This is a genomic window from Rhizobium sp. G187 (assembly GCF_051549525.1).
In the GTDB taxonomy this organism is placed as follows: Bacteria; Pseudomonadota; Alphaproteobacteria; order Rhizobiales; family Rhizobiaceae; genus Allorhizobium.
In genome coordinates this window covers 1-115343 of record NZ_JBPUGM010000005.1, presented here as the reverse complement: position 1 = coordinate 115343, position 115343 = coordinate 1, and the positions used below count along the sequence as shown (strand labels likewise).

Below are 115343 nucleotides of genomic sequence, written 5' to 3'. Positions count from 1 at the left end.
GATATTTGTCATGCAGACGTGAGAGAGCGCTGGAAAAGAACGGAAAAATCCTCCATAAAGATAACAACATCGGGAGGACTTTGAGTTTGCTGGCCATCATTGCCGACGATTTGACCGGCGCTCTGGATACGGGCGCCCCCTTTGCCGGGCGCGGATTGCGGACGGAGGTGGCTCTGAACGTGGCTGCCATTGCGGGTGCTGTTGCAGAGGAGCCTGAGGTGCTGACAATCAACCTCGGCTCGCGTGAACTCGACGCCGTCTCGGCCAGGGCGCTCGCCAGTCAAGCGATTGGCGCTTTGCCGGCGGGCACGCGCGTGTTCAAGAAGGTCGATTCCCGTCTGAAAGGACATGTTGCGGCGGAGCTGGATCCGATCCCGTACCGTGCGGCACTTGTTGCACCGGCTATTCCGGAGTTTGGTCGTGTCGTGCGCGCAGGACATGTCGCTGGTTTTGGCGTGGAGCAGCCGATCAATGTTGCCTCGAGGCTCGGTGATCATGCCGAACGATGCAGCATCCCCGATATTGCGTCAGCCGATGAGATGCGACTTGCGCTGCAAATTGCAGATTCCGAAGGGGTTGATCTGCTGGTCGGAGCGAGGGGGCTTGCAGAAGCGCTCGCCGAGCAGATGAGCGAGCGCCATGATCCTGACTTGGCCGAACTGCCGAAAGGAAGGGCCGTGTTCGTGATCGGTTCGCGCGATCCAATCACCTTAGTGCAAATTGCATCACTGCGAGACGCTGAGCCAGATATTGATCATCGTGCGGCGCCCAATGGCGTTGTTCCGGATGAGCCTGCCGGGGATCGCCCGCTGGTTCTCATTCAGGCAACTGTTGGTGCTGAGGACGTTTCCTCGCTTCAAGTGTCCGCCAATCTGGCATCAGGTGTACATCCGGTTCTAACGGCGTCAGCGAGAACCCTGCTTTTGTGCGGAGGAGCAACGGCGGAAGCCGTCCTGTCTGAAATGGGCATCACCCGGTTTCGTCTTCTCGGCGAATGCCTGCCGGGGCTCGGTCTGGCCTATGCCGGCGGGCAATGTATCATCGCCAAGTCCGGGGGATTCGGAGCGCCGGAGACGCTGGTCACGCTCGCTGCGAGACTGCAAGGAGACATGGGCTGAACATGGGGCTGGAAAGCGGAACTGCACGGAGAAGTCTGGCCGACCTGGTGTTTGAGCGCATGCACCGGGCAATCAAGTCAGGTGCCTATCAACCGGATGAGCGTCTGCCGACGGAGCATGATCTGGCGATTGAATTCGAAGTGTCGCGCCCGATCATTCGCGAGGCGTTAAAGCGATTGCGGGACCAGGGATTGATCTATTCCCGCCGGGGTGCCGGCAGCTTCGTGCGATCGGTCGGCATGAAGCAGCCGCTTGGTTTTGGTCAGCTCGAAAATGTGGCCGACCTTTTGAACTGCTACGAGTTTCGCCTGACTATGGAGCCTGCTGCGGCCGAGGCTGCGGCGTCGCGGCATAATCCCTCAACGATGGCGGCGATCCGCGATGCGCTGGAGCTGATGCGCGATGCCACCAATCGCCAGGCGCATCGGGAGGATGCCGACTTTCAGTTTCATTTGGCAATCGCCCGGGCAGCGCAGAACAGTTACTTCTCCACGGCGATGGAAGCCTTGAAGGACCATATTGCTGTGGGCATGCGGTTTCATGGCGTTTCGGTGAAGCGCGACAGTGCAGGCCTGTCACGTGTCTTTGCAGAACACGAGGCAATCGCTCAGGCGATTGCCGCAGGCGAGGGCGCGCGAGCGAAAGAATTGATGTTTGCCCACCTGACGGGCTCCCGAGCTCGCCTCTTCCAGGCAAGCGCATCACTCGCTGCCCTGCCGACGCAGTGATCCCCAGCAAGGCGATGTCATTGAAAAGGGGCCTTCCGGCCCCTCTGCGATGCCGTCGGATTGTTGGAGGTCGCTTTCGTCAGAAAGCTGCCTTGTAGATCGCCAGAACGTCTTCGACCGTCATGTCTGCCGGGTTGTTGTCCATCAGCCGGCGATTTGCGTGCGCCTCCGCGGCATAAGCTTCTAGGTCGCTCGCGCTTGCGCCGTGGCGAGACAGGGACATTTCAATATTCAGGTCGCTGCAGAATTTGCATGCACTGTCGACAAGTGCGGCTGGCGCCGTGTTGGCAATGCCCAGGGCCTCTGCAACTTCAGCTGTCTTCTGCGGTGCCACCGGCTGGTTGAAGCCCAGTACATGCGGAAAGACAATTGCATTGGCAAGGCCATGCGGTAGGCCGAGACGCGTACCGAGCGGATAGGCGATCGCATGACCAGCAGCCGTATTGACTGGCCCGAGGCAGATGCCGCCATAGTATGAGGCGAGCATCATGCCTTCACGGGCTTCGGTGTCGCTGCCATCCTTTACTGCGCGGGCGAGGTATTGTCCGACCAAGCGAAAACCCATGCGGGCGAAGCCGTCGATCATCGGATGGGCGCGCTTGTTGGTGAAGGCTTCGACGCAGTGTGCCATGGCGTCGACGCCGGTCGCAGCCGTGACGGCCGGCGGTACGGTGAAGGTGAGTTCCGGATCAAGGACGGCGATATCCGCAATCATGTGTGGACTCTCAACAGCAATCTTTGCGCCTTTGACGGGATCAGTAATCAGCGAGCGGATCCCCGCCTCCGAGCCTGTGCCAGCAGTGGTTGCCACCTGAACGAGGCGGGTGTTGCGGCCGGCGACCTTGTTCGGACCGGCGACATCGGCCAGGCCCTGCTCAGAATCCCAGAGCACTGCGACCAGCTTGGCGACGTCGAGCACGGAGCCGCCGCCAAGGCCAACCACGACCTCTGGCCTCACGCGCCGTGCAACATCCAGGGCAGCCTCCAGCGTCGCGATATCCGGTTCACCGGGAATGGCGTCGAAGACCTCCACTTTGCCGGGAAGCTGCAGGCGCTCGATAAAACGGGCGGTAATCGGGGTGGCGATGACCAGAGCGGATTTGGTGGCGCCGACCAGGCCGCCGACCTGCCCGATCGTGCCGGCGCCCACAATTAAGCGGCGCGGCTGATGCAGAGTGATGGTTGCTGTCGTCATCGGGGTTATCCTTGATGTGCGCGGCCGGCCACGAGCTTGCGGGCATAGGCGATGGCGGAATTCATGTTGCCGTGATTGGCGATCCCCTTGCCGGCAATGTCGAAGGCTGTGCCGTGGTCGACCGAGGTGCGGTCAATCGGCAGTTCGACCGAGACATTGACTGCCGTGTCGAAGGCGACGAGCTTGATCGGGATATGCCCCTGATCGTGATACTGGGCGACGACGAGGTCGAAGGCGCCGGAATAGGCGCGGTGAAACACGGTGTCGGCCGAGATCGGGCCGTAGGCATCGATGCCTTCGGCCCGTGCAGCGGCCACGGCCGGCGCGATCTGGTCGTCATCCTCGGTGCCGAAAAGGCCGTTTTCACCACAATGCGGATTGATGCCGGCGATCGCAATGCGCGGCTTGTCGTAGCCGATGCGCTTCAGGTGATCGTTGCCGGCTCGGATGGTTGCCAGCACGCGCTCCGTGGTTGCCCGGCGGATTGCTTCCTGCAGCGAGACATGGGTGGAGACGTGGATGACCTTCAGACGCTCGGAGGCGAGCAGCATATAAGCTGCCTTCGATCCCGTGAGGCTGCGCAACATGCCGGTATGGCCGTCATAGTGGTGGCCGGCTGCATTCAGCGCTTCCTTGTTGATCGGCGCGGTCACGATGCAGCCGATTGTACCGGCCTCGGCATCGCGCACGGCCTTTTCGATGAAGCGAAAGGCCGCATCACCGGCAACAGGGCTCAAGGTTCCCCAGGGCAGGGGTGCGCCTTCGACCGGAATGTCGACGACAAAGGGCGTCAGCTCGATGGACAGGCCGAGAGCGTCGCGCGCCGCATTCAGCGTGGCAAGATTGCCATAGATGCGGGTTGCCGCTCGGTCCGTCTCCGACATTTCGGCGAGCGCCTTGACGGAGATTTCAGGTCCGACGCCGCAGGGGTCGCCCATGGTGATTCCGATAGTGCCGCTCATGTCATTCTCCGCTTTCGAGGCGATCCCAGCCAGGAGCCAGCCGGACATATTTGATCGCGCGTCGGTGATAGGTATAGGCGAGGTGGAGGCTCCCATCGTGTCCGGCAAGGAGCCAGGGATAGGACATTTCCAAATTGCGTCCGTCGGTGGAATCATTGGACAGGCAGGTGCCTGGGCCGTCCTCAATGAGGATCCTGTGCGGGAAGGTCACGCCGCCATCCGATGACAGGCAGACGGATACCGGCGCGCGCGGCACGCCCCAGACGGGCACGCATCCGCCCGTCGGATCTGCATCCGGCCTGTCGTCGTCTTCGCCCAGTTCGTCATAGAGCGAAGCGCGGCGATCCAGGGAGGCCTCGGCATTCACGGGATTGCAGATGACGGCGATCCGGCCGTCATTGAGGCCGATTGCCGCGATCGACGAATTGTTGTTGGGCAGATCGGTGGCGGATGGTGCGCTCCAGCTCCGGCCCTCGTCGGCACTTTCCGTCCGATAGACGAAGTCGGCCTGGCGACGGCGGAAGAATGCTGCGGATCTCCCCGATCCAAGATTGACGGGTGACATGTGTACGCAGCCCGTCGACTGGTCGATGTCCTCGAGACGCCAGCTTTTGCCGCCATCCTCGCTCACACCGACGGCTGCCGTGTCGTGGCTTCCGTTCCATTTCTGGCCAGGGCGCTGGATGCAGCGAAAAATCGGCAGCATCCATGCGCCATCAGCGCGGATGGACAGCGGCGCCCGAACGAAGCAGCCACGCGGCAGTTCGAGATAGACGCCTTCCGAGGACGAGAGCCGGGTTGCGTCTTGTGGGTCGACGGTTACCTCGGCCATGCGGATCCGGCATTCATCCTGGTTCCCGGAAGGTTGTGACGTATGAAACAGCATGAGGCGGCCATCCGGGGCCTTGAACAGTACTGGGTTCTGTTCGGAGTGGTCAGGGTCGAAGCTGAGCCGTTGTGCCGGTCCCCAGGCAGATGCACCCTCCACTAGTGTCGACGCATAGATGGAAATATCGGACTTTCCTTCGAGCGATCCGCCGAACCAAGCGCAGATCAGGCTGCCATCATCCTGCATGTGCAGGAAGGATGCATGGTTCTGGATCATCGGTGAGGGCAAGAAAGCTTCAAGCCGGTCCGCGCTGACGGCGTCCAGCGTGCCGGTCATGCGGCGTGCGATCTCATCGGGGGTCATTGGGCACTCCTCTCATCGTTGCAAAATCCGCTTTTCGGCAAAGTTGTCAAGTTTATTTATGTTGTAAAATCGTGTTGATCGATTTTCTGAATCATTTAAGTGGCGGAAAAAAATGAAGAAAATAAATTTATTACCGAGAAGATAATTTTACATTCCGAAATGATTTGACAAAGATTGGTGGAAGTTGGATGGTTTGGTCATGTTGACGGGGAGGCCGTCACCGGGAGGATTTCATGCAGGAGCAGGGAAGGCGCGAGCGAGTGAGCGCGGCAGTCTTGTTTGCCACGGGGGCGGCGGCCCTTGCCGCATCCGACGCCGTGATCGTTCGTGTCCTGGATGGCGCCGTGCATCCTTTCGTGATCGCTTTCTTTCGCGCCCTGTTCGGCGTGGTCGTGCTGCTGCCGTGGCTCGCTATTCGCCCCTCAATGCTGCAGTCGACCCATTCGATGAGGCAGCATGCGGTGCGGGCTCTGTTCAAGCTTTTTGCCATGGTCGCCTTCTTTGCGGCCTTCAGCATGGGGCCGCTCGCGGATGTGACGGCGATCGCCTTCATGTCGCCGATTTTTGTGGTCCTCGGCGCGGCGATCCTGCTCGGCGAGCGGCCGGGGCTTCGGATGATTGCGGCTGCGATGATTGGTTTTGGCGGTGCGATCACGATCGTCGGGCTGTCCGCGACGGGGCTGACGCTCGCCGTTGCGCTGGCATTTGTCGGCGCGCTGCTACAGGCCGGCATCCAGTTGATCCTCAAGTCGATGTCGCGTGGTGATGCGACCTCGACGCTGGTGGCCTGGAACCTGATCCTGACGGTGCCGATATCGCTCGTTCTCGCCTTGCCTTTCTGGACCATGCCGGGAAATCGCGAACTCGTGCTTCTCGCCCTTCAGGGCGTGATCGGCACAAGCTGCATGGGGCTGATGACGCATGCCATGTCGCTGGCGCCGGCAAGCGTCGTGGCGCCAGTGGACTTCCTGCGGCTGCCGCTCGTGGCGCTGGGTGGGCTTGCGCTGTTCAACGAAACCATTGCGTTGACCACGGTCGTCGGCGCCGGACTGATCTGCATTGCGGCGCTCATCGCTGCGCGCTCGCAAGGCATGAAGACTTCGCACTGAATTAATCTGGGAGGAGAATGAACATGAGAAAGACTGCTCTGCTTTGTGCTTTGGTCATGGGTACGGCCTTGTCGCCGGCCTATGCCGGATCTGGACCAATCAAGGTTGTTCTGGCTGAAGAGGCCGATCTGCTCGAGCCTTGCATGGCCACGCGCTCGAATATCGGCCGCATCATCATGGGCAATGTCAGCGAGACGCTGACGGAACTCGACGTACAGGGCGACAAGGGCGTTATGCCCCGCCTGGCGGAAAAATGGGAACAGAATGCCGATGGCAGCTGGCGTTTCCACCTGCGTCAGGGCGTCAAGTTTTCCGATGGCACGACTTTTGATGCGAAAGACGTGAAGCACAGCTTCGAACGCATCATGAGCGACAAGAACACCTGCGAATCCCGTCGCTATTTCGGCGGCATGACCGTCACGCCGGCGATCGTCGACGACAATACGGTCGACTTCAAGGTCGATCCCGTTCAGCCGATCCTGCCGCTGCTGATGACACTCGTGACCATGGTTCCGGAAGAAACGCCTCTGGAATTCATCCGCGAACCGGTTGGTACCGGCCCTTACAAACTGACCAACTGGACGCCCGGCCAGCAGATCGTTCTGTCCAGCCGTGACGATTACTGGGGTGAGAAGCCGGAAGTCACCGAGGCGACCTACCTGTTCCGCGCCGATCCTTCGGTTCGTGCGGCCATGGTTGCTGCCGGCGAAGCCGATCTGTCTCCGTCGATCTCGCAGCTTGAGGCCACCAATCCGGCAACGGATTTCTCCTATCTGGACAGCGAAACCGTCTATCTGCGTATCGACCACAACATCGAGCCGCTGAACGACGTCCGCATCCGTCGTGCACTGAACCTTGCCATCGATCGCCAGGCCTTCCTCGGCACGCTGGTTCCCGACAGTGCATTGCTCGCTACCGCCATCGTTCCCCCGCCAACCCTCGGCTGGAACCCTGATGTCAAGGTTTTCCCTTATGATCCGGAAGGCGCAAAGAAGCTGATCGAAGAAGCCAAGGCTGATGGCGTGAAGGTGGATACGCCGATCACCATCATCGCGCGCTCGGCCAACTTCCCGAACGTCACCGAGATCATGGAAGCCATCCAGCAGCAGCTGCAGGAAGTGGGCCTCAAGGTCGAGCTGAAGTTCGTCGAAGTCGCCGAGCACGAACAGTACTACTCGAAGCCCTTCGCGGAAGGTCGCGGGCCCCAGATCGTCGCTGCCATGCACGACAATTCCAAGGGTGATCCGTCCTTCTCGATGTTCTTCAAATATGCGACCGAAGGCACCCAGTCCGGCTTCTCCGATCCCAAGGTCGACGACCTGATCAAGCGCGCCTCTGCCGCCGTCGGCGAGGAACGTGCCAAGCTCTGGTCCGAAGTGATCGCCTATCTGCATGACCACGTGGTCGCAGATGTGCTTCTCTTCCACATGGTCGGCTTCTCGCGCGTCTCCGAACGTCTGGACTTCAAGCCTACGATGGCGACGAATTCCATGCTTCAGCTGTCGGGTATCAAGATCAAGTAAGTGACAGGCGGCGCGCCGCCGCCTGATCCGATGCCAAGTCATGCGGCGGGATGATCCCGCCGCACCGTTTCTTTCGAGGGTGCCATGCTGAGCTTCATCCGAAAACGTGCCGTGGCCAGTCTGATCTCGCTGATCGGACTGATCGTCATGGTCTTTTTCCTCTCCCGCCTGACCGGTGATCCGGCAGCTCTCTTCCTGCCGGTCGAGGCTTCGGAGGAGATGAAGAACCAGTTCCGCGAACTCCACGGTCTGAACGATCCGCTGATGGTGCAGTTCGGCCGTTATGTTGGCGATGTGGTCACTGGCGATCTCGGGGAATCGCTGCGCAAGGCGCGGCCGGCCCTCGACGTCGTTCTCGAAGCCTTTGTCTGGACCCTTTGGCTGGCCGTGATCACGATGACCTTGGTCACGGGCGCCGCGATCGTCGTCGGTTCCCTGGCCGCCTTTCGTGCCGGTGGCTTCTTCGACCGTTTCTCATCGATCGTTTCCCTGGTCGGCGCCTCGGTTCCCGACTTCTGGCTGGCAATCGTCGCAATCGTGCTTTTTTCCGTCAACCTTGCCTGGCTGCCAACCTCCGGCACGGGATCGATCTGGCACTGGATCCTGCCAATCGGCGTCCTGTTCGTCCGGCCCTTCGGCATCATCGTCCAGGTTGTGCGCGGGTCGATGATCACGGCCCTGTCCTCTGCCTATGTGAAGACGGCCCGCGCCAAGGGCGTGAAGTCGACGCCGATCATCTTCATCCATGCGCTGCGCAACGCCATGCTGCCGGTCATCACCGTGATCGGTGATCAGGCTGCAAGCCTGTTGAACGGTGCCGTGATCATCGAGACGATTTTCGGTTTTCCCGGCGTCGGCAAGCTGATGATCGATTCCATCCTGCAGCGCGACTTCAATGTCGTTCTGGCAGCGATCCTGGTCACGGCGCTGGCGATCTTCCTGATGAACCTGTTGATCGACCTTGCCTACGCGCTTCTCGATCCCCGTATCCGGCATTGAGGAGGGAACCATGACTCTGGAAAATTCCACCGCCGTCCTCACTGAGGAGCCGCCCTTTTACCTGCGCATGTTCCGCATGCTGCTGGCCGACAAATTCGCTCTCTGTGCGGCATTCTTTCTCCTGGTCATCCTCGCTCTGGCCGTGATCGGACCAAGCTGGTTGGGTGATCTTGCGACCAAGCAGAACCTGCGTGGCCGCAACATGGCGCCCTTCGATTTCGAAAAGGCATGGGTCTGGTGGATGGGCGCCGACGCGCTCGGCCGCCCGCTGCTCGCCCGCATCATCGTCGCAACCCAGAACACGATCATGGTCGCCGCCGGCGCGGTGCTGATCTCCTCCGTGGTTGGAACCGTGCTCGGCCTGATCGCCGGCTTCTCGTCGCCGCGCGTCAACCAGACGATCATGCGCCTTGCGGACGTGATCATGTCCTTCCCGTCGCTACTGATCGCCGTCATCGTTCTCTATATTCTCGGCTCGTCCATCCTGAACCTCATGCTGGTTCTGGCGATCACCCGCATTCCGGTCTATCTCAGAACCACCCGCGCGGAGGTTCTGGAAATCCGTGAACGCATGTTCGTCCAGGCCGCCCGCGTCATGGGCGCGTCCAGCAAGCGCATCCTGTTCCGGCACATCCTGCCGGTGGTCCTCCCGACCCTCACCACGCTCGCAACGCTCGACTTTGCCTATGTCATGCTGGCCGAAAGCGCCTTGTCGTTCCTCGGAATCGGTATCCAGCCGCCGGAAATCACCTGGGGCCTGATGATCAGCCAGGGACGTCAGTATCTGACCAATGCCTGGTGGCTGTCCTTCTGGCCGGGGCTCGCGATCATCCTCACGACCATGTCGCTGAACCTCCTGTCGAACTGGATGCGCATCGCACTCGACCCAGTGCAGCGCTGGCGCCTCGAAATGAAAGGGGCCAAGAATGGCTGACCATCTCCTCGAGGTCAGGAACCTCTCGGTCGAGTTCCATACCGCCGTTGGCGTGGTAAAGGCGGTGCGCGACATCTCCTATCATCTCGACCGTGGTGAGACGCTCGCCATCCTTGGCGAGAGTGGCTCCGGCAAGTCGGTGTCGTCGGCTGCGATCATGAACCTGATCGACATGCCGCCGGGCCGCATCAGTTCGGGTGAGATCCTGCTCGATGGCGTCGATCTCCTGACCATGTCCACCGCGAGACGCCGTGAGATCAATGGCCGACGCGTGGCGATGATCTTCCAGGATCCGCTCAGCCATCTCAATCCGGTTTACACCGTCGGTTGGCAGATCCGCGAAGCCCTGACCACGCATGGCACGGATAGTACGAAGGCACAGGCCGAGGCCTTGCGGCTTCTCGGGCGCGTCGGAATTCCCGATCCCGCACATGCACTGGATAAGTATCCGCATGAATTTTCTGGCGGCCAGCGTCAGCGCGTCATGATCGCCATGGCGCTGGCGCTGCGGCCCGATCTCCTGATTGCCGACGAACCGACCACGGCGCTTGACGTCACGGTTCAGGCGGAAGTTCTGGCGCTCCTGAAAGAGTTGCAGCAGGAAACCGGCATGGCGGTCCTCATCATCACGCATGATCTCGGTGTCGTTGCCGAGATTGCGGACCGTGTCGTGGTGATGGAAAAGGGTGTCCTGGTCGAGGCTGGTACCGTGCGCGAGGTCTACAAGAACCCGCAGCATCCCTATACGAAAAAGCTGATTGCCGCCGCTCCCGGCAAGGGCGCTATGCACGAACCTCTGCGGGGCGCTGAACCGGTGCTCAGCGTCAGGGACGTGCGCAAGAACTACGGCGCGTTTGCCGCCCTGAAAGGTGTCTCATTCGATCTGCTGGCTGGCGAAACACTGGCCGTCGTTGGCGAAAGCGGCTCGGGCAAGTCGACGCTCGCCCGCATTCTGCTGCGCCTCGATGAGCCGGATTCCGGCCAGGCTTTCTGGAAGGGACGTGATCTCTTTGCACTTTCGCCGGCTGAACTCTACAAGCTGCGCCGGGACCTGCAAATGGTCTTCCAGGACCCCACCCAGTCGCTCAACCCGCGCATGACCGTCTATCAGCTGATCTCTGAGGCCTGGGTCATCCATCCGGATATCCTGCCAAAGGCGAAGTGGCGCGCGCGGGTGGCCGAGCTCCTGACCCAGGTTGGTCTTGGGCCGGAGCATATGGGCCGTTATCCGCACCAGTTTTCCGGCGGCCAGCGTCAGCGCATCGCTATTGCCCGGGCGCTCGCGCTCGAGCCGCAACTGATCATCTGCGACGAGGCCGTTTCGGCGCTGGATGTGTCGGTCCAGGCCCAGGTCATAGCGCTTCTCGATAAGCTGCGCCAGGAAATGGGCATTGCCTTCATTTTCATTGCCCATGACCTGCCGGTGGTTCGTGATTTCGCCGACCATGTCATGGTCATGCAACAGGGCGAAATCGTCGAACTGGGCACTGTCCGGGAGATCTTCGAAACCCCACGCCAGGCCTATACGCAGGCACTGCTCGCCGCCGGCCTCGATCCCGATCCGGATGTGCAGGCGCGACACCGCGCTGCCCGGCTCAGAAGCGCATCGTAAGCGCGCCCACACACTGGAGAAAGACCACCATGTCGAAAAAGGCCTTCGTCGCGCTCGTCACCTGTTTCAACGAGGACGAGACAATCAACTACGAAGCCACCCGCGCGCAGGTTCGCCGCCAGGTGGAGGCCGGCAACAACATCATGTGTGCCGGCACCAATGGCGATTTTTCGGCGCTGACCTTTGAGGAAAAGGTGTCTTTGGCCGAGGCTGTGGTGGATGAGGTCGGTGGCCGCGTCGACGTGATCGTCAATGCCGGCATGCCGGCGACCTTCGAGACGGTGAAACTTGCCCGCGAATTCGACCGGATCGGGGTAACCGCGATTGCGGTGATCACGCCCTTCTTCATCGCCTGCACGCAGGACGGCCTGATCCGGCATTTCTCGACGGTCGCGGATGCGGTCCAGACGCCGATCTACCTCTACGACATTCCGGCGCGCACTCAGAACCATATTGAGCCCGACACGGCGCGAAAGCTCGCGTCGCACGGAAATATCGCCGGTATCAAGGATTCCGGCGGGGCCAAGGAAACGCTCGAAGCCTATCTGGCCGTCGCTCGCGACATGCCTGGTTTCGATGTCTATTCGGGCCCTGACCATTTGGTCCTCTGGGCGCTGCAGAATGGCGCGGCAGGCTGCATTTCAGGCCTGGGTAATGCCCTGCCGAAGGTGTTGGCCGGCATCCTGAACGGGGTCAATTCTGGTGATCTGGCGGAGGCCGAGCGCCAGCAGGACATCTTCACCGCCTTCCGCACGGATCTCTATGCGCTGGGCTTTGCCCCGGCCATGGTCAAGCGTGCGCTCTACATGCAGGACCCCAGCGTTGGTGCCAGCCGCCAGCCGGCCTTGCTGCCCGACCCCGCGCAGGATGCGAAGATCGCCGAAATTTTGGAACGTTATGGCCTGCCGTTGTATGCGTAAGGTGGCTGCTTTCTGATCAGGAAAGATGCCGGTCCCACAGGGGCCGGCATTGCCTTGTTGTCTCCCAGTACGGCAATCGCGAATGGTCTTTGCCCGAATCCTTACGAGGCAAGCCGGCGGTAGTGCCTTGGATCCGGGATCGGTACGGCCGCCATGAGCCCTTGAGTATAGGCGTGCTGCGGGTTCTCGAAGACCTCGCGCCGGGTGCCGAATTCCACGATCCGCCCACCCTGCATGACCGCCACCTGATGCGACATCTTCTCGATCACCGCCATGTCATGCGAGACGAAGAGATAGGCGAGGCCCATCTGTTCCTGCAATTCAAGCATCAGATCGAGCACCTGGGCTTTCACGGATACGTCGAGTGCTGCGACGCTTTCGTCTGCCACGATCAGCTTGGGTTCCAGCGTCAGCGCGCGGGCGATGCAGATCCGCTGGCGCTGGCCGCCGGAGAACTCATGCGGGTAGCGTTTGGCGGCATCCGGCGTCAGGCCGACCCGCCTGAGCAGGGTCGCCACACGGTGGTCGCGTTCGGAGGGGTTGCCTACACCGTGGATCACCAGCGGTTCTGCGATGGCCGCGCCCACGCTCATGCGGGGGTCGAGCGAGGCATAGGGATCCTGGAAGATCATCTGGGCCAGTCGGCGCACGGGCCGCATCTGCCGGTGCGAAAGATGGGAGATGTCCTGGCCGGCGATCTTCACGGAGCCGCCGAAGGGCACGAGCCCGAGTACGGCTTTTCCCGTAGTCGACTTGCCTGAGCCGGATTCGCCCACCAGCCCGAGTGTCTGGCCGGCTGGAATGACGAAGGCGATATCCTCGACGGTCGGCTTGGGCTCCGGACCGCGGGCAAACAAGCCCTGCTTCTTTCCGTAGGTCACGGTAAGGCCACTCACCTCCAGTGCGGGCCCCGCCTTCACCGCAAGGGGGGCATCCGAGACCCGCGGCGGTACGTCCGTGCCGGCATGAGCGCCAAGACGCGGGACGGCGGCAAGCAGCGCGCGCGTATAGGCGTCGCGCGGGGCTTCGAAGAGGGGGATGGCGTCATTCTGCTCGACGATACGGCCGTGACGCATCACGGCCACGCGGTCGGCCATTTCCGCCACCACGCCCATATCGTGGGTAATCATCAGTACAGAGGTGTTGAACTCTGCCCGCAGGTCGCGGATGAGATCGAGGATCTGGGCCTGCACGGTCACATCGAGGGCGGTCGTCGGCTCATCGGCGATCAGCACCTTCGGTCGGCAGCAAAGTGCCATGGCGATCATCACGCGCTGACGCATGCCACCGGAGAGCTCATGCGGATACTGCTTCAATCGACGCGCGGCATCGTTGATATGCACGGCGTCGAGCATGCGCCGCGCGGTGGCTTCAGCGCCCTCCTCGGATGCCTTCTGGTGTTCCCGGACCGTCTCGATCAGTTGCGCACCGATGGTCATCACCGGGTTCAGGGATGTCATCGGTTCCTGAAAGATCATCGCTACATCGCCACCCCGCATCTGGCGCATGCGGGTGGACGAGAGCGTCAGCAGGTTCGTGCCATCGAGCAGGATGTCTCCCGAAGCGACCTTGAGGCTCGCTTTCTGCAGGAGCCCCATGATCGCAAGCGACGTCACCGATTTGCCAGAGCCGGACTCGCCCGCAAGGCAAAGGGTTTCACCGTGGCGGAGGTCGAAGGTGACATCGTCGAGCACGCGCCGCAGGCCATCCGGCGTGCGCGCGTCGACGCATAGACCCTTCACCTGCAGCAAAGGCCGATTGTTTGACGTGGGAGGGGTCAAGCCAGCACCAGACGCGGGAAATAGAAGGAGACGACCCAGTTGGGCATGTCGACGATTTCGCTGATGCGCAGGTCACCGCAAACCGAGCAGAGCATATAGGCATCAACCGGATTCATGCCGTGCTCGGCCGTCAGAAGGTCGATCATGCGCATGACGGCTTCGCGGGCGCCAGTCATCAGGTCCGGGCCGATCCCTGTCGTCACCTCGTAGCCGGCACCGTCGAGATGGCGTGTGACCGGTTCGGTGGTGGTGAAGCGCGGCGATTTGAGATTGGCGCCCTTCACCAGATCGAGTGTCAGTTCGACATTCATCTGGCTTTCGATGGCTGTGCCGCAGACTTCGCCATCACCCTGCGCGGCGTGGGTGTCACCGACAGAGAAGAGGGCGCCCGTTACTTCGACCGGCAGGTAAAGCGTGACGCCTGCACTGAGGTCGCGGATATCCATATTGCCGCCGACGCGCCGGGGTGGAACGACGGAGTGCAGGCCGGGTTCGGCCGGTGCCACGCCAATCGTGCCGGTAAAGGGCTTGAGTGGCACCCGACCGCCGGGGCCGAAGGCAGCAGGTGTCATGGAGACGGCATCATACTTCCAGACATGCAGGGCCGGATCTTCGAACTGGTCAGCCAAAAGGCCAAAGCCGGGAATATTCGCGGTCCAGCCATGGCCGCTCGGATGGAATTTGCGGATGGTGACCTTCAGCGCATCGCCGGGTTCTGCGCCTTCCACATAGACGGGGCCTGAGACCGGATTGATCTTGCCGAAGTCGAGATTGGCGAGCGTGTCGAGTGTCGCATCCGGGCCAAGCTGACCGCCGGAGGAATCGAGGCATTCGAACAGAATGGTTTCACCCGGCTTGGCCGTAAGTGCGGGTGGAAAATCCTTGTTCCAGCCGAAATTATGCTGGGCCTTATGGATGGTATAGGTGCACGCGACGCACATGCTGGTCCCCTTCCGATCTGACGATGTGAGATGCGGGCACGCCGTTAAAGGCGTGCCCGACTTGAGCCTGCTTACTGCTTGACGAAGATCGCGTCGTAATTGATGACGCGGGTCGGATCGATGTAGATGTTGTCCTCACCGCCCATGCGGGTCGACTTGGCAACGACGCGACGCTCGTTGATAACCGGAACCCAGGGGGCGTCGGCCATGACGTCGGTGAAGATCTTGCTCCAGGCGGCCTGGCGCTCCGTGACCTTGGCCGGATCCGACATGGAGTCAGCTTCGACAGCGCGCTTGTCGAGCGCTTCGTTGCAGTACCAGGACCAGTTCCAGCCGCCCTGGACCGCGCCGCCGCAGCCGAGGATCGGCCCGTAGAAGTTGGACGGATCCGGGAAGTCGGCGATCCAGGCCATGCCGCCAGACCAGATCATCGGCGCTTCGCCTTCCGTGCCGCCCGCTGCAATGACATTGCCCTGGGCAAGGGCGCGCACTTCCGCCTTCACGCCGATGGCGGCGAGATCCTGCTGAACGGCCTGTGCGATACGCGGCTGCGGATCGGTGTTGGTCGAGAAGAGGACCGTTTCGAAACCGTCCGGATAGCCGGCTTCGGCCAGCAGGGCCTTGGCCTTTTCGACATCATAGGCGTAGCCGGTGAATGCCTTGTCATAGCCGGGCATCAGCGGCGGCAAGGGCTGGTTGGCAGCGGTTGCGCGGCCGTTGAGGATGCGGGTGATGCGCTCCTTGTTGACGGCCATGTTGATGGCCTGGCGCACCTTCACGTTGTCAAAGGGTTTTACCTTGGTGTTGAGCGTGATGTAGCCAGTGTGCAGCTGTTCGCCATCGACGATCATCTCAGCGCCTTCCGGCGAGTTCTTCACCTCAAGGAACTTGGCCGGAGGGATGCCGTCACCGGCAATGTCGACTTCGCCCTTCTGGAGGCGAAGCAGCGCGACCAGCGGCTCCTGTCCGACCTCGACGCTGAAGGAGTCGATATGCGGTACGTCCTTGACGTAGTAGTCCTTGTTGCGCTCGAAAACGAGCTTCTGGCCAATGGTCCAGTCCTTCAGCACGAAGGTGCCAGAGCCGACCGGCTTCTTGCCGAAATCCCCATTGGCGGCCTCGACGGCTTCCTTCGGCACGACAGAGGCGAAGTTGATGGCCAGCACATGCAGGAAGGTCGCGTCGGGACGCGAGAGCTTGAAGATGACGGTGGAGGCATCCGGCGTCTCGATGCCGCTCAGCACTTCGGACGTGCCGCCGGTGAGCGCGTCGAAGCCCTGGATCGCGCCGAAGAAGCCGGCGCCCGGGCCTTGCGTCTTCGGGTTGACCGCGCGCTCGATCGAATATTTCACGTCTGCTGCCACAACCTCGCGGCCATTGGAGAACTTGACGCCGGGTCGGAGCTTGAAGGTGTAGGTGAGGCCATCGGCCGAAACGTCAAAGCTTTCAGCCAGTGAGGGTTCAAGCTCGGCTGTACCGGGCTTGTAGTCCATCAGGCGAGAATAGAGGCTCTTGATCATCGACCAGTTGACCCAGTCATAGCCGATTGCCGGATCGAGCGTGGTGATGTCGTCCTTGTAGGTGACGACGATATCGCCACCCTGGGCGGGGGCGTCCTGCGCCAGCGCCATATAGGGTGCGGCAAACAGCGTCGCTGCTGCCGTGGTTGTCCTGAGCCAGTTCTTCAGCATTGTTGATTCCCCTTTGCTTATTGAAGACGGATGCGCGGATCGATGGCGGGCGCCAGCATGTCGGCAATGATGTTGCCGATGATGATGGCGAGCGCAGAAACGAGGGTGACGCCCATGATGATCGGGATGTCGACCTGCTGGATGGCCTGCCAGGCGAGCTGGCCGATGCCCGGCCAGCCATAGACCGCCTCGACCACCACCACGCCGCCCATGAACTGGCCGATATCGATGCCAATCATGGCGATGACGGGCAGCATGGCGTTCGGCAGGGCATGGCGCAGAATGACCCGGGTGCTCGACAGTCCCTTGGCGCGGGCGGTGCGGATATAGTCCTGATTGAGCACGTCGATCATGGCCGAGCGGACCATGCGGGCATACCAGCCTGCACCAAGCAGGCCGAGGGTAAGGGCGGGCAGGACAACATGGGCGGCCGTTCCATAGCCACTCATCGGAAACCAGCCCAGCGAGACGGCAAAGACATAGAGCAGCAGCAGCGCCACGACGAATTGGGGTGACGACACGCCGACAAAGGCGGAGGTCATGACCAGCTGATCGAGAAATCCGCCGCGCTTGACGGCAGCAATCATGCCGAGCGCAAGTCCGATGACCACTTCCGTCAGAATGCCTGCTGCCATCAGGGTCAGCGTCGCGGGCAGGCGGGCGGCAATGAGCGTCCAGACTTCGGTTTTCTGGGCATAGGAGCGCCCGAGATCGCCCTGAACCAGATTGGTCAGATAGTGGAGAAACTGGAAGAGGATTGGCTGATCAAGCCCCAGTTCGTGCCGGATATTGGCAACCGTTTGTGCGGTCGCGCTGCGCCCTGCGATCATGCGTGCCGGATCGGCTGGAAGCGCATAGAGGAGCAGGAATGTGATGGCCGCGACACCGAGAAGGATCAGGGCAGATTGAGCGAGCCGTTTGAGGATGAGGAACGCCATCAGCCACGTCCCCGCTGCATGGGATCGAAGATGTCACGCAAGGCATCGCCGACGAGGTTGAAGGAGAGCGAGGTGATCAGGATGATCGCGCCTGGAATGAAGACCAGCCAGGGGGCCGCCTGGAAGTAACTCTGGCTTTCGAAGATGATATTGCCCCAGGAGGCATCCGGCGGCTGAACCCCGACGCCGAGGAAGGAGAGGGTGGCCTCGAGCAGAACCGTGGTGGCAACGCCAAGCGTGCCCCAGACAATCGCTGTCGGAAAGAGATGCGGCAGCACATGCAGGAACAGGATGCGACTATGCCCAGCCCCGAGCGCGCGCTCGGCAAGGATGAAATCGCGTTCGGCAAGCGCCCGCGTCTCGGTATAGACGATGCGGGCGACCTGAACCCAGTTCACCAGCGCAATGACCATGGCGACGATCAGCAGACTCGGCTTCAGGATCGCGGCAAGCACGATGGCGAGTAGCAATGCGGGAAAGGCCATCATCAGATCGGTGAAGCGCATGAGCAGCGTGCCGATCCAGCCGCGCAGATAACCGGCGGTTACCCCGATAAAAAGGCCGATGGTCACGGCAACGCCATTGGCTGCAAGGCCGATGATGAGCGAGGTCCGGGCGCCGTAAAGCAGGCGGGAGAGGAGATCGCGACCCAGCGTATCGGTACCCAGCAGGAATTGGGCACTCGGCGGAATGGGTGCACCTTCCAAGGTAAGGCCGTCGAACATCTGGTTGTCGGGGCTGTAAGGCGCGATCCAGGGCGCAAACAGCGCAAGCAGGCACACAAGCACGATGACCACGAGGCCGAAAAGGGCAAGTGGTCGACGGCTGATTTCCTTCAGCACGCGCATCAGCCTACCTCCCACAGGGGATCCACGCCGCCGAGGAAGGCGGCCGCGATCTGTTCCATCGGCAACCGGCGTTTCATCGCCGTCGACCGCAGGGCGGCAAAGGCCTGCTCTTCCGTCACCTTTCGCTCGCTTTGCAGCCGGGCGATGGCGGCAAAGACGACCGGCCGCAATCGGAGGCGCTCTTCAAGATGGGCAATCTTCGCCTGTCCGGCCAGGCGTTCGGTGTGAATGGATACGGCGAGTACAAGCGCTGGAAAGACGGTGGCAGACGCGACCGGTTTCGGGATGATCGCGCTTGCCCCATGGCGGATTGCCCAGGCAATACGACCCGGCGCTTCCGAGCCAAGCAGGGCAGCGACGGGGCGTTGCGGCGCCTCGATGCTCCAGGGCAGGAGGGCGTCCCATCCCCGGTCGGCATCGACGATGACGATTTCCGGTAGTTCGGTGGGGGCGAGGGGCTCCCACTGCACATCGACCTGCATGCCGAGGAGCACGAGCTGGCGTTTGAGGCGCTCCACATTGCCGTCTTCTTCGGAGAGGACAGCTGCGCGCCATCCGTTGAAATTGGGTGTCGCCGTCATCATCAAACGACCCTCAGCTTCGGAAGGGAGTGTGGTTTCACGCCGGCCAGATAGGGATCTGCGGCGATCGGCGGTCGCGTGGCAATCACGTCGAAACCATTGGCGGGGTTCACCTTACCCAGCAGGAAAGGAAGGGCTGCGTGATTGGTGGCTGGATCGACGCGCATATCGCCAAACAGGGTCGGCCATGTCCGATCAAGGATCTTCGCGCGGACGTCTACGGGTGTATCGTCCCCGACGGCTTCAATCGCCGCAATGCACAGACTGACCGCTGTGAACGCACTGGCAAAGACGCTTGAAACCTGCCGGACCTCGCCGCGCCAGTCGGCAAGCTGCGTCTTGAATTCACGGTTTTCCGGGGTGGCCAGGCTATCGAAATAAGAGGCTGCGCAGAGCTGTCCGACAGCGGCGCCCGCCTGAATTTCGACGAGTTCACATTCCTGCAGGTCGCAGCTGGCAATCGGGCAGCTGTCTGGCTGGAAATATGGATCACGCGCCGCAAGTTCCGCCATGGCCTTGAGGAAGGCATAGCTCGAAGGGCCGATGAGATTGTTGAGAATGAAGCTCGGTCGCTTTTCGGCAATATCCGCAACGAGACGTTCGACGGCGGTTTCCTCCAGCGGCAGGTAGCGTTCGCCGAGGATTGTGCCACCCTCGTTCTGCACCAGTTCGCGCGCGAGGCGGTTCATTTCCCAACCCCAGACATAGTTGGCGCCGACGAGGTAGGGGCGCTTGCCATGGCGAGGGAAGAGATGCTGGAAGAGCGGGATCAGGTGCTGGTTCGGGCAGCCACCGATATAGAGCACGTTCTCATTCGCCTCGAAGCCTTCGTAGGGGCACATGTACCAGAGGAGGCCGTCATGCTTTTCAACGAGCGGGATAACTTCCTTGCGCGCAGCCGATGTGATCGTGCCCACGATATGGCGGCATCCATGATCCCGGATCAGGCTCCGTGCACCTTCAAGATAGGCGCTGAGCTCGGCATGCGGGTCGAAAAAGACCGGCTCGACATTCGCGCCCCCCGAAGAGGCATAGAGATGAAAGGCGAACTCTGCTGCTTCGCGCGCATCCCGGCCCATCGCGCCATAGGGCCCGGTGGAGGAATAGAGGATGCCGATCTTCGCCGGATGAGGCATTGAAACTCCAAACACGAAAAGACCCATAACGCGATCCCGCGAACGGGGCGTTATGGGGCGCTGTTGCCCAGAAAATGTGGGTGGTGGATTCGACGGCGTATTGAGTGCCTAAAATCTAAGCCTGATTAAAATACGGCCATCTGAACTTCGTCAAGTGGAATGTTTGGGCTTGCGTTACCGACGGTTCGCGCCTTCAATTTTTGAGAGTATTTTCGTATAGGTCGCGCGTTCGCCGTTTCAGATCGTGGCCAGCGTCGCACGCAATTCCTGCATCGCGAGAAACCGGCGATAGTCCCGGTCGTATTGGTCCTTCCTTGTGGACAAATTCGGCGGCCGGCTGACAGATGTCGGGGCCATGGCGCGGCCGGCGTCGGCGAGTGACGTGTAAAGGCCGGCCGCAGTCGCTGCGTTGATGGCTGTCCCGACGAGGACTGCATCGTCAGTCTGGGGGATCGAGACCTCACAGCCAGCGACGTCGCCATAGAGTTCATTCAGCAAGGCGTTTTTGACATGGCCACCGGTCAGGTGGAGGCGGACCGGACCTGTCTCTCCGGCATGCATGGTCTCAAGCACCTGGCGCAGGCCAAGCGCTATGGCGACGCAGGCGCGCCAATAGATTCGGCAGAGGCCATCGAAGCTCTGGTCGAGCGTCAGGCCTGTCATCATGCCGGTCAGTTTAGGATCGGCGAAGGGCGAACGGTTGCCGTGGAAGTCCGGCAGGATATTGATTTCGTCGGCAAATCCCGGGCCATGTGCGGCCAGCATCGCTTGGACACGTTCAATCACGGCGCGGTGGCGCGCAACGCTTGGCTCGCCGCCGGCTGCATGCATGCCGAGAATATGGTTGAGCAGGGCGCCTGTCGCCGATTGCCCCGCTTCGGTGAGCCACGAGCCGGCAAAAACGGCCTCGTTGTAAGGCCCCCAGACGCTGTGGCGAAACAGAGGCTTCGGCGCAAAGGAGACAACGCAGCTGGACGTTCCGCCGATCAGTGCGTAGCGACCGGAGAGCGCCTCGGCTCCGTCTGCCGCATGACGGCCGAGCACGCCGAGCGCGCCGGCATAGGCATCGACCATCCCGGCACCAACGGGAATGCCGGCATCGAGCCCGAGATCCCGTGCCGCGTCTGCGCCGAGCCTGCCAATCGCCTGACCGACGGGGACGCCGGTATCGGGCAGGGCCGCACGCGTCGTCAGATCCGACAGGCCAATGACGCCCAGAAAGTCTGTGGGCCAGGGACTGCTGGTGCCGTGCAGGTAGCCCCATTTCGAGGTGAGGGTCGACAGCGAACGGGCATTTGAACCCGTGGCACGCCAGGTGAGAAAATCGGCGAGATCGAAGGCCGAGCCAAGGCGTGCCCAGAGATCCGGGCGCTGACGCTTCAGCCACAAGAGCTTCGGGATCTGCATTTCGGGGGACAGCGTGCCGCCTGAATGCTGGATGACGGCGTGCCCTGTGTGTGTGCACTCCTCCGCTTCCGCGATTGCGCGGTGATCGAGCCAGACGATCGTATCGAAGGCCTGCCCATCTTTGGCGGTCAGTGCCAGGGGAGCGCCCAGGGTATCGCGCAGGACCAGCGAGCACGTGGCATCGAAGCCAATGCCGGCAATCCGCGCAGCAGAAAGCCCGGTCGCCTCCAGCGCGCCCTTTACGGCAATGCAGACTGCTGCCCAAATCTGCTCCGACGACTGCTCGGCTATGTCCTCTCCCTCGACATGCATGATGATTGCATGTTCGCTGCGGGCAAGCAGACGTCCGCTGCGATCGACGACGCCGGCGCGTGCGCTGCCCGTCCCGACATCCACCGCAATCACATGGTCGCGCATATTGGCTTGTTTCCGTCCCGGCTCGGTTCTTGTTGGCATTGCGTAAAGTGGAGCATGCCAGCGGTTGCGTCAAACCGGCAAACGGCCTGACGTTGAGGATCACCGACAAATGCGGGGATGACAAAAGGGTAAATCGGCATGGATCAGTCCGGTCCTCGCGGACAGACGAAGTCGACCAGGTGTTCCATACGGTCGAAGGACGCGTCGGGCGTCAGCGATGCCATAGAGGCACGGTAGGCGGGATCGATAGTATGCGATCCACCGGTAAAGGCGCAGACGCGCATGCCGGCCGCCCGGGCGGCCTGAATGCCGGCGGGGCTATCTTCGACAACGATGCAATTCTCCGGCGGGAAACCCATCTCAGCCGCAGCATGGAGGAACAGGTCCGGCGCAGGTTTGCCGTTCTTGACCATGGTGGCGCTGAAGATGTCGGGTGCGAAATAGTCGATCAGGCCGGTCACGGTCAGAGACAGCTCGACCCGTTCCTTCTGGCTGGATGACGCGACGCACCAGGACAGTCCGCCGTCTCTGAGCGCCTGCATGACATGCGGTATGCCCGGAAGCGGCTTGAGGTCGGTTCGGAAGCGGCGGTAGAGCGCCTCACGCATTTGAGAGAGGAATTCGGCATCGATCTCGACACCGAACTCCGCTTCGACCGATTGGGCGAGATGCGCGAGGCTTCGCCCGAGAAAACGCTCGGAGGCGCCTTCCTGATCGATGTTGACGCCTTTTTCCCTGAGCGCCTCGATCAAAACCTCCAGCGCAATCGGTTCGCTGTCGACGAGAACGCCGTCGCAATCGAATATCACCAGAGTTTTGGTCGAACCGTTCATCGCACCGCCCACTTATCCCCCGAGGCCCCCCTCAAGATAGCGGCGCAATGTGGCGGCAGTTCCCGCACTGCGCAAGGAGGTCAGGGCCTCTGTGAAGCGCTTGATGAATTGCGGATGTGTGCCGACTGCACCGAAAATGTCATCAAGCGCGAGGAAGGCATTGGGCTCTTCGCGCGATGCGAGTGCAGCCGCATGAAGGCGTTCGGCGCTGCTGTCATTGAACACGATTGCCTTGCCGCTATCGCTCGTTCCTTCGAAGTAGCGGCACCACAGCGCCGAGACGAGCGCCAGTCCCTGTACGTCAAGGCCCTTGGCAAGCCGGTCTGCCGTCGAGGGCAGGATGAACTTCGGCTGGCGGTTGGAACCGTCCTGGGCGAGACGCGGGATCGTGTCCCCGATCTTCGGATTGGAGAAACGGCGCTCGATGAGATCGAAATAGTCGTTCAGGCTGGTGTCCGGTACAGGTGGAACGACGGGGATGATCTCGTCTTTTTCCAGCTTGGCCAGAAAGGCCCGGATCAGGTCGTTTTCCATGGCTTCGTGGACAAAGTGAATGTCCATCAATGCTGCCGGATAGGCAATCGCAGCGTGGCCGCCATTGAGGATGCGCAGCTTCATCAGCTCATAAGGAGCCACGTCCGGCACGAAGGTGACTCCGACCTTTTCAAGGGCCGGGCGGCCAAGCGGGAACTTGTCTTCCAGCACCCATTGCTTGAATTCCTCGCAGAAGACGGGCCAGCCGTCGTCGATGCCGTAGGTATCTCGGGTGATGGCGATTTCACGCGGGCCAGTCGCCGGTGTGATGCGGTCGACCATGGCATTCGGGAAGGCGACATTCTCGTGGATCCAATGGGCGAAATCCGCATCCGAGAGCTTTGCGAGGCCGCAGACGGTGGCCTCGGTCACTTCGCCGTTTCCGGGAATGTTGTCGCAACACATGACGGTAAAGGGAGCAACGCCCCGTTCCCGGCGCAGCCTGAGTCCTGCGATGATCAACCCGAAGACGGTTTTCGGATGAGCCGGGTCAGCAGCATCGGCCACGATCGCCGGATGGTTCGGATCGAACTTGCCGGTTGCCGGATCGATGAAATAGCCACCTTCCGTGATGGTCATCGAGACGATGCGAATTGCCGGATTGGCCAGGGTCTCGATGATCTGGTCGAAGTCTGGCGCCGTGATGACGTCGACCATCGGACCGGTTACGGTGGCAGCAGAGCGGGTCGTATCCTGTTCCACCACGGTGGTGAGGAAGTCCTGCGCCTTCAATGTGTCGCGCATTTTCTGGTCTGAGGGCATGACCCCGGCACCGATAATGCCCCAGTCGTGGTCGAGACCCTCGTTGAACAGTTCATGCAGGTAAACGGCCATATGGGCGCGGTGGAAGTTGCCCACGCCGAAATGCAGGATGCCGGCGCTGATCTGGCTCCGGGCATAGGCCGGTATGGCCGCCGTTGTGATGGCGGGGATGTTGGCGAGCGAGAGTTTAGTGGTCATGGTCGCATTCCTTGGCTCTGGGCTCCTGTCGGTTCCCGTCAGCTCATCCAGTTTCCGCCGTCGACATTGTAGGTCTGGGCAACGATGTAATCGGCATCCGTGCTGGCGAGGAAAATCGCCATGCCCGTCAGATCTTCCGCCCGGCCCATGCGGCCGAAGGGCACCGCTTCGCCGACGAGCTTTTTCTTCTCGCCGAGTGGCCGGTTTTCATACTTGGCAAACAGCGCGTCGACGCCGTCCCAATGTTCGCCGTCAACGACGCCAGGAGCGATCGCATTGACGTTGATGCCATGCTTGATCAGGTCGAGCCCGGCCGATTGGGTGAGTGAAATGATCGCGGCCTTTGTGGCGCAATACACCGCGACAAGAGCCTCGCCGCGCCGGCCTGCCTGGCTCGCCATGTTGATGATCTTGCCGCCCTTGCCGCGGGCGATCATCGATTTCGCCGCCGCCTGGAGCATGAAGAGCGAGCCTGCGACATTGATGGAAAACAGCCGGTCATAGCTTTGGCGCGTGATCTCGACGATTGGTGCGAGATCGAACAGGGCGGCGTTGTTGATCAGAATGTCGATCCCGCCGGTGCGCGCCTCAACGGCTGCAATGGCTGCGTCGATCGACGCCTGATCGGTCACATCGAGCGCTACAGCGTAAGCCTGGGGACCGATCTCCGCAGCGGTCTTCTCTGCCCGTGCAAAGTCGATGTCGGCGATGGCGACAGTTGCGCCCTCGCGCACATAGGCTTCGGCGAAACTGCGACCGATGCCCCTGGCGGAGCCGGTAATGAGTGCCGATTTTCCGGAAAGTCTGCCGGTCATTGTGCAAGACCCTTGTCGTTGAAGCGATGGAGGCGGCTTTCCTCCGGTGTCGCGTAGACGGTATCGCCATGGCGAACCGGCATTTCGCCGCTGACACGCGCGGTGATTGTGCCGTGATCTTCCGTCTGGATATGAAGGAAGGTGTCGGAGCCCAGATGTTCGGCGACTGTGACCTTTCCCTTCCAGGCGCCTTCAGTGGTTGACAGCGTCATGTGTTCGGGACGAATGCCGATCGTATGCGCACCCTTCTCCAGAGCCTTGGGTCCGGAGATCAGGTTCATCTTCGGCGAGCCGATGAAGCCGGCGACGAAGAGGTTGCGCGGATTGCGATAGAGGTCGAGCGGCGAGCCGACCTGTTCGATGCGACCCTTGTTGAGCACGACGATCTTATCGGCCATTGTCATCGCTTCGACCTGGTCATGGGTGACGTAGATCGAGGTGGCCTTGAGCTTCTGATGCAGTTCCGAAATCTCGAGACGCATATTGACGCGCAGCGCCGCATCAAGGTTCGACAGCGGTTCGTCGAAGAGGAAGCATTCCGGCGAGCGAACGATCGCGCGGCCGATGGCAACACGCTGACGCTGACCGCCCGAAAGGTTGCGCGGCTTGCGATCGAGATAGTCGGTGAGGTTGAGGATGTGGGCCGCTTCATTGACCTTGCGGTCGATCTCGGCCTTGTCCATCTTCGCCATTTTCAGCGGGAAGCCGATGTTCGAGCGCACGCTCATATGCGGGTAAAGTGCATAGGACTGGAAGACCATGGCCAGCCCGCGCTGCGACGGTGCCTTCTCGGTCGCATCCTTGCCGTCGATCAGGATCTTGCCGCCGGAGACGTCTTCGAGACCCGCAATCAGGCGCAAGAGGGTGGATTTGCCGCAACCTGAAGGGCCGACGAAGACGGCGAATTCGCCATTGTTGATCTCGAGATCGATCGAGGGAATGACCGAGACTTCGCCAAAGGTCTTCGACACGTTTTGAAGTGTGATGCTACCCATCTTCTTATTCCTTACTTCACAGCGCCAAAGGTGAGGCCGCGGACGAGTTGTTTCTGGCTGAACCAGCCGAGGATGACGATCGGGGCAATGGCGAGCGTCGAGGCTGCCGAAAGCTTGGCCCAGAAGAGACCCTGTGGGCTGGAGAAAGAGGCGATGAAGGCGGTGAGCGGGGCCGCATTCGTCGTGGTGAGGCGGATCGTCCAGAAGGCCTCGTTCCATGCCAGGATGACATTGAGCAGCATGGTGGAGGCGATGCCCGGGACCGCCATCGGGGTCAGGACATAGACGATTTCGTTGAGAAGCGAGGCGCCATCCATGCGGGCGGCTTCAAGGATCTCGCCCGGGATTTCGCGGAAGTAGGTGTAGAGCATCCAGACCACGATCGGCAGGTTGATCATCATCAACATGATGGTGAGCCCGATCCGGGTGTCGAGCAGGCCGAAATCGCGGAAGATCAGATAGATCGGCACAAGCACTGCGACCGCCGGCATCATCTTGGTGGAGAGCATCCACATCAGGATGTCCTTGGTCTTCCGTGTCGGCGAGAAAGCCATGGCCCAGGCGGCTGGAATGGCAATCAGCAGCGCCAGGATGGTCGAGCCGACTGAGATGACGACCGAATTCATGAAGGGCTTGAAGTAGTCGCGCTGCGTCTGAACCGTCACGTAGTTTTCGAGCGTGAAGGACGGCACCAGGTTGAAGCCCTGGATCGCCTCGGTTTCGGTCTTCAGCGAGGTGATGATCGTGTAGAGGATCGGGAAGAAGATGATCATTGCGATGGTCCAGGCCAGCGCGGTGAAGGCGATCTTCTTGCGGGCGGTGATGGCTCTTGCCATGGTCTTGTCTCCTCAGCGGTCCAGGTTCTTGCCGACCGCGCGCATCAGGAAGAAGGCGACGATGTTGGCGAGGATGATGGCGATGATGCCGCCGGCCGATGCGCCGCCGACGTCGTAGCCGAGAAGGGCTGTCCGGTAGATCAGGAAAACCAGGTTTGTGGAGGCGTAGCCGGGACCGCCATTGGTGGTGACGAGAATTTCCGCGTAGACGCCGAGCAGGAAGATCGTCTGAATGAGAACGACGACCGTGATCGCGCGGGCGAGATGCGGAAGTGTCAGATAGATGAACTGGTTGATAAAGCCTGCGCCATCCATCTCCGCGGCTTCCTTCTGCTCGCCGTCGAGCGATTGAAGCGCGGTCAGAAGGATCAGCGTTGCGAACGGCAGCCACTGCCAGACGACGATGATGATGATCGAAAACAGCGGATATTGCGCGAACCAGTCGACAGGCTGGAAGCCGAAAAAGCGGTTGATGTCGGCGAGCACACCATAGCCCGGATGCATGATCATGTTCTTCCACACCAGCGCCGCCACCGGTGGCATGACGAAGAAAGGCGAGATGATCATGATGCGGACGATACCCTGACCGAACATCGGCTGGTCGAGTAGAAGCGCAATCGCAATGCCGCCGACAATCGTGATCAGCAGGACGCCACCGACGATCAGGAGCGTGTTCCAGATCGACTGGAAGAAGGCCGGATCGGTGTAGAAATACTTGTAATTGAACAGGCCGGCGAAGCTGACATTGGCCGGATTGAGCAGGTTATAGTTCTGGAATGAGAACCAGAGCGTCATTGCGAGCGGCACGATCATCCAAACGAGGAGAAGGCCGACGGAAGGTGCCATCATCAGACGGGCAAGCGTCCGGGTGTTTTGCGTAGCCATGGGTTTTGATCTCTTGCAGAGGCTGGCACTCCGACGTCGGGCGCTCAGGCTCGTCTATCCAGACGGGGCAATTTTCGGCGGAGCCGGGCGGGGCCATCGAACCCGCTGTCTTCCGTCAAGAGTGCCGCCCGAACCTGCAAGGCCCGGACGGCATCTTCGGGAGGATCTTATTTGATGTAACCGCCGCGGGTCATTTCACGAACCGAGACTTCCTGAGCCTGTGCCAAGGCGTCGTCGACCGACATCTGACCGGCAAGTGCCGCCGAGAAGAGCTGGCCAACCGTGGTGCCAAGACCCTGGAATTCCGGGATGGCGACGAACTGGACGCCAACATAGGGAACGGGCTTGACGGTCGGGCTCTTCGGGTCAGCCGCATTGATCGAGTCAAGCGTCATCTTGGCGAAGGGTGCAGCCTTCTGGTACTCGGCGTTCTCATAGAGAGACGTACGGGTGCCCGGAGGAACGTTGGCCCAGCCTTCCTTCGAAGCGACGAGCTCGGCATAGGCCTTGCTGGTTGCCCAGGAGATGAACTTCTCAGCCGATGCGGTCTTCTGCGAGCCGGCCGGGATCGCGAGGTTCCAGGCCCAGAGCCAGTTGCCACGCTTCCCAAGACCGGTATCGGGAGCCAGTGCGAAGCCGACCTTGTCAGCAACGGTGGAGTCCTTCGGGTTGGTCACGAAGGATGCAGCAACCGTGGCGTCGATCCACATGCCGCACTTGCCCTGCTGGAACAGCGCGAGGTTCTCGTTGAAGCCGTTTGAGGATGCGCCCTGCGGGCCAGCATCGTTCATCAGCTTGACGTAGAAGTCGAGTGTGTTCTTCCATTCCGGCTGGTCGAACTGCGGCTGCCACTTTTCGTCGAACCAGCGTGCACCGAAGGCGTTGGACGTGGCCGTCAGGAAGGCCATGTTTTCGCCCCAGCCGGCCTTGCCGCGAAGGCAGATGCCGTTGATGTCATTGGCGCGGTCGGTCATCTTGCGAGCGGCGTCCGCCACGAATTCCCAGGTCGGGGCGTCGGGCATGGTGAGCCCAGCCTTCTCAATCAGATCCTTGCGGTACATGATGAACGAGGATTCGCCGTAGAACGGAGCGGCATAGAGCTTGCCGTCTTCGCCGGTGAGACCCGAGCGGATGGCCGGCAGAAGGTCGTCCACGTCGTAGTCGGCGCCGAGATTGTCGAGAGCAACGAGCCAGCCCTGCTTTGCCCAGATCGGAACTTCATAGGTGCCGATGGTCATGATGTCGTACTGGCCACCCTTGGTGGCGATGTCCGTCGTGACGCGTTCGCGCAGGACGTTTTCTTCCAGCGTCACCCACTCGACCTGAATGTCGGGATTGGCTGTGGTGAATTCCGACGTCAGACCCTGCATTCGGATCATGTCGCCGTTGTTGACCGTCGCGATGGTGAGGGTTTCGGCCGATGCCATGCCGGCAAGAACCAGTGCCGAGCATGCGCCCAGCAGTACAGACTTCAATTTCATGTCTTCCTCCCAGAAGGATTTCTTGAGCATTCGCTAAGCTCATGGGCAATTACTCACCAACACGGCGCAATCTGTCAATGGGGTGAGCGACGGGTTACCCCCCTGAATTCAGTGAACAGGCTGATTTATATGCAGGAAAATTTGTGGACTGATTACGATTGCAGCAAAAAGCGCGCTGTGATTTCGTCCGTGATCAGGCCGTTGACGTGTCCACCGCGAAGCGCGGCGCGGATCGCGGTGTGCTTGCGGGCACCTTGAGCGAGCCCGATGACAGTGGCCCGGTCGCGTGGCGGCAGCGACAGACTGGCCACACGATCATTGACCGGATGATCCAGCAGATGACCTTCGGCATCGAAAACCCAGCCGCAGATCTCGCCGACGGCGCCGATATCCAGCAACTGCCGCATCTCCTCGCGATCGAGGAAGCCGTCCAGCAAAAGCGGTGCCTCCATGGTCATTTCGCCGACACCGACGAAGGCGACATCGGATCGATGCCCGAGTTCGATCGTTGGTGCGACCAGGGGTTGGCGATGTAGAAGATCGCGCTCCTCACGCGAAGAGACGATGACGGGAAGAGGCATTGGGAAATGCGGCGCCTTCACCGCATCGGCCATCGAGAAGATGACGTTGAAATAGGCAGCCGAGCCGTCCGGACTGATATTGCCCGTGAGCGATACGATCTTGTGTTGCGGGCATTCCATCGGCGAGAGCTGGTCGATCACGGCGCGGAGTGTTCGGCCAGTTCCCATGGCGACGACCAGAGGCTCAGGCCGCTTCAGCCAGCGCTCAAGCTCAGCCGCGCCGGTTTCGGCAACGCCGATCGTGCTTGAGGACGATCCCGGATCACTTGGCACGACTTCCACGGATTTCAGACCGTAGCGTTCCTTCACCCTTTCCGCATATTCAAGGCACTCTGCGATCGGATGATCAAGTCGGACCTTGATGAGTTTTTCCGCCACAGCGAGCGACACGAGCCGCTGCGCCGTCTGACGCGACACGCCGAGGCTTTGCGCGATCTCGTCTTGCGTGCGACCGGCAACATAATAGAGCCAGCCTGCGCGAGCGGCCTCATCCAGGCGTGTTTGACCTTCTTGACGGCGTGCCATTGAGTTCTCCAACTAGCCAACATGGCTGGGATGTTTTGACCTTAATGTCAATCGTGGCCGCCAGACCTTGTCTGACAACCGGCTCCCCAATTCTGGTAGCATCGTATGCGTTACCTTGGAATGCTGGCGAAACCCTTGCCCAGGATTGGTCCTGTCGGCCGCCCGGTCGGGGAGCCGCCGGCGGGTTCTATGGTGATCTCGTACAGTTGCGTCTCCTGCGGCGAAGGCAATGCCGGTCCGTCAAGGGTCACCGTATTCCATCCATCAAGCACGCCGAGCGACACTGGTCCGAGATCCGCTGAAGGCAGTGTCCAGACTTGTAGCGAACGGTCTGCCGGAACGGAAACGTCCATCAGCGGCACAACCTTGGCGCTGTCGTTGCCGAAGTCCTCGATCATCACCACGGGCTGGCCCTCGGCATTCATCAGGACAGCGATCACCTGGGGTTCCGGGGATGACAGCACGGTATAAGTGAGCGACGCGACGAGCAACAAGGAGGCGGCAATGGCCGAAAGCGCAATGCTGCGCCAGTGGTGCGTCCAGTTGTCATTCATCGGCTCCGGCCGAGACGGGGCAGGGCTTGTTGCCGCGTCCACAGGCTTGTCGGCGTTGGTCACGCCCAGTCGCTGCTCGATGCGGGGCCACAGATCGGCCGGGACGGATGCGGCCGGGCCGGCCAGGTCAAGCTCGAGAAAGCGATCACGTGCTGCGCCGACTTCCCGGGCGAAGGCGTGATCGGTGTCAATGTCACGTTCGGCCTGTTCGCGCTCACTATCGTCCATCAGGCCAAGCACGAAGGCATCAGCGCGTTCGCTCAGGCTTTGCCAGGTGCTCATGCCATGCACTCCCTCAAGGCGGTGAGTGATCGACGGATCCAGGCTTTGGTCGTCCCGAGTGGCAGCTTGAGCCGCCCCGCGATCTCGCCGTGGCTATAGCCGGAGACATAGGCCATCATCACTGTACGGCGTCGCAGTTCATCGAGCCGCAAAAGGCAGGAACGCAACCGGCTCTTGGTATCAAGATCATCGAAGAGATCGGAATAGAGGGTCTCGGCGCCTTCGTCCTGCAGGCGATCCAAGCTTTCCGTTTCCGTGAGATCCTCGCGTCGTCCATCCCTTAGCGCGTTCAGGGCGCGGCTGCGGACGACAGCATAGATCCAGCCGCGGGCAGAACCACGATCGGGTTGGTACTGAAAGGCCTTGTTCCAGATTTGGACGAAGGCTTCCTGGACGATCTCTTCTGCAAGGTCGTGGCGGCGCAGAATGCGCTCGGCGATGGTCACCATGCGGGCGGACTCGCTCGTATAGATCCGCTCCAGACCGCGGCGGTCGCCGGCGGCGCAGGCATGAAGCGCCTGTTCCAGCGCCTGTTGGCTATCCTCCATTCCATCTCCCCTCGCTGCCTCCGAGCGAAAGTAGGCGAAACCTTGGGTTTGGCAACTGGGCCTTGGCTGGATCACTGTCATCTGTCGCATATCGAGCATCACCTGCATCTCGCTCTCCTTCAAATGAGAGGACACGCGAAAACGAATTTTGGATGCAAAATTTTTTTGGTTCCGACTGCATCCAAACTGGGTCGCCCATGTGTCTGGTTGTCAGGAGGCACCGATCCGGTGTCCCCGCTCATTCATTCGGGAGACCATCATGACCGCTATCCGCATCTCTACACTGCTCGCCGCCACCATGCTTGCCGCAACTGGCGCACAGGCTGCCCAGGTTCTGGGACTGGCCGGTGACAAGACCCTCGTGATGTTCGACACAGACAAGCCGGACGCAGCAACCAGCGTTGAGATCACCGGTGTTGATCGTCTCGTGGGCCTCGACCTCCGCCCGGCCGATAAGAGCATCGTCGGCGTCACCGCCGGCAGCGTGATTGTCCGCATCGACGCAAAGACGGGTGCCGCAACCGAAGTCGCCAAGATGGACATTCCGCTGACGATCGGTGACGCGCCGGTTGTGGTCAACTTCAATCCGGCTGCGGACCGCCTGCGTTTTATGACCGGCACGACCAATCACCGCGTCCATCCGGACACAGGCGCAGTGACCGTCGACGGCAGCCTCGCCTTCGAAGAGGGCGACATGCACAAGGGCGAGATGCCGAACATCGTTGCGGCCGCTTATACCAACTCAACTGGCAAGCCGGAAAAGACTGCGATGTACAACATCGACGCTACGATCGGGGCGCTTATCCAGCAGACCAAGCCGAATGACGGCACGCTGAAGGCGATCGGCAAGCTTGGCATCGAGACGATGGCGAAGACCTATGCCTTCGACATCCAGGCAACGGGCGAGGGCAAGAACACCGCATGGCTGGTCGCCGACAACGCACTATACACCGTCAATCTCGAAACGGGTGCCGCCACGAAGGCCGGCACCATTGCGGGCGTCGATATGCCGATCAAGTCGATCACCGTCATGCCGGCGATGTGATCGTCCGACACGGCGTATGATTGGCTGACGGCTGCAACCACGGTCCCCATGGGGCCGTGGTTTTTTGTTTGAGTATCCTGCCCTTGCAGGATCAGCGCCGGTCGTTAGGCTATGGGTGGTTGGCAAAGGCGGGGATGCGTGTTGCAGACGGATGGCTGGACAGAACAGGGGGCGCGGAATGCGCTACGGGCGATCTTCGATGCTGCCGTAGGGAGTGCGGATCCGCACCGCGTTCTGGAGCAACATCTGCCGGAAAAGCCAAAGGGCCGCTGTGTCGTCGTCGGTGCCGGAAAGGCATCCGCTGCCATGGCTGCCGCGCTGGTTGATGCCTGGCCGGATGTCGCGCTGTCGGGCGTTGTGGTGACGCGTTACGACCATGCCGTGTCGGCAGGACAGATTGAGATCATCGAAGCCGCACATCCCGTCCCGGACGAAAACAGTGCAAAAGCTGCGTCGCGGATCCTGGAGGCGGTGTCGGGTCTCGGGCCTGATGACCTGGTTATCGCACTGATATCCGGTGGTGGGTCGGCGCTGATGGTCGCGCCGGCAGGCGCCATGGCGCTGGATGACAAGCGTGCAGTCAATCGGGCTCTTCTTTCGAGCGGGGCCACGATTGCGGAGATGAATGCTGTTCGCAAGCACTTGTCGCTGATCAAGGGCGGACGGCTGGCTGAGGCCGCGTATCCCGCCCGGATCGTTTCGTTGATGATCTCGGATGTTCCGGGCGATGATCCGTCTGAGATCGCTTCGGGTCCGACCGTGCCCGATCCAACCACGATCGCGGATGTCAGAGAAATCATAGCGCGCTATGAACTTGATCTTCCTGCTGCCGCGCGGGCCGTGATTGATTCCGGCGAGGAAACGCCGAAGACGGCAGCGAATGCCGAGCTCCGCATCATCGCATCGCCACGACAAGCGCTGGAGGCGGCGGCCAAGACGGCCCGAAGCCTCGGTTTCACACCTCTCATCCTCGGGGATGCGCTGGAAGGTGAAGCGAGGGAAGCTGGCACGCTTATGGCAGGCATTGCGACCTCCGCATGCTTGCATGGTCTGCCGGTTTCGGCCCCGGCCGTGCTTTTGTCTGGCGGCGAAACGACGGTTACCATGGGCAAGGGCCCGTTCGGCAAGGGTGGTCGCAACAGTGAGTTCCTGCTGTCATTGGCCCTTGCGTTGAAAGGTCGGGACGGGATCTTTGCGCTCGCGGGCGACAGCGACGGCATTGACGGTGTAGAGGATTCAGCGGGTGCGATTGTTACGCCTGATACCCTTGCCCGCATGCGGGCAGCGGGGATCGATCCGCGCATGGCACTCAGCCATCACGATAGCTACACAGCCTTCGCTGCCATCGGTGATCTCGTGGTGACCGGTCCGACACTGACCAATGTCAATGATATCAGGGCGATCCTGATCCTGTGACTGCAAACAGGGTTAGCTGCGCAACTTTGCGGTGAGGCGAGGAAACTTTTTCTGCGCGAACCGGTTAGCCCGGCGTTCTTCCCGAGCGCAGAGGCATGGCTTTGACATCACACTTATTTGGCCCAAGCATTACCGACACCGGCATTCTCTTTAAAATCTGGGCGCCGCTGAGCCCCCAGGTTCATCTCGAATGCGAGGGTTTGGATCCCGTTCTCATGGAGGGTGACAGGGAGGGTTGGCACCGCGTGCATCTGGAAGGGGCAAAACCCGGTTGCCGCTATCGCTTTCGTCTGGCGGACGGTCTTGCCGTTCCGGACCCAGCCTCCCGTTACCAGCCGGAGGATGTGCACGGTCCGAGCGAGGTCGTCGATCTTGGTCGGTTCGATTGGAAAGCGGAAGCTTGGAGCGGACGCCCCTGGGAGGAAACCGTCATCTACGAATTGCATGTCGGCGCCTTTTCAGAAAAAGGCACCTTTCTCGGTATGCTGGACAAGCTCGATCACCTCGAAAGCCTCGGGATCACCGCAATCCAGCTGATGCCGATCAACGAGTTTCCCGGTCGGTGGAACTGGGGCTATGACGGTGTGCTCCCCTATGCGCCGGATTGCAGCTATGGTCGCCCGGAAGACCTGATGCGGTTGATCGACGAAGCGCATTTGCGCGGGATCTCGGTGTTTCTCGACGTCGTCTACAACCACTTTGGCCCTGACGGAAACTACTTGCCGGCACACGCGCCCCTGTTCACCGACAAGCACAGTTCACCCTGGGGCGACGGCATCAACCTTGATGACGAAGGCAATCATTTCGTTCGGCAATACCTGATTGAAAATGCCCTTTACTGGCTTGGTGACTACCGTTTCGATGGCCTGCGGTTCGATGCAGTGCATGCTATCCATGATGATAGTCCGGTACATTTCCTCGACGAATTGGCGCAAAGAATCCGGCAGGCTTTCCCGAGGCGTCATGTTCACCTCATCGTCGAAAACGAGCGCAACGATGCGACTCTTCTGGAGCGTGACGTGGAGGGGAGGCCAAAAACCTATACGGCCCAATGGAACGACGATATTCATCACGCCCTGCATGCCCTGACCACCGGCGAGACCACGGGCTATTTTGCCGACTACGAAGGCGGAGCCTCCACACTCGGCAAGGCGCTGGCCGAGGGGTTTGTCTTTCAGGGCGAGATCATGCCGCACAAGGGCAAGCGCCGTGGCAGCCCCAGCGCCCATCTGCCGCCAACCGCCTTTATCTCCTTCATCCATAACCACGACCAGATCGGCAACCGCGCTCGCGGAGACCGGATCATGGCGGACCTCGAACCCCAGGCCCTGCGCTTTGCCGTCGCACTCTATCTCCTGGCGCCGCAGGTGCCGATGCTGTTCATGGGCGAGGAATGGCGCTCGCGCCGACCTTTCCCTTATTTCTCCGATTTCCATGCGGAGCTTAACCGGCAGGTGAAGGAGGGCCGAAAGGAGGAACTCATCGGCAAGCCGGGTTTCGAGGCGGAAAACATGCTTGATCCGACGTCGGACGACACCTTCAACATTGGCAAGCTGGACTGGTTCACGCCGGGCCAGTCGGCAAACGAGGCCTGGGTGTCTTTCTACCGGGACCTCCTTGATCGGCGACTGCGTCTGGTCGTGCCCCTGATCGGCCTGATGGATGCGCCGGCCGCGCGCTTCAGTTTGAAAAACGATGTGCTCGTCGTCTCCTGGCCGCTCCACGATGGTCGCGACCTGCGTCTGGTGGCTAATCCCTCCGAGAAGGAGCGGATGGTGGAGGAGGGCGTCCTACGAGGATCGGAGATCTTCTCATTGAGCGTTGACAGCAACGGGCGGATGCGGCCGTGGGCGTTATCGTTCCGCCTCGTCGAACAGGATTGACAGGTTGGGTTCTGCAGGGTGCCAATCCAACAAGTGGCAAGTCGATGCAATGTCGACCTGGAGGTTTTCTGTGAGGCGTCGAACTGCAGCTTTTCGGCCGGAGACAGTGCCGAGAATCTGCAGAACAGAGACAGGGATTGGCAGGCTCCATCCTGGACGACCGCTTGCAGCCATCAGGTTCGAGAGGAGTTCATGGGTTGAAAGATCGTGTCCATCGCTCGCCAGAAGGACTTTGTTCGCGGCCATCGGATGTGTGGTTGTGGTGATCAAGAGATCACAAAGGTTCGCCACGTCAATGAAAGATCGCTTGTTCTTGACTCCCGCGAATATCGAGGGTGCGCCGCTTCTGGCCCATGTCATGAGAGTGCGAAAATTACCCCGAACGCCCGGACCATACACGAGCGGCGGACGGACGATGGTAATTTCCATGCCCGTCTCGCGTCCAAGCGCAATCAGGGCTGCTTCCGCTTCCGCCTTGGAGAACCCATAGGGGTCTTGAGGGTTCGGCATATCCGCCGCGGTGAAGGGTTTGCCCGGCTCGGTCCGCTCTCCATTCACCTTGATGGAGCTGACGAACACGAAGCGTTTGACGCCGGCCGCAGCTGCCTGTCGAGCAAGATTGACTGCCGCTCCGACATTGGATTGGCGAAAGAGTGCTAGGGGATCCTTGGCTGTTTCGCGCATGACGTGGACACGTGCTGCAAGATGCACGACAGTCTCGATGTCTCGCAGGTGCGCGCGCCAATCCATCTGAGGTCCGTAGGACGGCACGGGCACCAAATCCGGACTTGGTGTTCGACTGACCCCTCGCACGACCAAGCCACGCCGTGCGAGCTCTGCCATGAGGTGTGAGCCCACAAACCCCGATGCACCTGTTACAAGTGTCATACCCATCGAAGGCTTGTCCCGGCATATTGGTCAGCCATGCTCAACGACCTGCTTTGGCGGATCCTCGGCCGAAATCAGAGCAAACAGAAGATCCCTTGCCCGCGCTTCGTCTTCTGCTTCGACGGCCTCTTCTAGGTCTCTCAACCACTCGTCGATGTCGCAACTGGCGCCAGCCATCGCATCGGCGCGCATGATTTTCGGATGACTGGTCGGCCGGGAGTTGTTGTGGTCGTAGAAGAGTTCCTCGAAGAGTTTTTCTCCCGGCCTCTTGCCGATCACTTCGATGGCGATGCCGCTATCGGGCGATTTGCTGTTGCGCACCTGAAATCCGGCCAATCGTATCATGTTTTCCGCCAGATCGCCGATGCGCACCGGATCGCCCATGTCGAGCAGGAAGACATCGCCCCCGACAGACAAGGCGCCCGCCTGGACAATCAGTTCGGCCGCCTCGGGGATCGCCATGAAATAGCGCGTCATGTCTGGATCTGTCACCGTGACGGGCCCACCCTTGGCGATCTGCTGCTTGAACAATGGCACCACCGAGCCGTTCGAGCCGATGACATTGCCGAAACGGACGGCGCAAAAGACTTGTTTTTCAGGCCTCGTCTGAGCCTCGATTGCCATCTGGCGCACAACGAGTTCCGCCCAACGCTTTGTTGCACCCATGACATTGGTTGGCCGGACTGCCTTGTCGGATGAGATGAGCACGAAACTCTCGACATTTTGGGCAGCAGCGATTTTGGCCACAGTCAATGTACCGAAGACATTGTTGCGAATGCCTTCCAGAATATTGGCTTCCACCAGTGGAACATGCTTGTGCGCCGCAGCGTGATACAAGACCTCCACGCCATGGGTTCGAATGGCGCGCTCAACGGTTTTCGCATCGGTCACGGAACCCAAGACCGGGACAATATGCTGAGGGCTGACCGCCAGCAATTCCTGCTCGATTTTGTAGAGTGCGTATTCGCTCGCTTCAAAAAGGATCAGCGTCTTCGGTTTTCGCCGGACAATCAGGCGACAGAGTTCCGAGCCTATGGAGCCCCCGGCTCCTGTGACCATGACGACCTTGCCGGAGATCGCCTTGTCGAGCAAGGTCGTATCGGCCGGGACACAAGACCGCCCCAGCAATTCATCGATCTCGATTTCGCGAATCTGGCTTACAATGTAACGTCCGTCGACGAGATCGGAGATATCTGGAAGACTTCGTATCTTCACGCCTAATTCCGTGAGGCGCGTCAGTACCGCCGGCCGCTTGGCCACAGGGATCGCCGACATGCTGAGGATGATTTCCTTGATGCCATAGCGTTCGATCAGAAATGGCAGGTCGCTCGAGGAAAAGACGCGGTAGCCGCCGATATCGCGACCCTGGCTCGCCGGATCGTCATCGATGAGGCCCATGACGTAGCGATTTCCATGGCCTCTCAGCGCGCGACCGAGTTGGGCTGCAGCGGGACCCGCGCCGTATATGAATACCGGCTCTTCGTTGCGACGCAGGCCCGTGCCGGAAACCAGCAGCCATTTTGCGGCAAAGCGCAGTCCACCGATCAGCAAGGTTCCTAAAACGAAATAGAGGAAGGGAACGGATCGCGGCACGATGCCTTGGCCTGCCATCTCCACAAGGAAGATGATGATGACCCAGCTCATCGTCGCAATCAGCATCGCCTTTAGAATGGTCCAGATCGCTGCCTCCGGAAGGTAGCGGATCACCGACCGGTAGAGGCCCAGCCGGATGAAGACAGGGATAGCGACGACGGGCGCGAATGCGGCCAGAAGCAGTCGTTCTCCAGTGACCTCTGGCGTCCAGACGGACAGTCGTATGGCATAGCTTGCCCAAAGGGCGAAGATCAGGCTTGCGATGTCGAGCGCAATCAGAAAAACCCGCTTCCAGAAGCGAGGCATTCTTATCACACATTCCCTGAGACGCTTGACCAGGGGCTGGTTGGTCCAATCCGAAACGAACATGATCATGCGGCTTTACTTGCTAATGTTGGACATTGGCAGAGCCAGCCACCTTAATGGCTGTCATGACCAAAATGCGCAAATCAAAAAAAGTGCTTTGTCGGCGAAGGTACTCGGCATCCAGTTCAACCTTCTCGGGGATGGAAAGTTCGTCTCGGCCATTCACTTGGGCCCAGCCCGTCAGCCCCGGCAACAGCACATGTACGCCTTTAGCCGTGCGCGCCGCGATCAGGTCTTCTTGATTGAAGAGCGCAGGCCGAGGCCCGACAAAACTCATGTCGCCTTTCAGGATACACCAGAGTTGTGGGAGCTCATCCAGGCTTGTTTTGCGCAGGAAACTTCCAATGGGTGTGAGGTGTCGTTGCGGGTCCACAAGGAGATGCGTGGCGACGACGGGGGTGTCTATCCGCATGGTCCGAAACTTGGGCATCCAGAACAGCTGATTTTCGCGACCAACACGTTGCGACCAGTAGAGCGCGGGTCCTTGGGATGTGATCCGTACCATCGCGGCAATCAGGGCCATCGGTATGGCGAGGATAATTCCCGCTATCATCGCAATCGCGATATCGCAGGCTCTCTTTACAATCATTCGGATCAGCTCAGCTTCGGGTCAGATCAGGCAATTTCTGCGTGCATACGGGAAATCGTGCTGGACCGCCAGAACCTTGTGGCTGCTGCCGGGCAGTGTGTCTCGTCGCCGGTGTGGTTTTTGCGGATCAAGACCCGCTGGTGAGTTCGCCCCGCCCAAACGTCTGGCTCAATTGTCGCCGACACCCCGGCCAAAATGACCCATAAAAACTTGACCTTCTGCACCAGGGCTCGACATACCCGTTATGACCGACGCCATGACGATTGACCCTGATTACCTTACGCGACAGCTCCAGGCCCTTCTGGCGATCGCCAGCCCGACCGGTTTTACAGACGAGGCGGTCCGGCATACGGCGCAGGAGCTGGCACGTTTGGGGCTTGAGGTGAAGCTGACCCGGCGGGGTGCGATACGAGCGCTTCGACGTGGCAAGGCCCGGCGACCGGCGCGGGGGATCGTTTCTCATCTGGATACGCTGGGCGCGCAGGTAAAGGCGCTCAAGGAGAATGGACGACTGGAACTCGTGCCGATCGGCCATTGGTCAGCGCGGTTTGCCGAGGGCGCACGCGTGTCAATCTTGTCCGCCAAGGGCACCTACCGCGGTACCATCCTGCCGCTCAAGGCGTCGGGGCATACGTTCAATGACGAAGTCGACAGCCAGCCAACGGGGTGGCGCCATGTCGAATTGCGAGTCGATGCGCTTAGCCGCGACCACAATGATCTGACCCAGCTTGGCATTGATGTCGGGGACATCGTTGCGGTCGACCCACAACCCGAGTTCCTTGAAAACGGCTTCATCGTCTCACGCCATCTCGATGACAAGGCGGGGGTCGCGATCATGCTGGCGGCCCTTGAAGCGATGCAGCGGCAGAACATCGAGACGCCGGTCGACACGTACTGGCTCTTCACCATTGGCGAGGAAGTGGGCGTCGGAGCCTCGGCTGCACTGACGCCCGAGATTGCATCGCTGGTAGCGATCGACAACGGCACGACCGCGCCGGGACAGAATTCGCGCGAGTTTGGTGTCACGCTCGCCATGGCAGATCAGACCGGACCCTTTGATTACCACCTGTCGAAGAAGCTGCATCAGTTATGTCTTGCCCACGGTGTTCCGGTGCAGAAGGATGTATTCCGCTATTATCGTTCGGACGCGGCTTCAGCGGTTGAGGCAGGTCATGATGTGCGCACAGCACTGATCACCTTTGGTGTCGACGCTTCGCATGGTTATGAGCGCATCCACTTGCATGCCCTGATGTCAAATGCGCGCTTGTGTGTGCTCTACAGCGCAAGCAATGTAGAGATCGGGCGGGATGCCAATGAGCTTTCGGACCTGGAAGGCTTTACCCATCAGGAGGTCCCGGACGCCGCGCCGGAGCAAGTCCTCCCCGCCGATCTTTCGACCGAGAACTGAACCTGTCCCATTGTTGCACAGGTGCAACGGCAGGGATGGTGCGCCCACGCGTCGGTACCGGACCTCGGAATGCTGCATAGGCTGACAATCCCTAATATTGAACGACCCCGGCGTTAAGGTTTTGTTAACGAAAAATCGCTTGACCCGAATCGGGTCGTGCCACACGCTGTTACGGAGATTGGCCATAAATTGTGCCTCTTGCCGTTACTGAGAAGCCTTCCTGTTAATTCGGCACCATTGCGTATGTTCATCGCGGTGAGAATCAGGAAGGGTGCGTGTAGTTTGCCTGTGTCGATCAGTTGGCGCCATGAAGGCGTTTGATCTGAGCGATACCGGCCAGAATTTGGAGTTCAGGATGGGTCAGCCATCGATCAGAGCAGCCATCGAGGAGATCGGTCCCTTGCGTCCAGCAGACGAGACGATTGCCGAAGACGCCCAGGCGCTCTCTGCCCAGCTGAAGGCTATGCGCGAGCGGCTTTTCCCGCCGACCGCCCAGAAGACATTGCGTTCCTTTACCTCTGGCGAAGCCGCACGTTTGATCGGTGTATCCGACGGTTACCTGCGGCAACTGTCTCTGGCGGGAGAGGGACCGCAGCCTGACGTCGGTGCCGGCGGGCGGCGCTACTATTCGCTTTCAGACATCGATGCGCTGCGCCATTTCCTGGCGGAGCAGGCGCGGCTCAAGGGGAACGACGCCAAGGCGCGGTCCTATGTGAAGTGGCGTGATCCGGCTCGCGGCGAGCATTTGCAGGTCATTTCCGTGACCAACTTCAAGGGTGGTTCCGGCAAGACGACATCGTCGGTGCATCTCGCCCAGTATCTGGCGATGACGGGACACCGCGTCCTTGCCGTCGATCTCGATCCGCAGGCATCGCTGTCAGCGCTTTTCGGTTACCAGCCGGAACTCGATCTGCAGGGCAATGACACGATTTACGGCGCGATCCGGTATGACGGCGAGGCAAAGCCGCTGAAGGAGATCATCCGCAAGACCTATTTCCACGGTCTCGATCTCGTTCCCGGCAATCTCGAACTGCAGGAATTCGAACACGCGACACCGCGGGCGCTGTCCGAGCGCAAGGCGGGCGACACGCATTCGCTGTTCTTTACTCGCGTCCAGGCGGCACTCGCCTCTGTGGCTGACGACTATGACGTGGTCGTTATCGACTGCCCGCCACAGCTTGGCTATCTCACACTGTCGGCACTGTGTGCCTCCACATCGGTTGTCGTGACGGTGCATCCGCAAATGCTCGACGTTGCCTCGATGAGCCAGTTTCTGTTCATGACATCGGATCTTCTTTCCGTGGTGCGAGAGGCGGGTGGCCAGCTGAATTTCGATTTCTTGCGGTATCTGGTGACGCGTTTCGAGCCGCATGATGGTCCGCAGACGCAAATCGTCGGTTTTCTGCGTTCGCTGTTCGGCAACCGTGTTCTGACTGCGCCGATGTTGAAGTCGACGGCAGTGTCGGATGCGGGCCTGACCAAGCAGACGCTTTACGAGGTAGGCCGCGAGAACTTTTCCCGCGGCACGTATGACCGGGCGATGGAATCGCTCGATTCCGTCAATGGTGAGATCGAGGCGCTTATTCACGCCGCATGGAGGCGCACGTGATGGCAGGACGCGACCGCAAGAACTCCATCAAGGCGTTGTTCGGGGATTCCTCGCCGCTTGCGCCGGAAGCCAAGATGCAACCGGCAGAGACTGTCGCCGGCGAGCAGGCTGGCTCTCGTGAAAGCCAGCCCGATCAGCGCCCGGCCGAGCCTGCAAATGGTCCGGCGCGCGCGGCGTCAGGCGCCGTGAAAGCCATGGGTCTGTCGCTGTCGTCCATCGCCCGCGAAGCCGAGGAAGCGCGACAGCTGCGCCAGGCCCTGGAGGAAGGCGAGCGGGTCATTTCGCTGTCGACAGAGCGTATCGAGGCATCCTTTGTCCAGGATCGGCTCAGCAATGGCGATGTGGACGATCCGCAGTTTGCCGAGCTGATCGAGAGTATCCGTGAAAGCGGACAGCAGGTCCCAATCCTCGTCCGCCCGCATCCCGAGCACGAAGGGCGTTTCCAGGTCGCCTATGGCCACCGTCGTCTGCGCGCTGCTCAGGCGCTCGGCGTGGAGGTCAAGGCGCTGGTGCGCACGCTGAGTGATGATGAACTGGTGGTGGCCCAGGGCAAGGAAAATGCCGAACGCCGCAATCTGTCGTTCATCGAACGGGCGCTGTTTGCCAAGACGCTTGCGACGCGCGGTTTCGACCGCAAGCTGATCGGCGATGCGTTGGCGGTGCAGAAGTCTGAGCTGTCTCGCCTGATCCAGGTCGCGGACGGTCTGCCGGACATGGTCATTCGTGCGATCGGCCCTGCCCCGAAAGCGGGTCGCGATCGCTGGATGAAGATGGTGGAACTCCTGTCCGCGAAGGCGGCCATGCAGCTGGCGAGCGACGAGATCACCCAGGAGAGTTTTCGGACTGCAGACAGCGACCGGCGTTTCGAACTGTTGTTTGGCCGTCTGGCACAGCCGGTTGCAGCGGCCAGGACAATCAACGAGCCGCTCCGGCTGACGGCCGAGGATGGCCGCAGCTTTGCTGAATACAGGCGACAGGGCCGCACGGTGAAAATCGATTTTGCCAAGGATGCTGACCCGGCGTTTTTGGACCAGCTGTCTGAGCTTTTGCGCAGCGCCTATGCCGCGCATGTCAAGACGAAACACTGAGATGAGGATGCCGCTCGGAAGGGCGGCCGTCTGATTCGACCGGTTGCCATTGGGATCAAGGGATGAACCCGGATGGCATCAGACAACGCGAAACCACGGAAAGGAAGCGCGGAGACAAGAAAAAAGGCCCCCAAAACGTCACGTTCCGGAAGCCCCTCTCCTATGTAGCAATCTGAGAGAATCACTTCCGACAGTCAAAGTCAAGAGTCGGCGGCATCCGATGCCGATCCGAGTGTGATTTCGTACGTCTGAACAGGCGTTTCCAAGGGCTCCTCTTGCCTCTTCAAAAGGGGAAATCATGATCGAGAGACTGGGAACGACGCCTTTCGGCGGCGGCCGGATGTCTGCGCGGCTTTTTGCCCGTCAGACCATGGTCGCGGAACGGCAGGGAAAACTGCGCGCTGGCGACGGCGGCAATGACACAGGCACGGCCGACAAGTGGCAGCTGCTGCGGGCGCTTACCGAGGCGCGCGAGCATTTCGACCTGAGTGACCGTGCAATCGGGCTTCTGGAAGCGCTTGTGAGTTTCACCACGGAACGCACGCTCGACGGCAGCAAGCCGATCATCGTGTTCCCCTCGAACCGCGAATTGTCGATCCGCGCCCGTGGTATGGCGCCGGCCACTATTCGCCGTCATCTTGCAGCTTTGGTTGACGCCGGCTTGCTCTTCCGTCGCGACAGCGCCAATGGCAAACGCTACTGCCTGCGCGGCGATCATGGGGACGTGGAAGAGGCCTTTGGCTTTGATCTGGCACCGCTTGCGTTGAAAGCGACGGAGATCCATGCGCTGGCTGAGACTGTGCGTGCCGAAGCCAAGGCACTGCGCCAGCTCCGCACAGAGGTGACGCTGCACCTGCGCGACATATCGAAGATCATCACGGCGGCCCTGGAAGAGGCCCGTACGGGCGATTGGGAAGGCATGCTTCTGACATTTCAATCGATGTCCTTCGCAGCGCTTCCGCGCAAGGCCCAGCCAGACGCACTCCGAACACTTCGCGACCGCTTGGCAACGTTTCGCCTTGAGGTGGAAAATGCTTACCTTTCAAGTCTTTCCGAAGAAGAAATGAGCGCCAATGACCATCACAGCGAGCGCCACTATCAGAATTCAAACACAGACCTACCATTTGAATTAGGCGGCAAAGAGTCAAAGAAAGAGGCGGAAGCCGAGACCTCAAGGCAGGAGGGGGCGGAACGCCAGGAAAGGCGGGTGGCGGTCAGTCTCGACCGATTGCGCAAGGTTTGCCCGCAGATCGGTGACTATTGCCCGGGCGGAATGCGCGGCTGGCAGGATCTGCTGAATGCGGCGGATCTGGTTCGTTCCATGCTCGGGGTCTCCCCGGATGCCTGGGCGAAGGCGAAGAAGGCGATGGGGGAACAGGCGGCGGCGATCGTGATTGCCTTGATGCTTGAACGTGCGGAAGAAATTCGGTCGCCTGGCGGTTATCTTCGTGATCTGACGCGCAAGGCAGAGCGCTCGGCCTTCAGTATTCTGGCAATGTTGCAGGCGCTCGAACGCCACAAGGATTGAGATGGATGTTTACCGGCGTTGACGGCTGTCAACGATTTCAAGAACGATGACGCTGCGATTGGCTGGATGAAAAAGACGGACATGGACGATATTCCCACCTCCGATGAGGTACCGACAGCCCGGATGCTGACATGGGTGCGGAATTCAGCGGCCTATCGGCTGGCGCGCCGGATGATGACTGAGAAAGAATTGGCGGACGCTATTCGTCGCAAGGCAAAGAGCAAGTTCGAGGACATCACGGAGGCGCAGATAGCGGCTCTGGCAGAGGCGGCAATCGCCTTTGGGCGGTCGATGAGCGCGCTGGATGATCGTGCCTATGCCGAGATCCGCGCGGGCTCGGCGGCCCGTGGCGGTAAGTCGAAACGTGCGGTTGCCCGCAAGCTTTCGGAAAAGGGGGTAGAGGCGGTAATCATCACGGAGATCCTCGCCGAACAGGATGATCTGCGGCCGGCGGTGGTCTATGCCCGCAAGAAGGCGTTCGGACCATTTCGACGGGTTCCTGCCGATGAAAAACAGGTGAACCGCGAAATGGCGTCGTTTGCGCGGCAGGGTTATGGTTTCGACCTGATCCGACGCGTGCTGGACATGTCGCGAGACGACGCGGAAGAGGTGCTGGGCTCTTGAAGCCGGGGCGATGCGCTCAATCCAGTGAGCGCTGCAACATGCCAAAGAGATCGCGTGGGTCGTCGGGATCGGCGATCAGGTCGATCTCCTGGAAGAGTTTTGTGCCGCGGATCCGTTCGCGGACAAAGCGCAAGGCGGAAAAATCTTCGATGGCGAAACCGACGCTGTCGAACAGCGTGATCTGCGTCTGGCCGGATCGGCCAGTGGCTTCCCCGTTTACAACTTGCCAGAGTTCGGTCACCGGATAATCCGGCTCCATCTGCTGGATTTCCCCTTCGATCCTTGTCTGCGGCGGATATTCGACAAAGGTCGAGGCGCGGCGCAGGATATCCGGATGCAGCTCGGTCTTTCCGGGACAATCACCACCGATGGCATTGATGTGCACGCCGGCGCCGACCATGTTGTCGGTCAGGATCGTCGCATACTGCTTGTCGGCCGTGCATGTTGTGATGATCTGGGCGCCTTCGATCGCGGCCTGGGCATTGTCGCAGATCACGACGTCAAGGCCTCGTCCCTCAAGGTTCCGTTTGGTCTTTTCACTGGCCCGGCGGTCTATATCGAAAAGGCGCACCGTGGTGATGCCGAGTACCGCCTTCATTGCGATCGCCTGGAACTCTGCCTGGGCACCGTTTCCGATCATCGCCATGGTGGTGGAGCCCTCAGGCGCCAGGTGGCGGGCGGCCATGGCGGAGGTTGCTGCCGTTCGCAGCGCCGTCAGTAGCGTCATTTCGGTGAGGAGAACCGGATATCCGGTCGACACTTCGGCAAGCAGACCAAAGGCTGTGACGGTCTGCAGACCGTGGGCCATGTTCTTGGGGTGGCCGTTCACATATTTGAACGAGTAGATTTCGCCATCTGAGGTTGGCATCAGCTCAATCACGCCTTCGCGGGAATGGGAAGCAACCCGAGGCGTCTTGTCGAAGAGAGCCCAGCGCCGGAAATCAGCCTCTATGACATCGGTCAGTTCGCAAAGCAGGGTTTCGAGCCCGATATGGTGCACGAGCCGCATCATGTTTTCGACGCTGACGAAGGGAACGAGAGCTTTTTCTGAAGGCGCTGGCGCTGTCATGGTCCACCGGTTGCAGGAGGGATCTACGGCTCAGTCTAAGCAGGGCTGTGTTTGCCCGAAACGTCGAAAATCTATCAGTCTGATGGAGCTTTTGACCAAAGTGAGAGCTTGGTCTTTGCAACCTGCTTGGCGATACATGCAAAAAGGCGACCCGTAAGCCGCCTTTCTTTCGTGTCTGATGATTGTATGTGCCCTTTGTGGCTACTTGAACAGACTGGGGAGCCAGAGGGAAAGACCGGGAATGAAGGTCACGGCCATCAGAACGGCGATACTGGCGCCGAAGAAGGGCCAGATCGTCTTCATCGCTTCTCGGATGGTGATTTTGCCAACTGCGCAACCGACGAAGAGAACCGTGCCGACCGGCGGCGTATTGAGGCCGATCCCGGCATTCAAGATCATGATCACGCCGAAATGCACAGGGTCGATGCCGAACGCCTTGACGACCGGGAGAAAGATCGGCGTGGAGATGATCACCATCGGTGCCATGTCCATGAAGGTGCCGAGGATCAGCAGGATGACGTTGATCATCAGGAGAACGATGATGGGATTGTCGGAGACGGCGGAGATGGCTGCGACCAGCAATTGCTGGACCTGAAGAAAAGCCATCAGCCAGCCGAAGGCGGCGGCGGTGCCGATGACCAGGAGCACCATCGCCGTTGTGCGCACCGCACCAAGCACGGCCTCCAGGAAACCTTCCCAATTGAGCTCGCGATAGACGAAGAGTGCAACGAGGAGGGCATAGAGAACGGCAATGCAGGAGCTTTCCGTGGCCGTGAATATACCCGAACGAACGCCACCGAAGATGATACCGATCAACAGGATGCCGGGGAGGGCCGCGAGCAGGTAATAGCCGACCTTGGCGAAGCCGGGAAAGGGCTCCGAGGGATAGCCGCGCCGGACGGCGACGATATAAGCGGTCACCATCAGTGCCGCAGCCAGAAGCATGCCGGGAATGATGCCGGCGGTGAAGAGATCGGCAACCGAGACATTACCGCCGGCCGCGATCGAATAAAGGATCATATTGTGCGACGGCGGAATGAGGAGGGCGATGATCGCGGCATTGACGGTGACATTGACCGCATAACCCCGATCGTAGCCACGGGCTGCCATCTGCGGGATCATCAGGCCACCGACGGCGGAGGCATCGGCCACGGCCGAGCCGGAAATGCCGCCGAAGAAGGTGGAGGCGACGATATTGACCTGACCGAGGCCACCGCGAAGGTGACCGACGAGACCGGCCGCAAACCGAATGAGTCGCGTCGCGATGCCGCCGCGCACCATCAGGTCACCAGCAAAGATAAAGAAGGGGATCGCCATCATCGCGAAGACGTTCATCCCCGAATTCATCTGCTGGAAGACGACGATTGGCGGCAGACCGAGATAGATCACCGTGGCAAGCGAGGAGATGCCGAGGCAGAAAGCGATCGGCATGCCGATCATCATGAGGAGGGTGAAGCTGCCGAAGAGAATGGTATAGGCCATCACGCTGCCTCCTGAACTACGATAGAGGCTGCAGCTTCTTCGCCGAGTGCTACGTTGACGAACCGTTCCAGGGCGAAGATCGCAATGACGGCGCCACCGACGACAAGAGGCACGAAATCCATGCCGCCAGGCCACCCGAGAACAGGTATCGTGGCCGTCCAAGTGCCCGCAGCAAGCAGCACGCCGTAATAGCTCATGGCTGCACCGAACAGGACAATCAGGCCGAGACTGGTGAGATCCATCAGCTTCTGGATCGGCTCCGATGCACCATGCCGGATGAAATCAAGACCGAGATGCACACTTTCGCGAACACCGACGGCTGATCCCAGCAGGATGAACCAGGCCATCAATTGCAGGGACAGCGGTTCGGACCAGCTCGGCGTATCATTGAGCACATAGCGGCCGAAGATCTGCCAACCGATGATCAAGGTCATGACGACCAGGCCGGTTGCCGACAGATAGAGACAAAACTGGCTGAGACGCTCGAGCGCCGGCCGTATCGCGCGCAGAAAGGGCAACATGGAACCTCCGAAATTCAAACACCGGCGAAACGGGCCGGCCGCAATCGACATGCGGTCGGCCCGTCAGGTCATTTGACGGCGCGGACACGCTCGACCAGTTCCTTCATCTTCGGATCGGTGATGAACTTGTCGTAGACTGGCTGCATGGCGGCGGAGAACTCGGCCTTGTCGACCTTGATGATGTTAGCCCCAGAAGCGCGGATTTTCTCTTCCGATGCTTTCTCGCGGGCCTGCCAGAGTTCGCGCATCTTGCCGACCGATTCCTTGGCGGCTTCGCGGAGGACCTTCTGGTCTTCCGGCGTCAGCTTGTCCCAGGTGATCTTCGAGATGGCGAGGATTTCCGGCGTCAGCGAGTGTTCGGTGAGCGTGTAATTCTTCGCGACTTCGAAGTGGCGCGAGGATTCATAAGAGGGCCAGTTGTTCTCGGCGGCATCGACGACGCCTGTTTCCAGCGAGGAGTAGACTTCGCCAAAAGGCATCGGGGTTGGGTTGGCACCAAAGGCTTCCATCATCGCGATCCACAGATCCGACTGCTGGACGCGAACCTTCATGCCAGAGAGGTCTGCCAGTTTTTCGATCGGCTTTTTGGTCGAATAGAAGGAGCGCGCGCCGGAATCGTAGAATGCGAGCCCAACCAGACCATGAGGTTCGAAGGCAGCAAGTACTTCATCGCCAATCTCACCATCGACAACCTTGTGCATGTGATCGGTGTCCCGGAACAGGAAGGGCAGACCGAAGACGACGGTTTCCGGCACGAGATTGTTGAAGGGCGCGCTGTTGACGCGGTTCATGTCGATCACGCCGAAACGGGTCTGCTCGATGGTGTCCTTTTCGGTGCCGAGCGTGGCGTTGTTCATCACCTGAATGGTGATGCGGCCATTCGTCTTTTGCGAGACAAGCTCACCCATGAACTTCACCGCGTCGACGGTCGGATAGCCATCCGGGTGAATGTCGGCCGAACGCAGGGTGATTTCCTGGGCAAACGCGGCGCCTCCGGCCAGCGACAGGCTCATTGCGAGCCCGAACAGTGCAGTTTTCTTCATTGCCTTCCTCCTCCTTGTTGTGCCGCCGGAACCTCCCGTTCCCGCGGTTTTGACCGGTCGGCTAGAGCTTGCCTCCAGCCTTCAGACCGAACAGTTCTTCCGGATTGTCGATGAGCGCGAGGTGTCGGGCCTCCTCGCCCGAAAACCAGCTCAATACGGTGTCCGTGAGTGCAGCGTCGTCCGGATAATCCGCCTGGCTGCGGGCCAGATTGTGCGGCCAGTTGCTGCCCCAGACGATCCTTTCGGGCGCATGGGCGGCAAGGCTGCGGGCAACAGCGGCGACATCGGCGAAATCTGGCCCACCGGTCTTTGACGACTCGTAGGCTCCAGCGAATTTGAACCAGCAATTTCCACGGTCGATCAGCCGTTTGGCGGCAGCCACCTGAGGGCTATCCGGCGTCACGCCACAGAAGAACTTGCCGTGATGATCGAGAACCCAACGCGAGCGGATCGCGGACAGCTTCTCTTCATGCTCAAGAATATTGCTGCCGTCGAACTGGACTGCGACCATCCAGCCGCGGCTTTGAGCGATCGCGTCGATCTCCTCAAGCTTGTCTAGGCCGGCTGCGCCACCCGGAAGATCCATGACGCGGGCACCGACGACGCGGGCGGCAGACAGTGCATCCAGTTCCTCTTCGCTCGTCTGTCTATCGACAGCGGCGATGCCCCAGGCGATGTCGCCGAAGTCGTGCAGGCAGGCGAGAAGATTGGTATTGTCAAACTGATGCGCATTGCCTTGGGTAACGATCACCCGGTCGATGCCGATCCATTGCATGAAGCGACGATACTGTTCCGGCGTCGGCAGATCGCCGACAGGAAGGGGCGGGCCGCCTTCGATCGCCGGATAACCCGGCAGATAGGCATGCATCTGGGTATCGATTGCGCCCTTTGGCAAGCGGACCGCCGGCTTGTAGCCGCTTGTAGGACGATGCAGGCTCATGGCTCGTCCCTCATCCTGAATTCAGACAGCGCATCGCGATTGATGTCGATGCCGAGCCCCGGACCATTGGGAATGGCGACCACGCCGTTTTCATGTTCGAGCGGGCGCGTGACCACGGCCTGACGGAAGGGATTATCGGTGCGATCGAATTCGAGGATCGGCTCGATCGGATTGACCCTGACAGGGTCCGGCACCATGGCCGCGATGAACTGCAGGGCAGCGGCGATGTGGACGGCCGTGCCCCAGACGTGCGGAACGACACGCACGCCGTGAAGGGCCGCGAGATCGGCGACGCGCTTTGCCTCGGTAAATCCGCCGACGCCCGCCAGATCCGGCTGGACAATGTCGACGCAGCGGGTCTCTATCGGCTCCTTCATGCCCCAGCGACTATGCCAGGTCTCGCCACCCGCAACAGGGATCGGCTGTTTAGCCCGGACTTCGCGATAGGCTGCAAGTTGCTCGGGCACGACCGGTTCCTCGAACCAGTCCAGACCGTAGTCGGCAGCGCGGCGGCCAAATTCGATTGCTTCAAGCACGCCGTAGCCGTGATTGCCGTCGGCCATCAGCCGCATGTCGGGGCCGGCAGCCTCACGGGCTGCCTTGATCACGCGGAGATCTTCCTCGACACCGAAGCCAACTTTGATCTTCGAGGCGTGAAAGCCTTGCGCGCGATAGAGCGCGATGTCGGTTGCATTATCCGCGACCCGGTCGACACCGTCACGCTTGAAGCTGCCCGTCGCATAGGCCCGGACGCTATCGCGGAAACGGCCGCCGAGCAGGATCGACACAGGCGCACCGAAATGCTTGCCCTTGATGTCCCAAAGCGCGATATCGATGCCAGAAAGGGCGGTCAGGGTCAGACCACGCTGTCCCTGGTCTCGGAGCGCATTGTAAAGAACCGCCCAGACCTTTTCGGTCTCGAGCGGGTTCATACCAATCAGCCAGTTGCGGTAGGCGGCAACGACTGCCGCGTTGGGCCGGGCGGGGCCGAGGCATTCCCCCCAGCCAATCAGACCATTGTCACACTCGATCTCCACCAGAACATGTGCCCGCCGGTCAAAGCGCATCGAAGCGCTCTGGAATGGAACGGCGAGCTTGTGTTCAAGCAGATGGGTGCGGACGTCGACAATCTTCATATCAACGCTTCCAGCGGTCGATGAGCTGCGCCATCATCTCTTCTTCCTCGCGCGTCAGGTCGTCGAGCGGCGGACGGACCTTGCCAGCGGCAAAGCCCTGCAAGCGTACACCGGCCTTGACGGCTGAAACGGCGTAACCCTTGCGACGGCTGCGGATCGCCATGAACGGATAGAAGAAGTCCTTGAGGATCTCTTCGCAGCGGCTGCGGTTTCCGGCGCGCAGCGCCTGATAGAACTCGACGGCAAGACCCGGCACGAAGTTGAACACGGCGGAGGAATACGTGGTGAATCCGGCACCGAGATAGGCTTCAGCAAAGAGTTCGGCCGTCGGCATGCCGCCGAGATAGGTCAGGCGGTCGCCCATGGTGGCAGTAATCTGTCGCACAAGGCCGATATCACCCGTGCCGTCCTTGAAGCCGACGAGGTTGGGGCATTCGTCGCACAGGCGCTGTAGTGTTTCGACGCTGAGCACCGAGTTGTCACGGTTATAGACCATGACGCCAATACCGATCGACTGGCAGATGCGCTTTACATGCTGGTACATGCCTTCCTGCGGGGCATCGATCAGGTAATGCGGCAGAAGCAGGATACCGTCGGCGCCTGCTTTCTCAACCGAGCGGGCGATTTCGACGGCAATATCGGTTCCGTAGCCGCAGCCGGAAACAATGGCCGTGTCACCGGCGGCCTCTTTGGCAGCCTTGACGATTGTCGGGATTTCGGCCGGCGTCAGCGAGAAAAACTCGCCGGTTCCGCCGGCGGCGAAGAGCACCGGGGCGTCGAAGCCGGAGAGCCAGCCAACATGCTCCTGGTAGCTGGCAGCCGCGAAACGGCCTTCGTCATCAAAATGCGTGACCGGAAAGGAAAGCAGCCCGGCGCCGAGCGCGGTCTTGATGTCTTGCGGCGTCATGATCTTAATCCTCCTTGGTCATGCGAACCAAGTTGTCATACATGTCGCGGCAAAATCTGTCAATTGTTATCGTACAGGCTGGCGTTGCTCGCGCAAAAGCGCCCTGTAGCGGCTCTGGCTACCGCGCAGATGGCGGCGCATCGCCTCGCGGGCGCGCTCCTCGTCACCGGCTGAAATCGCGTCAACGATCTCGCTGTGCTCGGCGTCTATGAGCCGGAGATAGGCCGTCTGGTCATCCTCTCTGTCTTCATCTCGTAAAGCGGCACGGGGAATGACATTGCGGCCGATCATCGCCAGGAATTCCCGAAAACGCGGATTGTTGGTGGCCTCGGCAATGGCAAGATGCAGAGCAAAGTCGGCCTCGGTTGTCGACTGACCGGCCTCAAGACAGGCCATGACGGCAAAATGCCGCTCGTGAATGACTTCTTCCTGCGCCGGTGACCGACGCAACGCCGCAAGCCCTGCAGCTTCCACTTCGACGGCGGTCCGCAGCTCAAGAAGCTCGATCATCGAGGATACTCGGGCCGGATCGATGGTTCCGAGGCGCAGCGGTGGTGGAGGCGCCTCGACGGGCTGCAGCACAAATACGCCTGCTCCCTGGCGCGCTTCGACCAGTCGGTCTGCCCTGAGCGCAGCAATCGCCTCGCGCACGACGGTGCGGGAAACGCCATGGGCTTCCGAAAGCTGTGCTTCGCTCGGCAGCTTGCTGCCGGGCGGAAACTGTCCCGCAGCGATTGCCTTTCGCAAGTTGTCACCGAGCCTTTGGGTCAGCGTCCCCGATCCCGCCTCGATCTTGCCCTGCTGCGCCATGTCGCCCCCTTGCCGGTCTTGTTCAAGCGGATATTCATAAGCTCGTCTGTCAGGTTTGCAATGGCTGCTGGCATTCAACCCATCCCCTTGACTGGATATCCGTTGCCTGTATGACAAGTTGACGAGATCTTGAGGAGGAGTTCGGATGAAGCGTCTGTTGCTGACGGGAGCGGCCGGAGGACTTGGCAGTGCGATGCGCAGCCGGTTGAAGGGTCTGGCGGAGGTCATCCGGGTCTCGGATATCGCCGAACTGGGGGCAGGGGCAGCGCATGAAGACGTCATGCAATGCGACCTTGCCGATCGCGCCGCAGTCGACCGGCTGGTCGAAGGCTGTGACGGCATCATTCATCTTGGCGGCATTTCGGTGGAGGACAAGTTCTCCAGGATCATGTCCGCGAACATCCTCGGCCTGCACAATCTCTATGAGGCCGCCCGGGCGAACGGCATGCCGCGCATTCTCTTTGCCAGTTCGAACCACACGATCGGCTTTTACCGTCAGGATGAATATCTTGACCATGAGATGCCCTTCCGGCCGGACGGACTCTATGGCGTGTCGAAATGTTTCGGTGAAGCGCTGGCCCGCATGTACTTCGAAAAATTCGGTCAGGAAACGGCGCTGGTTCGCATCGGCAGCTGCATGGAGAAGCCGAAGAACCATCGCATGCTCTCCACCTGGATGAGCTACGACGATTTCCTGTCGATGATCCAGTGCATCTTTCGGGTGCCGCGCCTCGGCTGCCCTGTGATCTGGGGCTGCTCGGACAATGACAGCCGCTGGTGGGACAATTCCCACGTCTCCTATCTCGGCTGGCGCCCGAAGGACAATGCCGAGCGTTTTCGCAGCGAAATCGACGCCACGGTGCCTCGCCCGGCCGTTAATCATGCGACGGCCGTCTACCAGGGCGGGCCCTTCATTCTGGATCCGGTCTTTCCAGAAGAGTGATCATCGTCGACGGAAGCTTTGCCAAGTAATGTGTTCTGACCTCCGCGCGGTGGCTTGGCGAGGGGGCGGGAAGGGTGTGGCTTTCAAAACCATGGGTTTTGATGAGGGTTTCTCACTGCACCACATAAGTGCTGCTGAAAGCTGCGACAATTTGAGTAAAATACCGAAATAGCACAGTTTTTCAGCCTGAAGTTAACCCATTTTTCAATAATGGTCTGTCGAAGCATAACCCGTTATATCGACAGGGTTAAGAAAGCGTTGCGCTTACCCCGGCCCCAGATTTAACTGCGGTCAACTTGTTAAGGGGTGAGTTACCATGTCCATCGAAGATCCGCGTCTGTCCAGCATTGACAATACTTCCGCCGGTGAAGACTTCGCCGAGGCGGTCGAGCAGCATCTGGGTTTCACCGGCGAGGCCGATGACGGTATCGAGCTCGCCCAGGCTGAAACGCCGAATGCGCCGAAGAGCGAGCGCCTGCCAACCGAAGTGCCGACCGAGACGGCAGCTGCCGCCATCCCGACGCAGGTTGTGCCAGACACCAAGAATGTCGTGACCCTGCCGGCCACGGTTGATCTCGACAATGTTGAGTTCAAGGTCGAAGGTGCCGATCTGGTCCTCGTCCTCGCCGACGGTACGGAAATCATCGTCCAGGGCGGCGCGGCCAATATCCCGACTTTCGTCATCGGCGAAGTCGAACTGCCGCAGGTCGTTCTCTTCGCGGCGCTCGAGGACAGCAACATCAACGTCGCGGCTGGCCCCGACGGTTCCTATTCGGCCAGTGGCCAGTCGCCCAGCAATGGCGGCGATTTCAACGACAGCCCCTTCGGCGACGGCTTCGGCGAACGTGGCCTGATTGATCTGCTCGGCGACACCAGCTTCGGCGATGAGCAGCTCGACGGTGAGATTTTGGGCGATGGTGCGCCGTCGATTGATGCCCCCCTGACGGTGGCATTCGAGTTTGATGAGGCCGTGATCGCCGATAACCTTGAGGGCAATGAAAGCTTCAGCGGTGTTCTGCCCTTCAATCCGGGCCCAGACTTCGGCACGATCACGGGCATCGGCTTTGTCGGTGCAGGCAATGTGGCAGAGACCACTCAGGGCGGCGATGGTTCCGCAACGGCGCTGTCGTTGACTTCCGGTGGTTTGCCAATCGTTATTCGCACCTTCCCGGCTCCGTCTGATGGTACCGACCTGTCCTTTACGGCGCTGCAAGGCGTCGTGGTGATCGATGGCGTAGATCAGGTTGTCTTCGAAATCCGAATCGACAATCGCGAGACGGGTGAATTCACCTTTGAACTGATCGGACAGCTTGATCATCCGGATGCACCCGCAGGCGGTTCCGAATCCGATCTCGAAGATCTGCTGCGGTTGGGCTTCACCTATACCGTGACCGACTTAGACGGTGATAGTGTCACGGGCACCTTCGACATCGACGTGAAGGATGACGCAGTCAGCTTCGGCACGCCTGACACCAAAGGCGTGGATGAGGACTTTACACCTTGGGGCAATGGCGACGTTGACACGGGCGGCCAGGGTGAGGGCGGCAGCGACAACGAGCAGTACCGGATGGAGAAGGAAGAATTCTCCTATCCTGAAGTGTCTGGTTCGCTTGGGATCAACTGGGGTGCGGACAAGGGCAATGCAGAGGTCGATGGCGGCCTGACCGGTGTTGCAAATGACCGTGGCGTCGCTTTTACCGCCGCAGATATTGACGCTCTGGAGGACCAGAATCTGACCTCCGACGGTGTAGCACTCGTCTACAAACTGGCGGATGATGGCACGACACTGATTGCTTACAAGCTCTACAGTGATGGGGGTGAAGAAAAGCGCCTGGCGAATGTTTCTTTGGTTGATGGCGAGGAGATTAACGGGGAAGTCGTTTTCACCGTAAGCCTCTCGGACGTGGATTCCGGTTCATATACTTTCACGCTCAAGGGCAATCTCGATCACAAGATCAGTGGTGACAGCCCGGCTGACGAAGAAGACCTGTCGATCAAGTTCCAGTTTACTGCGCAGGATGCAGACGGCGATACAGCGACATCCTCCTTCACCGTGAACGTCAATGACGACAGCCCGATCTTCTATGCCGACCCGGAGAGCAAGAATCTCGACGAGGAAAACGTTGTCCAACTTGGCGGCAACGACGGCGACAGCTACAAAAATGGGTACGATCTCGGTGTTGAGGACGACAACGGATACGATGACGAGTCTCGCGGCGGCCGCTCTGTCAATGGCCAGCTGTACATTGGCTGGGGCGCTGACGACAACAACGACTCCACGTCTGTTGCGGATCGGTCCGTCGTTTTCACTGGCATTGGTTCGGGCGAAGGCTTCGAAAACGGCAGCGCTATTGAGGTTTCCCAGCTCGATGCCGAGGGCACTACCGAACTGACCCACAACGGCGAAACTGTGCGGATGTGGCTGTCGGAAGACGGCACGACCCTGTACGGCTATGTTGGTGAGGTGGTCGAAGGCGGCCCGTCGCAGTCGCAGCTGGTCTTCTCCGTGTCGCTTAGCGACAATGGGAGTGGTTCTTACGTCTTCACGCTCTATCAGAACCTCGACCACGCGTTCGAGGGCCGCGAAGACGACATTCGCATCAACTTCCAGATCAAGGCGACCGACAGCGATGGCGATAGCGCCACTGCGAATTTCAGCGTCGACATTGATGACGATGCCCCGGTTGCGAGCAACGTGACGGCCTCGACCGTGCTTGACGACGAAGCGCAGTCTCTGTTTGCGGGTAACAATTCGCCGGCTGACGACGTCGCCAATGAACTGAAAGCAACGGGCGTTGCCGGTTCGCTGTTCACGGCAGGTGCTGATGGCGTAAAGTCTGTCGAGATCACGGGCGGCGCATTCAATGTGATCTTTGCAGAAGGCGGTTTTGCCAAGTCGGAATCCGTCACCTGGGGTGCTGGCGACAAGTCTGAAGACGGCACGACGACGTTTACAGCGACAAGCACGCATTATCCAAATGGCGCAGCCGTTCTGATCATCAAGGCGGATGGGTCGTACAGTCTTGAGCTGAAGGCGCCGGTTGCACACACAGCTGCGGGTGAAGACAACACCGAGATTTCGGTTGGCTTCACCGTCACGGATGGTGATGGCGATACAGCTTCCGGCACACTGGTGGTGACCGTTAATGACGACGTTCCGGTTGCGACACCGATCGTCAACGCCCCCACAAAACTCGACGACGAGGCACAGTCGGTGTTCCCCGGCAATGATGGCTCGAACATCTTCAAAGATGCGACAGATGCCAATCCGAACTACAAGGTGGCCTCCGGCAACGCAGGTGCTTTGTTCACGGCAGGTGCGGATGGCGTCCAGGCAATCTCTGTCGTAGCTCCGACCTTCTCCGTTATCTTCAAGGACACACTCGGCTTCGCGGGCCAGGAAGTCGTCACTTGGGGTGAAGGTCAGGTCCAGGCGGATGGCACGGTGACCTTGGTCGCGACCAGTGCGCATTATGGTGCGCCTGATGGCGCCGCAACGCTGGTGATCGGTGTCGACGGCTCCTACAAGCTGACCCTGAACGCGCCGGTCGTTCATTCGACCAGCTCCTCCTTCACCGAGGAAGACAAGACCCTGAGCTTTGAAGTGACTGTCACCGATGGCGATGGCGACAAGGCGACGAGCTCACTGAATGTGACCGTTGATGACGATACGCCTGAGCCGGTGATCTCCATCGAGGTTGCGTCCAAGGTCCTCGACGATGAAGCTCAGTCGACATTCACGCCGACCAATCCCGGCGGCGTCCTGGATGTTCCGAATGAGAAAACCGTGTCTGGCGGCCCGGGTTCGCTGTTCAAGATGGGTGCCGACGGTTTGGCGGGCCTGTCGGTCGAACTTCCCAGTTTCGACGTCATCGCCAAAGGTAGCGACGGCTTTGCCAAGCAGGAATGCGTCACGTGGGGCCCGGCGGTTCGCAGTGAAGGCGGCGTGACGACTTATGTCGCGACATCGGCTGGCTATCCGAACGGGGCAGCTGTCCTGACCATCAAGGCGGATGGCTCCTATACGCTCGAGTTGAAGGCGCCAGTAGCGCATGATGGCTCCATTTTCCCGGAAAACAACGAAGTACTCGTTTTTGGCTACGCCGTGCGCGACGGTGACGGTGATGTTGCCGTTGGCCTGCTGAAGGTGCTCGTCAATGATGACACGCCGGTTGCGAAGGTCGTTTCGGATCTGGTCAAGCTGGACGACGAAGCCCAGACTTTGTTCCCGGGCAACAACGACCCAATCGACGGCGTGACAAACGCACTGAAGACGACGGGTATCGCCGGTTCGCTGTTCACCGCAGGTGCCGATGGCGTGTCGAGCGTTTCGATTTCCAATGGCGCATTCAAGGTAGTCTTCGCCGAAGGTGGCTTCGCGAGCTCGGAATCCGTCAAGTGGGGTCCAGGCGAGAAGTCTGCCGACGGGACGACGACATTCACCGCGACCAGCACGCACTACCCGAATGGGGCGGCCGTTCTGATCATCAAGGCTGACGGTTCCTATAGCCTCGAACTGAAGGCACCGGTTGCCCATACGGGATCTGGCGAGACCGACAACACGATCACTGTCGGCTTCACTGTGACCGATGGTGATGGCGACAAGGCCTCTGGCAAGCTGAACATTTTGGTCAATGACGACGTTCCGGTCGCCAACAGTCTGGTTTGGGCACGTGATCTGGACGATGAGGCGCAAACCCGCTTCACGCCCGTGAACTATGGCGGCCGTGACGATGAGTGGCCTAGCTATGGTCAGGCAAGCGGCTCTGCCGGCGCGCTGTTCAAGGCTGGCTCCGATGGCGTCGGATCGATCACGATCAATGCGGCATCGTTTGCTGTTCTTTGGAAGGACGGCGGTTTTGCAACGACGGAAACCGCGACCTGGGATGCTGGGGTTAAGGATACAAACGGCAATACGACATTCACCGCGACGGGCGCTGACTCGGACCAGGTGGCTGCGGTGCTGGTCATCAAGGCCGATGGTTCCTATACGCTGGAGATGAAGGCACCTGTGGTCCATGACCAGTCGTCTTCCTTCGAAGACGACAAGACGCTGTCGATCGGCTTCACCGTTACGGACGGTGATGGTGATACCGCCTCCGGTACCCTCAAGGTTTCGGTTGATGACGACACGCCGGAAGCCAATTTCCTTGTGGTCGAACGGACGATCATGGATGACGAGGCGCAGTCGCTGTTTACGCCCGTAAACTATGGCGGCTTCGGCGACGTCTTCCCGAGCGTTGCTAAGGTGACGGGCGAAAAGGGCGCTCTCTTCTCGGGCGGCGCTGATGGCGTGACCTATGTGAGGGTCGATGGTCCCGATTTCCGCGTAATCTACAACGACGGCGGTTTTGCCAAGACAGAAGACATCTGCTGGGTAGGTGGGAACCGCGACGGCAGTGGCAATACAGCCTATTTTGCTGTTGGCGATATCTCCGGCAAGGTTGCCGCGATGCTGGTCATTAATGCTGACGGTTCGTACAGCTTCGAACTGAAGGTGCCGGTTGCGCACAACTTTTCCTCATCTTCGCTGGAAGATACGACGCTCTTGCCATTCGCTTTCACGGTGATCGACGGCGATGGTGACAAGGCATCGGGCTACCTGAAGATCGCGGTGAACGATGATATGCCGGTGGTCCAGTCGGTGGTTAATGCCTCCACCACGCTTGATGATGAGGCGCAGACGCTCTTTGCGGGCAACGAACTTCCCGCAGATGGTGTCGCCAACGCGTTGAAGGCGACGGGCATCGCCGGTTCGCTGTTCACCGCAGGCGCCGATGGCGTCAAGTCGGTCGAGATCTCCGGCGGTACATTCAATGTGATCTTCTCGGAAGGTGGCTTGGCCAAGTCTGAGAGCGTCAAATGGGGTGAGGGCGTCAAGTCCGCAGACGGGACGACGACATTCACCGCGACCAGCACGCACTACCCGAATGGGGCGGCCGTTCTGATCATCAAGGCTGACGGTTCCTATAGCCTCGAACTGAAGGCACCTGTTGCGCATACGGGATCTGGCGAGACCAATAACCCGATTACGATCGGCTTTACCGTGACGGACGGTGACGGCGATAAGGCGTCTGGAACCCTGACTGTCAACGTAAATGATGATGTTCCGGTTCAGGCCGCAACGCCGCTGAACCTCGCTGTCGATGAGGACGGTCTGCCAACCGCCGCTCTGGATACCGACAAGTCGGGTGAAGTCATGCCGACGGGCTCTGCAGTCGCTAGCGGAACTGCCGGTGCGCTCCTGTCACTGTTCAATTTCGGCGCTGACGGTGCCAATGCATCGGGCGCGGTGTCCTTGATGCCGACGACGAAACCAGTTGACTCCGGACTGAACTCGGATGGCGCCGACGTCATGATCAAGGTCGCTGGTGATACGCTGACCGGCTACGTTGCCGGCACACCGGAGCGGGTCGTCTTCGAACTCAAGGTCAATAGTGATGGTTCCTACCGCTTCGAGCTGATGGACCAGATCGACCATCCGACGCTTGATGGCCAAGTAGGAGACAACACCGAGAACCTGACGTCGCTCGACCTGTCGCAATTCATCATCGGCAAGGATGGTGATGGGGATACGGCGACGCTTGATGCCGGCAAGCTGGTGATCGATATCAGAGATGACATTCCGTCCGTGACTTCGGAAATCGAGGCAGTATCGGTCAAAGCACCGGTCGGCGGCGAAGAAGTTGCGACCAAGGTTGCCAATTTTGTCCTCGTACTCGATACATCTGGCAGCCTCGATGCAAATCTCGCTTCTCTCAAGGCGCAGGTTCAGGATTTCCTGGGCAAGCTGGCTGACTCTGGTGCCAAGGACGTGCGCGTCCATATCGTCGAATTCGGCGATAGCGGCTCGGTCGTCGGGACTTACGACCTGATCGTCAACGGCGAGGAAAAGCCGACAGCCCTTGCGCAGGCGCTGAAGGACGTCGCGGAGCTTAATGACGACGGCAACACCAATTACGAAGACGGTCTCCAGCAGGCGCTGGAATGGATCGAAGGTGTGCCGGGCCAGAGCATTCAGGTTTCGCGCGTCATCGACGCTTTCGACGCCAACGACAACAATGGCAATCAGCAGTCTGGAAACAACGATACCGCTTATATCGTTGGCACAAACACGCAGCAGATCGCGTTGATTTCTGGCTGGATTTCTCCCGCCTCGGCCAATGGGCATCTCCAGGACGCAAGCGGCGATTTGACAAACGGCTGGGGTGTCGACCGCCAAGGCAACAACGACTATGGGACCGATATCGAGGCCAATGAAGTCCTGCGCGTCGATTTCGGTGCGTTCAATGACTTCGGCGTTGCCAATGGCTATAACAATGCCGGTAACTTCAACGGTGTTGCTGTCTCGTCTGCCGTCTTCACACTCGATAACGAGCGTAGCGGCGGTTCGACCGAATTTACCTATACGGTCTATTTTGTTGGCGGTGGCTCGCAGACCGCGACCGTGAATGTGTGGGGAGAAAACTACGCTCTCACCGTGAAGGGGCTTGACGCCAATGCGGGCAAGGAGATCGCCTATGTCGAGTTCTCGACCAGTGGAAACGGTCGCGGCGATGTCGACCTCGACTCCGTCGTCACCATGCCGGTCGCACCGGGTACGCTGCCGAACGCCGATGTCAACCAGCTGATTTTCCTGTCGGATGGCGAGCCAAACCGCACCAATACGGACAACCGGCCTGACATTGATGACGTACTCGATTCGATCAGCACCGAAATTGGGAAGATTGAAACGGATACGAGCGGGCCAGATCAGGCCTTCACGATCGAAGCATTTGGTATCAATGCCTCCACGGGTGGCTTGGTCGTTCTCGGCAAGGTTGAGGGCCCCGGTGGCAGCGCGTCGAATGTCACTGCGCCATCAGGCCTGACCGATGCGATGAGTGATGTTCTTGATAGCCTTGCTCCGACGCAGAGCAGCACATCAGCTTCCGCTTCGGTGAACTTCGACCTCGACGAACTCATCAAGGTCGGCGCTGACGAGGACATCTCCTTCGCGCTGAAGACCAATACCGATGGTTTGACCGCTCAGTCGCTTAAGCTCGGCGGCACCTTGATCACCTACAGCGTTGCCGGAAACGTGCTGACGGCGATGGCGGGAACGGAGAAGGTGTTCACGCTCTCGCTTTCCGGCGATGGTGCTGGCAGCTTCACGATCCTGAAGGCATTCGATGGTTCTGGCATTAAATCGATCGATTTCTCGTCGCTGATCCAGGCAACTGATGCCGATGGAGACACGATCTCGCTCGATGCTGGTAAGTTCGTCGTGAAGGTGGAACTGCCGAATGTCGAGCCGACCACCACCGATGCGGCTGTATCTGGAAACGAAGATACAGCGATCTTGGTCAATCTTTCCGGTTCGGACGTTGACGGCACGATTGCAGGCTATGTGATCAAGTCGCTGCCGGTGACAGGCACGCTCTACAGCGATGCCGACTTGACGCACGCGGTTCAGCTGGGCGACACGGTGACGAGTTCGGTCTACTTCAAGCCGAATGCGGACTATAACGGCCCTGCCTCCTTCACCTTTGCGGCGAAGGACAATCTCGGCCTTGTGGACCAGACGCCCGCTGTTGCCGTGATTACTGTAACTCCGGTCAACGACGCTCCAGTCGCAGTGGACGATGTGTTGGCGACTGACGAGGACATGCCCCTGGTGATCACGCTGGCCCAGTTGCTGGCGAATGATAGCGACGTTGACGGCGACAATCTGACGATCGTCTACGTGCGCACGCCGGTGAATGGAACCATATCGATCGAAGGCTCTAACATCATTTTCACGCCAACAGCCGAGTTCAGCGGAAAGGCAAGCTTCACGTATTCCGTTTCGGATGGAAAGGGTGGCTCTAAGGAGGCTGTTGCCACGATCAACGTGGCGGCGGTTAATGACCCTCCGACGACGGCGGATCGTTCGGCCTCTGGTGATGAAGACACAACGATTACGGTGAGCCTGGCAGGCGCCGGTTCTGACGTTGATGGCACGGTTGCGGGCTATGTGATCAAGAGTTTGCCGACGAACGGTACGCTCTATAGCGATGCCGACCTCACTCACGCGGTTCAGCTGGGCGACACGGTGACCAGTTCGGTCTATTTCCAGCCGGATGCGAACTTCAACGGGAAGGTCACATTTAGCTATGCTGCGACCGACGGTCAGCTTGAGGACGCGTCTCCTGCCAAGGCCACCATTACGATTAATCCGGTCAACGACTCTCCAGAGGCTGAGGACGACACGTTCACAACGTCCGAGGACAAGGCTCTTGTGTTGTCCGCGAGCCAGCTTCTGGGCAACGATAGTGATGTTGACGGTGATACGCTTCAGATAACGGGCGTGTCGAACGCAACGAACGGAAGTGTCGCTCTGGTTTCCGGGGCCGTCGTATTCACCCCCGCCCTCGATTTCTTTGGGACAGCGAGCTTTGAATACAGTGTTAGCGACGGTAAGGGTGGCACAGCAACGGCCACGGCCACAGTCACCGTGACGCCTGTCAATGATGCACCGACGATCGATGGTGATCTCAAGCTGTCCGTCGAAGAAGGGAGCAAGGTTACCGTCACGTCTGCTGATCTTGGCTTCAAGGATGTCGACGATACGGCGACTGACGTGACCTTCACGGTTTCTGGTGCGGTCAATGGAACTGTCCTGGTCAACGGAACAGCGTCCAATACCTTCACCGGGCAGCAACTGCTCGATGGAAAGGTCGAGTTCCTTCACAATGGAACTGAGACATCCTCCGGCTCGTTCCAGGTCAGCCTCGAGGACGGCAATGAGGATGTTTCGCCTGCTGCCACCGCGACGGTGACTCTGGCGGTTTCCCCGAAGAATGACGGATCTGCCTTGATCACTTTAACCAATGTCACCCAGACTGCGACGGCCCCGAAGGTCGGCGATGTCCTTCAGGTGACGCTCGGTGATGATCCCGATGGTGCGCCGTCGGGTATTGTTTACCAGTGGATGAGCAACGGCTCCCCTGTGGGAGGTAACAGCGCGACTTACACGCTGACCAGTTCCGACATCGGAAAGACGGTATCGGTTAAGGTCGTCTACACCGATGGTCAGGGCTTTGGCGAGAGTGTCACCAGCACTGCGACGGCTGCGGTTGTTCCGAACAATCTGCCGCCGGTGGCTGGGGATGATATTGTCATCACGAACCAAGACCCGGTCGACGTTCCAAAGTGGGCGCTGCTTCTTAACGACTCAGACAGCAATACTTTGGATACGCTGTCGATTTCCGGGGTTTCCAACTCAATTGGCGGTGTTGTTACCAACTCGTCCTCAAAGGTTGAGTTTAATGATGATCAGACCCGTGGCGGCTCTTTCGAATATACTTTGTTTGACGGATCAACGACCGATACTGCGAAGGTCACCATCGATCGGCAGAACGGCAACACGCTACAAGGTAAATCGACTTCCGAGATTCTAGTCGGTGGATCCGCTAATGAAACTCTGAAGGGCGCTGCTGGCAACGACGTGCTGCTCGGAAACGGCGGCAATGACGATATCTACGGCGACGAGGGACAGGATCGCCTCTATGGTGGCGATGGACAAGACTGGCTGCACGCGGATGCCAGCGATATCGTTATTGATGGTGGAGCGGATACCGATACGTTGTATCTGGATGCAAACTTCGCGAGCCTGACTGACGCTCAAATCGTTGGGGTTGAGAAAATTGAGCTAACTTCCGCTACTGATATCCTTAATCTGCAGAATCAGTCTGAGGGTTTCAGTATTTCGATCGATGGCGGCGTTGCAGATCAGTCGTGGGACATTACGCTTGGCAACAATGCTGAAAAGGATGAGATCGTTTTCAGTCACGGGACGGTTGGCAATGATCACGATAGCTTTGCCGTCGTGAAGAATTTCGACGCAGCTATTGATAAGGTTAGAGTGCTTCTCAACAATAACAATATATCCAGCGGATTCAGGGCAGTCGATGACTCTGGCAATCAAGTGAACTTGAATCCGAACAAGTTTTCCGACCAAATTCAGCCCGGAAACGTGATTGAAATCCTGGGAAGCCGCGTATCACCGGATCTGACAAAAGATGGGAGCGACGGCGCTATAGAAACGATCATCGCCAACGCCATTGGTGGGATGAAGGCGGGAACATACACGATCGTCGTGTACTCATCGATCAACCCGACCACTGCAGACGCGGGAGTCTATACGCTTACGTTGAGTGGCAATAAGATTGATCTGAAGTCTAACGATTTCGACCTTGAACATGTGATGACGCTAAAGGGCGTCGGCTACGGTAAGCTTGGTGCGACCAATTTTGCCGACCTGGCCGACCCGATCATCCTCGACCTCGACAAGAACGGCTTCGCCCTCTCGTCAATCGACACCGGTGTCAGCTTCGACATCAATGCCGATGGCAACAAGGACCAGATCGCCTGGACCAGCGACGATGGCATTCTTGCCTATGACGTTGATGGTAACGGCCTGATCGACAATGGCTCGGAAATCTTCACGCCTGACTTCAAGGGCGAGACGTTTGCCAGCGGCGTGGCGGCTCTCGCTTCGCTCGATAGCAATGGCGATGGCAAGATCGATGCGAATGATCAGGCCTTCTCGAAGCTGCAGGTCTGGGTTGATGCCGACAATGATGGTGTGAGCGATCAGGGTGAGCTTTCGAGCCTCTCGGATCATGGTGTTGCCAGCATTTCGCTCACCACCGACAATACCGGTGGTGTCGAGGATGGCCAGACGGTCTTCTCGGAAGGTTCGTTCACCTTCCTCGATGGCTCGGAAGGCGACTTCCTGGAAGTTGGCTTCGACACGATCTTCGGTTCGGATCTGTCTGATCCGCTGATCGTCACAGGCACCGATGGCAACGACGTGCTCCATGGCGGCATGGGCGAGGTGGTGATGACCGGCGGTGCCGGCGCCGACACCTTCGTCTTCGACGAGACGGCTCTGCATGAGCTCGACGTGGCCGACGTGATCACCGATTACAGCCTTTCGGAAGGCGACGTCCTCGACGTGTCCGCCCTTCTCGATACGCTGCTCGGCGAGCAGAGAAACGAAGCCGATGCTGCATCGCATGTGAAACTGAGCACCGACGGCACCGATACCACGCTCAGCGTCGACATGGGCGACAGTGGCTGGAAGGACGTCGTGGTCCTTGAAAACCACACCACAAGCGTCAAGGTCCTGTTCGACGACACGCATTCGGTCACGGTCAATCCGGACGTCCACGGCTGATCGGACCCATCTCAACAAACCAGGAAAGGGCCCCTCGCGGGGCCCTTTTTCTTTGTCGCAGATGGAAGGCTTCCGTGTCCTTGCAAGGTCCGGCGAAGAATCGGCTTTGTGATTTTAATCACCCAGCGAGCGTGTTCATTGTCGCTGACGGAAAGGTGTTGCCAAATGGCGACAGGGCGGTCGGAAACCGGTGTCATCTGTGTGCTGAAATGGCAAAGACGCTTGCAGGGTTAATGGGAGGCCCAAGGAAAAGGAATCGCGATTCTTGGGTTGATAAGGCAATGCAGGCGCTTGAGCTTCGAATTGAAGGTACAAATTTTCACGAGTCTGAGTGAATTTTTCCAATTAGTTTTGACAGATCAAAATTGGGTGCATCTTTTCGACACCGGGATAACACTTTCCAGTCACGAGGCGACCGGTATATAAGAACGCTGAATTAGATTTGGGCAGGGGCACTAAATTGTTTACAAAGAAGACATTGTTCGCGGCCTTGTATACCTCGGCGGCTCTTTCCATCTTGTCCCTGACGCCGGCCAGCGCGATGTCGCTGCAGGAAGCGGTACAGAAGGCGCTGACCACCAATCCGCAGATCTCGCAGGCGGTGGAAAACCGCGAGGCGGTCGAGTTCGAACTGCGCCAGGCGCGCGGCCTCTACATGCCGTCGGTCGATCTTGAAGCCAGCGCCGGCCGTCGCCGTCTGTCGAATGATAGCACGGGTACGCTGACCAGCGACTACGAGACCTTTTCCAACGCTGAAGTCGGATTGACCGTGACCCAGCGCCTGCTCGATGGCGGTGGTCGTCGGGCGCAGTTGGACCAGCAGGCCTCGCGCGTGGACAGTGCCTCTTTCCGCGTTCTGGACCGGTCTGAAACGGTGGCACTCCAGGTGGTTCAGGATTATCTCGAATATATCCTGCAGTCGAAGATTGTCGGCATCGCCAAGCAGAACGTCGATTTCCACGGCGGTATTCTGGGCGATATCAAGCAGGGAATTTCCGGCGGCGCGCTGACGGATGTCGACGCTCTCCAGGGCCGCGAGCGTCTCGATGCTGCCCGTGCCCGCCTGCGTGAAGCGCAGGAAGAGCTGGAGATGACAAAGATCCGCTTCCTGAAGACGGTTGGTGAGCCGATCACCAATGCGAAGATGCCGCCGTCGCTCGGCAAGTACATTCCGCGCTCGCTGCAGGATGCGATCGCAACGGCGAAAACCAACAACCCGCGGATTTACGCAGCTCGCGCTGACATTGATGCGGCGGATGCTGCCGTTCGCGGCGCCCGCTCCAACTATGCGCCGACGGTCGATCTCGAAGGCCGCGCCAGCGTCGGCAACGATGTCGGCTCAAGCCAGGGCAATACCAACGACGTGCAGGTGCGTGTTGTCGCCCGCTGGAACCTCTATCGTGGCGGCATCGACCAGGCCCGCGAGCAGGAACAGATCCGCCGTGCCAGCGAGCAGCGCTTCGCCTCCGACCAGGTTCACCGCGAAATCGAGGAATCGATCCGCTCTGCCTGGAACGAGCGTAGCAGCCGTGGCGAACTTTCGCAGATCCTCGGTTCGCAGTCGTCGCAGAATGCCAAGCTCGTCTCGTCCTATGGCGAGCAGTTCAAGATCGGCCAGCGCTCGCTGCTCGATGTGCTCGATGCGCAGAACACCCGCTTCAACACGGGTATCGTTGCTGAAACGGCCCGCTTTGCAGCCCTCTTCGCCGAGTACAAGATCCTGGCTGCATCCGGCTCGCTGTTGAAGTCGATGAACCTGAAGCCAGTCGGTCAGTCCGAGGCTTATGCACGCAACGAATTTTCCGTGAAGGCGACGCCCGACGGGGCTTACACCAAGCGGGATCCGCGGCAAAAGGCGGGCGTTCCGATGGACCTCCTGGCGCCGCTTCAGTAACCGTCCATCCGATAGGATGAAATGTTAAACTCATTGATCGACCCGGCGGGCACTCGTGCCCGCCTTAGCTTTCGTGGATCCTTCAAGGCTGTCGCCGCATACTACGGGCGGCCCACCTCCGACACTGTTCTGTTTTCCGGACTGCCCGACGAAATCGTCGAGTCGCTGGAGGCGGACGACGTGGAACATGTCGCCGAGCGCATTGGCCTGCAGGTTGTCAAAATCAGCCAGCGTGCCATCCGCGAGGGTGATTTCGATTGTCCTGCGATTGTTGCGCTGGAAGACGGCGGAACGCTCCCCCTTCTCGAAGTGAGTGAGGAGGGCGTCTACACGCTCGATCTGCGAGATGGTTCGCAGGCACTGAGGCTGAGCCGCGCCGAACTGGCGGCGCTGAAGCCACAATTCGCCTTCGGCTTCACGCTTTTCTATCGCAATGACGGCGAGGAGGCTCTCCTCGGTGAAGCGGAGAAGATCGAGAAGCGTCACTGGCTTCTGCGCGCGCTGATGCCTTACTGGCGCACCTATCTGCGGGTGGTAATCGCCGCGCTCTTCATCAACATCATCGCGCTCGCGTCACCGCTATTCACCATGAATGTCTATGACCGGGTGCTGCCGAACAAGGCGTTCCCGACGCTCTGGGTGCTGGCCATCGGCATCATGGTCGCCTATCTCTTCGACTTCCTCTTGAAGACAGCCCGGTCATCGCTCATCGATCATGCCGGGCGTAACGCTGACTTGCGCTTGTCGCAGATGATCTTCGACAAGGTGCTCAACACCACGCTTGCCTCTCGTCCTCTGTCGACGGGGGAGTATGCCAACCGCGTGATGCAATACGAGTTCGTGCGCGAATTCTTCACATCGAACACCATCGGTCTCGCCATCGACACGGCTTTTCTCTTCATCTTCCTTCTCGTGATCTATCTGATCTCTGGATGGCTGGCGATCATTCCGGCTGTGGCGCTGATCCTGTCGATTGCAATCGGCCTGCATGCCCAGGCGAAGATCGGCCATCGCATGGCGGCCGCCGCGAACGAGGCCTCGAAGAGGCAGTCGTTGCTGGTGGAAACGATCTCGACGATCGAGACGCTGAAGAGCCTCCGCGCAGAAGCGACCATGCTGCGCCGCTGGCAGGAGCTGATGAAGCATTCGAGCCGGACCAGCGAGGAGATCAAGCACATCTCGACCAATGCCATCAACCTGACAGCACTGGTGCAGCAACTGGTTGGCGTATTGATCGTGATTGCCGGAACCTACGAGTTCTCCGAGGGCAGACTTGCCATGGGCGCGATCGTCGCGACCGTCATGCTGGCCGGACGTGCCGGTGCGCCGCTTGGCCAGATTGCCATGACGCTCGCTCGTTTCCGCCAGGCGACGATGTCGCTCAGGATCCTCGACCAGGTGATGGACCAGCCCGAGGATCGTCCGTCGACCGTGGGTTTCGTCAACCGCGAGATCAAGAATGGTGGGTTCACCTTCCAGGACGTGACCTTCCAATATCCGGGTTCCGATCAGCCGGTGATCAGCAAGTTGTCGCTGACCGTGGCGCCGGGCGAACGTGTCGGGATCATCGGGCGCATCGGATCTGGCAAGACGACGCTTGGCCGCTTGCTCGATGGCCTCTTCGTGCCGACAGAAGGCCGTATCCTGATCGATGGCGTCGATATTCGGCAGTACCATATGTCGGAAGTCCGGGCCTCGGTTGCCGTGGCTGGCCAGTCGTCCGACCTGTTCTCGGGGACCGTCAAGGAAAACCTGCTGATCGGCCGGGCCGATGCGACGGATGAGGAATTGCTCGAGGTTGCCCGCATGACCGGGGTGGAGGAGTTCGTCTCGCGCCACCCGCGTGGTTTCGACATGCCAGTCGGTGAACGAGGCAACAATCTGTCGAACGGCCAGAAACAGGCGCTGACGATTGCGCGTCTGCTGTTGACCAAGCCGAAGATCGTCTTCCTCGACGAGCCCTCGGGCGCGATGGATCTGGCCAGCGAGCGTCATCTGCTCAACCGTCTATCGACCGCCTTCGATCGCAACACGACGCTGCTGATCGCGACCCATCGGTTCTCAATGCTCGATCTCTGCGACCGTCTGATCGTGCTCGACAAGGGCCGGGTTGTGGCGGACGGACCGAAGAAGTCCGTCATCGAGGCGATGCAGAACAAGGGGATCAAGACGTGAGCCGCGCGGTTGTCGATACACCGCCATTCATGGCGCGGATCATTGTCGGTCTGGTTGGCGCCTTCATCGCCATCTTTGTGGCCTGGGCGGCGATCGCCGAGATCGACGAAATCTCGCGTGGCGAGGGCAAGGTCATTCCGGTTTCGAAGACCCAGATCGTGCAGTCCTCCGAGGCGGGTATCGTTCAGACGATTGCCGTGCAACTCGGGCAGGTTGTTCGCAAGGGCGAGCTGATCGTGCAGCTGAACAATACGACGACGGAATCTTCGCTCGGCGAAGCTGTGGCAAAGGCAAGAGCGCTTGGTGCCAAGGTCGCCCGCCTGGAGCTGGAGGAGGTCGGTGCCTATGATGGCGAATTTCTCTGCCCGGATGAGGTGAAGTCTGTCGCGAGCCGCGTTTGCGAAAACGAAGCGCGGCTGTTTGCGGCCAACAAGGCGGCCTACGAAAACAAGGCCGGTGTTCTGAAGGAGCGTGTGCGCCAGCGCGAGAACGAGCTTAGCGAGGCGCATGCCAATATCGCAAGGCTTGAGCAGAACATCACCCAGGCGACGCGCCAGTACGACCTCATGAGCCCGCTTGCCAAGAAGGGCCTGGTCGCCCAGACGGAAGTAATCACGCTGGAGCGCGAGCTGACCGACCAGCGCGGCCAGATCACCGTCTATCAGGAAAGCCTGGAGCGCCTGCGCGGTGCTGTCGAAGAGGCGCGCCTGCAGGTGGATGAACTCCTGCTGCAGTTGAAGCAGCAGGCGCTGACGGAAAAGGCGCTGACCCTGTCCGAGCTTTCCGTTATCGACGAGACCATTCGCGGTGCCTCCGACCGTGTGAGCCGGACCGATATCCGTTCGCCGGTCGATGGCATCGTCAACACGCTCGAAGTCAACACAATCGGCGCCTATGTCGATCCGGGTACGGTGATTGCAGGGATCGTTCCGACGGCGGATACCTTGCTGATCGAGGCAAAGATTTCGCCGAGGGACGTCGCATTCGTCCGACGGGGTCAAAAGGCGATCGTCAAGGTCACGGCCTATGACTTCTCTATCTTCGGCGGACTGGAAGGCGAGGTGACCAATGTCTCCGCCGACAGCATCGTCGACAAGGAGAAGGGCGAGACCTTCTACATCGTGCAGGTCAAGACGGATCGGTCGGAGCTGCAGCGGAATGGCATGTCCTATCCGATCATCCCGGGTATGGTCGCGTCTGCCGAAATCATGACGGGTCGAAAGACCATCCTCAGCTATCTGTTGAAGCCGATCAACAAGGCGCAATCCGTTGCGCTGACCGAGCGGTAGGTCCATGTCGATCGTCGAGCGGCACCCGTTTCAGATCGATCAGGGGGAACCGGCGAACCAGCCGCTTCCAGAACTTCAGGAAGGTGACGCCGAGCCGAAGTTCCGGGCGATTATCGGCAAGGGCGGTGCCAGGCGTGGTATCCGCCTGGAAACGATCTACTGGGACGGGCTGACCTCGCTGCTATCGGGTTCCCGGCACTCGATCTCTGACGTGGTCGAGCAGGCCGCAACGCAGGTGGGTGATGGAAGCAATCTTGCATCGACACTTCGCGTGGTTGCCTTTCGCTGGATGTGGCGCAGGCTGGCGGCAGTCGAAAACGCCTATTCGACAGAGAACCTGAACGCCCTCGTGCAGGCCTGTCCCTCGCCGGTCATCGTGCTCACGCGCGACAAGAAGATCCAGCTGTTCAACGAGCCTTTCGTTACACTGTTGAAGCAGCGGTTGGCCCTTGGCAATGTCGCGCAACTTTCGGCAGGCTTCCGCTTCGTGCTCGACATGCAGGTGGATGACGCGATCGAAAACCTTGCGACGAAGAGCAAGATGGTGACGACGGGATTTACCGCAAGCTGTGCGGGAAAGCAGCTGACCGGCCAGATCAATCTGGCCATGGCCCCCAATCACCGCAAGCCGATGGTGATCGGCTACGTCGTTCGGTAATCAGCGGAACGCTGAATCTCAGCAGTCATGACGCTTTTGATGCCGATTAGAGGTCGCCGCCCTCGCCGGGCGCGATGCTGTCGAGGCTCTTCATTGCAAGTGCCTTGCCCGCACCTTTGCGAATGCCGTGTAGGAAGCCGCGCCCGTTTGAAATTGAGAAGAGCGGCTGATAGTCCGGCAGCTGACGGTCAGCCAGAACCTGGTTTCGCATGTTATCAAGAATATAGTTGTTGCCACCGACCTCCACCGAGAGGATGGCGTGATAGAAGTGTCGCTTCTTGTCGTAGAGGATGACCACGGTCATGTCCTCAAGCGCGATGCCCTTCTCGGCCAGCATCGCCATCTTCAGGAGCGCATAGTCTTCACAGTCGCCCGTTCCTCGGGCCAGCGTCTGCGATGGGGAGGACCACTGATCCAGTCGTCCATGCACATCGAGGTCCTTGCGATACTCGATCTTCCGGTTGACCTCGGCGTTGACGAGATTGAGCGTATCGCGCACCGATACCTTCGCCCCGCCATCGCTTGTGCGATGAACCAAGGTTCCCAAATCGGCACAGGTCCGGCCCTTGCAGTTCAGCGCAGTGCCCTTGGCAATCTCCCCAAAGGTCGAGGCAGCCTTTTTGAGTGCGCCGAGCTTTTTGAAGGGAATGGCGACGGAACCGAAGACGCCATCGGCCTGGGTGGTGCGTCGAGGTGTGGTCGGAGACTTGGCGGCGATCGCGCCGGTCAATACACCGCCATCGACGGGCGCAGCCAAGGCGACCGTCTGCATCTGCAATGCCTGGGTTTCGACAATCTGGCGCGTGTTCTGCCAGCCTTTGGCGATCCGTTGCGAGAAAGCTTCCGAGATGGAAGGACTGAGCGGATTGAGCCCGAGCAGCAGAGCTTGGGCAATGGAGGAGTGGAAAACGAGTGCGCCCGTCGGTGCGGGGGCGGCCTGTGCGCCCGGCACAAAGAAGGTTGCGAGGGCAAGGGTCGAGGCTGCGACAATGTTCTTTTTCTTCTTGAGCATCGCTTCTTCTCCGAGTGTTGTTCGAAGAATACAGCGTCGATCTGAAATATTGGTTCGATACTATGGATGAAATACGTATAATCTGAGAGAATATACTTAAATAAAATTTTTTGTTTCGAAGTTATACGCTGTTAACCAATAGAGCCACCGCAATTGTTACGATGAGGTACCTTGTCAGATTACGGGGGCGGTCTCGAACAGCGAAAGCCGGGCCACAGGTTCTCTGCGGCCCGGCTGTTCGAATCTCTGCAATCGTCGGTGGGATGGAGGCGGGATGAAGGTCGCAGTTCCGCTTGAGACTTGGTCGGGTCTGCGTTAGCTGGCCGACGCCATCTGACCGACGCGGTGATAGCCACGCTGGTAGTAGATCAACGCTTCATCCCTACCGTCTTCATGGATTTCCAGGACTCTGCAGAACAGAACCTTGTGGGTTCCGACGTCGACACTGTCGCTGACGACGCAGTCGAAGGACACGACCGCGTCGGTAAGGATGGGCGCGCCGGTGGCGCCACGTCTCCAGCTTGCGGCGGCAAAACGTTCTTCTACCGGGGTCTTGCCGCCGAAAAGGGCGGATAGCTGCTCGTGATTGCCGGCAAGGGTGTTGACGCACAGCATCTTGTTCGTCTCAAAAGTCTCGAAGACGGAGCTTGAGCGGTTGAGGCAGACAAGCAAGGTGGGCGGTGTATCCGTCACGCTGCAGACGGCAGAGGCTGCAAAGCCCGCCTTGCCGCCCGGCCCGTCAGTGGTCACGATGTTGACGGCAGCACCCACTCGGGACATGGCGTTGCGAAACTCGGCTTGGCTGACTGCGGAAGTTGCCTCGTCTCCGGCGATTGTCGGCATGGCATTCATGGATCGTCTCCTCTCTGGGCCGGTGCGGTTTTCACGCGGCCGGGCGGATGGATGGGCGGGGATGGAAGCGGCCGAGGGCCAGCAAAGTTTCGAGCTTTCGTGCGACCGAGGCTGCAATGTCCTCGCGCCAGGGGCGGGCTACGACCTGTATAGCGACCGGCAGGCCATCGCAGTTTGCGACTGGCAGTGTCACCACCGGCAAGCCAAGGAATGAAAATGGACGGGTGAATGCCGTCATGCCCGAAATCACCGTGGTCATGGTCGAGCCGGCTCCGACATTTACCTCGCTGTCGAGCGGCGGGAGGAAGGGCATGGCAGGGACGAGGATCGCATCGCAGTTGGCAAAGGCCATTTCGAGGAAATCGGCCGTCAGTCGAGCGCGGATCTGCAAAGCACGGAGATAGATCGGTGCCGGCACAGCGATGGCCTGGGCCAGGCGCGACCGAAGTTGCGGGCCAAAATCCTCTGGCCGCTCGCGCATCCCGTCGAAGTGAACGGCTCCAGCCTCGCTCATGGCGACAACATTGGCGAGCTCTGCAATCCCTCCGAGGTCGGGCATGGATGTGTCCGCAATCGAGAGGACATGCGGTGCGAGGGCCCGTGCGGTCTCTTGCATCGCGTCCTCGACCTCTTTGGTCAGACGATCGGCAAACATCCCCCCGCCCAGACCGATGCGCAGTGCCGAGATGTCTTCGCTGAGGGGTTTCAGTGGAGCGTCGACACAGGTCAGGTCTTTCCCGTCCGGTCCGCTGATCAGCCGGAGGATCGTAAAGGCGTCATCGACGGTCCGGGTTAGCGGGCCAACACAATCCTGCGAAAAGGAAAGCGGCATGACGCCAGTCCGTGGTACGCGACCTTGCGTCGGCTTGATGCCGACGACACCACAGCAGGCGGCCGGAAGGCGGATGGAGCCGCCCGTATCTGAGCCGAGGGCTGCCAGCACGACACCGCCGCCAACGGCGGCGCCTGATCCGCTGGACGAGCCGCCGGTGATGCGGTCGGAATCGAGCGGGTTGATCGCTCGGCCGTGATGATGGTTGTGCCCCGTTGGCCCCATGGCGAATTCCGACATGTTCAACCGACCGATCGTAAACGTGCCGGCAGCCTCCAGCCGCTCAATCACGGATGCATTTTCCGCGGCCAGGTGACCTTCCCGGATCTTCGAGCCGCAGCCGGTGACCTTGCCGGCATGGTCGTACATGTCCTTGTGGGCGAGCGGCACGCCGTGCAGCGGTCCGACGGCTCGCCCTTCGGCAAGCGCCCGGTCGGCGGCACGGGCGGATATCAGCGCATCCTCCCGATCCACGGTGATAAAGGCGTTGAGGCGCGACTGGCTTTCTTCGGCCCGATCGAGTGCGGCAAGGGTGAGGTCGAAGGAGGAGACTTTGCCGGACTGGATGAGGCTGGCCGCCTCGGCAAGCGTTGCCGGATCCAGGATGCTCATCGGTCTGCCTCCGCAATGAGAAGTGCATAGAAGCTTGCGGGTTCCAGCATGAACAGCGCGCCGCCGCGACCATAGGCATGCGGAGCGATCCACTGTGCATCGCGCGCCATTTCCTGGGTCATGGCGGACAGTTCTTCCTCGGTCGCTGATCGACCGAGATAGGTTTGGGCTAGGTGTTTCACAGTCAGGGTCTGAGCGGTCGCGTCGTCCATCAGCTGAAGTCCTGCGGCTGGCGGTTGCGGACCAACTGGCTCAGCGACACCGCGATGACCAGGGCGCCGCCATAGAACAGGTTCTGCACATAGGCCTGGGCGCCGAGCATGGTGAGGCCCGTGATGCCGGTGACAAGGAAGTAGACGCTGATGATCGCACCGAAGGAGTTGAAGCGTCCCGGCGAAATGGTCGTTGCGCCGAGGAACGCGGCAGCAAACGCCGGCAGCAGCAGATTGAGGCCAGAAAGCGGGTCGGCCGATCCGGTCATGCCGGAATAAAACACACCTGCGAGTGCCGCGATGAGGCCTGAGAGAATGAAGGACATGGCTCGGACCCGATCGACATTGATGCCATTAAGGCGCGCCACTTCACGACCGCGACCGACGAAGAGCAACTTGCGGCCTGGAATGGTGAACTCAAGCGCGTACCAGATCACGGCTGCGAGGATCAGTGCGTAGAAGAAGGCGAGTGGAATGCCGAAGAGCCGGTTGATGATCACCCATTCGACCAGGGTCATGGAGACGCCGGAAATGGTCTGTGACTGGCTGAGCCAAAGGATCATTCCGTTGGCAAAGGTGCCGACGCCAAGCGTCACGATCAGGGAGTGAATGCGGAAATAGAGGACGAAGAACGCATTGACCGCGCCAATGACGGCGCCCGATAGCAGCGCCACGAGAATGACCGGCCCGATGGGCCAGCCATGCTTGACGTTGAGAACTGCAATCAGCATCGAGCTCATGGTGAGGATCGATGCACCGGAGAGGTCGAAGTCGCCTGATGTGAGCGGCAGGATGATGGCAAGCGTCAGCACGACGAGAACTGCCTGAGAGCCGAACATGGTGGAGAAGTTGCGCCAGCTCAGAAAGGATTCCGGCATGAGGATTCCGAAGATGGCGATCAGCAGCAGCCAGGCCGCCACGAGCGCGAAGCGTTCGCCTTCGCGCTTGAGGTTAATCGATGGGCGGCGGGCCGGCGCTTCGGCGTCTGCTGTCAGGTTGGTGGTCGTCATTCTGCGGCCTCCGCATGCGGGGTTTGCGAGTAGAAACAGGCTTCCGTGATGGCCTTGCGGGTGATTTCCCCACCCTTCAGCTCCGCGACCGGTCGGCCCTTCGAGAATACGATGACGCGATCGCAGATCTGTTCGAGCTGTTCATTGTCCGTGGAAGCGCAAAGGATGGATGTGCCCTCCGCAGTGGCGCGGTCGAGCGCCTTGAAGATTTGCTGGCGCGCGCCGAAGTCGACGCCCTGGGTGGGTTCATCGAGCATCAGCAACTTTGGCTTGATCTGCAGCCATTTCGCCAGCAACACCTTCTGCTGATTTCCGCCTGACAATGCGCCAAGCATCATGTCCGGACGCGGCGGGCGGATGTCATAGACCTGCGAAAGGCGTGCAGCTTCCCGATCCATGCTTCGGCGATCGAGGCCATAGGGGCGCATATGCGCATCCAGCACTGGCAAAGTGATATTGTCAGCGACGGAAAGGCTCCCGATCCCGGCTGCCCCGAGCCGATCACCCGGTAGAAGAGCGATGCCGAGGCTCTGGGCGCGCGCAGGCGTGATACTGCTGAGGTTGATTGTCTTTCCCTGTACGGTTAGCTGTCCGAAACCCTTGCGTGCCCCATAGAGCAGGTAAGGCAGGGCTGCGAAGCCTGAGCCGATCAAGCCGGTAACGCCGACGGTCTCGCCTTCGACGATGTCGAGGTCAAATGGTTGGCTGGTCCCGTCGGTCGCGCGACGGATGGAAATTGCGGCCGGTCGGGCTTCGGTTCGCCGCGCCTTGGCAAAGGCGTCGATGCGGCTGCCGACGATGGTATCGAGGATGGTCTGGCGTTCTGCGTTGCGGGTATCGAGCACGCTCACGAGTTCGCCGTCGCGCAGGACGGCCACCCGATCGGTGATGTCGAGCACCTCATCGATGTCGTGGGTGACGATGACTACCGACGCGCCGGTTTTCACAATTGAGCGGATGAGGGCAAACATGCGTTGGACATCTTCGGCTGGCAGGAAGGGCGTCGGCTCGTCGAGCACGAGTATGCCTTCACCTCCATAGCCGGCATCCGAGGACTTGAGATCATCGAACGCCCTGACGATGGCCACGAAGGCTCGCTCCACCGGGGGAAGGTCGGCTACGATGGCGAAGGGGTCGATCGTGAGGTCAAACTCGGCGAAGAGTTTTGCCACATGCTCGGCCTCCTTCTTCCAGGAGACGAGCCAGGGATTTCTCCGCCCAAGTGCCGTAACCCGCATGTTCTCGACCACGCTCAGCGACGGAATGAGACCGAGATGCTGGTGGACGAAGGCGACCCCTCGCTTCTTGATGTCCATCTGGTCCAGCGGCAGGGCCATTTCCTGTCCCCAAAGCACGACCTTGCTGCCTTCTTCAGGCTGGTGAAAGCCGGCAAGCACCTTGATCATTGTGGACTTGCCGGATCCGTTCTGGCCAAGGAGCCCGAACACCTCGCCGCGTCGGATCGACAGCGATACGCCCTTGAGCGCGTAGTGGCTGCCGAACCGCATGCGGATGTCGGTCATCTGAAGCACGGCATTGTCGGACATTGCGGGCTCCTGTCGTCGATGAGGACTAGTTCAGTTTCCAGAGCTTGCGGAACCCTTCCAGATGGGCGTCGCCATAGCCGTCGTCGAAAGTGGCGGGCACGCCGGCGGTCTCGATGTTCCGCTCGTCGAAGACCAGCAGCGGCGAGTTCAGCTTCTTGACCGATGGCAGGCCGCACAGCATGCGCATGATGTTGTCCACGGCCGCATAGCCCGACCAGCCAAGACTTTCGCCGATGTCCATCTGCACCTGGCCTTCCCGAACCATGTCGAGCACGAAGGGAGTTCCGTTATAGCTGGCGACTTTCACGGCGCCTTCGCTACCCGTGATGCGCAGTGCCGGGATGACGAATTGCGACATGGAATCGTAGATGGGCAGAATGAAGTTGATGCCCGGATCAGCCAGAACTGCCGACTGGACGCCGGGCTGTATCTTGGTGGCCCATTCGGAGACCGGTACGTCGAGATGTTTCTGGACGCAGTCCGGGCACAGGGCCTTGAGCTGGTCCTGGATGGACTTGACGAAGGGAATGGATGGCAGGACGTCAGAAGAGCCGATGATCAGCACGTTGGGCTTGCCTTCGGTCTTGGCATAGGCCCAGGCTGCTAGAAGCTTGCCGGCGCCGGTGTAATCGACGGATCCGGAATAGTCGACGCTCGAATGCTGCTCCTGGGTCACATCGTAAAAATGGGTGGTGGTGATCTTCAGGCCGGCCGCCCGCGCCTCTGCCAGCTGGGGACCGAGCCATTCCGGGTTCAAACCACCGGCAATATCGAGCACGTCGTATTTCTGGCTGATCGCCTGCGACACACCCTGCATCCATTGGTCGCTCTTCAGCTGGTTGTCCCAGGTGGTGTAGGTGAAGCCGACTTCGGCGGCAGCCTTGGCCATCGCCTTCTGCAGTTCGACGTTGAAAGGGATTGTCATCGAGATCGGGATCGACAGGACCTTCTTGCCCGCCATGCAGGACTTGGCGTCAAAGGCTTCGCCTGGGGGCTCGAAGACCGGCATCTTTTCATGTTCGGCAATGATCGCCTGGGCTTCCGCCATAGGGTCGGCCTGACCCGGGCTGGAAGCCGCTGCCATCGCGGCGATGGAGACGAGGGAGGTGAGCAGGAGCTTGCGCATTCGTTAACATTCCCCTTCGTGGCCCTCCTTGTCGGAGGCGCATTGTTGCGCGGCTTTTACGATGTCCGCTACGCACAATGTACGTACATAAACGAAATGGCGTCAACGGCTTTTGCCTATTTTTTTGCGCTGCACACAAAAGCGGCAACTGCGAAAAACCCGCAGATGTTGATGAATGCCAATTAATCAATGCTGCACGAGCGAAGGCAATCGACAGCTGAAATGACAAAGTCCTGCATCGCGCACGCGTGATGCAGGACTATATGTATGTACATATTGTTAGATAAGTGCAGCTTATCGATGCGCCAACTGAGCGCGCCAGGCGGCGATCATGCCGCCGAATCCGAAGGCAGAAAAGCAGAGGAAGCTGGTCCCGTAGTCACCGGTCAGGGCATAGATGGCTGCGAAGGTGGAGGGGCCGACGATCACGCCGATAAAGGTGTAGACGAGGGCGGCTCCGGTGATCGCGCCGACTCGGGACTCGGGTGCATTATGCGCCACTTCTGCCAAGAGTACGCCATTCCAACCGATGGAAACGCAACCGAGTGCGATGAACAGCGCCGCCTGTAGCCATGTCGGCAGATCGGCAAGCCAGTAGAGGCCGGCAAAGCCTGACCCGCTGAGAAGGCCGATCAGGCCAAGAGTCAGGAGGCCGCCGCCGATCCGATCAGCAACCGCGCCCCAGAAAATGCGGCCGAAGGCGCCACCGAGCTGCGTTGCAGCCGCAACCGTACCGGCTGCAAGAAGCGACCAGCCTGCATCATGCACCAAGGCGACGACTGCGAAGGCGGAAACGGAGAGCTGCATGGCGGAGTAGGCAAACCCGATCCCGCTCAAAACCCTGAGCTTGCGGCTCTTCCAGATGATCGACTGTTCTTCTGCGACGCCCTTGCGCAGCGAAGGCAGCTTGCGGCCAGCCACGGGTTCGGCGGCATGTGTGACGGCAAGCAGACCCATCATGGCCAAGGGTGCGGCTGCGCCGATCAGAAGTGCAACGTGCCAGCCGAACTGGGTTGACAGGAAGGGAAGGGCGAAGCTTGCCAGGATGCCGCCCAAGGGCACGCCAGATTGTTTGAGGGAGAAGACAATGTTGCGCTTGTTGTGCGGTGTGATGCGGCTGAGCATCTCCGAGGATGCCGGATTGTTCAGTCCGTAGCCGATCCCGATCAAAAGGGACGCCAGAATGATTGCGGGCACCAGGGCTGTCGCAATGCCGACAAATCCGAGCGTGAAGCAGATGAGTGCCGCCTGCTCGATCTTGATGGGTCCGAAGCGCTGTACCAGCGTTCCGGCAACTGCGGATGAGAACATGCCCGAGGCGTATATAAGACTGATCTGGTAGCCGATCCAGTGCGCGCCGATCCCAAGGTCGCTGGCCACCGTGGGCGCGATTGCTGTCAGGGCCAGCACGCTTGCTGTGGCCACAATCTGGATCAGGGTTGCCGCGGTCAATGTCTGCAAAAGTGAGGATGCGCGTGCGGGGCGCGGCGCTGCGGTCGTGATGTCAGTCATCAGGAGGGGAGCCTTGGCGGGGGATCGATATCTAGTATTTGTACGTACTAATTGATTTCGTCTCCGGGTGCAATATCCGTCGGTTGAGTTCTGGTGCAGACGGATTTTGTTTGCGTCATTCTCAGAAAACCGATTGATAGGGGCCAGGGGTGGAAACAAAAATGACCGCATCGCAACCATTGGGCACAATAACCGATACTGAAGCAGAGGGTGCGGACTGGAAGCCCGAGTTGGCGACTGCGCCTCTCTACTTGCAGGTTGCCCATCATCTTGAAGCGCGCATCCGGACAGGAGAGTTTCCGGTCGGCACTCTCCTGCCGACTGAAAATGAACTTGCAGCGGCGCTCGGCGTCAGCCGTCAGACTGTGCGCCAGGCCATAGCCACCATGCGCACTGGCGGCAGACTGTCAGCAAAGAAGGGTGTTGGGACCCGTGTTGAGGCGGGTCCGGATATCTCGCGACGGCACTTCATCGCTCATTCTCGGTCCGAGCTTTTCGAGGTGGCGGCAGAAACGGAGTTCGTCATCTCCCTCAAGGAGGAGGTCTCGGCACAGGGTAAGCTGGCCGTCGAGCTTGGTTGCCGTCCGGGGCGACGCTTCTTTCACATTGGGGGCGTCCGCTATACCGCTGCGCGACAGAGGGCTTTCTCCTGGAATGAGGTCTATGTCGATGCGCGCTTTGCGGCTGCCGTTCGTGACGTCGATGTGGCGAAAACGGCGATCTTTCACCTGATTGAGGAATATACCGGCGAGAAGATCCACGAGATCCAGCAGGACATCAAGCCGGTGTCGCTGACGGCCGAAATTGCAGAGCAGATCGGTTGTCAGGCCGGTGATCTCGCACTCCAGGTCACGCGTCGATATTACGGCTCCGGCCGGCGCCTGATCGAATACGCCTTCCAGATTCTGCCGGCCGATCGCTTCACTTACACAACGACGCTCCGCGCCGGTAACTGACCGCGACCCCTCGTCTTCCCAAGAGTTAAAACTGACCTCGCGTGTGGCTGGCCTCAGCCGGCGCGGGGATTTCTGCGTTCATTTTCGCGGCAGTCCGATGCGTGCCATGCGGCATCATGCCCAATGATTGAGCACGCATAAATTTAGGTCATTTTCTCTCTGGACAGCTTTTCGAAATTTTGCATTAGTTCGTACATACTGAATTCGCGTCCACCAACTAGAACAAGGGGAACCTCCTCATGGATATCGGCGTCTTCATTCCGATCGGCAACAATGGCTGGCTCATCTCGACCAATGCGCCGCAGTACAAGCCGAGCTTCGAACTCAACAAGCAGGTGGTGCAAAAGGCGGAAAAATACGGGCTGGATTTCGCCCTATCGATGATCAAGCTGCGCGGGTTTGGCGGTAAAACCGAGTTCTGGGATCACAATCTTGAATCCTTCACCCTGATGGCAAGCCTTGCCGCCGTCACCAGCAAGATCAAGCTGTTTGCCTCCACCGCAGTTCTCACCTTGCCGCCGGCGATTGTCGCACGCATGGCCGCGACCATCGATTCTGTGGCGCCGGGTCGCTTTGGCGTCAACATCGTCTCGGGCTGGCAGATGGCCGAATATGACCAGATGGGGATGTGGCCGGGAGATGCCTATTTCGGCTATCGCTATGACTATTCGAGCGAATATGTTCAGATCATGAAGGACCTATGGTCCAATGGGGAGTGTAGCTTTGAAGGCAAGCATTTCACCATGAAGGACTGCAAGATGCAGCCCATGCCGGCGAACAAGATCGACATCGTCGCGGCCGGTCAGAGCCCGCGCGGCGTAGAGTTCGCCGCCCAATATGCTGACTACAATTTCGTTATGGCGAGCGGTATCAACACGCCGACCGCCTATGCACCGAACAACAAGCCATTGATTGAAGCCTCGGCCAGGACCGGCCGCGATGTCGGCGCCTATGTTCTGTTCATGGTGATCGCTGACGAGACCGATGAACTGGCGAAGGCAAAATGGGAAAGCTACCGCGAGGGTGCCGATGTCGAGGCTCTCGCCTGGATGGCGGATCAGGGGAGCAAGGATCAGTCGGCAGCCGACAACTCAACCGCGCGCCACATCAATCTGCCTGAGGGTGCGGTCAACTTCAACATGGGCACGCTGGTCGGCTCTTATGAAAACATCGCAAAGATGCTGGATGAGGCCGCAGCTGTCGAAGGCACGAAGGGCATCATGCTGACCTTCGACGATTTCCTCGTCGGCCTCGATCAGTTTGGCCAGCGCATCCAGCCACTGATGGCGTCGCGCAGCAACCTTCAGATCGCAGCGGAATAACACACGCATGAATGCGATAGCCCCGCTTCCGGTTGGCGAGATACTGGACCCGCTGTCTTTGCCGGATCCAGCTTTGGCAGACCAAGCTTTTAGGACGCGGGGTATGTCCGCCGACCTGCCGTCTCATGTGGAGATAAGGCCGCAGCCGCTCGTCTGTGATGTCGCGTCCGTCGACGCAACGGATCTGCTGTCTGCTTATGCCGATGGGGCTTTGACGCCTGTCGAAGCGCTTGCCGATCTGCATCGCAGGATCGAGGCCGACAACAAGGGGCAAGGCGCTGTGTTGCGGTTTGCCTCCGGCTGGCAGACGGCGGCTGAAGAAAGCGCTGCCCGCTGGAAAAGCGGCCAGGCACGCCCCCTTGAGGGTCTGCCCTTCGGCGTCAAGGACATCATCGACGTCGACGGGACGCTCACCACTGCCGGCTCCTGGTTTACCGGCGACCGAATTGCACAGACCGACGCCGATGTGGTGGCGCGGCTACGTCAGGCTGGTGCCATCCCCTTTGCCATGTTGGCGACCACGGAATTTGCCTGTGGTTCACCGCACAATCCGCGTTTCGGTACGGTCGGCAATCCTTTTGATCCCAGTCGATGGACAGGTGGTTCCTCCACCGGGTCCGGGGCAGTGCTTGCCGCGCGGCTGATGCCCTTCGCCCTCGGCACGGATACGGGTGGCTCGATCAGGGTGCCATCCTGCTGGTGTGGAACGACAGGCCTCAAGCCCAGCCGCGAACTTGTGTCGCGAAAGGGCGTGGCACCCCTGTCCTGGACGCTCGACCATGTCGGGCCTATGACACGCAGTGCCCGCGACATCGCGCGGGTTCTGCCATTCATGGCAGCCTCACCGGATGTCGATCTCATTGCCGGTTGTATGGCACTGCTTGCCGAAGCTGATCTCACCGGCTTGAGGATCGGCGTGCCTGTCAACTGGTTCACCGAGATGGTGGATGCCACTGTGCTCGATAACTGGCGCGCGGCTCTTGAGGTCCTGCAATCGCTCGGCTGCACCGTGAAGCCGCTTCCTGTCCTGCCGGTCGAGACCTTCCACCGCGACGGCTGGACCGTGCTCTTGTCAGAACTGGCAGCGCATCAATCGGAGCGTCTGCCCCGGGCAGAGCTATTTGATCGAGGACTGCTTGCAAGGCTGAACCAGGGCATCACCATCCTGGCGGCGGATTATGGTCGAGCCTTGCAGAGGCGGAAGGCGGCACAGGACATGTTCCTCGACGCGATGACCGATATCGATTTACTGGTGACGCCGGGTCTCGGCGGTGAAGCAGGCGCGCTCGACACGCTGACGGTCGAGGTTGATGGCCATGCCGTGCCGTTTCAGGAGATCATTTCTCGTAACACGATGATCTTCGACCATACGGGATTTCCGGCCTTGATGCTGCCGTCGAGCCTTGGCCGGAGCGGCCTGCCGACCGGTATCCAGATCGTTGGACGGCCGGGCGCGGATGCGCTCTGCCTGAAGGCTGGGATCGCGTTCCAGCAGGCCACGAGCCATCATCTCAATGCACCTGCGCAGAGGACGTCATGACGGAGACTGCGCTCGAAAAGTTGACCGCATCCCAGGCGCTGGCACGTCTGTCCGATGGCCGCATCACCGCAGTCGATCTTGTTTCGACCTGCCTCGAACGCATCCGGACCCGCGATGGCGATGTGCGTGCCTGGCTTGCCTTGAACGAGACTGCGATTGCCGAGGCCGAGCGGCTTGACGCCCTTCCGAAGGAAAAGCGGGGACGCCTTCATGGACTTCCCGTCGCTGTGAAGGATGTCTTTGATACCGTCGACCTGCCGACCACGCATAATTCTCCGCTCTTTAAAGGTTTTCGACCAGCCGCCGATGCGCCGGCGGTTGATCTGCTTCGACTTGAAGGCGCCATCGTCCTCGGCAAGACCGATACGACCGAATTTGCCGCCTGTGGAAACGATGCAGCCACGGCCAATCCACATGACCTCGCACGCACGCCGGGCGGCTCGTCCGCTGGCTCTGCAGCTGCGGTCGCCGATTTCCATGTGCCACTTGCCCTCTCCACCCAGACCGGTGGTTCCACCATTCGCCCCGCATCCTTCTGTGGGATCTACGGCATGAAACCGAGTGCGGGGCTCGTCGGCCGGGAAGGGGTGAAGATCTACTCTGTGACCTTCGATACTGTTGGCTGGTATGGCCGGTCCGTCGAAGATCTCGCCCTCTTGGCCGAGGTCTACGGTATTGTTGAGCCTTTGCGTGAGACGCGGCCGGTGGGTGCGCCACTGAAGATCGCGCTCACATTCGGACCCTACCGTCAAAAGCTGGAGGCGGGGTCTGTCGCGGCACTGGAGACGGCGGCGCAGCGTCTGCGAGATGGTGGCCACAACGTAACCATTCTCGATCTGCCGAACGATTTCGAGGATCTCGACCTCTATCATCGTACAATCCTGCACCGGGAAGGAGCCGCCGCCTTCCGCAGCCTCGCCCGACGCTACGGCACAGACTTACATGATGACTTCCACCATCGTGTCGAAAACCGCGAAGGCCGCACGCTTGGCGATCTCGTGCGCGCTTTCGATGGCGCGGCCAGGGCGCAGGTGATTTTCGACGAGATCGCGTCGCGGTTCGATGTCGTGATTGCCGCGAGCGCGCCGGGTATTGCACCGCTTGGCAGAAAGCCGGGCGATCCTGTTTTCAACGCCTTCTGGACCCTGCTGCGGGTGCCTTGCGTCAACATCCCCGTGCCGATGGCGGGGATTGCCATGCCGGTTGGCGTGACGCTGACATCCATGCGCTATGATGACGTGGCACTTCTGGCACATGCCGCACGGTTGGCACCCCTTCTCGATCCCAAACCCGAAATGGAATGATTGCATGGCGGATCCCGCACTGAAACAGGCGCTGGCCGATCGCGACTTTATCCTCGCGCCCGGTGTCTATGACCTGATCTCGGCATTGATCGCCGACCGCATGGGCTTCAAGGCGCTCTATGTCACCGGCTACGGAACTATCGCCTCCTATCTCGGCATTCCTGACGCGGGCATAGCCACCTATCGCGATATGCTGGAGCGCATTGCCCAGATCGTAAAGATGACCAAGACCCCTGTAATCGCTGATGCGGATACCGGCTATGGCGGGTTGCTCAACGTTCGCCACACGGTGCGCGGCTATGAAGAGGCAGGTGTCTCTGCCATCCAGATCGAGGACCAGGAGTTCCCGAAGAAATGTGGCCACACGCCGGGTCGCCGCGTCGTGCCGATGGACGACATGGTGCGCAAGATCGAGGTGGCCGTCGATAGCCGCAAGAGCGACGATTTCCTGATCATCGCCCGCACGGATGCCCGCACGGGGCTGGGGCTGGAAGAGGCGATCCGGCGCGGCAAGGCCTATGCCGAGGCTGGCGCGGACATCATCTTCGTCGAGTCGCCGGAAAGCACCGAAGAAGTGCGTCAGATTTCTCAGGAAATCGACAGGCCGCTTCTGGCCAACATGGTCAATGGCGGGCGCACACCGCTTTTGCCCGCGGATGAACTGACCGCGCTTGGCTATGGCATCGCCATCTATCCGGCCCTTGGGTTCCTTGCCCATGGGCACGCGGTGCGTCATGCCTATCAGGACCTGCTGGACCATGGCGTCACGACCGACGCCGTCCCGCTTTATCCCTTCAAGGACTTCAACACGCTGCTCGGCTTCGAGGATGTCTGGGCCTTCGAGCGCAAGTTTGCGGAAAGGGATTGAATATGAGCGATGCAGACCTCGCCGCGAATTATGAAAAGGCCTATGGCAACCGCATCGGCTACGGAAAATCCCCGGCGCTTCTGATGGTGGATTTCGTCCAGGCCTATTTCGAGCCGGGCAATGCGCTCTTTGCCGGCGTCGATGAGGCACTGGCGAGCGCGCTTCGCATCCGGGAAGCCGCCCGGTCGAAGAATATTCCGGTGATCCTGACCGGTATGGTCCTGCACAAGAGTGGCAAGGACGGCGGCCGCTTCTTCCAGAAGGCGAAGCCGCTCGAAAACTTCACGGCGGGCAATCCCATGGCCGGATGGCCGAAGGGACTTGAGCCGCGTGAAGACGAATTCATCGTCACCAAGCAATATCCAAGCGCCTTTTTCGGCACGTCACTTGCGCCGATGCTGACCTCAATGGGGGTTGATCACGTCATCCTGACGGGTTTGACGACCAGTGGATGTGTGCGGGCAAGCTGCGTAGATTCCATGTCTCACGGTTTCATCACGACCGTGGTGCGTGAGGCCTGCGGCGATCGACATTCCTCGCCCCACGAAGCCAATCTGTTTGACATGAACGCCAAATATGCCGACGTCGTCAGCGAGGCCGACATCCTCACCCACATTATGACTTTCTGAAATCCAGGACATGACCATGCTCAATGAAACTGCCACCGCCACCCCCTCGATCGAGGAGCTTCTCTTCACCTCGGCTCGATCGTTCAACAAGTGGCAGGACCGGCCCGTGAGCGACGAGCAGATCCGCACGCTCTATGATCTCTCGAAGCTAGGCCCTACGTCCGGCAATTGCTGCCCCGCCCGTTTTGTCTTCATCCGCACAGCCGAGGGCAAGGAGAAGCTGAAGCCTGCCTTGTCACGGGGCAATATCGACAAGACGATGACAGCGCCTTTGACCGTCATCGTTGGTCAGGACGAGGAGTTTTACGAGAAGCTTCCTTTCCTCTTCCCCCATGCCGATGCGCGATCCTGGTTCACGTCAAGCCCGACGCTTGCCCAGGAAACGGCGTTTCGGAACGCCTCCCTTCAGGGTGCGTACCTGATCATGGCGGCGCGTGCCATGGGGCTCGATTGTGGTCCCCTGTCGGGCTTCACCAGCAGTCTGGTCGACGAGGCCTTCTTCGCCGGAACCCGCATCAAGTCGAATTTCCTGATCAATATCGGCTATGGCGATCCGTCTGGTAATTTCGGCCGTTTGCCCCGTCTCGACTTCGAGGACGCGGCGCAACTCGCCTGATCGGCCAAGCCCTCCGTCTGGCCTTCGATCAAGCTGTGCTAAACGGCTCGCATGGTTACCATGTTTTGAATCCGCCCAGATATGGGACGGTCCTTCTCTTGCTTCCGCGCGAGCCAGTGCTTAACGTCCGGCCGGGACTGGGGAAAAGAGTTGCGCTTCATGGATCGATCAAGAGCAAAACGCAGCCGTGTTCTCGGCTGCGCGACTGCACTGTCCACGCTTCTGCTGCTCGGCGGCTGTCAGACAGATGATCTGAAGCCCGAGGCGGGTGAGAAGGCGGCGGCAAATGGCGCTGCCAAGTCCAACACGAGCGATGGCGGCTTCTACAATCAGACCCTCGGTGCGGGCAAAGTGCGGATCGGTTATCTCGGTGTGCGCCGTGCCGACCAGCCGGGTCGGCAGGCTGACAGTGAATATCGTGATGGTGCCGCGCTTGCGGTCAATTCGCTCGGCACGGATCTAGTAAAGCTCACCATGCTGGAAAGCGCCGACAAGCCCGAGGCCGTTGAGGCTGCGGCCCGCACGCTTGCCGGCCAGGGGGCTGCACTTCTGATCACGACTGCAAAGGGAGCGGAACTCGAGGCCGTGCGCACGGCACTTGTCGGGCGCGACGTACCTATCGTTACCTTCGAGACGAACGAGACTACGCTTCCGGAACGCGTTTATGGTTTCCGCTCCAGTCCTGCCGACAGTCTTGTCGAAGCCTCCACCTTTGCCATGGCGGAAGGCGCAAGCCATGCGATGATCCTGGCGTCCAGTCCGGCCGAAAAACTTCAGGCAGACCTGATTGCCAAGCAGATCAAGGCCTTTGGTGCGACGGTAGAGCCAGTCGTCGAACTCTCTGGTGGCGCGTTGCCCGCCAAGGCGCTCGCGGCCTGGAACAAGGTCGATATGGTTGTGATGATGCCTTCGGTGAAGTCGCCCGGCGAAATCATCAAGAAAGCGGATGCTGGCAAGCCTCCTCGCCCCGGCAGGCGTATCGTCGCCAGTACGACGCTGACGCCGACGGATCTTGCCGATGCGAAGCTTACCGGTACCATCGTCTGCCGTTATGACCAGAACATCGCGGCCCGCATCGGTCAGCGCTATATGGCAAGCTACGGCATGCCGGCTTCCCCGCAGGCAGGCTATGGTTTTGATGCCATGGCGATGGCGATCGGTCTGGTCAATGTAGCTGGTGATGCGGCCTTTGCGCCCGAACGCATGATGAACCCCTCTGGTTTCTCCGGCACGCTTGGCATCTTCCGTTTCGAAGACGGTGGCAAGGTGCGGCGCAATTGCGATATCTTCAAGGTCTCCAAGGGCTCTTATGTCTTCTTCCAGAAGGCGCCGCCGACGCTTTAACGCGTCTGTGAACGCAGGATGACGCAAATCCGGCGTCGTTCCATTGCCGAAAGCAGGGTTTCCTCTATCTTCGAACAAGGATTGAGGTCTGTAAGGATGTGGAGGCATCTTGCGCGCGACGGAGGACATGCTGAACACTTTGCCGCAGGGTGCCGGACAGCGGCATTCTGTCGGCTTGCGTTTTGCCCATTGGGTGGTGGCCGTCCTCGTGCTGGCGACTTGGCCGCTTGGCCTGATGATCGGCTTCGTCAAGGATGATGTGAAACTCGACTTTTACCTTGTGCATGAGAGCCTCGGCTTTCTCGTGCTTTGGCTGATGCTCGTAAGATTGGGAATCCGGCTGACGGGTGGTGCAGTCCGTCTTGAAGCGCCGCGCCATGAGAAGATTGCAGCCGAAAGTGTGCACGGCCTTTTGTATCTTTTCCTGATCCTCATGCCTGTGTCGGGCTTTCTCGCCACAAATGCCCACGGCTTCCCGCTCAAATGGTTTGGCTTGTTCGAGGTTTGGAGCCCGATCGGAAAAACGCCCGATATAGCCTTCACGTTGTCGGCGATACACGAATGGAGCGCCTGGATCCTTCTCGGGCTTTTTGCGTTGCATCTAGCGGCGGCGCTTTTCCATCATGTCGTCCGCCGTGACGCGACGCTGTATCGCATACTCTGAAAGACAGGCAGGACGGCATTTCCCATGCGCAAGATCGAGATGAACGACCAGGTCTGGACACGTCTTCTGGGCATGCGAAGCGGCATGACGCTTTCCAATAAGTCAGAGGAGGCCGACCCGGCGATCGCACTCTATGGACCCATTGCGGCAGCCAGCGGACGCTTTGTGCTTGCCCAGGTTGGCCAGTCACTCGACGGCCGTGTCGCGACGCCGACGGGAGATGCCCGTGATATCTCCGGGCCTGATGGGATCGCCCACCTGCATCGCTGTCGGGCACTGGTCGAAGCCGTCATCGTCGGTGTTGGGACCGTACATTGCGATGATCCGCAACTGTCGGTGCGTGCGGTCAAGGGGCCGAACCCGGTCAGGGTCGTGGTCGATTGTAGAGCAGAACTGACAGGAGAAGAGCGCCTGTTCCACGATGGCGGTGCGCCTGTCATCTTGCTACAGAGCATAAACGCGCCACAGCGGTCCTATAAAGCGGACGTCATCCGTCTTCGCACCGGCGATAGCGGGCTCGAGCCCCAGGACATACTGGAGGCGCTTGAAAAACGCGGCCTCCAGAAAGTCCTGGTCGAAGGTGGTGCTCGCACGATCGCCCGCTTCATGCAGACCGGTCTCATTGACCATCTGCATGTGTCCATCGCCCCGCTTATTATAGGCTCCGGTCCTTCCGGTATTAGTCTGCCGCCGATTGACGCGCTCAGCGAAGCACATCGCCCCGCAGCGCGCGTCTTCAGCCTGGGTTCCGACATTCTTTTCGACTGTCAGCTGAAGCTTGCCGCCCGGTCATCAGCCGGGGAGCGCGAGCAGATCCTGATGGCCGATCCGGCATAAGCTGCCAGGCACGTCCGCCTGTTCCAGACGAAAAGTGAGCCAAGCCTCAATCTCCTCCGGTACGAGTTCGCCAATCTCCCGGACGGCATTGGCGATGCCTTCTAGCAGCTCCCGCTGGAGCGGAGCAGAGCGCTCATCGAGCACCCACGGGCTTTCCGCCGTCAACACGCGGTAATGAAACGCCGACAACGCGCCCGCAAGATGGTGTGTGGCATCAGGGCCGAGAGCTGCACCAAAACCCTTGTCCAGCCGCTGATGACAGTTGAAATCTGCCGTGACTGCAGCGTCAAGCGGATGGACGACACTCCATTTCATCTGCCCATCATAGTTCAGCGCGGCATAAAGACCCGCACCGGTCGGAGCCAATACCCCGACGAACCGGTCGCAGAAGTTGGCTGAGCAGAGATCGAAGAGGGCTGATGCCGTAACAACGTCAGTCCCTGCGAGTGGCAGTGCGTCAATGTTGTTGAGGTCAAACTGGCGGAACTCGACTGGGCTGCCCTCACCGATCCTGGCGGATGCTTCTGCAAGAAGCGCCGGATCATAGTCGAGCAAACGCCAATGTGTATTTTTTGGCAGCAACGGCGACAGGGTCCGATAGGTGGAACCGGTTCCACAACCGATGTCGAGCAAGTTTGGTGGCCGCTTCCCTTCAGGATTGCCATCCCGCAGCGTCTGCGCAAGCATGTTGAGGAGGCCTGCGTCCCGTGCTGCCTTATCGGCGGGTTCGCGCAGCGCCAGCCAGTCCTTGTCAAAACCGCTCATCGAACAGTCTCCAATGCGTTTGAAATGGTCCGGCTGGTATCGTCCCAGCGGGGGAGCGCTGACCCGGCACGCGCGGAGGCCTCGGCTCTGGCTGCCCGTCCGGGTTCATCAGTCAGAAGCCTGCGCAGTGCGGCGGCAAATGCTGAGGGATCGTCAACGGGAACGAGAATGCCCGCATCTGCCGGAACCACTTCGGGAACGGCTCCCGCATGGCAGGCGACGATTGGCAGTCCCTGTGTTAGGGCCTCAGCAAAGACCATGCCGTAGCCTTCATAGCGGCTGGCGAGCGCAAAAATATCGGCTCCGGCCAGTGCCGTGGCTGTGTCGTCGACCTCTCCGCAGAGAGCGATGCGATCGGCCAGACCGAGCGTCGCGATCTGGGCCTCGATCTGGCGGCTGATCTCAGGGTCAAGCCGACGGCTACCGATGATCGATGCCGTCCAGTCGAGATCCTCGATCTTTTTCAGCGCCGAAACGAGCACATCATGCCCCTTGCGGCGCGTCAGCGTGCCGATCGAGACAATGTGCGGTGGCTGACCGGAGGCGGTCGAGGGCAGGCCGCGGGCCGTGCCGGGGATGGCTGTCGTGATGCGCTCGGCGGCGATCTCAAACCGATCTGCCACCTCGCGTGCGGTCATCTGCGATGTTACGATGACGTGGCGGGTGGCTGAAAGCGCTCGGCGCTCCGAATTCGTCAACCGCTCCTGGTCGGTCGGGGACAGACCTGTTTCGAGTGCCAGCGGGTGATGAACCAGCGCGACGATCTTTAGTCTGCTTCTTTCCCGCATTGCCCAGTCATCCAGAACGCCAAAGGCGAGCCCGTCGATCAGGACCAGTGCGCCGTCGGAAAGGGCCGAGAGCCGCGCTTCCGCGTCACGGCGCGTGTCCGTCGAAGGGGCTGGAAAGCCGTCGCCGAGCGCAAGCAATTGTACGTCCCAGCCAAGAGACTTGAGGCCGGCGACGACAGCGCGGTCATAGCCATAGCCACCGGTCTTCAACGTGAGATCGCCGGGATAGGCGAAAACCAGGCTGCGCGTCAAAGGTCGGCCTCATACCAGCCGCGTGCGGCGTGGGATTCGTGCAGCAGCACGCGCAAGCGGCAGATACGGTGGCTACCCGGGCCAAGCTTTTTGTCGGATACGGCGGAAGCCAGCTGATCGAAGATGTGCTTGGCTATGACCTCGGTCGTGCTGATTTTGCCGGAAAACGCCGGATGTTCGTCGAGATTCTGATAGTTGAGGGGCTTCAGGATCTCCGACAGAACGGTTGTCGCAGCCCCGATATCGACGGCAAGTCCATCCTCGTCGACATCCTTGGTGAAGAAGGCAGCATCCACGACAAACGTTGCCCCGTGCATGCCCTGTGCCGGCCCGAAGACTGGGCGGGGAAGGCTGTGGGCGATCATGATATGGTCTCTCACTTCGACTGCGAACATGGTCTCTCTTTCGTGTGTCTGTCATTTACGAATAGCGGATGCGGTGGCAGAGCGTATCCGGCGATGACAGGATACGGGGATAGGCAGCTTCCAGTTCAGAAAAAGCTGTCTCGCCCGAGATCAGGGCATCGAGGCGGGTGTCGACCAGCAGTTCCAACGCCTTGGCCATCCTGCGCTTGTAGCTCCACCGCGAAGCCCTGTTTGGGGGGATCGTGCCGACCTGCGAGCTGATGAGTGAAAGCCGCCTTGCATGGAACGCCCCGCCGAGCGGAATCTTGACGGAACGGTCGCCATACCAGCTGGCCTCGACGATGCGTGCCTCCATGCCGGCATGGGCGATTGCGGCTTCGAGCGCATTTGCCGAAGCCGTGGCATTAATCAATACGTCGAATTCGCCGCTGAGGTCACCGGGATTGGAAAACGCAAGTCCCAGTTCTGCTGCCAGTGCGCTGCGGTCGGGATTGCTATCAACGAGAAGGGTTTCTGTCCCGGCAATTCCGTTCGACAGATAGGCAACAAGGGTTCCCACGACGCCTGCCCCGAAAACCACCACCCTGTCGCCGGGCAGGATACCGGCATCCCAGATGATGTTGAGTGCGGTCTCCATATTGGCAGCGAGCACAGCTCGTCTCGGGGGAAGCGCATCGGGCAGGAGGTTGATCTGCTCCTCCGACACAATGAACAGGTCCTGGTGCGGATGAAGGACGAAGACTGCACGGTCGCGCAGTTCGGGCGGACCGTCTTCAATGCGTCCGACGCTGGCATACCCGTATTTGACCGGGAAGGGGAAACTGCCCTCCATGCCCGGCCCACGCATGCGTTCACGTTCGCTTTCAGGGACGAGGCCCTCAAGCACCAGCCGTTCCGTGCCCCGGCTGACACCGCTGAACATGTTTCGGATCATGAGCTGCCCGGATTGCCGTTCACCGAGCGCCTGATGCTGCAGTTGCACTTCCCCTGGACCGGTTTGCCAGAGTGCGGTTGCCTGCCGAATAGCGGGCTCTCGGTCAGTTCTTTCCGTCAAAGGCAGTGGTCCTTCACCAATTCCAGCATCCAACCGGGAACGTAGCGCGTCAGCGCGCATTTGGTTTCGAATGGCCGATCAATATTTATTTACAGGCTCTACGCAATCCAGCCGGAGTTCTCAGGCGTAATGACAACCATTGACGTAGGGAGAGTAAGCATCATGTCCAGCCTGAGCCCGTCCATGTTCGAATTCGTATCGCCGGAAGCCGAAGTTGAACGCGCAGTCGCCGAATTGCGCTTTGGCCGTCCAGTCGTCTTGTCCGACGGCAGCCGGAAGCTTGCATCCCTTTCGCTCGATTGCGTGGCACCGACTGTTTTCGATCAATTTGCCGCGGCAGCAGGCAACCGTCACTCCCTGTTGTTGACCGCGCCGCGGGCGGGACGCCTGGGTATTTCGTCGAGCGCGGATATTCTGGTGCCGCTTGCCGGCCTGAACTTCGATCAGGCCTCCCGTTTGGCCTATTCACTCGGCGTTGAAGCGCCGCGTCTCTGGCAGACTGCCGATGCGCTCGCTGCCCAAACCGCCGAACTTGCTCGCATCGCCCTTCTTCTTCCGGCAATGGTTGTGGCAGATGTAACCGAACAGCCGGATCGCTTCGCAGCGTGCTGCCTCTTGAATGCTGACCGGCTGAAGGGTGCGGATCAGGCGCGCCAGCGTTTCGACGAGGTTGTCCGAACCCGTGTACCGCTCGAAGGCATGGATCATGCCGAATTCGTCGTGTTCCGCGGTGGTGTCGCGCAGAAGGATCAGGTGGCCATCGTCGTTGGTCGACCTGACGTAACGAAGACCGTTCCGATCCGCATCCACTCATCTTGCATCACGGGCGATCTCTGCGGCTCGCTGAAATGCGACTGCGGTGACCAGCTGCGCAATGGTCTTGCTCTTCTCCAGGAAGCCGGTGGCGGCGTATTGCTTTACCTCGACCAGGAAGGCCGTGGCACGGGGATCGGTGCGAAGATGCGCGCCTATGGCTACCAGCATCTCGGCTTCGATACGATCGACGCGGATGCCGAGCTGGGCTTGGCAGAAGATCACCGACGCTACGAGGCGGCTGTTGCCATGTTGCGGCTGATGAACATTGGTCGGGTTGCCGTCTACACCAACAACCCCACCAAGATCGCCGGTCTGCGTGCGGGTGGCATTGATGTGGAAGCACGCTCGCCGGTCGTCGGCCGCGTGACGGCCGAGAACCAGAACTACCTCCGGACAAAGACAATCCGCGGCGGTCACATGATGGACCTCGAAACCCTGGTCGCAGCAGAGTAAGCTTGCATCCAGGAGGATTGAACAGATGGCGAGCGGACCAGAGCGGCTGGGCTATTGGTGGGATGAGCGTGCCTTTGGATTGGAGGGGCGGGGGTTGTTGCTCTCCACCGCCATCACCAATCTCTCCCTGGTCGCAGCATGCACCCTGGCGCTGCTCGTCGCAGCCTTTGCTATTTTTCCGCTTGGGCCGGGTTTTATCATTGTCACGCTGGTGACGCTGGCGATCATCTTTGCGCTCGTCCTCCGCGCCCTGCCCGGCCATGGGCATGATCGCTTTGGTCCGGCCAATCTGGTCACATCGATCCGGGCCGGACTTGTCAGCCTGACGGCCGGTGCGCTCGTGTCGAGTGAGCGGCTTGCTGGCGATCCGGTGGCCCTCTGGACATTGCTTGGCATTGTGCTGATTGCGTTTGCTCTCGACGGCATCGACGGCTATCTGGCGCGCCGTTTTGAGGTCGAATCGTCGTTCGGTGCACGCTTCGACATGGAGGTGGATGCCTTCCTGATCCTCCTTCTATCTCTGGCGGCCTTGCTTCTCGACAAGGTGGGAGCCTGGGTCGTTCTGATCGGGTTGATGCGCTACGGATTCCTGGCGTGGGGTCGTTTTTCTCCAAAATTGAATGGTAGCCTGCCGCCATCGTTCCGCCGCAAGCTTGTCTGCGTTGTGCAGGTCGCAGCACTCTGCGCGATCCTTGTGCCTTTCGTATCCTCCGACGTCGCGACGGCAATCGCCGCAATCGCGCTTGCCGCACTAGTTTATTCCTTCGCGGTCGACATTCGTTCTCTGCTTGCTCTGCCGGGCGTTGAGCGATGATCGGAGCGAGCGCAGACGGGGGCGTCGCGTCTAGTCCGCCGTGCGGTAGCTTAAGCGTGCGGGGTCTTTTGCGCGCCACCCCAGCCGAGAAACGCCAATCCGGGCAGGGCGCCTGCAAGCGAGAGGCCACCATAGACAAGGCTTGCTGCGAGACCCTCGGACGTTGTCGCTCCGATCAGAGGCCACAGCGCCATGGCGGCCGCCTCCCGGCTTCCCCATCCGCCGAGACCCGATGGTATCAGCATGGCGAGCAGCGTCAGCGGCACGATGGTGACCGTTGCGATCAACGGAAGTCTGGCGCCTACGGCATGCGAGGCGATAAAGAAAGCCGCGACATAGGCCAGGACCACCGTCAAGCTGAGGGCGATCTGGATGGCCCAGGCACTGCGATCGAGAAATGCCTTACGGATGTCCGCGAGCATGCCGGGCTGCCCGATCACCCCTTTGGATTTTGCGATCTTCCATCCGAGGAGCATCAGGGCGCCAAGCCCGACAACAACGGCGAACCCGACGATCGCCATATGGTCGCTTGCGTCCACGCCGACGATGTTCGGCCAGGCGAACAGACCCAGAGCGGCAAAGGCGAAGAAGACGATCTGTCCGGACAGCCTTTCAAAGACGACTGCCTTGGCCGGCTGCTTCCAACCGCCGGGGCCTTCCGCGCGCATTCGGTAAGCGCGCAACGCATCTCCGGCAACACCGCCCGGCAGGGACTGGTTGAGCAAAGTGGCGACATAATATTCGCGGATCGCTTCACCACTCGCAATGGTTTGGCCCAAGCGGTCAGCGGTAAAACGCCAGCGCAGGGCCGAGAGAACAATCTGAGCCTGGACGAGACAAAGAATCCCGGCGATGTGCAGTGTCGACACCTTCGAAAGGGCGGCAATCAACGTGGTCGTATCAAGCCTCAGCGCCAGCAAGAGGACGATGGCCAGGACCGAAAGAAGGATCAGGAAACGGAAGGCGGACACGGGCCAGAACTTTCAACGACGTTGCTGCATCAAGTCATAGCACTACGTCACGACACAGGCTGCGGACTTTGATGACTTCGAATTGTTTTGCCGTCAGACGGCCAGTCTCGTCGGTCAAGCCTCTGCTGGCAGGCCTTGTGGTCTCAGTGTTTGTCTTAATCGCGATCCGGCTCCCGGATCATCCGGATGCCCTGGGCCTGGATGCCTTCTTGCGATTGCCGCTGGAGTGGCCGCTGCTCTGCCTCATGCTCCTGCTGGTGCCGGGACGGATGGGCCGCGTGGTGCGCGCCATCGTTGCGGTCGTCGTCTTCCTGCTGCTGGCCCTGAAGATTGCCGATCTGGGGACGCAGACGGCCTTTCAGCGCCCGTTCAACCCCTACCTCGACAGCCGGTTGATGGGGGATGGCTGGAATGTTCTGTCCGGCTCGATCGGGGCTGGAACCGCATTCATCCTGGGCTGCGTCGTGCTTTTCGGCGTCGCGCTGGTGATCTGGCTTTTCTGGCGTAGCGCACGCGAAATGGCTGCCACAGAGAGCAGGGCGCGGCGTTTGCTGATCGGAGCCTTTGCCGTGCTCGCAGCCTTTGCCGGTGCATCGCTGGCCATGGGCTTACCCCGGACGGATGCCGGCGTCGTGCGCTATCTCGTCGCCCGCATTGATCTCGTCATCCGGTCGGCCGTCGATATGCAGGCTTTCGAGAAGGTGTTGGATGGAGGCGTTGAGCCTCTATCCGGCGATGGTCTGTTCGGACGCGTGCGGGGCCGCGATATTGTGGTGATCTTCGTCGAATCCTATGGCCGCAGTGCTATCGAAGATCCTCGTTATGCGCCACTGATCCAGTCGCGTCTGGCAGCGGTGGAAAAGGCGATCGGCGATGCTGGTCTCTTTTCCGCCAGCACCTGGGTGACCTCTCCGACAGTTGGGGGGCTGAGCTGGCTTGCGCATGGCACGTTGATGTCGGGCCTCTGGATCGACAATCAGGCACGCTATGATCGCCTGATGATGAGCCGCCAGCCAAGCCTCAATCGTCTGTTTTCGGAGGCCGGTTGGCAGAGCGTCGCCATCATGCCGGCCATCACCATGGCCTGGCCGGAGGCCGCCTATTACGGCTATGACCGTGTTCTGGCCGCCGCCGATCTCGGCTATCGCGGCAAGCCGTTCAATTGGATCACCATGCCGGACCAGTATACGCTTGCTGCCTTCGAGCGACTGGCCCGTCAGCCGGCGCGAGCGGCGGGCAAGAACGTCATGGCCGAGATCGCGCTCATCTCGAGCCACGCACCCTGGACGCCGGTAGCGCGACTGATCGATTGGGATGCCATCGGCGACGGCACTGTCTTCGATGCCCAAGCGACGAGCGGCGATCCGCCCTCGGTGGTCTGGGCTGATCCTGAGCGGGTCCGTCGGCAGTATATCGAAACCATTGATTATTCGCTGCAGACGCTGGGGAGTTACATGGCGCGCTTTGGCTCTGACACAGTCTTTGTCATTCTTGGCGATCACCAGCCGGCCAGCATCGTGACCGGCCCCAATGCGTCGCGTGCGGTCCCGGTCCATGTGATCAGTGGAGACGCAGATTTCATTCGCGGGTTCGAAGCGGAAGGATTTGCCGCCGGAATGACCCCGCGCCTCGATGGCGTCGAACGTCCCATGAAAGACATCCGTCCGCTTTTGATCAAACGCTTCACCCGTGATTGAGGCCAAGGCCCTCCTCACGGGCGCCGAGCTTGGGCTGTTCCTGGAGGCGCCACGCACGGGGTGTCACGCCCGTCTGGCGCAAAAAGAAACGAGAGAAATAGGCGGGATCGGAAAAGCCGAGACGAAAGGCGACGTCCTGCACGCTTCCGCCTGTGAACAGAAGCGCACGCTGGGCCTCTTCGAGCAGGCGCTCCGCGAGAAACGCCTGGGTGCTCAGGCCCGTCTTTACCTTGACGATCCGGTTGAGATGGGTGGGCGATATGCCAAGCGCAGAGGCAAAGTAGCTCGCCGGACGGTGATTGCGGACTTCCCGCTGCACCAGAGTGGAGAGGATCTCCATTCGCCGGTCATTCTCGTCGCCGCCTTGCGCCTCTCGAACATCCAGTGCCGCGGCTCGGGCTGTCAGCGCCAGCGTTGAAGCGATGCCGGCCTCGACCATGATCGCCCACTGGCTTCGGCGGCCAGCCCATTCCGAGAGCACGGTGTTGAGTGTCGAGCGGATCGCAGGTGCCGCTGTGTCATCGAGACATGTAACGCGGGGTTCGGCAAGAAATCTCCCGATCGGACTGGGTTCGTCCGGCCGCGCCGGCAGTCGGCCTGAGAGAATGGTGAAGACATGCCCGTCGATATCCGGTGCAAACCTGAAGCCATGCGCTACGCCGGGCGGTATTGTTATCATGGCCGGTGGTTCGAAACGCACAACTCGATCACCGAATATCGCGTCGCCGGAACCTGAGAGGATCGACAGGATCTGGAAGAAATGCACATGCCGGTGCATGCCTATTTCGAAGTGGTGGAGACTGCTTCGCGACGGTATTGTTTCGCAGTGCACCCAAAACTGCGCGGCGGCTGATCCGCTCTCGCCGTAGAGGTCATAACTCGGGATTGCGGATATCATCCGCGCGCTGGTCGTGTCCATGTTCGATTTGTGCAATAGTTGGCGTGCTGCGTCCATTGTTCATTCCCGCATCTGATCCCACAATTTGCGCAATGCCAATTTCGAAATGCCTCTGAACCAGGCTTCGTGATCGGCGGCTGCCGTTGGGAGGAACCATGCGCACCCAAGTCGTCATCATCGGATCGGGTCCATCCGGGCTTCTGCTCGGCCAGTTGCTGGGCAATGCTGGCATCGACACGGTGATCCTTGACCGCGTCGGCAAGGACCACATCCTGTCACGCGTCCGGGCCGGCGTCCTGGAGGAAGGGACCGTCGGACTGCTCGATCGCGCTGGGGTGGGCGCCCGCATGCATCGGGAGGGCTTGCCGCATGATGGTTTCTCGCTCGCGTTCAACGGGCGCGATCATCGGATCGATCTCTTCGGCCTGACAGGCGGGAAGCGGGTTGTGGTCTATGGCCAGACGGAGGTAACTCTTGATCTGATCGAACAACGCGCACGCGACGGGTACATCACGATCTACGATGCCGAAGATGTGAGCCCGTACGGCTTCGATGGGAATGCACCCTTTGTCACCTACGTCAAAGACGGCCTAACCCATCGGATTGATTGTGATTTCATTGCTGGGTGCGACGGTTTCCACGGTGCGAGCCGAAAAGCAGTGCCGGAAGAGGCGATCAGGACGTTCGAGCGTGTCTACCCCTTCGGCTGGCTCGGGATCCTGGCCGATGTACCGCCGGTTAGTCCTGAACTGATCTATGCCAATCATCCACGTGGTTTCGCGCTGTGTTCGATGCGGTCGCACACCCGCAGTCGCTACTACGTCCAATGTTCACTCGACAATACCGTCGAGATGTGGTCGGACGACCGCTTCTGGGATGAGCTTCGCCGTCGCCTGCCGCTGCACCATGCCGAGGCGCTGATAACTGGTCCGAGTTTTGAAAAGTCGATTGCCCCGCTCCGCTCCTTCGTGGCGGAGCCAATGCGGTTCGGTCGGCTCTTCCTTGTCGGTGATGCCGCGCATATTGTCCCACCGACCGGCGCCAAGGGTCTCAATCTCGCCGTCTCGGATGTCCATTACCTGTGCGAAGGCCTGCTCCAGCATTATCTGGAGAAAACCGACGCAGGGCTTGATGCCTATTCCGAAAAGGCATTGCGGCGGGTCTGGAAAGCAGTGCGTTTTTCCTGGTCGATGACCACGCTGCTTCATCGCTTCCCGGATACCGGAGATTTCAGCCAGAGAATCCAGGAAGCAGAACTCGACTATCTGACCCAATCCAGGGCCGCGTCTACGGCGATGGCGGAGAACTATGTTGGCTTACCCTATTGAGCGATATGCCATTCCTTGCGAGGCAGGAACGTTTTTTAGACTCACGAATAAGTCTGTTCTTCGGAGGGTTGAAAGTCGCTCAGAGAGGCCACCCCTCTTGACGTGACACGTCGATTTGGAGCTCGCAACGGGGCTGAAGCGAACTCGATATTAAATCAGGCATACTGGAGGAGTAATTGCCATGAAAATGCATATTCCAATGTTGATCGATGGTGCGGAGAAGGCTGCCATCGGGAACCGGACCTATGATCGGATCAATCCCTATACCCAGGAGATCGCAACAACGGCGTCTACAGCCGGGCTCGATGATGTGAAGGCGGCGGTAGACGCGGCAGCTGCGGCGTTTCCAGCGTGGTCGAAGACGGGACCCGGGGAGCGCCGAAAGATCCTTTTGAAGGCTGCCGACATCATGGAGGCTCAATCGAGCGAGTTCTCGGCATTGATGACGGCAGAGACCGGTGCGACAGGCCAATGGGCTGGTTTCAACGTCATGGTGGCTGCCGGCATGCTGCGTGAGGCCGCTTCAATGACCACGCAGATTTCCGGCGAAGTCATTCCGTCCAACAAGCCGGGTTCACTGTCGATGGGAATTCGTCAGTCTGCCGGTGTTTGCGTCGGGATTGCGCCGTGGAATGCGCCGATCATTCTGGGAACGCGGGCGATCGCCATGCCGATCGCTTGCGGAAACACCGTCATTCTCAAAGCGTCCGAACAGTCCCCTGGCACACATCGTCTGATTGCCCAATGCCTCGTTGAAGCCGGGCTTCCCTCCGGCGTGGTCGGTGTCATCACCAATGCGCCGGAAGACGCAGCACAGATCGTCGAAGCCCTGATCGCGCATCCGTCCGTAAGGAGGGTCAACTTCACCGGTTCGACCCGTGTCGGCAAGCTTATTGGCGAGCTGTGTGGTCGTCACCTGAAACCAGCGCTGCTTGAACTTGGCGGGAAGGCGCCGCTCATCATTCTGGATGATGCAGATATCGATGCTGCGGTGAATGCCGCAGCTTTTGGTGCCTTCGCCAATATGGGTCAGATCTGCATGTCGACCGAACGGATCATCGTTGACCACAAGATTGCCGATGCATTCGTGACGAAACTCGCGGCCAAGGTTTCGAAGCTGCCGGCTGGTGACCCCAAGGGGCATGTGGTTCTGGGTTCACTGATCAGTCTCGATGCGGCGAAGAAAATGGACGAGCTTATCGCGGATGCGCTGGGCAAGGGTGCGATACTGCTCGCCGGCGGCAAGCGGGAAGGGAGCGTTGTCGAGGCAACGCTGCTCGACAACGTCTCTCCCGACATGCGCCTCTATGCCGAGGAAAGCTTCGGGCCGGTCAAACCGATTATCCGCGTAGACGGTGAGGAGGAAGCAATCAGGATTGCCAACGATACCGAATATGGTTTGTCCGGCGCCGTCTTCAGCAAAGACATTCGTCGCGCGCTGGCCGTCGCCGCCCGGATCGAATCCGGGATTTGCCACATTAACGGTCCGACGGTCTTTGACGAGCCTCAGATGCCGTTTGGAGGTGTCAAGGGGAGTGGCTACGGCCGATTCGGCGGCAAAGCCGCGATTGCCGAATTCACGGACTTGCGCTGGATCACGATCGAAGATCCGAACCAGCACTATCCGTTTTGAGGAGAGCGGCTATTGCCAGATGCGGGGGCAGTCGTTTTTCAGACGGCTGCCCCATCTGGCCAGGCATTCAGTCGGTTTCGTTGTTGCCGGGAACGATGTCTGCATAGATTTTCTTCAGACAGCCAATGAAAACCTCCAGCTCTTCAGGTGTGAACCGGCTGGTGAAGCGAAGCTCATGGGCTTCCTGGAGGTCCCGCGCTTGGCCAAGCAAGATTGCGCCGTCGCCGGTCATGCGCAATTCTTGCCGACGGCGGTCAATGGCTGAAGCCTGGCGCGATATCAGGTTGCGTGCCTCGAGCCGATTGACGAGCGCCATCATCGTCGCGCGATCCATGCTGAGCTGATTTGCGATGTCGATCTGCCCAACGCCGGGGTTGGCTGCAATGAGTTCAAGGACGGCAAATTGCTTCTGCGTGAGGCCGAGTTCACCCATCGCCGTAGAATAGTCCTGATAGATCGCGACGTTCGCCATACGGATGTGAAAGCCGAGAATGTCATCAAGGCGCCCCGTCCTCAGCCGGCGGCCAAGTTCGAAGACTTCATCATAATTGGCCGGATTCAGGTCATTCTTTAGTATCATGTGCCTTCTTTCGCGGGTCAGAACAATGTTCGCTTGTTCTCTATGATCATATTCTGTTCTATCAGGGAATTCTCCTATTGTCTGTGATCATTTTTGATTTAGTATGTCGAACTTACGATGTGCTTGGGAGTGGCGCAGGGAGGAGATCGTATGGACCAGCCCGTAGGGGTGGAGGGGATCGCTGCGCAATTCTGCGGGCTGGAGACGTATGACCCGTTGGTCTACCGGGCCAAGGTGTCTCCTGACGCCGACGCTGTTGTTGAGGTTGCGAGCGGTGAACGTCTTACCTTTTCAGAGCTAGATCGTCTTGTCGGCAAGATCGGCGCTTTGCTTTCCAATGAAGTCAAGGCATCCGTGGCGCCGCCGCACGTCGCCTATCTCGGTCGCAATTCCATTGCACAACTTGCAACCTGCCTTGCCTGCCAGCGCGCAGGTTTAGTGTTCATACCGCTGAACTGGCGATTGGGAGCCGCTGAGTTGCGGCCTATCATTGAGGACGGCGACCCGGCCCTATTCATTCATGACGTAGAGTTTGCGTCCGTCCTCGCAGAGGCGGTGCGGGACGAGGTGCAGGTTCTGACCGTTGAGGGTGAAAACGGGCTTCTTGCTCGGGCGGGTAAGCTTGGTGCGGTTGCGGCAGCTTCATTCGAGGCAGCCAGGACCTGCATTATGCTCTATACGTCAGGCACGACCGGAAAGCCCAAGGGAGTGCTGCTCACGCGGCACAATGCCTTCGCTTCGGCTGTGAACTTCGCCATGGTCGGCGAGATCACGGAGGCGTCGGTCACGCTTTGTGACCTTCCGTTTTTCCACACGATCGGCCTGGTGGCGATTGCCCGAACGACGGTGATGATGGGCGGGCTCCTGATCATAGCGGACCGCTTTCACCCTGACCGCACCCTGTCGCTCCTCGGTGATCCCGAACTCGGTGTCACTCACTATTTTGCTGTCCCCCAGATGGCAGCGACCTTGCGTGCAAGCCCTGTCTGGAACCCGAGGGCGCTTGAGGCCTTGCAGGCAATCTTCATCGGTGGCGCGCCGCTCTCGCCTGCCTTGATTGCCGAATTTCTTGAGCACGGGATTCCGCTCGTGAACGGCTATGGGATGAGCGAGGTGGGGACAGCGATCCATATGCCGCTGGATCGAGAGGCGATCGCACGTCATCCGGGTAGCGTCGGTTATCCCGCACCTCTCCTGGAAATCAGGATCGTCAATGCCACGGGCGAGGACGTCGAGGATGGTGAGGTGGGTGAAATCTGGCTGCGGGGACCGTCCGTCACGCCGGGCTACTGGAACAAGCCGGAAGAGACCGCGCTGGCTTTCGTCGATGGCTGGTTTCGCACCGGCGATCTCGGACGGCGTGATTCAGGCGGCGTCATCTTTGTGCCGGACCGGCTGAAGGACATGTATATCACCGGCGGCGAGAATGTCTTTCCGGCAGAAATCGAGGCTGTAATCGGGGCCCATGCCAAGGTCCAGGATGTTGCGGTGATTGGTGTCCCGGATGCCAAATGGGGCGAGTGCGGTCTGGCGCTTGTGGTTGCGGTCGCCGCTGAGACACCGAGTGCCGAGGAAATTCTAACCTTTTGCGCGGAACGCCTCGCATCCTACAAGCGGCCGCACCGCATCCTTTTTGTCGAAACCATCCCACGGACGGCATCCGGCAAGGCGCAGAAAAATCTGCTGCGCCAAACCTACGCGTCTACCCAAAATCCCCCGGCACTGCCGGTCGAAACAGGCATGCAGGAGTGAAATCATGGCTGATATAGAAAGCAACCTGCCCGAACCGGTGCTGGTCGAGTTTGACAACGGCATCGCATTTGTCACCCTGAACCGGCCGGAAAAACGCAATGCGATGAATCCGGCGCTCAATATCCGGATGCTGGAGATCCTCGATGAACTGGAAGCCGACGAGCGCTGCGGTGTTCTGGTTCTCCGCGGCGCAGGCCAGTCCTTTTCGGCAGGCATGGATCTTAAGGAGTATTTCCGCGAAAATGACGGCAAGGGTCGGGGCGCTGTGCTGAAAAGCCGCCGCCAGGCCGGCGGATGGTGGAACCGGCTGATGTATTTCGAAAAGCCGACCATCGCCATGGTCAATGGCTGGTGCTTTGGTGGCGCCTTCACGCCTCTGGTTGCCTGCGATCTCGCCATCGCTGCGGACGAGGCGACCTTCGGGCTTTCGGAGATCAACTGGGGAATCCTGCCGGGTGGCAATGTCACGCGCGCGGTGGCCGAAGTGATGGGCCATCGGGATTCCCTCTATTACATCATGACCGGCGAGACTTTCGGCGGTCAGAAAGCGCGGGAGATGGGGTTGGTCAATGAATCCGTGCCGCTCGGCGACCTCGAGAACCGGGTCAGGGCGCTTTGCGGCACCCTTCTGGAGAAAAATCCGGTGGTGCTCAAGGCCGCGAAGGATACATTCAAACGGGTGCGGAATATGCCCTGGGAACAGGCGGACGATTATATCTATGCCAAGCTCGAGCAGATGCTTCTGCTGGACAAAAGCAATGGCCGCGCCGAGGGCCTGAAGCAGTTTCTTGACGACAAGACCTACCGTCCCGGATTGCAGACCTACAAGCGCTGAAAGCCCGCTGACACCGCTTGGTGTGCTTCAGGCGCGGAACGAAAGCCGTCGCGAGGCATTGTAGAACCACAAGCGATCAACAAGCAGCCGAATATGGACTTCCCCGGCATAATGACCGGATAGCGACTTGAAGGCTGCATGGGACGCAAACTCGGAAGAAGGAGAGCGAAAATGGGTTCTACAGCGGACAAGATTTCCGGCAAGACAAACGAACTGGTCGGCAAGGCAAAGCAGGCCGTCGGCGACGCAACCGATAACCGCAGCTTGCAGGCCAAGGGCGCTGCACAGGAAGCCAAGGGCGATGCGCAGCAGGCCAAGGGCCAGGCGAAAGATGCTGTAAAGAAAATTGTCGATAAAGCCTGAAGGCTTTAAAGTCCTCCAGCAACGGGCCCGCTTTCAAGCGGGCCTTTTGCTGTTTGATGGGCGCTTCGCTGGGCGACTGAAGCCTCCCCGTCCTTAGGACTCGTAGCGCGCAATCTCCTGGCCGGGCTGTAGATAGGCGCCAGCCTCTGCCTTGAACTTCACCTGTCCGGCCCGCGCGGCGGTGATCTGTGTCTCCATCTTCATGGCTTCCATCACCGCTATCAGGTCCCCTTCTTGCACCATTGCACCATCTTCGACCTTGAAAGCCTGAAGCGTGCCGGCGATTGGGGCTGTGATCGCGGAGGCGTCGGTCTTTTCAGCGGGAGCGGCTGCGGCCGTACCCTGACCAGCCAAACCACCGAGGCCGGCGAGAAGCGATGCCGGGATGCCGAGAGCATGGCGCTTGCCGTCGATCTCGACATGGGTACGGATCAGCGCGGTGTCGGCCAGCTGTTCCGGTCGGGCCATGGTGTCCAGCGTGTCGGCGAAATCGGTTTCGATCCAGCGTGTGTGCACCTTGAAGCCGTCCTCGCCGGTGAAGTCCTGGGCTTCCAGCACTGCGCGGTGGAAGGGCAGCACGGTGGCGAGGCCCTCGATGTTGAATTCCTTCAGCGCCCGGCGGGCACGGGCAATCGCCTGTTCGCGCGTGGCGCCCGTCACGATCAGCTTGGCCATCAGGCTATCGAATGTGCCGGGCACGGTTGATCCGGATTGCACGCCGCTATCGAGACGGACGCCGGGCCCGGAGGGCGCGTCGAAGGCCGTGATGGCGCCGGGTGTCGGCAGGAAGCCGCGGCCGGGGTCCTCGGCATTGATGCGAAACTCGATCGAGTGTCCGCGGGGGGCGGGGGTTGTGATGACGGTAAGCTTTTCGCCGGCGGCAATGCGAAACTGTTCAATGACCAGATCGATGCCGGTCGTTTCTTCGGTGACGGGGTGTTCGACCTGCAGGCGGGTGTTTACCTCGAGGAAGGAGATCGTGCCGTCAACGCCGAGCAGGAATTCAACCGTGCCCGCGCCGGAATAGCCGGCAGCTGCACAGATCCGCTTGGCCGCATCATGGATTGATTGGCGTTGAGCATCGGTCAGGAAGGGGGCAGGCGCCTCTTCGACCAGTTTCTGGTTGCGGCGCTGCAAGGAGCAGTCGCGGGTTCCGACGACGAGTACATTACCGTGCTTGTCAGCCAGCACCTGCGCCTCAATATGGCGTGGGCGGTCGAGGAAACGTTCGAGGAAGCACTCGCCGCGACCAAAGGCCGCCTTGGCCTCCCGGACTGCTGACTCATAGAGTTCGGCGATTTCCTCCATCTTCCAGGCGACCTTCAGACCGCGCCCGCCGCCGCCATGGGCAGCCTTGATTGCGACCGGAAGGCCATGGCTTTCGGCAAAAGCGATCACTTCGGCTGCCGTCTCGACCGGACCATCGCTGCCGGCAACCAGAGGCGCGCCGACACTGGTTGCAATCCGACGCGCCTCGACCTTGTCGCCCAGAGCTTCGATCACATGCGGATCGGGGCCAATCCAGATGAGGCCTGCGTCCTGTACTGCCCGGGCGAACTCCGCGCGTTCCGAGAGAAAGCCATAGCCGGGATGAACCGCATCGGCGCCGGAACGCTTGGCAATCGCGATCAGCTTTTCGATATCGAGATAGGTTTCCGCCGGACGGCTGCCACCGAGGCCATAGGCCTCGTCCGCCAGCTTGACGAAGACAGCGTCGATATCGGGATCGGCGTAGACGGCGACCGACTGGAGGCCATGGTCGCGGCAGGCGCGGATGATGCGCACGGCAATCTCGCCGCGATTGGCGATCAGCACTTTCTTCATCGAATGTCTCCTCACAGTCGTGTTGCGGCCTAGTATTGCGGAATGCAGATCAGCCCCGGACGGGCTCAATCTCGGCAAAGCGCGTGATAGGCCGGAATTGGATCCGGGCATTGACCGGGATCTGCCCGGCAAGGTCGAGATGATATTCAGCGACGGTCCCAATGACAGGGTAGCCGCCCGTCAACGGGTGATCAGCCAGGAACAGCACGGGCTGTCCGCTATGCGGAACCTGGATTGCACCCGTGGCCGTGCCTTCGCTCGGCAGTTCGGCGGCATCCTTGCGCTCCAGCGCCACATCGCCCGAGATGCGGATGCCAACGCGGTTGGATTGCGGGGTCACCAGATAGGTTTGGCTCGAAAGCGTGGCCAAGCCGGATTCCGTGAACCAGTCGCTGCGCGGGCCCATGATCACGTCCAGGGTCACCACCTCGTCCACCGCAGGATGGTCAAAGGCCGGAGCTTCGTCGAGCGATACCGGCACGAGACCCTTGCGCTCTGACTTCACCTGAAGCGTCGAGCCGACGACAACTGGTTCGGGGCCGACGACGGCAAGCGTATCGGTCGATGCGCTGCCTAATACGGAGGATACATGCAGACCACCGCGAAAGGCGAGATAGCTGCGGGCGCCACGCGGAGCAAAGCCCAAGGTCACGACGTCGCCTGCTTCCAGGGAAATCGGCCGATAGGTGTCGGCCTTCCACATCCATCCACCAGCGTTGCGAATGGTGATCGGGCAGGGTGCTCCTGTCAGGCCCATGACGGCGCGGCCAGAGGCCTCGAAGGAGAAGCCGCCGAGCGTAATTTCGAGTGCTGGCATTTCCACAGGATTACCGACCACCCGGTTTGCGGCCTTGAATGCACCCTGATCGAGCGCGCCGGAGGAGGAGACGCCTTGGCCTGTCTGACCGAAGCGGCCGAGATCCTGGAATAGCGCGGGCATAGGCGATGCCAGAACCTTGATCGTGACGCCATCGGGCGGCGTTGCCTGTGCGTCTTCTTTGGTTGTGGAGACACGGGCAGAGACGATAGCCGTTTGGGTCTGCTTTGCCGTGTCGGTAAAGCGGACACGGTAGCCCGGCTGAAAAAGCGCTGGCGGATCGCGTAGGAGGTCCCACATCTTCAAGGGCGTGGTGCCGATGATCTGCCAACCGCCGGGACTGTTTTGCGGATAGACGCCGGAAAATGCGCCAGCGAGCGCGACGGATCCCGCCGGGATCTTCGTGCGCGGGCTTTGACGGCGTGGCACTTGCAGCGCTGGGTCGCCGCCGACGAGATAGCCGAAACCAGGCGCAAAGCCGCAAAAGGCGACGGTGAAGATGCTCTCTGTGTGGCGGCGGATCACGTCTTCAACCGAGAGGCCGGTCAGGTCTGCGACATCGGCCAGATCCTCGCCGTCATAGCGGACGGGGATCTCGACCATCTTGTCCGAGGGAGCAATCTTGGCCGAAAGATCACGTGTGGCGATGGCGGCGGCGAGCTGCTCGGCCTTCAGCGTTTCGGGGCGAAAGCGGATCATCAGCGTGCGCGCAGCCGGCACCATATCCTCGATGCCATCGACGGGATCGCTCTCGAGCGAGGCGAACAGCGCCAGCGTCTCATCGAGATCCCTCAGTTCGACGAGCAGCACACTCAGGCTGACGGGCAGGAAACGCATCGGAACCTCAGGCGTGGTAAGCGGAATCGGGAATATCGGTGATGAACATGTGGCCCGGCGCATGGGTAATGGCAAACGGGACCCCCGATGCCATGACGGCCGCCTGGGGCGTCACGCCACAGGCCCAGAACACTGGCACTTCGCCGGGCTCGATGCGGACGGGATCGCCGAATTCCGGCTTTGCCAGATCCTTGATACCAATCTCCGAGGGCGCGCCGACATGGACGGGCGCTCCATGTACCGCCGGGAAGCGGCCGGAAATGGTGGCCGCATCTGCAACGCGGGAGGCGGGGATCGGTCGCATCGACACGACCATGTTGCCATGCAGGCGACCCGCCGGGCGGCAGGGCGTGCTGGTCAGATACATCGGGACATTGGTCTTGTCGGTGATGTGGCGGATCTCGATACCGGCTTCGACCATCGGGGTCTCGAAGGTAAACGAGCAGCCGATCAGGAAGCTGACGAGATCCGGATGCTCGGCCCACGCGGCCGTTGCATCCGCCGTCTCTTCGGCCAGCTTGCCGTCGCGCCAGATCCGGTAAAGCGGCAGGTCCCTGCGAAGGTCGGCGCCCGGCGCAAGCAGGGTGGCGTGCGAGCCCGGATCGGAGACGTCGAGGACGGGGCATGCCTTTGGATTGCGCTGTGCGTAAAGCAGAAAATCAAACGCCCAATCGCGCGGCAGCACGATCATATTTGCCTGGGTAAAGCCGGGCGCGATGCCCGCCGTCGGCTCGATGGCCCCCTCGCGGTAGCGGGCGCGCGCAAGGCGCGCCGGTTCCGCATTGACATGGCGGAGATTGTCGATGGCGATCATCTCGTGTGCTCCCCGTCGGCTCAGTTGGCCAGGAACGAGCGGATGGCGATGCCATCGGCTTCGAAGGCTTTGCGGATCTCGCGGGCAATCGCGACAGCTCCGGGACTGTCGCCATGCACGCAGATCGACTGGGCATCCACCTTGATCGTCGAGCCATCAATGGCTTCCAGCGTGCCATGCTTGGCAAGCTGCAGCATGCGGCGCGCGATCAGGTCGGTATCGTGCAGCACGGCTCCCGCCTCGCGGCGGGAAACGAGCTGGCCGTCCGGCGTATAGGCGCGGTCGGCAAAGGCCTCGGCCACCACGGCGAGACCCGATTTCCGGGCGAGGTCGAGGATCGGCGCCCCGGCAAGTCCCATCAGCACCAGCGAGGGATCGACGGCCTTGATGCCGTCGATCACCGCCTGGCCCTGTTTCGCATCATTCGCGATGCGGTTGTAGAGGGCGCCGTGTGGCTTGACGTAGCCGACCGAAACGCCCGCCGCCTGAGCGACGCCCTTGAGGGCGCCGATCTGATAGATGACATCGGCGGTCAGTTCCGCCGAGGTCACGTCCATGTCGCGCCGGCCGAAGCCGACGCGGTCGGGATAGGAGACATGTGCACCGATCGACACACCCTTCGCGGCTGCGTCCCTGACGGTCTTCCAGATTCCCAGCGGATCGCCGGCATGAAATCCGCAGGCGACGTTGGCGCTGGAAACGATCGAAAGCATGGCTTCGTCGTCACCCATGGTCCATGCACCGTAGCTTTCGCCGAGGTCGCTGTTCAGGTCGATGGCGGTCATGTCGTCCTCCCTTGTCAAATCAGCCGGTTGCCGTCAGCAGTGCGAAGATCGGGCCGATCGACTTGTAGCCCATGTACCAGGTCAAGGCACAGGTGAGGGCGCCCAGCACCAGCAGCCAGCGCGGATAGCGATAGCCACCCATGAGGTCGGACCGCGCCCAAGCCGCGTAGATGAAGATGGACAGGCCGATCGGCAGGATCAAGCCGTTCAGGCCACCAACGAAGACGAGCATCTGGGCAGGAGGCGTTGTGATGACGACATAGAAGAACAGCGAGACGGCGATGAAGATGACGGTCGCGATGTTGCGGCCGCGCTCGCTGATGTCCTGCTTGAACACGGTGATGAAGGAGACCGAGGTATAGGCGGCACCGATGACCGAGGTGATGGCGGCGAACCAGAGAACGGCGCCGAAGATCCGGTATCCGACATCGCCAGCGGCTGCCTGGAAGGCCTGGGCTGCCGGGTTTGCACCCTTGCCCGAGACGTCGATCACGACACCGGAGGCTACCACGCCGAGGATGGCGAGGAAGAGAACGTAGCGCATGAGGCCGGTGACGGCGATGCCGGTGAGTGCTGCGCGGTTAACAGCGCCGAGATTTTCGATGCCGACCGTGCCCTTGTCGAGCAGGCGATGTGCGCCGGAATAGGTGATGTAGCCTCCAACAGTGCCCCCGACGATCGTGGTGATCGTGGCGAAATCGATGGTGGAAGGCAGGAAGGTCTGGAAAAGGGCGTCACCGACGGGTGGACCGGAGATAATCGCCACATAAAGGGTCAGAGCGATCATGGCGATGCCGGCAACCACGATCAGCCGATCGATGGCAACGCCCGCGCTTTTCGATGAGAAGATGCCGATGGCAATCAGCGCACTGATTGCGCCTCCCCATTTGGGATCGATGCCGAGCATGGCGTTCAGGCCGAGGCCGGACCCGCCAATGTTACCGATATTGAAGAACAGCCCGCCGATGATCACAAGGGCCGCCAGCAGGTAGCCCGTTCCAGGGATTGCGGCATTGGCGATGTCGGAGGCGCGCATCTTTGTCAGTGTGACGATCCGCCAGATGTTCAACTGAACGACGAAGTCGATCAGGATCGAAGCAAGAATTGCAAAGGCGAAAGCGGCACCGAGTTTGGTGGTGAAAGTTGCCGTCTGGGTGATGAAGCCCGGCCCGATGGCAGAGGTCGCCATCAGGAAGATGGCGGCAACCAGGGCTGCGCGGCGCGTGCGGTTCGACATTCCGCCGGCTGCGGCGTCAGTCGCTGTCGAATTCTGTTCCATTGTTCCCTCTTCGGTTGACCGATCAAGCGCCGGTAGTCCCGGCAGGATTTGTTAATCAGCAAATGCAGCGTCGTTGCGTTTCACAATTCTGTCAAGATCGTTGAACGATTTTATTTAATCGTTCTACTAAGTTGCTCAAACTATAGGCGGCATGGCGTTGAAATTGGCGGTTTTGCCCCATTCAGAACAATCTTTGGACGACGTTCCGGCCCCCTTGTTCGCTTGGGCGTCCTGCGAGATAACCACTGCGATCGGCATGGCGACGCTTTGAGATCGCCGTAGAGGAGAGACCGCAAAGCCGGCGGTTGGGGCATGATGGCGGAACAGGAAACGACGGCGCTCGCGCCGAGATTGGCGGAAGCGATCCGCGACAAGCTGATCGCCGGCGAACTGAAGCCTGGCCAGCGCCTGTCTGAGGCGGCTCTGAGTGCGGGTCTGGATGTGTCACGCAACTCGCTGCGCGAGGCTTTCCGGCTGTTGACCAAGGAAGGTTTGCTGCGCCATGAGCCGAACCGCGGCGTGTTCGTCTCAACGCCGAGCATGGCTTCGATCATCGATATCTACCGTGTCCGTCGCATGATCGAATGTCGTGCGCTTGCCAATGCTTATCCCAACCACCCGGCGGTGGCCCGCATGCGTGTGGCGGTCGAGAGTGCGCGTGCCGCGCGCGACCGCAAGGACTGGGGCGTGGTCGGCAGCGACAACATGGCCTTCCATGCCGCGATCGTCGATCTGGCAGACAGCCGCAGGCTTAGTGACTTCTATGCCCAGATCGCGGCTGAGCTACGCTTGAGTTTCGGTCTGCTGCATGATCCGGAGCTCCTGCATGCGCCCTATGTCGAACTCAATGCCGGCATACTCTCAATGCTGGAGGCAGGCGATCCGCAAGCGGCCGCCGCAGCCCTCGACGCCTATCTGATGCAGTCGGAACGAACAGTGCTTGCCGCCTTTTCCCGCATGGACGCCAAGGGCTGACCGACGGCATCGCTGCCCGCGCCCAAACACCGGCTGGGCGCAGGTAAGATCAAACCCGCTCATCTGCCATCGCGCTGGCTTCCTTGAAGCGCGCCTCGAATTCAAGCCGCAGCAACCGGCGAATATCTGCGGCACGCTGGCGGCGCTTTCGCATTTCTGTCTCCGGCGTATAGGGCGGCACGGCGGTTGGCCGACCCTCGGCATCGACCGCGACCATGGTGAAATAACAGGAATTGGTGTGCCGGCGTTCGCCTGAGCGAATGTTTTCGGCTTCGACCCGGATACCGATTTCCATCGAGGTGCGCCCGGCCTGGTTGATCGAGGCGCGAAAGGTCACGAGTTCGCCCACATGGATCGGCTGGCGGAACACGACCTGGTCGACCGAGAGCGTCACCGCATATTGCTGGGAATAACGAGAGGCACAGGAATAGGCCACCCGATCGAGAATGTTAAGCAACGCGCCGCCATGCACCTTGCCCGAAAAATTCGCCATATCGGGCGTCATCAACACCACCATTTCCAACTGGCTGGTGTCATGCGTCGTCTCGTCCATGCTCTGCCTTCCTTGCACTCGAAGGGCGCTTGTGCCCACCTTGGCAGACTAGGGCAATGCGAAAGTATCTGCAAAGGCCCCTTGGCGGGCGGATGGTACGCCCCATCATTTCAGGGACAAGCCTTTTGACTGTGTCTGACGCAGGGCCTCGGCCCGTTTGAGCGCCACCGTGGTGCGCTCATAGGCTGCCAGCTTCTGGGCGGCTCGCAACAAATCCCAGGCGGATCGAAGCTCGGTCTTTTGGGCAGGCGACATACCGGTGGAGAGTGCCTCGAACGCCTTCCCATCGGCATCTCTCGCCGTGATCGGCAGAAAGCTTCGTTCGCCGAAGCG

The 115343-nt window shown here is 60.2% G+C and carries 94 protein-coding genes and 1 pseudogene; 41 read left to right on the top strand and 54 right to left on the bottom strand.

Features of this window, described 5'->3' with window-relative positions; genetic code table 11:
• Positions 1–86: 86 nt before the first annotated feature.
• Both ACSV9I_RS15550 and ACSV9I_RS15545 read left to right on the top strand, forming a co-directional pair.
• Positions 87–1118: a four-carbon acid sugar kinase family protein gene (locus tag ACSV9I_RS15550; RefSeq protein WP_438329779.1), complete on the top strand. Its 1032-nt coding sequence runs from the start codon at positions 87–89 to the stop codon at positions 1116–1118.
• 2 nt (positions 1119–1120) lie between these two features.
• Positions 1121–1846, top strand: coding sequence for a FadR/GntR family transcriptional regulator (locus tag ACSV9I_RS15545; protein WP_054160269.1), 726 nt, complete (start codon positions 1121–1123; stop codon positions 1844–1846).
• A 79-nt stretch (positions 1847–1925) separates the two neighbouring features.
• Here ACSV9I_RS15545 and ACSV9I_RS15540 read toward each other — a convergent pair whose 3' ends face one another.
• Genes ACSV9I_RS15540 through ACSV9I_RS15530 form a run of 3 tightly spaced genes read right to left on the bottom strand, consistent with a single transcriptional unit; the run spans position 1926 to position 5195 of the window.
• A complete protein-coding gene (locus tag ACSV9I_RS15540; RefSeq protein ID WP_438329778.1) occupies positions 1926–3041 on the bottom strand; it encodes an iron-containing alcohol dehydrogenase in 1116 nt (371 codons plus the stop codon).
• A gap of 5 nt (positions 3042–3046) precedes the next feature.
• Positions 3047–4003, bottom strand: coding sequence for a 4-hydroxythreonine-4-phosphate dehydrogenase PdxA (gene pdxA, locus ACSV9I_RS15535; RefSeq protein WP_438329777.1), 957 nt, complete (start codon positions 4001–4003; stop codon positions 3047–3049).
• A 1-nt stretch (position 4004) separates the two neighbouring features.
• Positions 4005–5195 carry a sialidase family protein gene (locus ACSV9I_RS15530; protein WP_054160272.1) on the bottom strand — a complete coding sequence of 397 codons (1191 nt, stop codon included), beginning with the start codon at positions 5193–5195 and terminating at the stop codon, positions 4005–4007.
• Between the two features lie 260 nt (positions 5196–5455).
• Between ACSV9I_RS15530 and ACSV9I_RS15525 the strand changes: the two genes are divergently transcribed.
• The 6 genes from ACSV9I_RS15525 (at position 5456) to ACSV9I_RS15500 (ending at position 12292) form a co-directional block, all read left to right on the top strand.
• Positions 5456–6304, top strand: a complete 849-nt coding sequence (locus tag ACSV9I_RS15525) for a DMT family transporter (RefSeq protein ID WP_438329776.1) — start codon at positions 5456–5458, stop codon at positions 6302–6304.
• A gap of 23 nt (positions 6305–6327) precedes the next feature.
• Positions 6328–7827, top strand: coding sequence for an ABC transporter substrate-binding protein (locus ACSV9I_RS15520; protein ID WP_438329775.1), 1500 nt, complete (start codon positions 6328–6330; stop codon positions 7825–7827).
• A gap of 84 nt (positions 7828–7911) precedes the next feature.
• Positions 7912–8826, top strand: coding sequence for an ABC transporter permease (locus ACSV9I_RS15515; RefSeq protein ID WP_438329774.1), 915 nt, complete (start codon positions 7912–7914; stop codon positions 8824–8826).
• A gap of 10 nt (positions 8827–8836) precedes the next feature.
• Positions 8837–9760 (top strand): ABC transporter permease, encoded by a 924-nt coding sequence (locus ACSV9I_RS15510; protein ID WP_054160276.1) that lies wholly within the window; start codon positions 8837–8839, stop codon positions 9758–9760.
• Positions 9753–11372, top strand: a complete 1620-nt coding sequence (locus ACSV9I_RS15505) for an ABC transporter ATP-binding protein (protein ID WP_438329773.1) — start codon at positions 9753–9755, stop codon at positions 11370–11372. The genes ACSV9I_RS15510 and ACSV9I_RS15505 overlap by 8 nt, the downstream gene beginning before the upstream one ends.
• Before the next feature lie 29 nt (positions 11373–11401).
• On the top strand, positions 11402–12292 hold the full coding sequence (locus ACSV9I_RS15500) for a dihydrodipicolinate synthase family protein (RefSeq protein ID WP_438329772.1): 891 nt from the start codon (positions 11402–11404) through the stop codon (positions 12290–12292).
• Positions 12293–12393: 101 nt separating this feature from the next.
• On the opposite strand, the gene ACSV9I_RS15495 is transcribed toward ACSV9I_RS15500, so the two are convergent.
• The 18 genes from ACSV9I_RS15495 to ACSV9I_RS15410 all read right to left on the bottom strand — a co-directional run bounded on the left by ACSV9I_RS15495 (position 12394) and on the right by ACSV9I_RS15410 (position 31861).
• Entirely contained in the window at positions 12394–14073 is a 1680-nt protein-coding gene (locus tag ACSV9I_RS15495) for an ABC transporter ATP-binding protein (RefSeq protein WP_438329771.1), read from the bottom strand.
• Positions 14070–15014: an acetamidase/formamidase family protein gene (locus ACSV9I_RS15490; RefSeq protein ID WP_438329770.1), complete on the bottom strand. Its 945-nt coding sequence runs from the start codon at positions 15012–15014 to the stop codon at positions 14070–14072. Before ACSV9I_RS15490 ends, ACSV9I_RS15495 begins: the two co-directional genes overlap by 4 nt.
• 71 nt (positions 15015–15085) lie before the next feature.
• Entirely contained in the window at positions 15086–16705 is a 1620-nt protein-coding gene (locus ACSV9I_RS15485) for an ABC transporter substrate-binding protein (protein WP_438329769.1), read from the bottom strand.
• 17 nt (positions 16706–16722) lie between these two features.
• Entirely contained in the window at positions 16723–17643 is a 921-nt protein-coding gene (locus ACSV9I_RS15480; RefSeq protein WP_438329768.1) for an ABC transporter permease, read from the bottom strand.
• Complete coding sequence (locus tag ACSV9I_RS15475) at positions 17643–18491, bottom strand: ABC transporter permease (RefSeq protein ID WP_438329767.1); 849 nt, start codon at positions 18489–18491, stop codon at positions 17643–17645. Before ACSV9I_RS15475 ends, ACSV9I_RS15480 begins: the two co-directional genes overlap by 1 nt.
• Complete coding sequence (locus ACSV9I_RS15470; protein WP_438330011.1) at positions 18491–19072, bottom strand: ANTAR domain-containing response regulator; 582 nt, start codon at positions 19070–19072, stop codon at positions 18491–18493. Before ACSV9I_RS15470 ends, ACSV9I_RS15475 begins: the two co-directional genes overlap by 1 nt.
• A 2-nt stretch (positions 19073–19074) precedes the next feature.
• Positions 19075–20208 carry a transporter substrate-binding protein gene (locus tag ACSV9I_RS15465; RefSeq protein WP_438329766.1) on the bottom strand — a complete coding sequence of 378 codons (1134 nt, stop codon included), beginning with the start codon at positions 20206–20208 and terminating at the stop codon, positions 19075–19077.
• A gap of 237 nt (positions 20209–20445) precedes the next feature.
• The gene (locus tag ACSV9I_RS15460; RefSeq protein ID WP_438329765.1) at positions 20446–22032 is read right to left on the bottom strand and encodes an FGGY-family carbohydrate kinase; all 1587 of its coding nucleotides are present in this window, start codon (positions 22030–22032) and stop codon (positions 20446–20448) included.
• Positions 22033–22175: 143 nt separating this feature from the next.
• A complete protein-coding gene (locus ACSV9I_RS15455; protein WP_438329764.1) occupies positions 22176–22865 on the bottom strand; it encodes an HAD family hydrolase in 690 nt (229 codons plus the stop codon).
• A 12-nt stretch (positions 22866–22877) separates the two neighbouring features.
• Complete coding sequence (locus ACSV9I_RS15450) at positions 22878–24359, bottom strand: mannitol dehydrogenase family protein (protein ID WP_438329763.1); 1482 nt, start codon at positions 24357–24359, stop codon at positions 22878–22880.
• A 38-nt stretch (positions 24360–24397) separates the two neighbouring features.
• Positions 24398–25174: an L-iditol 2-dehydrogenase gene (locus tag ACSV9I_RS15445; RefSeq protein ID WP_438329762.1), complete on the bottom strand. Its 777-nt coding sequence runs from the start codon at positions 25172–25174 to the stop codon at positions 24398–24400.
• Positions 25171–26169 (bottom strand): ABC transporter ATP-binding protein, encoded by a 999-nt coding sequence (locus tag ACSV9I_RS15440; protein WP_438329761.1) that lies wholly within the window; start codon positions 26167–26169, stop codon positions 25171–25173. Before ACSV9I_RS15440 ends, ACSV9I_RS15445 begins: the two co-directional genes overlap by 4 nt.
• Positions 26170–26180: 11 nt before the next feature.
• Positions 26181–27005 carry a carbohydrate ABC transporter permease gene (locus ACSV9I_RS15435; protein ID WP_054160290.1) on the bottom strand — a complete coding sequence of 275 codons (825 nt, stop codon included), beginning with the start codon at positions 27003–27005 and terminating at the stop codon, positions 26181–26183.
• 12 nt (positions 27006–27017) lie between these two features.
• A complete protein-coding gene (locus ACSV9I_RS15430; RefSeq protein WP_438329760.1) occupies positions 27018–27890 on the bottom strand; it encodes a carbohydrate ABC transporter permease in 873 nt (290 codons plus the stop codon).
• Positions 27891–28057: 167 nt separating this feature from the next.
• Positions 28058–29371: an ABC transporter substrate-binding protein gene (locus ACSV9I_RS15425; protein ID WP_438329759.1), complete on the bottom strand. Its 1314-nt coding sequence runs from the start codon at positions 29369–29371 to the stop codon at positions 28058–28060.
• A gap of 152 nt (positions 29372–29523) precedes the next feature.
• Positions 29524–30477, bottom strand: coding sequence for a sugar-binding transcriptional regulator (locus tag ACSV9I_RS15420; protein WP_438329758.1), 954 nt, complete (start codon positions 30475–30477; stop codon positions 29524–29526).
• Between the two features lie 110 nt (positions 30478–30587).
• The gene (locus ACSV9I_RS15415) at positions 30588–31313 is read right to left on the bottom strand and encodes an anti-sigma factor (protein ID WP_438329757.1); all 726 of its coding nucleotides are present in this window, start codon (positions 31311–31313) and stop codon (positions 30588–30590) included.
• Positions 31310–31861, bottom strand: a complete 552-nt coding sequence (locus ACSV9I_RS15410) for a sigma-70 family RNA polymerase sigma factor (RefSeq protein ID WP_054160294.1) — start codon at positions 31859–31861, stop codon at positions 31310–31312. Before ACSV9I_RS15410 ends, ACSV9I_RS15415 begins: the two co-directional genes overlap by 4 nt.
• Positions 31862–32120: 259 nt before the next feature.
• On the opposite strand from ACSV9I_RS15410, the gene ACSV9I_RS15405 reads away from it, so the two are divergent.
• The 3 genes from ACSV9I_RS15405 (at position 32121) to treZ (ending at position 36205) form a co-directional block, all read left to right on the top strand.
• Entirely contained in the window at positions 32121–32906 is a 786-nt protein-coding gene (locus ACSV9I_RS15405; protein WP_438329756.1) for a DUF4394 domain-containing protein, read from the top strand.
• A 138-nt stretch (positions 32907–33044) separates the two neighbouring features.
• Complete coding sequence (locus tag ACSV9I_RS15400) at positions 33045–34322, top strand: glycerate kinase type-2 family protein (protein ID WP_438329755.1); 1278 nt, start codon at positions 33045–33047, stop codon at positions 34320–34322.
• Positions 34323–34417: 95 nt separating this feature from the next.
• On the top strand, positions 34418–36205 hold the full coding sequence (treZ, locus tag ACSV9I_RS15395) for a malto-oligosyltrehalose trehalohydrolase (RefSeq protein WP_438329754.1): 1788 nt from the start codon (positions 34418–34420) through the stop codon (positions 36203–36205).
• On the opposite strand, the gene ACSV9I_RS15390 is transcribed toward treZ, so the two are convergent.
• The 3 genes from ACSV9I_RS15390 to ACSV9I_RS15380 form a co-directional block, all read right to left on the bottom strand.
• Positions 36176–37093: an NAD-dependent epimerase/dehydratase family protein gene (locus ACSV9I_RS15390; RefSeq protein WP_438330010.1), complete on the bottom strand. Its 918-nt coding sequence runs from the start codon at positions 37091–37093 to the stop codon at positions 36176–36178. The genes treZ and ACSV9I_RS15390 overlap by 30 nt on opposite strands.
• 30 nt (positions 37094–37123) lie before the next feature.
• A complete protein-coding gene (locus ACSV9I_RS15385) occupies positions 37124–38992 on the bottom strand; it encodes a polysaccharide biosynthesis protein (RefSeq protein ID WP_438329753.1) in 1869 nt (622 codons plus the stop codon).
• Between the two features lie 82 nt (positions 38993–39074).
• Positions 39075–39641: a sugar transferase gene (locus ACSV9I_RS15380; protein ID WP_438329752.1), complete on the bottom strand. Its 567-nt coding sequence runs from the start codon at positions 39639–39641 to the stop codon at positions 39075–39077.
• Between the two features lie 244 nt (positions 39642–39885).
• Here ACSV9I_RS15380 and ACSV9I_RS15375 point away from each other — a divergent pair, with 244 nt between their 5' ends.
• The 5 genes from ACSV9I_RS15375 (at position 39886) to ACSV9I_RS15355 (ending at position 45898) form a co-directional block, all read left to right on the top strand.
• Positions 39886–41049: an osmoprotectant NAGGN system M42 family peptidase gene (locus ACSV9I_RS15375; RefSeq protein WP_438329751.1), complete on the top strand. Its 1164-nt coding sequence runs from the start codon at positions 39886–39888 to the stop codon at positions 41047–41049.
• A 355-nt stretch (positions 41050–41404) separates the two neighbouring features.
• Positions 41405–42658: a plasmid partitioning protein RepA gene (repA, locus tag ACSV9I_RS15370; RefSeq protein ID WP_438329750.1), complete on the top strand. Its 1254-nt coding sequence runs from the start codon at positions 41405–41407 to the stop codon at positions 42656–42658.
• Positions 42658–43746, top strand: a complete 1089-nt coding sequence (repB, locus tag ACSV9I_RS15365) for a plasmid partitioning protein RepB (RefSeq protein ID WP_438329749.1) — start codon at positions 42658–42660, stop codon at positions 43744–43746. Before repA ends, repB begins: the two co-directional genes overlap by 1 nt.
• A gap of 298 nt (positions 43747–44044) precedes the next feature.
• The gene (gene repC / locus ACSV9I_RS15360; protein ID WP_438329748.1) at positions 44045–45274 is read left to right on the top strand and encodes a plasmid replication protein RepC; all 1230 of its coding nucleotides are present in this window, start codon (positions 44045–44047) and stop codon (positions 45272–45274) included.
• An 81-nt stretch (positions 45275–45355) separates the two neighbouring features.
• Positions 45356–45898 (top strand): regulatory protein RecX, encoded by a 543-nt coding sequence (locus ACSV9I_RS15355; RefSeq protein WP_438330009.1) that lies wholly within the window; start codon positions 45356–45358, stop codon positions 45896–45898.
• Between the two features lie 16 nt (positions 45899–45914).
• Here the strand turns inward: ACSV9I_RS15355 and ACSV9I_RS15350 are convergent, their stop codons facing one another.
• From ACSV9I_RS15350 to ACSV9I_RS15315, 8 genes are all read right to left on the bottom strand, one after another.
• Complete coding sequence (locus ACSV9I_RS15350; RefSeq protein ID WP_438329747.1) at positions 45915–46967, bottom strand: ornithine cyclodeaminase; 1053 nt, start codon at positions 46965–46967, stop codon at positions 45915–45917.
• Between the two features lie 201 nt (positions 46968–47168).
• Positions 47169–48449, bottom strand: coding sequence for a TRAP transporter large permease (locus tag ACSV9I_RS15345; RefSeq protein WP_054160303.1), 1281 nt, complete (start codon positions 48447–48449; stop codon positions 47169–47171).
• Entirely contained in the window at positions 48449–48970 is a 522-nt protein-coding gene (locus tag ACSV9I_RS15340; RefSeq protein ID WP_054160304.1) for a TRAP transporter small permease, read from the bottom strand. The genes ACSV9I_RS15345 and ACSV9I_RS15340 overlap by 1 nt, the downstream gene beginning before the upstream one ends.
• Before the next feature lie 68 nt (positions 48971–49038).
• Positions 49039–50013 (bottom strand): TRAP transporter substrate-binding protein, encoded by a 975-nt coding sequence (locus ACSV9I_RS15335; RefSeq protein ID WP_438329746.1) that lies wholly within the window; start codon positions 50011–50013, stop codon positions 49039–49041.
• 61 nt (positions 50014–50074) lie between these two features.
• The gene (locus ACSV9I_RS15330) at positions 50075–50953 is read right to left on the bottom strand and encodes an amidohydrolase family protein (protein ID WP_438329743.1); all 879 of its coding nucleotides are present in this window, start codon (positions 50951–50953) and stop codon (positions 50075–50077) included.
• Positions 50950–52089, bottom strand: coding sequence for a mandelate racemase/muconate lactonizing enzyme family protein (locus tag ACSV9I_RS15325; protein ID WP_438329741.1), 1140 nt, complete (start codon positions 52087–52089; stop codon positions 50950–50952). Before ACSV9I_RS15325 ends, ACSV9I_RS15330 begins: the two co-directional genes overlap by 4 nt.
• 1 nt (position 52090) lies before the next feature.
• Positions 52091–52996 (bottom strand): 5-dehydro-4-deoxyglucarate dehydratase, encoded by a 906-nt coding sequence (gene kdgD, locus ACSV9I_RS15320; protein ID WP_438329739.1) that lies wholly within the window; start codon positions 52994–52996, stop codon positions 52091–52093.
• A 66-nt stretch (positions 52997–53062) separates the two neighbouring features.
• A complete protein-coding gene (locus ACSV9I_RS15315) occupies positions 53063–53806 on the bottom strand; it encodes a FadR/GntR family transcriptional regulator (RefSeq protein WP_438329737.1) in 744 nt (247 codons plus the stop codon).
• 145 nt (positions 53807–53951) lie between these two features.
• Between ACSV9I_RS15315 and ACSV9I_RS15310 the strand changes: the two genes are divergently transcribed.
• The 6 genes from ACSV9I_RS15310 (at position 53952) to ACSV9I_RS15285 (ending at position 72967) form a co-directional block, all read left to right on the top strand.
• Positions 53952–54749 (top strand): NAD-dependent epimerase/dehydratase family protein, encoded by a 798-nt coding sequence (locus ACSV9I_RS15310; RefSeq protein WP_438329735.1) that lies wholly within the window; start codon positions 53952–53954, stop codon positions 54747–54749.
• A 316-nt stretch (positions 54750–55065) separates the two neighbouring features.
• Complete coding sequence (locus ACSV9I_RS15305; RefSeq protein WP_438329733.1) at positions 55066–66951, top strand: T1SS-143 repeat domain-containing protein; 11886 nt, start codon at positions 55066–55068, stop codon at positions 66949–66951.
• 541 nt (positions 66952–67492) lie between these two features.
• The gene (locus ACSV9I_RS15300) at positions 67493–68845 is read left to right on the top strand and encodes a TolC family outer membrane protein (protein WP_054159643.1); all 1353 of its coding nucleotides are present in this window, start codon (positions 67493–67495) and stop codon (positions 68843–68845) included.
• Between the two features lie 21 nt (positions 68846–68866).
• Positions 68867–71020, top strand: coding sequence for a type I secretion system permease/ATPase (locus ACSV9I_RS15295; RefSeq protein WP_438329731.1), 2154 nt, complete (start codon positions 68867–68869; stop codon positions 71018–71020).
• Positions 71021–71049: 29 nt separating this feature from the next.
• The gene (locus ACSV9I_RS15290; protein ID WP_438330008.1) at positions 71050–72309 is read left to right on the top strand and encodes an HlyD family type I secretion periplasmic adaptor subunit; all 1260 of its coding nucleotides are present in this window, start codon (positions 71050–71052) and stop codon (positions 72307–72309) included.
• Positions 72310–72313: 4 nt separating this feature from the next.
• Positions 72314–72967 (top strand): ribbon-helix-helix domain-containing protein, encoded by a 654-nt coding sequence (locus ACSV9I_RS15285; protein ID WP_438329729.1) that lies wholly within the window; start codon positions 72314–72316, stop codon positions 72965–72967.
• A 46-nt stretch (positions 72968–73013) separates the two neighbouring features.
• On the opposite strand, the gene ACSV9I_RS15280 is transcribed toward ACSV9I_RS15285, so the two are convergent.
• The 8 genes from ACSV9I_RS15280 to ACSV9I_RS15245 all read right to left on the bottom strand — a co-directional run bounded on the left by ACSV9I_RS15280 (position 73014) and on the right by ACSV9I_RS15245 (position 81682).
• Complete coding sequence (locus ACSV9I_RS15280; RefSeq protein ID WP_438329727.1) at positions 73014–73979, bottom strand: transglutaminase-like cysteine peptidase; 966 nt, start codon at positions 73977–73979, stop codon at positions 73014–73016.
• A 315-nt stretch (positions 73980–74294) separates the two neighbouring features.
• Positions 74295–74831: an NADH-dependent FMN reductase RutF gene (rutF, locus tag ACSV9I_RS15275; RefSeq protein WP_156318633.1), complete on the bottom strand. Its 537-nt coding sequence runs from the start codon at positions 74829–74831 to the stop codon at positions 74295–74297.
• Between the two features lie 31 nt (positions 74832–74862).
• A complete protein-coding gene (locus ACSV9I_RS15270; RefSeq protein WP_438329725.1) occupies positions 74863–76275 on the bottom strand; it encodes an amidase in 1413 nt (470 codons plus the stop codon).
• Positions 76272–76487 carry a hypothetical protein gene (locus tag ACSV9I_RS15265; protein WP_438329723.1) on the bottom strand — a complete coding sequence of 72 codons (216 nt, stop codon included), beginning with the start codon at positions 76485–76487 and terminating at the stop codon, positions 76272–76274. Before ACSV9I_RS15265 ends, ACSV9I_RS15270 begins: the two co-directional genes overlap by 4 nt.
• Positions 76487–77497 (bottom strand): ABC transporter permease, encoded by a 1011-nt coding sequence (locus ACSV9I_RS15260; RefSeq protein ID WP_438329722.1) that lies wholly within the window; start codon positions 77495–77497, stop codon positions 76487–76489. The genes ACSV9I_RS15265 and ACSV9I_RS15260 overlap by 1 nt, the downstream gene beginning before the upstream one ends.
• Positions 77494–79044, bottom strand: a complete 1551-nt coding sequence (locus ACSV9I_RS15255) for a sugar ABC transporter ATP-binding protein (protein WP_438329720.1) — start codon at positions 79042–79044, stop codon at positions 77494–77496. Before ACSV9I_RS15255 ends, ACSV9I_RS15260 begins: the two co-directional genes overlap by 4 nt.
• A gap of 25 nt (positions 79045–79069) precedes the next feature.
• Positions 79070–80170: a sugar ABC transporter substrate-binding protein gene (locus tag ACSV9I_RS15250; protein WP_438329718.1), complete on the bottom strand. Its 1101-nt coding sequence runs from the start codon at positions 80168–80170 to the stop codon at positions 79070–79072.
• A gap of 294 nt (positions 80171–80464) precedes the next feature.
• Positions 80465–81682, bottom strand: coding sequence for an MFS transporter (locus ACSV9I_RS15245; protein WP_438329716.1), 1218 nt, complete (start codon positions 81680–81682; stop codon positions 80465–80467).
• A gap of 161 nt (positions 81683–81843) precedes the next feature.
• Here ACSV9I_RS15245 and ACSV9I_RS15240 point away from each other — a divergent pair, with 161 nt between their 5' ends.
• The 10 genes from ACSV9I_RS15240 (at position 81844) to ACSV9I_RS15195 (ending at position 91762) form a co-directional block, all read left to right on the top strand.
• Positions 81844–82638: a GntR family transcriptional regulator gene (locus ACSV9I_RS15240; RefSeq protein WP_438329714.1), complete on the top strand. Its 795-nt coding sequence runs from the start codon at positions 81844–81846 to the stop codon at positions 82636–82638.
• A 239-nt stretch (positions 82639–82877) separates the two neighbouring features.
• Positions 82878–83960: a pyrimidine utilization protein A gene (gene rutA, locus ACSV9I_RS15235; RefSeq protein WP_438329713.1), complete on the top strand. Its 1083-nt coding sequence runs from the start codon at positions 82878–82880 to the stop codon at positions 83958–83960.
• A 103-nt stretch (positions 83961–84063) separates the two neighbouring features.
• Positions 84064–85500, top strand: a complete 1437-nt coding sequence (locus ACSV9I_RS15230) for an amidase (protein ID WP_438329712.1) — start codon at positions 84064–84066, stop codon at positions 85498–85500.
• A complete protein-coding gene (locus ACSV9I_RS15225; RefSeq protein ID WP_438329710.1) occupies positions 85497–86804 on the top strand; it encodes an amidase in 1308 nt (435 codons plus the stop codon). The genes ACSV9I_RS15230 and ACSV9I_RS15225 overlap by 4 nt, the downstream gene beginning before the upstream one ends.
• 4 nt (positions 86805–86808) lie before the next feature.
• A complete protein-coding gene (locus ACSV9I_RS15220; protein WP_438329708.1) occupies positions 86809–87672 on the top strand; it encodes an isocitrate lyase/PEP mutase family protein in 864 nt (287 codons plus the stop codon).
• Positions 87673–87674: 2 nt separating this feature from the next.
• Complete coding sequence (locus ACSV9I_RS15215; RefSeq protein WP_438329706.1) at positions 87675–88301, top strand: isochorismatase family protein; 627 nt, start codon at positions 87675–87677, stop codon at positions 88299–88301.
• A gap of 10 nt (positions 88302–88311) precedes the next feature.
• Positions 88312–88917, top strand: coding sequence for a malonic semialdehyde reductase (locus ACSV9I_RS15210; RefSeq protein ID WP_438329705.1), 606 nt, complete (start codon positions 88312–88314; stop codon positions 88915–88917).
• A 159-nt stretch (positions 88918–89076) separates the two neighbouring features.
• Positions 89077–90261, top strand: coding sequence for a hypothetical protein (locus ACSV9I_RS15205; RefSeq protein ID WP_438329704.1), 1185 nt, complete (start codon positions 89077–89079; stop codon positions 90259–90261).
• 127 nt (positions 90262–90388) lie between these two features.
• Positions 90389–90925, top strand: a complete 537-nt coding sequence (locus ACSV9I_RS15200; RefSeq protein WP_054159641.1) for a cytochrome b — start codon at positions 90389–90391, stop codon at positions 90923–90925.
• A gap of 24 nt (positions 90926–90949) precedes the next feature.
• On the top strand, positions 90950–91762 hold the full coding sequence (locus tag ACSV9I_RS15195) for a RibD family protein (RefSeq protein WP_438329702.1): 813 nt from the start codon (positions 90950–90952) through the stop codon (positions 91760–91762).
• On the opposite strand, the gene ACSV9I_RS15190 is transcribed toward ACSV9I_RS15195, so the two are convergent.
• Genes ACSV9I_RS15190 through ACSV9I_RS15175 form a run of 4 tightly spaced genes read right to left on the bottom strand, consistent with a single transcriptional unit; the run spans position 91718 to position 94914 of the window.
• Entirely contained in the window at positions 91718–92527 is an 810-nt protein-coding gene (locus tag ACSV9I_RS15190; RefSeq protein WP_438329700.1) for a class I SAM-dependent methyltransferase, read from the bottom strand. The two genes, ACSV9I_RS15195 and ACSV9I_RS15190, sit on opposite strands and share 45 nt — an antisense overlap.
• Positions 92524–93567 (bottom strand): glycosyltransferase family 4 protein, encoded by a 1044-nt coding sequence (locus ACSV9I_RS15185; protein WP_054158143.1) that lies wholly within the window; start codon positions 93565–93567, stop codon positions 92524–92526. Before ACSV9I_RS15185 ends, ACSV9I_RS15190 begins: the two co-directional genes overlap by 4 nt.
• The gene (locus ACSV9I_RS15180; protein ID WP_438329698.1) at positions 93564–93962 is read right to left on the bottom strand and encodes a 6-pyruvoyl trahydropterin synthase family protein; all 399 of its coding nucleotides are present in this window, start codon (positions 93960–93962) and stop codon (positions 93564–93566) included. Before ACSV9I_RS15180 ends, ACSV9I_RS15185 begins: the two co-directional genes overlap by 4 nt.
• A gap of 25 nt (positions 93963–93987) precedes the next feature.
• Positions 93988–94914, bottom strand: coding sequence for a zinc-dependent alcohol dehydrogenase (locus ACSV9I_RS15175; protein WP_438329696.1), 927 nt, complete (start codon positions 94912–94914; stop codon positions 93988–93990).
• A gap of 234 nt (positions 94915–95148) precedes the next feature.
• On the opposite strand from ACSV9I_RS15175, the gene ribA reads away from it, so the two are divergent.
• Together ribA and ACSV9I_RS15165 are read left to right on the top strand one after the other, a co-directional pair.
• Complete coding sequence (gene ribA, locus ACSV9I_RS15170) at positions 95149–96255, top strand: GTP cyclohydrolase II RibA (RefSeq protein ID WP_438329694.1); 1107 nt, start codon at positions 95149–95151, stop codon at positions 96253–96255.
• Between the two features lie 25 nt (positions 96256–96280).
• Complete coding sequence (locus tag ACSV9I_RS15165) at positions 96281–97069, top strand: CDP-alcohol phosphatidyltransferase family protein (protein WP_438329692.1); 789 nt, start codon at positions 96281–96283, stop codon at positions 97067–97069.
• A 50-nt stretch (positions 97070–97119) separates the two neighbouring features.
• On the opposite strand, the gene ACSV9I_RS15160 is transcribed toward ACSV9I_RS15165, so the two are convergent.
• Entirely contained in the window at positions 97120–98040 is a 921-nt protein-coding gene (locus ACSV9I_RS15160) for a lysylphosphatidylglycerol synthase transmembrane domain-containing protein (RefSeq protein ID WP_438329691.1), read from the bottom strand.
• Between the two features lie 71 nt (positions 98041–98111).
• On the opposite strand from ACSV9I_RS15160, the gene ACSV9I_RS15155 reads away from it, so the two are divergent.
• Positions 98112–99737: a sulfatase-like hydrolase/transferase gene (locus ACSV9I_RS15155; protein ID WP_438329690.1), complete on the top strand. Its 1626-nt coding sequence runs from the start codon at positions 98112–98114 to the stop codon at positions 99735–99737.
• Here the strand turns inward: ACSV9I_RS15155 and ACSV9I_RS15150 are convergent.
• Positions 99724–100635, bottom strand: coding sequence for a helix-turn-helix domain-containing protein (locus tag ACSV9I_RS15150; RefSeq protein ID WP_438330007.1), 912 nt, complete (start codon positions 100633–100635; stop codon positions 99724–99726). The genes ACSV9I_RS15155 and ACSV9I_RS15150 overlap by 14 nt on opposite strands.
• Positions 100636–100790: 155 nt before the next feature.
• Here ACSV9I_RS15150 and pobA point away from each other — a divergent pair, with 155 nt between their 5' ends.
• Together pobA and ACSV9I_RS15140 are read left to right on the top strand one after the other, a co-directional pair.
• On the top strand, positions 100791–101963 hold the full coding sequence (gene pobA, locus ACSV9I_RS15145; RefSeq protein ID WP_438329688.1) for a 4-hydroxybenzoate 3-monooxygenase: 1173 nt from the start codon (positions 100791–100793) through the stop codon (positions 101961–101963).
• Between the two features lie 187 nt (positions 101964–102150).
• Positions 102151–103596, top strand: a complete 1446-nt coding sequence (locus tag ACSV9I_RS15140; RefSeq protein WP_438330006.1) for an aldehyde dehydrogenase — start codon at positions 102151–102153, stop codon at positions 103594–103596.
• Positions 103597–103663: 67 nt separating this feature from the next.
• Here the strand turns inward: ACSV9I_RS15140 and ACSV9I_RS15135 are convergent, their stop codons facing one another.
• Entirely contained in the window at positions 103664–104176 is a 513-nt protein-coding gene (locus tag ACSV9I_RS15135; RefSeq protein WP_054158149.1) for a MarR family winged helix-turn-helix transcriptional regulator, read from the bottom strand.
• Positions 104177–104326: 150 nt separating this feature from the next.
• On the opposite strand from ACSV9I_RS15135, the gene ACSV9I_RS15130 reads away from it, so the two are divergent.
• The 3 genes from ACSV9I_RS15130 to ACSV9I_RS15120 all read left to right on the top strand — a co-directional run bounded on the left by ACSV9I_RS15130 (position 104327) and on the right by ACSV9I_RS15120 (position 107126).
• Positions 104327–105928 (top strand): AMP-binding protein, encoded by a 1602-nt coding sequence (locus ACSV9I_RS15130; RefSeq protein ID WP_438329687.1) that lies wholly within the window; start codon positions 104327–104329, stop codon positions 105926–105928.
• A 4-nt stretch (positions 105929–105932) separates the two neighbouring features.
• The gene (locus tag ACSV9I_RS15125) at positions 105933–106763 is read left to right on the top strand and encodes a p-hydroxycinnamoyl CoA hydratase/lyase (RefSeq protein ID WP_054158151.1); all 831 of its coding nucleotides are present in this window, start codon (positions 105933–105935) and stop codon (positions 106761–106763) included.
• Between the two features lie 171 nt (positions 106764–106934).
• Positions 106935–107126, top strand: a complete 192-nt coding sequence (locus ACSV9I_RS15120; protein WP_054158152.1) for a CsbD family protein — start codon at positions 106935–106937, stop codon at positions 107124–107126.
• A gap of 93 nt (positions 107127–107219) precedes the next feature.
• On the opposite strand, the gene ACSV9I_RS15115 is transcribed toward ACSV9I_RS15120, so the two are convergent.
• From ACSV9I_RS15115 to ACSV9I_RS15095, 5 genes are read right to left on the bottom strand one after another with little or no spacing between them, the layout of a single operon-like run.
• Entirely contained in the window at positions 107220–108950 is a 1731-nt protein-coding gene (locus tag ACSV9I_RS15115; protein ID WP_054158153.1) for an acetyl/propionyl/methylcrotonyl-CoA carboxylase subunit alpha, read from the bottom strand.
• 49 nt (positions 108951–108999) lie between these two features.
• Complete coding sequence (locus tag ACSV9I_RS15110; RefSeq protein ID WP_438329686.1) at positions 109000–110604, bottom strand: carboxyltransferase domain-containing protein; 1605 nt, start codon at positions 110602–110604, stop codon at positions 109000–109002.
• Between the two features lie 7 nt (positions 110605–110611).
• On the bottom strand, positions 110612–111418 hold the full coding sequence (locus ACSV9I_RS15105; protein WP_438329685.1) for a putative hydro-lyase: 807 nt from the start codon (positions 111416–111418) through the stop codon (positions 110612–110614).
• Positions 111419–111438: 20 nt separating this feature from the next.
• The gene (locus tag ACSV9I_RS15100; RefSeq protein WP_438329684.1) at positions 111439–112203 is read right to left on the bottom strand and encodes a LamB/YcsF family protein; all 765 of its coding nucleotides are present in this window, start codon (positions 112201–112203) and stop codon (positions 111439–111441) included.
• Positions 112204–112222: 19 nt separating this feature from the next.
• On the bottom strand, positions 112223–113482 hold the full coding sequence (locus ACSV9I_RS15095; RefSeq protein WP_438329683.1) for an NRAMP family divalent metal transporter: 1260 nt from the start codon (positions 113480–113482) through the stop codon (positions 112223–112225).
• A gap of 315 nt (positions 113483–113797) precedes the next feature.
• Here ACSV9I_RS15095 and ACSV9I_RS15090 point away from each other — a divergent pair, with 315 nt between their 5' ends.
• Positions 113798–114457, top strand: a complete 660-nt coding sequence (locus ACSV9I_RS15090) for a GntR family transcriptional regulator (RefSeq protein WP_438330005.1) — start codon at positions 113798–113800, stop codon at positions 114455–114457.
• Between the two features lie 49 nt (positions 114458–114506).
• On the opposite strand, the gene ACSV9I_RS15085 is transcribed toward ACSV9I_RS15090, so the two are convergent.
• The gene (locus ACSV9I_RS15085) at positions 114507–115010 is read right to left on the bottom strand and encodes an acyl-CoA thioesterase (RefSeq protein ID WP_438329681.1); all 504 of its coding nucleotides are present in this window, start codon (positions 115008–115010) and stop codon (positions 114507–114509) included.
• A 105-nt stretch (positions 115011–115115) separates the two neighbouring features.
• Positions 115116–115343, bottom strand: a pseudogene (locus ACSV9I_RS15080) (BID domain-containing protein); the annotation flags it as partial.

Coding starts and splice junctions, on each gene's coding strand:
- treZ (WP_438329754.1), top strand. CDS start 34,418: ATGGCTTTGACATCACACTTATTTGGCCCAAGCATTACCGACACCGGC.
- ACSV9I_RS15130 (WP_438329687.1), top strand. CDS start 104,327: ATGGACCAGCCCGTAGGGGTGGAGGGGATCGCTGCGCAATTCTGCGGG.
- ACSV9I_RS15215 (WP_438329706.1), top strand. CDS start 87,675: ATGAGCGATGCAGACCTCGCCGCGAATTATGAAAAGGCCTATGGCAAC.
- ACSV9I_RS15095 (WP_438329683.1), bottom strand. CDS start 113,482: ATGGAACAGAATTCGACAGCGACTGACGCCGCAGCCGGCGGAATGTCG.
- ACSV9I_RS15225 (WP_438329710.1), top strand. CDS start 85,497: ATGACGGAGACTGCGCTCGAAAAGTTGACCGCATCCCAGGCGCTGGCA.
- ACSV9I_RS15435 (WP_054160290.1), bottom strand. CDS start 27,005: ATGGCAAGAGCCATCACCGCCCGCAAGAAGATCGCCTTCACCGCGCTG.
- kdgD (WP_438329739.1), bottom strand. CDS start 52,996: ATGACGCCGCAAGACATCAAGACCGCGCTCGGCGCCGGGCTGCTTTCC.
- ACSV9I_RS15510 (WP_054160276.1), top strand. CDS start 8,837: ATGACTCTGGAAAATTCCACCGCCGTCCTCACTGAGGAGCCGCCCTTT.
- ACSV9I_RS15325 (WP_438329741.1), bottom strand. CDS start 52,089: ATGAAGATTGTCGACGTCCGCACCCATCTGCTTGAACACAAGCTCGCC.
- ACSV9I_RS15315 (WP_438329737.1), bottom strand. CDS start 53,806: ATGGCGCAGCAGGGCAAGATCGAGGCGGGATCGGGGACGCTGACCCAA.
- repB (WP_438329749.1), top strand. CDS start 42,658: ATGGCAGGACGCGACCGCAAGAACTCCATCAAGGCGTTGTTCGGGGAT.
- ACSV9I_RS15540 (WP_438329778.1), bottom strand. CDS start 3,041: ATGACGACAGCAACCATCACTCTGCATCAGCCGCGCCGCTTAATTGTG.
- ACSV9I_RS15470 (WP_438330011.1), bottom strand. CDS start 19,072: ATGACGGCGACACCCAATTTCAACGGATGGCGCGCAGCTGTCCTCTCC.
- ACSV9I_RS15335 (WP_438329746.1), bottom strand. CDS start 50,013: ATGAAGAAAACTGCACTGTTCGGGCTCGCAATGAGCCTGTCGCTGGCC.
- ACSV9I_RS15340 (WP_054160304.1), bottom strand. CDS start 48,970: ATGTTGCCCTTTCTGCGCGCGATACGGCCGGCGCTCGAGCGTCTCAGC.
- ACSV9I_RS15205 (WP_438329704.1), top strand. CDS start 89,077: ATGGATCGATCAAGAGCAAAACGCAGCCGTGTTCTCGGCTGCGCGACT.
- ACSV9I_RS15115 (WP_054158153.1), bottom strand. CDS start 108,950: ATGAAGAAAGTGCTGATCGCCAATCGCGGCGAGATTGCCGTGCGCATC.
- ACSV9I_RS15285 (WP_438329729.1), top strand. CDS start 72,314: ATGTCGATCGTCGAGCGGCACCCGTTTCAGATCGATCAGGGGGAACCG.
- ACSV9I_RS15140 (WP_438330006.1), top strand. CDS start 102,151: ATGCATATTCCAATGTTGATCGATGGTGCGGAGAAGGCTGCCATCGGG.
- ACSV9I_RS15245 (WP_438329716.1), bottom strand. CDS start 81,682: ATGACTGACATCACGACCGCAGCGCCGCGCCCCGCACGCGCATCCTCA.
- ACSV9I_RS15265 (WP_438329723.1), bottom strand. CDS start 76,487: ATGGACGACGCGACCGCTCAGACCCTGACTGTGAAACACCTAGCCCAA.
- ACSV9I_RS15515 (WP_438329774.1), top strand. CDS start 7,912: ATGCTGAGCTTCATCCGAAAACGTGCCGTGGCCAGTCTGATCTCGCTG.
- ACSV9I_RS15105 (WP_438329685.1), bottom strand. CDS start 111,418: ATGATCGCCATCGACAATCTCCGCCATGTCAATGCGGAACCGGCGCGC.
- ACSV9I_RS15430 (WP_438329760.1), bottom strand. CDS start 27,890: ATGGCTACGCAAAACACCCGGACGCTTGCCCGTCTGATGATGGCACCT.
- ACSV9I_RS15455 (WP_438329764.1), bottom strand. CDS start 22,865: ATGAACGGTTCGACCAAAACTCTGGTGATATTCGATTGCGACGGCGTT.
- ACSV9I_RS15270 (WP_438329725.1), bottom strand. CDS start 76,275: ATGAGCATCCTGGATCCGGCAACGCTTGCCGAGGCGGCCAGCCTCATC.
- ACSV9I_RS15135 (WP_054158149.1), bottom strand. CDS start 104,176: ATGATACTAAAGAATGACCTGAATCCGGCCAATTATGATGAAGTCTTC.
- ACSV9I_RS15545 (WP_054160269.1), top strand. CDS start 1,121: ATGGGGCTGGAAAGCGGAACTGCACGGAGAAGTCTGGCCGACCTGGTG.
- ACSV9I_RS15480 (WP_438329768.1), bottom strand. CDS start 17,643: ATGGCGTTCCTCATCCTCAAACGGCTCGCTCAATCTGCCCTGATCCTT.
- ACSV9I_RS15460 (WP_438329765.1), bottom strand. CDS start 22,032: ATGCGCGACCATGTGATTGCGGTGGATGTCGGGACGGGCAGCGCACGC.
- ACSV9I_RS15155 (WP_438329690.1), top strand. CDS start 98,112: ATGACTTCGAATTGTTTTGCCGTCAGACGGCCAGTCTCGTCGGTCAAG.
- ACSV9I_RS15290 (WP_438330008.1), top strand. CDS start 71,050: ATGGCGCGGATCATTGTCGGTCTGGTTGGCGCCTTCATCGCCATCTTT.
- ribA (WP_438329694.1), top strand. CDS start 95,149: ATGTCCAGCCTGAGCCCGTCCATGTTCGAATTCGTATCGCCGGAAGCC.
- ACSV9I_RS15110 (WP_438329686.1), bottom strand. CDS start 110,604: ATGCGTTTCCTGCCCGTCAGCCTGAGTGTGCTGCTCGTCGAACTGAGG.
- ACSV9I_RS15240 (WP_438329714.1), top strand. CDS start 81,844: ATGACCGCATCGCAACCATTGGGCACAATAACCGATACTGAAGCAGAG.
- ACSV9I_RS15345 (WP_054160303.1), bottom strand. CDS start 48,449: ATGGCCTATACCATTCTCTTCGGCAGCTTCACCCTCCTCATGATGATC.
- ACSV9I_RS15330 (WP_438329743.1), bottom strand. CDS start 50,953: ATGAGCCTGCATCGTCCTACAAGCGGCTACAAGCCGGCGGTCCGCTTG.
- ACSV9I_RS15280 (WP_438329727.1), bottom strand. CDS start 73,979: ATGCTCAAGAAGAAAAAGAACATTGTCGCAGCCTCGACCCTTGCCCTC.
- ACSV9I_RS15125 (WP_054158151.1), top strand. CDS start 105,933: ATGGCTGATATAGAAAGCAACCTGCCCGAACCGGTGCTGGTCGAGTTT.
- repA (WP_438329750.1), top strand. CDS start 41,405: ATGGGTCAGCCATCGATCAGAGCAGCCATCGAGGAGATCGGTCCCTTG.
- repC (WP_438329748.1), top strand. CDS start 44,045: ATGATCGAGAGACTGGGAACGACGCCTTTCGGCGGCGGCCGGATGTCT.
- ACSV9I_RS15410 (WP_054160294.1), bottom strand. CDS start 31,861: ATGGAGGATAGCCAACAGGCGCTGGAACAGGCGCTTCATGCCTGCGCC.
- ACSV9I_RS15210 (WP_438329705.1), top strand. CDS start 88,312: ATGACCATGCTCAATGAAACTGCCACCGCCACCCCCTCGATCGAGGAG.
- ACSV9I_RS15425 (WP_438329759.1), bottom strand. CDS start 29,371: ATGAAATTGAAGTCTGTACTGCTGGGCGCATGCTCGGCACTGGTTCTT.
- ACSV9I_RS15385 (WP_438329753.1), bottom strand. CDS start 38,992: ATGCCTCGCTTCTGGAAGCGGGTTTTTCTGATTGCGCTCGACATCGCA.
- ACSV9I_RS15120 (WP_054158152.1), top strand. CDS start 106,935: ATGGGTTCTACAGCGGACAAGATTTCCGGCAAGACAAACGAACTGGTC.
- ACSV9I_RS15100 (WP_438329684.1), bottom strand. CDS start 112,203: ATGACCGCCATCGACCTGAACAGCGACCTCGGCGAAAGCTACGGTGCA.
- ACSV9I_RS15475 (WP_438329767.1), bottom strand. CDS start 18,491: ATGCGCGTGCTGAAGGAAATCAGCCGTCGACCACTTGCCCTTTTCGGC.
- pdxA (WP_438329777.1), bottom strand. CDS start 4,003: ATGAGCGGCACTATCGGAATCACCATGGGCGACCCCTGCGGCGTCGGA.
- ACSV9I_RS15490 (WP_438329770.1), bottom strand. CDS start 15,014: ATGTGCGTCGCGTGCACCTATACCATCCATAAGGCCCAGCATAATTTC.
- ACSV9I_RS15520 (WP_438329775.1), top strand. CDS start 6,328: ATGAGAAAGACTGCTCTGCTTTGTGCTTTGGTCATGGGTACGGCCTTG.
- ACSV9I_RS15415 (WP_438329757.1), bottom strand. CDS start 31,313: ATGAGCACCTGGCAAAGCCTGAGCGAACGCGCTGATGCCTTCGTGCTT.
- ACSV9I_RS15300 (WP_054159643.1), top strand. CDS start 67,493: ATGTCGCTGCAGGAAGCGGTACAGAAGGCGCTGACCACCAATCCGCAG.
- ACSV9I_RS15200 (WP_054159641.1), top strand. CDS start 90,389: ATGCTGAACACTTTGCCGCAGGGTGCCGGACAGCGGCATTCTGTCGGC.
- ACSV9I_RS15295 (WP_438329731.1), top strand. CDS start 68,867: ATGTTAAACTCATTGATCGACCCGGCGGGCACTCGTGCCCGCCTTAGC.
- ACSV9I_RS15485 (WP_438329769.1), bottom strand. CDS start 16,705: ATGCTGAAGAACTGGCTCAGGACAACCACGGCAGCAGCGACGCTGTTT.
- ACSV9I_RS15355 (WP_438330009.1), top strand. CDS start 45,356: ATGGACGATATTCCCACCTCCGATGAGGTACCGACAGCCCGGATGCTG.
- ACSV9I_RS15190 (WP_438329700.1), bottom strand. CDS start 92,527: ATGAGCGGTTTTGACAAGGACTGGCTGGCGCTGCGCGAACCCGCCGAT.
- rutF (WP_156318633.1), bottom strand. CDS start 74,831: ATGAATGCCATGCCGACAATCGCCGGAGACGAGGCAACTTCCGCAGTC.
- ACSV9I_RS15305 (WP_438329733.1), top strand. CDS start 55,066: ATGTCCATCGAAGATCCGCGTCTGTCCAGCATTGACAATACTTCCGCC.
- ACSV9I_RS15445 (WP_438329762.1), bottom strand. CDS start 25,174: ATGACCGGCAGACTTTCCGGAAAATCGGCACTCATTACCGGCTCCGCC.
- rutA (WP_438329713.1), top strand. CDS start 82,878: ATGGATATCGGCGTCTTCATTCCGATCGGCAACAATGGCTGGCTCATC.
- ACSV9I_RS15090 (WP_438330005.1), top strand. CDS start 113,798: ATGGCGGAACAGGAAACGACGGCGCTCGCGCCGAGATTGGCGGAAGCG.
- ACSV9I_RS15465 (WP_438329766.1), bottom strand. CDS start 20,208: ATGCCTCATCCGGCGAAGATCGGCATCCTCTATTCCTCCACCGGGCCC.
- ACSV9I_RS15420 (WP_438329758.1), bottom strand. CDS start 30,477: ATGGCACGCCGTCAAGAAGGTCAAACACGCCTGGATGAGGCCGCTCGC.
- ACSV9I_RS15150 (WP_438330007.1), bottom strand. CDS start 100,635: ATGATATCCGCAATCCCGAGTTATGACCTCTACGGCGAGAGCGGATCA.
- ACSV9I_RS15530 (WP_054160272.1), bottom strand. CDS start 5,195: ATGACCCCCGATGAGATCGCACGCCGCATGACCGGCACGCTGGACGCC.
- ACSV9I_RS15255 (WP_438329720.1), bottom strand. CDS start 79,044: ATGTCCGACAATGCCGTGCTTCAGATGACCGACATCCGCATGCGGTTC.
- ACSV9I_RS15390 (WP_438330010.1), bottom strand. CDS start 37,093: ATGACACTTGTAACAGGTGCATCGGGGTTTGTGGGCTCACACCTCATG.
- ACSV9I_RS15500 (WP_438329772.1), top strand. CDS start 11,402: ATGTCGAAAAAGGCCTTCGTCGCGCTCGTCACCTGTTTCAACGAGGAC.
- ACSV9I_RS15260 (WP_438329722.1), bottom strand. CDS start 77,497: ATGACGACCACCAACCTGACAGCAGACGCCGAAGCGCCGGCCCGCCGC.
- ACSV9I_RS15405 (WP_438329756.1), top strand. CDS start 32,121: ATGACCGCTATCCGCATCTCTACACTGCTCGCCGCCACCATGCTTGCC.
- ACSV9I_RS15375 (WP_438329751.1), top strand. CDS start 39,886: ATGACCGACGCCATGACGATTGACCCTGATTACCTTACGCGACAGCTC.
- ACSV9I_RS15440 (WP_438329761.1), bottom strand. CDS start 26,169: ATGGGTAGCATCACACTTCAAAACGTGTCGAAGACCTTTGGCGAAGTC.
- ACSV9I_RS15250 (WP_438329718.1), bottom strand. CDS start 80,170: ATGCGCAAGCTCCTGCTCACCTCCCTCGTCTCCATCGCCGCGATGGCA.
- ACSV9I_RS15350 (WP_438329747.1), bottom strand. CDS start 46,967: ATGACAGCGCCAGCGCCTTCAGAAAAAGCTCTCGTTCCCTTCGTCAGC.
- pobA (WP_438329688.1), top strand. CDS start 100,791: ATGCGCACCCAAGTCGTCATCATCGGATCGGGTCCATCCGGGCTTCTG.
- ACSV9I_RS15505 (WP_438329773.1), top strand. CDS start 9,753: ATGGCTGACCATCTCCTCGAGGTCAGGAACCTCTCGGTCGAGTTCCAT.
- ACSV9I_RS15450 (WP_438329763.1), bottom strand. CDS start 24,359: ATGACCACTAAACTCTCGCTCGCCAACATCCCCGCCATCACAACGGCG.
- ACSV9I_RS15230 (WP_438329712.1), top strand. CDS start 84,064: ATGTCCGCCGACCTGCCGTCTCATGTGGAGATAAGGCCGCAGCCGCTC.
- ACSV9I_RS15085 (WP_438329681.1), bottom strand. CDS start 115,010: ATGGACGAGACGACGCATGACACCAGCCAGTTGGAAATGGTGGTGTTG.
- ACSV9I_RS15380 (WP_438329752.1), bottom strand. CDS start 39,641: ATGATTGTAAAGAGAGCCTGCGATATCGCGATTGCGATGATAGCGGGA.
- ACSV9I_RS15220 (WP_438329708.1), top strand. CDS start 86,809: ATGGCGGATCCCGCACTGAAACAGGCGCTGGCCGATCGCGACTTTATC.
- ACSV9I_RS15165 (WP_438329692.1), top strand. CDS start 96,281: ATGGCGAGCGGACCAGAGCGGCTGGGCTATTGGTGGGATGAGCGTGCC.
- ACSV9I_RS15180 (WP_438329698.1), bottom strand. CDS start 93,962: ATGTTCGCAGTCGAAGTGAGAGACCATATCATGATCGCCCACAGCCTT.
- ACSV9I_RS15310 (WP_438329735.1), top strand. CDS start 53,952: ATGAAGCGTCTGTTGCTGACGGGAGCGGCCGGAGGACTTGGCAGTGCG.
- ACSV9I_RS15195 (WP_438329702.1), top strand. CDS start 90,950: ATGCGCAAGATCGAGATGAACGACCAGGTCTGGACACGTCTTCTGGGC.